Annotated in this window: 113 protein-coding genes and 1 tRNA gene (2 of these 114 only partly in view); 38 read left to right on the forward strand and 76 right to left on the reverse strand. The window is 67.9% G+C overall.

Translation table 11 applies throughout. The features are described from left to right. From CEW88_RS09895 to CEW88_RS09905, 3 genes are all read right to left on the reverse strand, one after another. A protein-coding gene (locus CEW88_RS09895; protein WP_108966376.1) for a calcium-binding protein crosses the window boundary here: on the reverse strand, positions 1-230 show its beginning. The gene continues 616 nt to the left of window position 1, outside the view; the window shows 230 of its 846 coding nt (coding positions 1-230); the start codon lies at positions 228-230; its stop codon lies off the left edge, out of view. A gap of 126 nt (positions 231-356) precedes the next feature. Then, complete coding sequence (locus tag CEW88_RS09900; protein WP_108966377.1) at positions 357-1,040, reverse strand: ABC transporter ATP-binding protein; 684 nt, start codon at positions 1,038-1,040, stop codon at positions 357-359. Further along, positions 1,033-2,319 carry a lipoprotein-releasing ABC transporter permease subunit gene (locus CEW88_RS09905; RefSeq protein ID WP_108966379.1) on the reverse strand — a complete coding sequence of 429 codons (1,287 nt, stop codon included), beginning with the start codon at positions 2,317-2,319 and terminating at the stop codon, positions 1,033-1,035. The genes CEW88_RS09900 and CEW88_RS09905 overlap by 8 nt, the downstream gene beginning before the upstream one ends. A gap of 189 nt (positions 2,320-2,508) precedes the next feature. On the opposite strand from CEW88_RS09905, the gene CEW88_RS09910 reads away from it, so the two are divergent. Then, complete coding sequence (locus CEW88_RS09910; RefSeq protein WP_108966381.1) at positions 2,509-3,624, forward strand: pyridoxal phosphate-dependent aminotransferase; 1,116 nt, start codon at positions 2,509-2,511, stop codon at positions 3,622-3,624. A 199-nt stretch (positions 3,625-3,823) separates the two neighbouring features. Beyond that, positions 3,824-4,030, forward strand: a complete 207-nt coding sequence (locus CEW88_RS09915) for a histidinol phosphate aminotransferase (RefSeq protein WP_108966383.1) — start codon at positions 3,824-3,826, stop codon at positions 4,028-4,030. 58 nt (positions 4,031-4,088) lie between these two features. Here the strand turns inward: CEW88_RS09915 and CEW88_RS09920 are convergent, their stop codons facing one another. Next, positions 4,089-5,288 (reverse strand): pyridoxal-phosphate-dependent aminotransferase family protein, encoded by a 1,200-nt coding sequence (locus tag CEW88_RS09920; protein ID WP_108966385.1) that lies wholly within the window; start codon positions 5,286-5,288, stop codon positions 4,089-4,091. Positions 5,289-5,487: 199 nt separating this feature from the next. On the opposite strand from CEW88_RS09920, the gene CEW88_RS09925 reads away from it, so the two are divergent. The 3 genes from CEW88_RS09925 to ygfZ all read left to right on the forward strand — a co-directional run bounded on the left by CEW88_RS09925 (position 5,488) and on the right by ygfZ (position 8,768). Further along, complete coding sequence (locus CEW88_RS09925; RefSeq protein WP_108966386.1) at positions 5,488-6,183, forward strand: phosphatase domain-containing protein; 696 nt, start codon at positions 5,488-5,490, stop codon at positions 6,181-6,183. Beyond that, a complete protein-coding gene (locus CEW88_RS09930; RefSeq protein ID WP_108966388.1) occupies positions 6,180-7,937 on the forward strand; it encodes an ABC transporter ATP-binding protein in 1,758 nt (585 codons plus the stop codon). Before CEW88_RS09925 ends, CEW88_RS09930 begins: the two co-directional genes overlap by 4 nt. Before the next feature lie 69 nt (positions 7,938-8,006). Beyond that, a complete protein-coding gene (gene ygfZ, locus CEW88_RS09935) occupies positions 8,007-8,768 on the forward strand; it encodes a CAF17-like 4Fe-4S cluster assembly/insertion protein YgfZ (RefSeq protein ID WP_108966390.1) in 762 nt (253 codons plus the stop codon). Positions 8,769-8,834: 66 nt separating this feature from the next. On the opposite strand, the gene CEW88_RS09940 is transcribed toward ygfZ, so the two are convergent. Continuing rightward, entirely contained in the window at positions 8,835-9,311 is a 477-nt protein-coding gene (locus tag CEW88_RS09940; protein WP_108966392.1) for a GNAT family N-acetyltransferase, read from the reverse strand. 92 nt (positions 9,312-9,403) lie between these two features. Continuing rightward, the gene (gene efp / locus CEW88_RS09945; RefSeq protein WP_095884089.1) at positions 9,404-9,967 is read right to left on the reverse strand and encodes an elongation factor P; all 564 of its coding nucleotides are present in this window, start codon (positions 9,965-9,967) and stop codon (positions 9,404-9,406) included. A 220-nt stretch (positions 9,968-10,187) separates the two neighbouring features. On the opposite strand from efp, the gene CEW88_RS09950 reads away from it, so the two are divergent. Further along, the gene (locus CEW88_RS09950; RefSeq protein WP_066101377.1) at positions 10,188-10,517 is read left to right on the forward strand and encodes a DUF6280 family protein; all 330 of its coding nucleotides are present in this window, start codon (positions 10,188-10,190) and stop codon (positions 10,515-10,517) included. 192 nt (positions 10,518-10,709) lie between these two features. Here CEW88_RS09950 and CEW88_RS09955 read toward each other — a convergent pair whose 3' ends face one another. From CEW88_RS09955 to CEW88_RS10010, 12 genes are all read right to left on the reverse strand, one after another. Continuing rightward, on the reverse strand, positions 10,710-11,858 hold the full coding sequence (locus CEW88_RS09955) for a hypothetical protein (RefSeq protein WP_108966394.1): 1,149 nt from the start codon (positions 11,856-11,858) through the stop codon (positions 10,710-10,712). A gap of 74 nt (positions 11,859-11,932) precedes the next feature. Beyond that, positions 11,933-13,336, reverse strand: coding sequence for a TolC family outer membrane protein (locus CEW88_RS09960; RefSeq protein ID WP_108966396.1), 1,404 nt, complete (start codon positions 13,334-13,336; stop codon positions 11,933-11,935). A gap of 47 nt (positions 13,337-13,383) precedes the next feature. After that, a complete protein-coding gene (locus CEW88_RS09965; RefSeq protein ID WP_108966399.1) occupies positions 13,384-14,034 on the reverse strand; it encodes a protein-L-isoaspartate O-methyltransferase family protein in 651 nt (216 codons plus the stop codon). A gap of 189 nt (positions 14,035-14,223) precedes the next feature. Then, a complete protein-coding gene (locus CEW88_RS09970; protein WP_159099587.1) occupies positions 14,224-14,541 on the reverse strand; it encodes a hypothetical protein in 318 nt (105 codons plus the stop codon). 6 nt (positions 14,542-14,547) lie between these two features. Continuing rightward, a complete protein-coding gene (locus CEW88_RS09975) occupies positions 14,548-14,898 on the reverse strand; it encodes a DUF883 family protein (protein ID WP_108966403.1) in 351 nt (116 codons plus the stop codon). A gap of 133 nt (positions 14,899-15,031) precedes the next feature. Beyond that, complete coding sequence (gene ggt, locus CEW88_RS09980) at positions 15,032-16,822, reverse strand: gamma-glutamyltransferase (protein WP_108966405.1); 1,791 nt, start codon at positions 16,820-16,822, stop codon at positions 15,032-15,034. 85 nt (positions 16,823-16,907) lie between these two features. Then, positions 16,908-19,157, reverse strand: coding sequence for a molybdopterin-dependent oxidoreductase (locus CEW88_RS09985; RefSeq protein WP_108966407.1), 2,250 nt, complete (start codon positions 19,155-19,157; stop codon positions 16,908-16,910). Positions 19,158-19,263: 106 nt separating this feature from the next. Next, positions 19,264-20,445, reverse strand: a complete 1,182-nt coding sequence (locus CEW88_RS09990) for a flagellar motor switch protein FliM (RefSeq protein ID WP_254694384.1) — start codon at positions 20,443-20,445, stop codon at positions 19,264-19,266. Between the two features lie 96 nt (positions 20,446-20,541). Next, entirely contained in the window at positions 20,542-23,223 is a 2,682-nt protein-coding gene (locus CEW88_RS09995; RefSeq protein ID WP_108966409.1) for an ATP-binding protein, read from the reverse strand. Further along, complete coding sequence (locus CEW88_RS10000; RefSeq protein WP_108966411.1) at positions 23,220-23,507, reverse strand: hypothetical protein; 288 nt, start codon at positions 23,505-23,507, stop codon at positions 23,220-23,222. The genes CEW88_RS09995 and CEW88_RS10000 overlap by 4 nt, the downstream gene beginning before the upstream one ends. Next, complete coding sequence (locus CEW88_RS10005; RefSeq protein ID WP_108966413.1) at positions 23,504-23,899, reverse strand: response regulator transcription factor; 396 nt, start codon at positions 23,897-23,899, stop codon at positions 23,504-23,506. The genes CEW88_RS10000 and CEW88_RS10005 overlap by 4 nt, the downstream gene beginning before the upstream one ends. 111 nt (positions 23,900-24,010) lie before the next feature. Beyond that, positions 24,011-25,324, reverse strand: coding sequence for a helix-turn-helix domain-containing protein (locus tag CEW88_RS10010; protein ID WP_108967724.1), 1,314 nt, complete (start codon positions 25,322-25,324; stop codon positions 24,011-24,013). Between the two features lie 221 nt (positions 25,325-25,545). Between CEW88_RS10010 and CEW88_RS10015 the strand changes: the two genes are divergently transcribed. The 10 genes from CEW88_RS10015 (at position 25,546) to aat (ending at position 36,598) form a co-directional block, all read left to right on the forward strand. After that, complete coding sequence (locus CEW88_RS10015) at positions 25,546-26,892, forward strand: substrate-binding protein (protein WP_108966415.1); 1,347 nt, start codon at positions 25,546-25,548, stop codon at positions 26,890-26,892. 104 nt (positions 26,893-26,996) lie between these two features. Then, positions 26,997-28,028: a branched-chain amino acid ABC transporter permease gene (locus CEW88_RS10020; protein ID WP_108966418.1), complete on the forward strand. Its 1,032-nt coding sequence runs from the start codon at positions 26,997-26,999 to the stop codon at positions 28,026-28,028. 4 nt (positions 28,029-28,032) lie between these two features. After that, positions 28,033-29,241: a branched-chain amino acid ABC transporter permease gene (locus tag CEW88_RS10025; RefSeq protein ID WP_108966420.1), complete on the forward strand. Its 1,209-nt coding sequence runs from the start codon at positions 28,033-28,035 to the stop codon at positions 29,239-29,241. Positions 29,242-29,251: 10 nt separating this feature from the next. Then, positions 29,252-30,007: an ABC transporter ATP-binding protein gene (locus tag CEW88_RS10030; RefSeq protein WP_108967728.1), complete on the forward strand. Its 756-nt coding sequence runs from the start codon at positions 29,252-29,254 to the stop codon at positions 30,005-30,007. 12 nt (positions 30,008-30,019) lie between these two features. Continuing rightward, positions 30,020-30,775: an ABC transporter ATP-binding protein gene (locus tag CEW88_RS10035; protein ID WP_108966422.1), complete on the forward strand. Its 756-nt coding sequence runs from the start codon at positions 30,020-30,022 to the stop codon at positions 30,773-30,775. A gap of 211 nt (positions 30,776-30,986) precedes the next feature. Beyond that, positions 30,987-32,942: an acetate--CoA ligase gene (acs, locus tag CEW88_RS10040; protein WP_108966424.1), complete on the forward strand. Its 1,956-nt coding sequence runs from the start codon at positions 30,987-30,989 to the stop codon at positions 32,940-32,942. Positions 32,943-33,119: 177 nt separating this feature from the next. Next, positions 33,120-33,836 carry a hypothetical protein gene (locus CEW88_RS10045; protein ID WP_159099588.1) on the forward strand — a complete coding sequence of 239 codons (717 nt, stop codon included), beginning with the start codon at positions 33,120-33,122 and terminating at the stop codon, positions 33,834-33,836. 209 nt (positions 33,837-34,045) lie between these two features. Next, complete coding sequence (gene accB, locus CEW88_RS10050) at positions 34,046-34,534, forward strand: acetyl-CoA carboxylase biotin carboxyl carrier protein (protein WP_108966428.1); 489 nt, start codon at positions 34,046-34,048, stop codon at positions 34,532-34,534. Between the two features lie 9 nt (positions 34,535-34,543). Beyond that, a complete protein-coding gene (accC, locus tag CEW88_RS10055) occupies positions 34,544-35,896 on the forward strand; it encodes an acetyl-CoA carboxylase biotin carboxylase subunit (RefSeq protein ID WP_108966430.1) in 1,353 nt (450 codons plus the stop codon). A gap of 66 nt (positions 35,897-35,962) precedes the next feature. Beyond that, positions 35,963-36,598: a leucyl/phenylalanyl-tRNA--protein transferase gene (gene aat, locus CEW88_RS10060; RefSeq protein WP_108966432.1), complete on the forward strand. Its 636-nt coding sequence runs from the start codon at positions 35,963-35,965 to the stop codon at positions 36,596-36,598. Here aat and CEW88_RS10065 read toward each other — a convergent pair. The 10 genes from CEW88_RS10065 to CEW88_RS10105 all read right to left on the reverse strand — a co-directional run bounded on the left by CEW88_RS10065 (position 36,562) and on the right by CEW88_RS10105 (position 43,017). Beyond that, positions 36,562-36,921 carry a DUF2155 domain-containing protein gene (locus tag CEW88_RS10065; RefSeq protein ID WP_108966433.1) on the reverse strand — a complete coding sequence of 120 codons (360 nt, stop codon included), beginning with the start codon at positions 36,919-36,921 and terminating at the stop codon, positions 36,562-36,564. The two genes, aat and CEW88_RS10065, sit on opposite strands and share 37 nt — an antisense overlap. Next, positions 36,918-37,367 carry an outer membrane lipid asymmetry maintenance protein MlaD gene (mlaD, locus tag CEW88_RS10070; RefSeq protein ID WP_108966436.1) on the reverse strand — a complete coding sequence of 150 codons (450 nt, stop codon included), beginning with the start codon at positions 37,365-37,367 and terminating at the stop codon, positions 36,918-36,920. The genes CEW88_RS10065 and mlaD overlap by 4 nt, the downstream gene beginning before the upstream one ends. A gap of 17 nt (positions 37,368-37,384) precedes the next feature. Then, positions 37,385-37,768: an NADH:ubiquinone oxidoreductase subunit NDUFA12 gene (locus tag CEW88_RS10075; RefSeq protein ID WP_108966438.1), complete on the reverse strand. Its 384-nt coding sequence runs from the start codon at positions 37,766-37,768 to the stop codon at positions 37,385-37,387. 80 nt (positions 37,769-37,848) lie between these two features. Then, positions 37,849-38,211 carry a RidA family protein gene (locus CEW88_RS10080; protein WP_108966440.1) on the reverse strand — a complete coding sequence of 121 codons (363 nt, stop codon included), beginning with the start codon at positions 38,209-38,211 and terminating at the stop codon, positions 37,849-37,851. 4 nt (positions 38,212-38,215) lie between these two features. After that, positions 38,216-38,764 (reverse strand): hypothetical protein, encoded by a 549-nt coding sequence (locus CEW88_RS10085; RefSeq protein ID WP_159099589.1) that lies wholly within the window; start codon positions 38,762-38,764, stop codon positions 38,216-38,218. 89 nt (positions 38,765-38,853) lie between these two features. Further along, a complete protein-coding gene (gene clpX, locus CEW88_RS10090) occupies positions 38,854-40,119 on the reverse strand; it encodes an ATP-dependent Clp protease ATP-binding subunit ClpX (protein WP_108966444.1) in 1,266 nt (421 codons plus the stop codon). A 156-nt stretch (positions 40,120-40,275) separates the two neighbouring features. Further along, entirely contained in the window at positions 40,276-40,902 is a 627-nt protein-coding gene (locus tag CEW88_RS10095; protein WP_108966446.1) for an ATP-dependent Clp protease proteolytic subunit, read from the reverse strand. A gap of 110 nt (positions 40,903-41,012) precedes the next feature. Further along, entirely contained in the window at positions 41,013-41,933 is a 921-nt protein-coding gene (locus CEW88_RS10100; RefSeq protein ID WP_108966448.1) for a cation diffusion facilitator family transporter, read from the reverse strand. Between the two features lie 128 nt (positions 41,934-42,061). Next, positions 42,062-42,220, reverse strand: a complete 159-nt coding sequence (locus CEW88_RS24490) for a hypothetical protein (protein ID WP_159099590.1) — start codon at positions 42,218-42,220, stop codon at positions 42,062-42,064. Between the two features lie 209 nt (positions 42,221-42,429). Beyond that, the gene (locus CEW88_RS10105; protein ID WP_108966451.1) at positions 42,430-43,017 is read right to left on the reverse strand and encodes a riboflavin synthase; all 588 of its coding nucleotides are present in this window, start codon (positions 43,015-43,017) and stop codon (positions 42,430-42,432) included. A 145-nt stretch (positions 43,018-43,162) separates the two neighbouring features. Here CEW88_RS10105 and CEW88_RS10110 point away from each other — a divergent pair, with 145 nt between their 5' ends. From CEW88_RS10110 to CEW88_RS10120, 3 genes are all read left to right on the forward strand, one after another. Further along, positions 43,163-44,473 (forward strand): capsule biosynthesis protein, encoded by a 1,311-nt coding sequence (locus tag CEW88_RS10110; protein WP_108966453.1) that lies wholly within the window; start codon positions 43,163-43,165, stop codon positions 44,471-44,473. Positions 44,474-44,568: 95 nt separating this feature from the next. Continuing rightward, positions 44,569-45,711, forward strand: coding sequence for a polysaccharide biosynthesis/export family protein (locus CEW88_RS10115; protein ID WP_108966455.1), 1,143 nt, complete (start codon positions 44,569-44,571; stop codon positions 45,709-45,711). Next, positions 45,627-47,753, forward strand: coding sequence for a capsular polysaccharide biosynthesis protein (locus tag CEW88_RS10120; protein ID WP_108966457.1), 2,127 nt, complete (start codon positions 45,627-45,629; stop codon positions 47,751-47,753). Before CEW88_RS10115 ends, CEW88_RS10120 begins: the two co-directional genes overlap by 85 nt. Before the next feature lie 24 nt (positions 47,754-47,777). Here CEW88_RS10120 and CEW88_RS10125 read toward each other — a convergent pair whose 3' ends face one another. Genes CEW88_RS10125 through CEW88_RS10135 form a run of 3 tightly spaced genes read right to left on the reverse strand, consistent with a single transcriptional unit; the run spans position 47,778 to position 49,827 of the window. Further along, a complete protein-coding gene (locus CEW88_RS10125) occupies positions 47,778-48,572 on the reverse strand; it encodes a metal ABC transporter permease (RefSeq protein ID WP_108966460.1) in 795 nt (264 codons plus the stop codon). Next, the gene (locus CEW88_RS10130) at positions 48,572-49,339 is read right to left on the reverse strand and encodes an ATP-binding cassette domain-containing protein (protein ID WP_108966462.1); all 768 of its coding nucleotides are present in this window, start codon (positions 49,337-49,339) and stop codon (positions 48,572-48,574) included. Before CEW88_RS10130 ends, CEW88_RS10125 begins: the two co-directional genes overlap by 1 nt. Next, positions 49,336-49,827, reverse strand: coding sequence for a transcriptional repressor (locus CEW88_RS10135; protein ID WP_108966464.1), 492 nt, complete (start codon positions 49,825-49,827; stop codon positions 49,336-49,338). Before CEW88_RS10135 ends, CEW88_RS10130 begins: the two co-directional genes overlap by 4 nt. 147 nt (positions 49,828-49,974) lie before the next feature. On the opposite strand from CEW88_RS10135, the gene CEW88_RS10140 reads away from it, so the two are divergent. From CEW88_RS10140 to CEW88_RS10165, 6 genes are all read left to right on the forward strand, one after another. Further along, positions 49,975-51,003, forward strand: coding sequence for a zinc ABC transporter substrate-binding protein (locus CEW88_RS10140; RefSeq protein WP_108966466.1), 1,029 nt, complete (start codon positions 49,975-49,977; stop codon positions 51,001-51,003). 177 nt (positions 51,004-51,180) lie between these two features. Further along, a complete protein-coding gene (locus CEW88_RS10145) occupies positions 51,181-52,182 on the forward strand; it encodes an iron-siderophore ABC transporter substrate-binding protein (protein ID WP_108966468.1) in 1,002 nt (333 codons plus the stop codon). Further along, entirely contained in the window at positions 52,182-53,168 is a 987-nt protein-coding gene (locus CEW88_RS10150) for a FecCD family ABC transporter permease (protein WP_108966471.1), read from the forward strand. The genes CEW88_RS10145 and CEW88_RS10150 overlap by 1 nt, the downstream gene beginning before the upstream one ends. Continuing rightward, on the forward strand, positions 53,165-54,142 hold the full coding sequence (locus CEW88_RS10155; protein WP_108966473.1) for a FecCD family ABC transporter permease: 978 nt from the start codon (positions 53,165-53,167) through the stop codon (positions 54,140-54,142). The genes CEW88_RS10150 and CEW88_RS10155 overlap by 4 nt, the downstream gene beginning before the upstream one ends. Continuing rightward, positions 54,139-54,930: an ABC transporter ATP-binding protein gene (locus CEW88_RS10160; protein WP_108966475.1), complete on the forward strand. Its 792-nt coding sequence runs from the start codon at positions 54,139-54,141 to the stop codon at positions 54,928-54,930. The genes CEW88_RS10155 and CEW88_RS10160 overlap by 4 nt, the downstream gene beginning before the upstream one ends. A gap of 14 nt (positions 54,931-54,944) precedes the next feature. Further along, positions 54,945-55,976, forward strand: a complete 1,032-nt coding sequence (locus CEW88_RS10165; RefSeq protein ID WP_108966478.1) for a siderophore-interacting protein — start codon at positions 54,945-54,947, stop codon at positions 55,974-55,976. Positions 55,977-56,009: 33 nt separating this feature from the next. Here CEW88_RS10165 and CEW88_RS10170 read toward each other — a convergent pair whose 3' ends face one another. The 13 genes from CEW88_RS10170 to hisD form a co-directional block, all read right to left on the reverse strand. Continuing rightward, complete coding sequence (locus CEW88_RS10170; protein WP_108966480.1) at positions 56,010-56,786, reverse strand: LamB/YcsF family protein; 777 nt, start codon at positions 56,784-56,786, stop codon at positions 56,010-56,012. A gap of 27 nt (positions 56,787-56,813) precedes the next feature. Then, the gene (locus CEW88_RS10175) at positions 56,814-57,839 is read right to left on the reverse strand and encodes a biotin-dependent carboxyltransferase family protein (RefSeq protein WP_108966482.1); all 1,026 of its coding nucleotides are present in this window, start codon (positions 57,837-57,839) and stop codon (positions 56,814-56,816) included. Then, a complete protein-coding gene (locus tag CEW88_RS10180; RefSeq protein WP_108966484.1) occupies positions 57,836-58,573 on the reverse strand; it encodes a 5-oxoprolinase subunit B family protein in 738 nt (245 codons plus the stop codon). Before CEW88_RS10180 ends, CEW88_RS10175 begins: the two co-directional genes overlap by 4 nt. Before the next feature lie 232 nt (positions 58,574-58,805). Then, on the reverse strand, positions 58,806-58,994 hold the full coding sequence (locus CEW88_RS10185; RefSeq protein ID WP_108966486.1) for a DNA gyrase inhibitor YacG: 189 nt from the start codon (positions 58,992-58,994) through the stop codon (positions 58,806-58,808). After that, positions 58,991-60,034: a ribonuclease E/G gene (locus CEW88_RS10190; RefSeq protein ID WP_108966488.1), complete on the reverse strand. Its 1,044-nt coding sequence runs from the start codon at positions 60,032-60,034 to the stop codon at positions 58,991-58,993. Before CEW88_RS10190 ends, CEW88_RS10185 begins: the two co-directional genes overlap by 4 nt. Before the next feature lie 15 nt (positions 60,035-60,049). Beyond that, on the reverse strand, positions 60,050-60,628 hold the full coding sequence (locus CEW88_RS10195; protein ID WP_108966490.1) for a Maf family protein: 579 nt from the start codon (positions 60,626-60,628) through the stop codon (positions 60,050-60,052). A gap of 66 nt (positions 60,629-60,694) precedes the next feature. Continuing rightward, entirely contained in the window at positions 60,695-60,913 is a 219-nt protein-coding gene (gene infA, locus CEW88_RS10200) for a translation initiation factor IF-1 (protein ID WP_005978431.1), read from the reverse strand. Positions 60,914-61,021: 108 nt separating this feature from the next. Then, on the reverse strand, positions 61,022-61,906 hold the full coding sequence (locus CEW88_RS10205) for a carbon-nitrogen hydrolase family protein (protein WP_108966492.1): 885 nt from the start codon (positions 61,904-61,906) through the stop codon (positions 61,022-61,024). Between the two features lie 88 nt (positions 61,907-61,994). Continuing rightward, entirely contained in the window at positions 61,995-62,603 is a 609-nt protein-coding gene (locus tag CEW88_RS10210) for a GNAT family N-acetyltransferase (protein ID WP_108966494.1), read from the reverse strand. Further along, complete coding sequence (locus tag CEW88_RS10215; RefSeq protein ID WP_108966496.1) at positions 62,600-62,998, reverse strand: ketosteroid isomerase-related protein; 399 nt, start codon at positions 62,996-62,998, stop codon at positions 62,600-62,602. Before CEW88_RS10215 ends, CEW88_RS10210 begins: the two co-directional genes overlap by 4 nt. Beyond that, on the reverse strand, positions 62,995-63,441 hold the full coding sequence (locus CEW88_RS10220) for a low molecular weight phosphatase family protein (protein WP_108966498.1): 447 nt from the start codon (positions 63,439-63,441) through the stop codon (positions 62,995-62,997). Before CEW88_RS10220 ends, CEW88_RS10215 begins: the two co-directional genes overlap by 4 nt. 4 nt (positions 63,442-63,445) lie before the next feature. Beyond that, positions 63,446-63,925: a UPF0262 family protein gene (locus tag CEW88_RS10225; RefSeq protein WP_108966500.1), complete on the reverse strand. Its 480-nt coding sequence runs from the start codon at positions 63,923-63,925 to the stop codon at positions 63,446-63,448. Between the two features lie 108 nt (positions 63,926-64,033). Continuing rightward, positions 64,034-65,335, reverse strand: coding sequence for a histidinol dehydrogenase (hisD, locus tag CEW88_RS10230; protein WP_108966501.1), 1,302 nt, complete (start codon positions 65,333-65,335; stop codon positions 64,034-64,036). 169 nt (positions 65,336-65,504) lie between these two features. Between hisD and CEW88_RS10235 the strand changes: the two genes are divergently transcribed. Continuing rightward, on the forward strand, positions 65,505-65,918 hold the full coding sequence (locus tag CEW88_RS10235; RefSeq protein ID WP_108966503.1) for a c-type cytochrome: 414 nt from the start codon (positions 65,505-65,507) through the stop codon (positions 65,916-65,918). Positions 65,919-65,959: 41 nt separating this feature from the next. On the opposite strand, the gene CEW88_RS10240 is transcribed toward CEW88_RS10235, so the two are convergent. The 3 genes from CEW88_RS10240 to CEW88_RS24735 are packed head-to-tail and all read right to left on the reverse strand — an operon-like array spanning position 65,960 to position 67,868. After that, positions 65,960-66,427, reverse strand: coding sequence for a DUF2948 family protein (locus CEW88_RS10240; RefSeq protein ID WP_193989030.1), 468 nt, complete (start codon positions 66,425-66,427; stop codon positions 65,960-65,962). Continuing rightward, entirely contained in the window at positions 66,424-67,695 is a 1,272-nt protein-coding gene (gene murA, locus CEW88_RS10245; RefSeq protein ID WP_108966504.1) for a UDP-N-acetylglucosamine 1-carboxyvinyltransferase, read from the reverse strand. The genes CEW88_RS10240 and murA overlap by 4 nt, the downstream gene beginning before the upstream one ends. Continuing rightward, positions 67,695-67,868, reverse strand: a complete 174-nt coding sequence (locus CEW88_RS24735; protein ID WP_193989031.1) for a hypothetical protein — start codon at positions 67,866-67,868, stop codon at positions 67,695-67,697. The genes murA and CEW88_RS24735 overlap by 1 nt, the downstream gene beginning before the upstream one ends. Positions 67,869-68,003: 135 nt before the next feature. Between CEW88_RS24735 and CEW88_RS10250 the strand changes: the two genes are divergently transcribed. Continuing rightward, positions 68,004-68,078: transfer RNA gene (locus CEW88_RS10250), tRNA-Thr, on the forward strand. 397 nt (positions 68,079-68,475) lie between these two features. Here the strand turns inward: CEW88_RS10250 and CEW88_RS10255 are convergent. Genes CEW88_RS10255 through CEW88_RS24885 form a run of 4 tightly spaced genes read right to left on the reverse strand, consistent with a single transcriptional unit; the run spans position 68,476 to position 71,598 of the window. Then, on the reverse strand, positions 68,476-68,958 hold the full coding sequence (locus CEW88_RS10255) for a CYTH domain-containing protein (RefSeq protein ID WP_108966506.1): 483 nt from the start codon (positions 68,956-68,958) through the stop codon (positions 68,476-68,478). After that, positions 68,955-69,707: a ParA family protein gene (locus CEW88_RS10260; RefSeq protein ID WP_108966508.1), complete on the reverse strand. Its 753-nt coding sequence runs from the start codon at positions 69,705-69,707 to the stop codon at positions 68,955-68,957. Before CEW88_RS10260 ends, CEW88_RS10255 begins: the two co-directional genes overlap by 4 nt. Continuing rightward, entirely contained in the window at positions 69,704-71,224 is a 1,521-nt protein-coding gene (locus tag CEW88_RS10265) for a CHAD domain-containing protein (protein ID WP_108966510.1), read from the reverse strand. Before CEW88_RS10265 ends, CEW88_RS10260 begins: the two co-directional genes overlap by 4 nt. Further along, the gene (locus CEW88_RS24885; RefSeq protein WP_254694385.1) at positions 71,221-71,598 is read right to left on the reverse strand and encodes a hypothetical protein; all 378 of its coding nucleotides are present in this window, start codon (positions 71,596-71,598) and stop codon (positions 71,221-71,223) included. The genes CEW88_RS10265 and CEW88_RS24885 overlap by 4 nt, the downstream gene beginning before the upstream one ends. Here CEW88_RS24885 and CEW88_RS10275 point away from each other — a divergent pair. The 4 genes from CEW88_RS10275 to CEW88_RS10290 all read left to right on the forward strand — a co-directional run bounded on the left by CEW88_RS10275 (position 71,597) and on the right by CEW88_RS10290 (position 76,438). Beyond that, positions 71,597-71,878: a hypothetical protein gene (locus CEW88_RS10275; RefSeq protein WP_108967732.1), complete on the forward strand. Its 282-nt coding sequence runs from the start codon at positions 71,597-71,599 to the stop codon at positions 71,876-71,878. The genes CEW88_RS24885 and CEW88_RS10275 overlap by 2 nt on opposite strands. Before the next feature lie 128 nt (positions 71,879-72,006). After that, positions 72,007-74,001: a DNA primase gene (dnaG, locus tag CEW88_RS10280; RefSeq protein WP_108966513.1), complete on the forward strand. Its 1,995-nt coding sequence runs from the start codon at positions 72,007-72,009 to the stop codon at positions 73,999-74,001. 141 nt (positions 74,002-74,142) lie between these two features. Then, positions 74,143-76,137 (forward strand): RNA polymerase sigma factor RpoD, encoded by a 1,995-nt coding sequence (gene rpoD / locus CEW88_RS10285; protein WP_108966515.1) that lies wholly within the window; start codon positions 74,143-74,145, stop codon positions 76,135-76,137. A gap of 16 nt (positions 76,138-76,153) precedes the next feature. Next, positions 76,154-76,438 carry an HlyU family transcriptional regulator gene (locus CEW88_RS10290; protein WP_108966517.1) on the forward strand — a complete coding sequence of 95 codons (285 nt, stop codon included), beginning with the start codon at positions 76,154-76,156 and terminating at the stop codon, positions 76,436-76,438. Positions 76,439-76,514: 76 nt separating this feature from the next. On the opposite strand, the gene CEW88_RS10295 is transcribed toward CEW88_RS10290, so the two are convergent. After that, positions 76,515-77,078 (reverse strand): DedA family protein, encoded by a 564-nt coding sequence (locus CEW88_RS10295; protein ID WP_108966519.1) that lies wholly within the window; start codon positions 77,076-77,078, stop codon positions 76,515-76,517. A 4-nt stretch (positions 77,079-77,082) separates the two neighbouring features. After that, positions 77,083-77,994 carry an NAD-dependent epimerase/dehydratase family protein gene (locus tag CEW88_RS10300; protein WP_108966520.1) on the reverse strand — a complete coding sequence of 304 codons (912 nt, stop codon included), beginning with the start codon at positions 77,992-77,994 and terminating at the stop codon, positions 77,083-77,085. 215 nt (positions 77,995-78,209) lie between these two features. Between CEW88_RS10300 and CEW88_RS10305 the strand changes: the two genes are divergently transcribed. Next, complete coding sequence (locus CEW88_RS10305; RefSeq protein WP_108966522.1) at positions 78,210-80,030, forward strand: autotransporter assembly complex protein TamA; 1,821 nt, start codon at positions 78,210-78,212, stop codon at positions 80,028-80,030. Between the two features lie 20 nt (positions 80,031-80,050). Next, the gene (locus CEW88_RS10310) at positions 80,051-84,895 is read left to right on the forward strand and encodes a translocation/assembly module TamB domain-containing protein (protein WP_108966524.1); all 4,845 of its coding nucleotides are present in this window, start codon (positions 80,051-80,053) and stop codon (positions 84,893-84,895) included. Positions 84,896-85,102: 207 nt separating this feature from the next. Here the strand turns inward: CEW88_RS10310 and CEW88_RS10315 are convergent, their stop codons facing one another. The 7 genes from CEW88_RS10315 to CEW88_RS10345 form a co-directional block, all read right to left on the reverse strand. Beyond that, positions 85,103-86,098, reverse strand: coding sequence for a ketopantoate reductase family protein (locus CEW88_RS10315; protein WP_108966526.1), 996 nt, complete (start codon positions 86,096-86,098; stop codon positions 85,103-85,105). Then, positions 86,095-86,727: an urease accessory protein UreG gene (gene ureG, locus CEW88_RS10320; protein ID WP_108966527.1), complete on the reverse strand. Its 633-nt coding sequence runs from the start codon at positions 86,725-86,727 to the stop codon at positions 86,095-86,097. The genes CEW88_RS10315 and ureG overlap by 4 nt, the downstream gene beginning before the upstream one ends. Positions 86,728-86,743: 16 nt before the next feature. After that, on the reverse strand, positions 86,744-87,379 hold the full coding sequence (locus tag CEW88_RS10325; protein ID WP_108967735.1) for an urease accessory protein UreF: 636 nt from the start codon (positions 87,377-87,379) through the stop codon (positions 86,744-86,746). Further along, on the reverse strand, positions 87,369-87,962 hold the full coding sequence (locus CEW88_RS10330; protein WP_108966529.1) for an urease accessory protein UreE: 594 nt from the start codon (positions 87,960-87,962) through the stop codon (positions 87,369-87,371). The genes CEW88_RS10325 and CEW88_RS10330 overlap by 11 nt, the downstream gene beginning before the upstream one ends. Positions 87,963-88,101: 139 nt before the next feature. Next, positions 88,102-88,320 carry a DUF1127 domain-containing protein gene (locus CEW88_RS10335; protein WP_108966531.1) on the reverse strand — a complete coding sequence of 73 codons (219 nt, stop codon included), beginning with the start codon at positions 88,318-88,320 and terminating at the stop codon, positions 88,102-88,104. 456 nt (positions 88,321-88,776) lie between these two features. Continuing rightward, positions 88,777-90,516, reverse strand: a complete 1,740-nt coding sequence (gene ureC / locus CEW88_RS10340) for an urease subunit alpha (RefSeq protein ID WP_108966533.1) — start codon at positions 90,514-90,516, stop codon at positions 88,777-88,779. A gap of 20 nt (positions 90,517-90,536) precedes the next feature. Further along, entirely contained in the window at positions 90,537-90,923 is a 387-nt protein-coding gene (locus CEW88_RS10345; protein WP_254694386.1) for a lysozyme inhibitor LprI family protein, read from the reverse strand. A gap of 70 nt (positions 90,924-90,993) precedes the next feature. Here CEW88_RS10345 and CEW88_RS10350 point away from each other — a divergent pair, with 70 nt between their 5' ends. Then, entirely contained in the window at positions 90,994-91,836 is an 843-nt protein-coding gene (locus tag CEW88_RS10350; RefSeq protein WP_108966536.1) for a c-type cytochrome, read from the forward strand. 93 nt (positions 91,837-91,929) lie between these two features. Here the strand turns inward: CEW88_RS10350 and CEW88_RS10355 are convergent, their stop codons facing one another. The 15 genes from CEW88_RS10355 to CEW88_RS10420 all read right to left on the reverse strand — a co-directional run bounded on the left by CEW88_RS10355 (position 91,930) and on the right by CEW88_RS10420 (position 106,121). After that, on the reverse strand, positions 91,930-92,142 hold the full coding sequence (locus CEW88_RS10355) for a hypothetical protein (RefSeq protein ID WP_108966538.1): 213 nt from the start codon (positions 92,140-92,142) through the stop codon (positions 91,930-91,932). Between the two features lie 27 nt (positions 92,143-92,169). Further along, positions 92,170-92,499, reverse strand: coding sequence for an antifreeze protein (locus CEW88_RS10360; protein WP_108966540.1), 330 nt, complete (start codon positions 92,497-92,499; stop codon positions 92,170-92,172). A 32-nt stretch (positions 92,500-92,531) separates the two neighbouring features. After that, positions 92,532-92,837 (reverse strand): urease subunit beta, encoded by a 306-nt coding sequence (locus CEW88_RS10365; RefSeq protein ID WP_108966542.1) that lies wholly within the window; start codon positions 92,835-92,837, stop codon positions 92,532-92,534. Beyond that, positions 92,834-93,001 carry a hypothetical protein gene (locus CEW88_RS24740; protein ID WP_193989032.1) on the reverse strand — a complete coding sequence of 56 codons (168 nt, stop codon included), beginning with the start codon at positions 92,999-93,001 and terminating at the stop codon, positions 92,834-92,836. The genes CEW88_RS10365 and CEW88_RS24740 overlap by 4 nt, the downstream gene beginning before the upstream one ends. A gap of 59 nt (positions 93,002-93,060) precedes the next feature. Further along, positions 93,061-93,363: an urease subunit gamma gene (locus CEW88_RS10370; protein WP_108966544.1), complete on the reverse strand. Its 303-nt coding sequence runs from the start codon at positions 93,361-93,363 to the stop codon at positions 93,061-93,063. A gap of 2 nt (positions 93,364-93,365) precedes the next feature. Next, entirely contained in the window at positions 93,366-94,082 is a 717-nt protein-coding gene (locus CEW88_RS10375; RefSeq protein WP_254694387.1) for an urease accessory protein UreD, read from the reverse strand. A gap of 291 nt (positions 94,083-94,373) precedes the next feature. Further along, the gene (tsaA, locus tag CEW88_RS10380; RefSeq protein WP_108966548.1) at positions 94,374-94,901 is read right to left on the reverse strand and encodes a tRNA (N6-threonylcarbamoyladenosine(37)-N6)-methyltransferase TrmO; all 528 of its coding nucleotides are present in this window, start codon (positions 94,899-94,901) and stop codon (positions 94,374-94,376) included. A 51-nt stretch (positions 94,902-94,952) separates the two neighbouring features. Next, positions 94,953-95,573 (reverse strand): 2-dehydro-3-deoxy-6-phosphogalactonate aldolase, encoded by a 621-nt coding sequence (locus CEW88_RS10385; protein ID WP_108966550.1) that lies wholly within the window; start codon positions 95,571-95,573, stop codon positions 94,953-94,955. Next, positions 95,570-96,463 (reverse strand): 2-dehydro-3-deoxygalactonokinase, encoded by an 894-nt coding sequence (locus CEW88_RS10390; RefSeq protein WP_108966552.1) that lies wholly within the window; start codon positions 96,461-96,463, stop codon positions 95,570-95,572. The genes CEW88_RS10385 and CEW88_RS10390 overlap by 4 nt, the downstream gene beginning before the upstream one ends. 152 nt (positions 96,464-96,615) lie before the next feature. Beyond that, the gene (locus CEW88_RS10395; protein WP_108966554.1) at positions 96,616-97,377 is read right to left on the reverse strand and encodes a sulfite exporter TauE/SafE family protein; all 762 of its coding nucleotides are present in this window, start codon (positions 97,375-97,377) and stop codon (positions 96,616-96,618) included. Positions 97,378-97,511: 134 nt separating this feature from the next. Continuing rightward, on the reverse strand, positions 97,512-98,501 hold the full coding sequence (locus CEW88_RS10400) for a hypothetical protein (RefSeq protein WP_108966556.1): 990 nt from the start codon (positions 98,499-98,501) through the stop codon (positions 97,512-97,514). A gap of 97 nt (positions 98,502-98,598) precedes the next feature. Then, positions 98,599-99,477: a transglutaminase family protein gene (locus tag CEW88_RS10405; protein WP_108966558.1), complete on the reverse strand. Its 879-nt coding sequence runs from the start codon at positions 99,475-99,477 to the stop codon at positions 98,599-98,601. Positions 99,478-99,491: 14 nt separating this feature from the next. Then, positions 99,492-101,864, reverse strand: coding sequence for a circularly permuted type 2 ATP-grasp protein (locus tag CEW88_RS10410; protein WP_108966559.1), 2,373 nt, complete (start codon positions 101,862-101,864; stop codon positions 99,492-99,494). 37 nt (positions 101,865-101,901) lie between these two features. Next, entirely contained in the window at positions 101,902-105,315 is a 3,414-nt protein-coding gene (locus CEW88_RS10415; protein WP_108966561.1) for a DUF2126 domain-containing protein, read from the reverse strand. 131 nt (positions 105,316-105,446) lie between these two features. Continuing rightward, positions 105,447-106,121, reverse strand: coding sequence for an SDR family oxidoreductase (locus CEW88_RS10420; RefSeq protein WP_108966563.1), 675 nt, complete (start codon positions 106,119-106,121; stop codon positions 105,447-105,449). A 211-nt stretch (positions 106,122-106,332) separates the two neighbouring features. On the opposite strand from CEW88_RS10420, the gene CEW88_RS10425 reads away from it, so the two are divergent. The 4 genes from CEW88_RS10425 to ribD all read left to right on the forward strand — a co-directional run bounded on the left by CEW88_RS10425 (position 106,333) and on the right by ribD (position 108,858). Further along, positions 106,333-106,584, forward strand: coding sequence for a hypothetical protein (locus CEW88_RS10425; RefSeq protein ID WP_108966565.1), 252 nt, complete (start codon positions 106,333-106,335; stop codon positions 106,582-106,584). A gap of 90 nt (positions 106,585-106,674) precedes the next feature. Beyond that, a complete protein-coding gene (locus tag CEW88_RS10430) occupies positions 106,675-107,094 on the forward strand; it encodes a secondary thiamine-phosphate synthase enzyme YjbQ (RefSeq protein ID WP_108966567.1) in 420 nt (139 codons plus the stop codon). A 176-nt stretch (positions 107,095-107,270) separates the two neighbouring features. After that, complete coding sequence (gene nrdR, locus CEW88_RS10435; RefSeq protein WP_108966569.1) at positions 107,271-107,738, forward strand: transcriptional regulator NrdR; 468 nt, start codon at positions 107,271-107,273, stop codon at positions 107,736-107,738. 31 nt (positions 107,739-107,769) lie between these two features. Further along, positions 107,770-108,858, forward strand: coding sequence for a bifunctional diaminohydroxyphosphoribosylaminopyrimidine deaminase/5-amino-6-(5-phosphoribosylamino)uracil reductase RibD (gene ribD / locus CEW88_RS10440; protein ID WP_368074592.1), 1,089 nt, complete (start codon positions 107,770-107,772; stop codon positions 108,856-108,858). A gap of 66 nt (positions 108,859-108,924) precedes the next feature. Here the strand turns inward: ribD and CEW88_RS10445 are convergent, their stop codons facing one another. Beyond that, positions 108,925-109,760 carry the 3' portion of a Glu/Leu/Phe/Val family dehydrogenase gene (locus CEW88_RS10445; RefSeq protein ID WP_108966571.1) on the reverse strand. Its footprint extends 601 nt past the window's final position, so the window shows 836 of its 1,437 coding nt (coding positions 602-1,437); the start codon falls outside the window, past its right edge; the stop codon is at positions 108,925-108,927.

Here is a 109,760-nt window from a genome sequence, read left to right on the forward strand (position 1 = left end):
TCCGCCTCGCCCGTGATGTCCTCGGGGGTGCCGTCGCCCGTTCCCTCTTCGGTCGCGGGATCCGCGTCGTCCTCCTCGATGGGGAGAATCATGTCTTCGCCGCCGGTCTCGATTTCGTCCACCGCGAGAGCGTCCGAGGCGTCCTCATCGTCACCGCTCTTGTCGAAGGGAAACGCGGCAACGGCGAAAGGCAGGAGCGCCGTGAGCGCGATGAGGAATTCGAGGGGCATGGGGGCGTCCGGGGAGGTGCAGGGTCATGAGGCGTTTCGCCCGGACCCTGCCGCCGGAGTGTGACGAAAATCTGGCGCGGTCGCGGCCCTGCCGGGGTCTTCCTGAGAAACGCCCGGCGGCCGCGCTCAGAGCGCGACCAGCCGCCCCTCGCGCAGCTCGACCTGCCGGTCCATGCGGCCCGCCAGCTCGAGATTGTGCGTGGCGATGAGCGCCGAGAGACCTGTCTCACGCACCAGCGTCATCAGCGCGCCGAAGACGCGGTCCGAAGTCGCCGGATCGAGGTTGCCCGTCGGTTCGTCCGCCAGCAGCAGCTTCGGCGCATTGGCCATGGCGCGGCAGAAGGCGACGCGCTGCTGCTCGCCGCCGGACATGGCCGCCGGACGATGCGCGGCGCGGCCTTCGAGCTCGACCGACGCCAGAAGCTGGCGCGCCCGGGCCGCGGCCTCTTTTGGCGGCACGCCGTTGGCGAGTTGCGGCAGGGTGATGTTCTCGAGCGCGGTGAACTCGGGCAGCAGGTGGTGAAACTGGTAGACAAAGCCCACCTCCTGCCGGCGCACGATGGTGCGGCGGCGGTCGGACTTGCCGCCGAGCACCTCGCCCGCGATCGCCACCTCGCCCGCGTCGGCGGTGTCGAGCAGACCGGCGATGTGCAGCAGCGTCGACTTGCCCGCGCCCGAGGGGGCGACCAGCGCCACCACCTCGCCGCGGCCGACCTGCAGCTCGGCGCCGCGCAGCACCTGCACCTCGTTGGGCTTGCCGCGGTTGTAGAACTTCTCGATGCCCGAGAGGCGCAGGACGGGATCACTCATAGCGCAGCGCCTCCACGGGGTTCATGCGCGCGGCACGGCGCGCGGGGAAGATGGTCACGATGAAGCTGAGGCCGAGCGAGAGCGCCATGGCGGCGAAGACGTCGGCCCATTGCAGCTTGGCGGGAAGCGAATAGATGCCGCGCACCGCCGGATCCCAGACGCCGCCGCCCGCGACGTAGTTCACGAAGGAGAAGATCGGGTCGATGTAGATGGCGAAAAGGCAGCCGAGGATCACCCCGAGGATCGTGCCGATCACCCCGGTGAAGGCGCCGCAGATGAAGAAGACCCGCAGCACCGAACCCTCGGTGAGCCCCATGGTGCGCAGGATGCCGATGTCGCGGCCCTTGTTCTTGACCAGCATGATGAGGCCGGAAACGATGTTCATCGTGGCGATGAGGACCAGCACCGAGAGGATCACGAACATCACGTTGTCCTCCACCTCGAGCGCACGCAGGAAGCCGCCCGAGGCGTCCTGCCATGTCCAGACCAGCGCGCCCTGCCCGGCGGCCTGCTGGATCGCCGTGGCCATGCTGTCGACGGCTTCGGGGTCGTCCACCATCACCTCGAGCTCATCCGCCGCGCCTTCGCGGTTGAAGTAGAGCTGCGCCTCCTCGAAGGGCATGTAGGCGCGGGTCCGGTCGATGTCGTAGCGCCCGGCGGTGAACACCCAGACCACCTCGTAGGCCTTGACCCGGGGGGAAATGCCGAAGGCCGTCTTCACCCCGTCGGGCGAGATGAGTTTCACCTGATCGCCCACATCCACCCCCAGCTCGCGCGCCACGCCCGAGCCGAGCGCGATGCCACTCCCGAAGCGCGAGAGATCGCCGCGCCCGGTCTCGGGATCGACGACACGGCGGATGCCCTGCAGGTCCTCGCCCGAGATGCCGAAGACCTCGACCCCGGCATTGCGGCCGTTGGCATTGGCCATGACCTGCCCCTTGACCAGCGGCGCGGCCCGTTCGACGCCGGGCACCTCGGCCACGGCTTTCGCTCGGTCTGCATAGTCCTCGAAGGTGCGCAGGGTGCGGCCCTCGTCGTCGACACGGGCCGAAGAGTAGACCGTCACATGGGCGTTGGAGCCGAGGATCGTGTCGACGAACTCGGCCCTGAAGCCCGAGCGCACCGAGAGCGTGGCAATCAGCGCGAAGACCGCGAGCGTGATGCCGATGAGGCTGATCCAGGTCATCACGCTGACGCCGCCCTCGGCGCGCCGGGCACGCAGGTAGCGCCAGGCGATCATCCATTCGAAGGGGGCAAAGGGCGGCGGGGTACGGGCCATGGGCACTCTTTCAGGGTCAGCTTGTCGCGCGCGAACCTGACCGCAACCCCCGGCGGGGTCAATCCCTCGCCGCCCGGCCCTACGGTGCTGTGACCGGGGCGCCCGTGTGGCGCGGGGCGCGGGATCGCGGCGGGTGGCGGCTGTGCCCGGCCTATTGCCAGAGCTATTGCGCTGCGGCATATCTCCGCCATGACTGGACCTCGCTACACCCCGCTCGTCGCCTCGCTTCCCGAGACCGTGCCCTTCGTCGGCCCGGAAACCCAGGAGCGCGAGCGCGGCGCCCCGTTCCGCGCCCGCATCGGTGCCAACGAGAACGTTTTCGGCCCCTCGCCCCGCGCGATCGAGGCAATGCAGCGCGAGGCCTCGGAGATCTGGAAATACGGCGACTCGACCAGCTATGAGCTGCGTCATGCCATCGCCGCCGAGCATGGTGTCGCGCCCGAGAACGTCATGGTCGGCGAGGGCATCGACGGGCTTCTCGGCTACCTCGTGCGGCTGGTGGTGGCGCAGGGCGATGCGGTGGTGACCTCGGACGGCGCCTATCCGACCTTCAACTACCACGTGGCCGGCTTCGGCGGGGTGCTGCACAAGGTGCCCTACAAGGATGACGCCGAGGACCTGCCCGCGCTGCTGGCCAAAGCCGCCGAGGTGGATGCCAAGCTCGTCTACTTCGCCAACCCCGACAACCCGATGGGCTCGTGGAAGCCGGGTGCGGAGATCGCGGCGCAGCTCGGCACCGTGCCCGAGGGCACGCTGCTGGTGCTCGACGAGGCCTATGTGGAGTTCGCCCCCGAGGGCACCGCGCCCGAGATCGACATCGAGGATCCGCGGGTGATCCGCTTCCGCACCTTCTCCAAGGCTTACGGCATGGCGGGCGCGCGGGTCGGCTACGCGCTGGCGGCGGCGCCGCTCATTCGCGCCTTCGACAAGATCCGCAACCATTTCGGCATGAACCGTGCGGCGCAGGCCGGGGCCCTCGCGGGGCTGCAGGACCGGGACTGGCTGGAGCAGACCATCGAGAAGGTCGCCGCCGCGCGGGCGCGCATCGCCGCCATCGCGCAGGCGAACGGGCTGTCCGCCCTGCCCTCGGCCACCAATTTCGTCGCGGTGGACTGCGGCGGCGACGGCGCGTTCGCCAAGGCGGTTCTGGAGGGGCTCGGCGCGCGGGGGGTCTTCGTGCGCATGCCCTTCGTTGCGCCGCAGAACCGCTGCATCCGCATCGGCGCGGGCACCGAGTCCGATCTTGACGCGCTGGAAGAGGCGTTGCCCGCGGCGCTGGCGGAAGCCCGCGAGAGCGCCGCCTGAGCCAGCTCTTCGGTCAGATGCACAAATTTCCGCCGACCTGTATCGACAGATCGGCGGGAAAGGTTTTCGAAAGCAGTTTTGATCAGCCTGAAGCGTGACCCGGGCCCGGGGTGCGCTACCCTTGTGCTATTGCACGTCCCCTCTCAGCCCGCCGTCTTTTCAGTCTGCCGTCTTAGTCTGTCTGTCCGAGGATCGCATTATGGCCTATCCCTCCGAACCGCCGCGGCCCGATTTCTCCAGCGCGAACCTCGTGCTGGTCTTCGTGGTGATGTTCCTTGTCTTCCTGCTGCTCTGGATCAGCTACGGGCTTGGCCCGGTGGTGATCGCCGGGGTGGCGATCAACCACGTGATCACCATCATCGAGCATCGCCGGAACGGCCGACGCGAGACCCCGCCGCAGCGGTGAGCCCCGCGCCCGTGCGAAGTCTTCGCGCCAGACCCGAGCCGAACCCGCGCCGAGCCTGTCAGCCCTTGGCGATCTCTGCGGCGGCGGCGCCGAGCGCGCCCTGCCCGTAGGGAATGCCGATCGACACGAAGCCTGCCTCGATCACGCCCAGCAGGCCAAGGATCATATGCGCGTTGACGTGGCCCATATGGCCCATGCGGAAGAAGCCCGTGCCCATGGGATCCTCGGGCTCGGCCATACCGAGGCCGATGCCCAGCGTCACGCCCGCCTCGGTCTCGCACCACTTGCGCAGCTGCGCGCCATAGGGCTTGCCGAGCCGCAGCGCGGTCACCGCGTGGCTGCGCAGGCTGCGGTCGGCGACGTTGAGCGTCAGCGGGCCGCCCTGCCCCCAGGCCTCGGCCGCCGCCCAGATGGCGCGGGCCAGTACGGCGTGGCGATGCCAGACCTGCTCGATGCCCTCTTCGCGGATCATGTCGAGCGCCACGCGCAGACCATAGAGGTGATGCGTCGGGGCGGTGCCGCCGAAATACTGGTAGAAGAAGTCGGGATTGCCGCGCGGAACCCAATCCCAGTAGCGCGACACGCGGGGCATCTCGGCGCGGCGCGCCTCGGCCTTGTCGTTGAAGAAGACGAAGCCCAGACCCGGCGGCACCATCAGGCCCTTCTGCGAGCCGGTGACCATGATGTCGACGCCCCAGTCGTCCATGCGGAATTCCTCGACCCCCAGCGAGGCAACGCAGTCGGCCATCAGCAGCGCCGGGTGCCCGGTGCTGTCCATGGCGGCGCGCAGGCTCGCGAGATCGTTGCGGATCGAGGTCGCCGTGTCGACGTGGCTGGCCAGCACGGCCTTGATCTTGCGGTCCTTGTCGCTCCGCAGCGCCTCGGCCACCAGTTCCGGATCGTAGGTGGACTTGGTGCCGAAGTCGATCAGCTCGACCTCTACGCCGAGACCCTGTGCCATCTCGGCCCAGCCATGGGCAAAGCGGCCGGTCGCCGGCACCAGCACCTTGTCGCCCTCGCCCACCACATTGGCCAGCGCCGCCTCCCAGGCACCGTGGCCGTTGGCGATGTAGATCGCCACCTTGGCTGCCGCGCTCTGTGCGACGTAGCGCAGGTCGGGGATCATCCCGGCCACCATCTCGACGATCGCCCCTTCGTAGATGTTGGGCGAGGCGCGGTGCATGGCGCGCAGCACCGCGTCGGGCATGACGGAAGGACCGGGAATGGCCAGGTAGGGGCGACCATGGGCGAGAGACATGCGAAAACTCCGAAAGCACCCCTTGAAATTCCGGGGCGAGGGCCAACCTAACCGCGGTTGCGCCGAGGTCAATCTCCCTCGGCCGCGCCGCGGACACGCCCCGGATGCAGGGCCGCAGCAAGCCCCGCGCAGGGCACGGCGCTTGCCAGCAGGGGCCGGAGACCGTAAACCGCCGCGCGACAGGCACAGGAAATAATGCATGCTGACCAAGTTCTGGGACAAGATCGAGACCGCGGAGCGGCGCTTTCGCCGATCCTTCGGCAAGGACATCTCGACGCCCCGCGCCCGGATGCTCTCGAAGCTGCATTACAATGTCTTTGACCATGCCTTCCTGCGTCTCTTCTGGCACAACTTCTGGCAGATCGCGCCCGGCGTCTGGCGGTCGAACCAGCCGACCCACACGCGCTTCGAGAAATACGCGCAAATGGGTATCAAGACCGTCATCACGCTTCGCGGCGAAGAGAAATACTCGCACTATCTCTTCGAGAAGGAGAGCTGCGAGCAGCTTGGCCTGACGCTGCTGCATGCCAAGCTCTGGGCGCGCATGGCGCCCAAGGCCGAGCGGATCTCGCATCTCATCGATACGATGCGCGGGGCCGAGAAGCCGATGATGTTTCACTGCAAATCGGGCGCCGACCGCGCCGGCTTCGCCTCTGCCGTCTACCTGATGGTGTTCGAGGGCGTGCCGGTCGAAGAGGCGCGCAAGCAGATGGGGCTGAAATACGCCCACCTCGAGTTCACCAAGACCGGGATCCAGGGCTACATCCTCGACACCTATGCCGCGCGCAACCGCCGCCGGCCGATCGCCTTCGAGGAATGGGTGCGCACGGAATACGACTCGCGCCAGCTTCAGGCGGGCTTCGACAACAAGCGCCCGCCGGAAGAGATGGCATGAGCACCGCGGACAAGAAAAGCGGCAACCTGCTCTTCTGGCTCGGGCGCCGCTATCTCTGGCGCTACCGCTGGCAGATCGTCATCGCCTTTGTCTTCATGATGCTCGAAGGCTCGATGTTCGGCTTCCTCAGCTACATGATGAAGCCGATGTTCGATCAGGTTCTGGTTGGCGGCAGCCGTGCCGCGCTGACCTGGGTCGGCATTGCGATCTTCTCGATCTTCATGATCCGCGCGCTGGCCAGCATCATCCAAAAAGTGGTGCTGACACGGGTTTCGCAGCTGACCGTCGCCGACATCCGCAACGACCTGCTGACGCACCTCATGCGGCTGGACGGCAGCTTTCACCAAAAATACGGCCCCGGCTATCTGATGCAGCGTATCGAGGGCGACGTCGCCTCGGTCAGCAAGGTCTGGAGCATCCTGATCACTGGCACCGGCCGCGACATGATCGCGCTGGTCTCGCTCTTCGGCGTGGCGATCACGATGGACTGGCGCTGGACGCTGATCGCGTTGGTCGGCGTGCCGCTCATGGTCGCGCCCTCGGTCATGCTGCAGCGCTACGTGCGCAGATATGCGCGCCACGCGCGCGACATCTCGGCCGGCCTGTCGACCCGGCTGAACGAGATCTTCCATGGCATCGTGCCGATCAAGCTCAACCGGCTCGAGAAATACCAGGCCAAGCGCTACAAGTCGCTGACCAAGGAGCGGGTCCGCACCACCGTCGCCTCGAGCCTCGGACAGTCGGCCATCCCCGGACTGATCGACGTGATGTCCGGCATCGGCATCTGCGGCGTGCTGATCTTCGGCGGCGGCGAGATCATCTCGGGGCAGAAGAGCGTCGGCGATTTCATGGCTTTCTTCACCGCCATTGGTCTCGCCTTCGAGCCGCTGCGCCGGCTCGGCGCGGTGAGCGGCACCTGGCAGATCGCCGCCGCCTCGATCGAGCGGATCAAGGAGCTGTTGGAACTCGAGCCCGAGCTGCGCGATCCGCCGCACCCGGTCCCTGCCCCCAAGGGCGTGCCCGAGATCGTGCTGAGCGGCGTCGAGCTGAACTACTCCGGCTCGGCCGTGCTGCGCGGCACCAGCTTCACCGCCGAGGCGGGCAAGACCACGGCGCTTGTCGGCGCCTCGGGCGCGGGCAAATCGACGGTGTTCAACGTGCTGACCCGGCTGGTCGATCCCGACGCGGGCGAGGTCACCATCGGCGGCGTGCGCACGGATGCCATGAAGCTCGCCGAGCTGCGCGGCCTGTTCTCGGTGGTCAGCCAGGATGCGCTGCTCTTCGAGGACAGTCTGCGCGAGAACATCCTGCTCGGCCGCGAAGACGTGCCCGAGGCCGAGCTCGACAAGGTGCTCGAGGCGGCGCATGTCGCGGATTTCGTGCCGCGCCTGCCCGACGGGCTCGACAGCCTCGCCGGCGCCCGCGGCAGCAACCTCTCGGGCGGGCAGCGCCAGCGCGTGGCCATCGCCCGCGCCCTGCTGCGCGACACGCCGATCCTGTTGCTGGACGAGGCCACCTCGGCGCTCGACGCGGCCTCGGAGCAGGTGGTGCAGGCGGCGCTCGACCAGCTCTCCGCCGGGCGCACAACGCTGGTCATCGCGCACCGGCTGTCGACCATCCGGCATGCCGACAAGATCGTGGTGATGGATGCCGGCCACGTGGTCGAACAGGGCACCCATGATGAGCTCTTGGCGCTCGGCGGCGCCTATGCACGTCTGCACGCCATGCAGTTCGAGGATGAACAGACCGTCTGAGGCGCTCCCCCTGTAACCTGTCTCCCGCCGCGCCTATAGTCGGCGCAACGGACAACCGACGGAGCAACCATGACCGCCACCACAGGCATCCCGACGGACGCCCCGCGCAGCGTCCTGCGCGTCAGCGGCCCCGAGGCCAACGACTTCCTGCAGAACCTTGTCACCAACGACCTGGGCAAGCTGAAGGACGGGCTGGTCTATGCCGCGCTGCTGACGCCGCAGGGCAAGTACCGGGCGGACTTCTTCCTCGTGCCGCGCCCCGACGGGGCGATCCTCATCGACGTGGCCGAGCCGCTCGCCGCCGACCTGACCCGCGCGCTCACGCTGTACAAGCTGCGCGCCAAGGTCGAGCTCGAACAGACTGACATCACCGTGAGCCGCGGCATCGGACCGGCGCCCGAGGGCGCCTATGCGGACCCCCGCGATCCTTCGATGGGCTGGCGCGGCTACGACGGCCAACCCGGCCAGGACGCCGACTGGAGCGCGCTGCGCGTCGCCGCCTGCGTGCCAGAGAGCGGCGTCGAACTGACCCCCGACAGCTTTATCCTCGAGACCGGATTCGAGCGCCTGAACGGTGTCGACTTCAAAAAGGGCTGTTACGTCGGCCAGGAGGTCACCGCGCGGATGAAGCACAAGACCGAGCTTCGCAAGGGACTGGTGCCCGTCGAGGTGACCGGCGCAGCGCCGGTGGGCACGGCGATTGAGAGCGGTGGCAAGCCCGCGGGCACGCTTTACACCCAATCGGGCGGGCGCGGCCTTGCCTACCTGCGCTTTGACCGGGCCGAGGGTGAGATGCGCGCCGGAGAGGCGACGCTGCGCCGCATCTCTTGAGCCGGTCCGCAGAGGCGCGGGCCGACAGGCAGGCATGATGCGCAGACGGATCACTCCGCGACCAAGCTAGATCGCGGCCTGAAAGCGCTTTTCGAGCACCTCCACCGCCCCCGTGGCGCCCGCCCCGAGCATCAGCGCGCGCGAGGGGGCGTTGAAGGCGTGCACCGTGGTGGTCCAGCCCTCTGCCCCCTGCCCGGCGATCTCGGCCTCGAAGCCTGCGATGAGCCGCCGCGCCACGCCGCGCCGACGCCAGGAGGGCTCGACCCAGATGTGTTCGAGTTCGGCCCGGCGCTGCGCATGACCGAGCGAGGTGGCCCCGGACAGCCGCCAGCGCCACATCAGGTAGCCGCGCGGCACGTGACCCACGCGGTAGGCGCGCAGCTGGGCGCCCTGCGCCATGGCCTCGGCCAAGAAGCTCTGCAGCTCGGCCTCGCTGGCGCGGTCGTGGAACCGGTGCGGCACATGGGCGACGTGCAGCCCGTGCAAGCCGCGCAGCATGACGGCCAGCGCGGGAATGTCTTTTGAATCGCAAGACGTGAACATGAAAAAGGGCCTCCTGGGCTATGCGCCGGAGGCCCTTTGGTCATGCTATGTCGCCCCCGGATCGCACGGGGACAAACTGGTCGGCGCGCGGGTTATGCGCGTTCCGAATACTCCATGGTCTCGGTGTTCACGATGATGTCCTCGTCCTGCCCGACGAAGGGCGGAACCAGGACACGCACACCATTGTCGAGCACGGCGGGCTTGAAGCTGTTTGCCGCGGTCTGACCTTTGACCACCGGCTCGGTCTCGACGATCTTGCAGGTCACCTTCTGCGGCAGGGTCGCGTTCAGCGCCTCTTCCTCGTGAAATTCGACGACGATGGTCATGCCATCCTGCAGGAAGGGGCGACGCTCGCCGAGGATGTCGGCGTCGAGCTGCACCTGCTCATAGGTCTCTGTGTCCATGAAGATCAGCTGACCGGCGTCCTCGTAGAGGAACTGCATGTCCTTCTGTTCGAGGCGCACGCGCTCGACCTTGTCCGCCGAGCGGAAACGCTCGTTCAGCTTGGAGCCGTTGCGCAGGTTCTTCATCTCGACCTGGGCAAAGGCACCGCCCTTGCCGGGCTTCACATGGTCGACCTTCACCGCGGCCCACAGGCCACCTTCATGCTCGAGCACGTTCCCGGGGCGGATCTCGTTACCGTTGATCTTGGGCATGGTCAGAAAACTTTACAGTAAGGTTGAAGGGGTTTTCCGGCCTCCTATATATGGCCGGTTCGCCCCGTGCAAGACAACGATATCTCGCGTTCCGTACAAGCCGAGATATGCACCAGATGCAACGACGCTATGCGTTTGTGCTGTATCCGAATCGAACGGAATGGTCCATAACGCCGCGTACGCCAGAAAAGACAAGAGCAATAATCAAAAAGGTCGAAAGATGAAGGATTTCGTGGACAGCACAGCCTACCATGCCGAACAAGGCAACCGCGCGCGGAAACTTTTCGCCGCTGTGGTTCTGGCTGCGCTCGACGATGCAATCGCCGATGACAAGAAATACGGCAATGGTCCCGAGCAGATCGCCCGCTGGGCACGCTCGCGCGACGGCCGTGAAGTTCTGAGCTGCGCCGGTATCGACCCGAACGAGCGGGTTGTCTCCGGTCTGATGGAATTCGTGTCGAAAGGTGTCCGCACCTCGGTCGCGCTGTCGCGCGAGGAGAGCGAGCGTCGTCACGCAGCCGCAGCCGCGGAACAAGCCGAAGCCGCTTGATCCCGGTATAGGGGGCCCGGCCCCCAGCCAGTCGAAGGCGCGCCCCGAAACGGGCGCGCCTTCGGCGTTTCCAGAGGAGCCGTCGGCCGGTTTCCGCCGGTTTCCTCCTCTGCTGGCCGGGCAGCAAGAAGCCCGGACGCCTTGGGCGCCGGGCTTCGCTTTCGTTCGGTGTTCGTGATCCGCGTCGCGCGGTCAGTCGAGATCGTCGCTCGCCAGCAGACGCTGAAGCTCGCGGCGCACCAGCGTGCGGATAGTGCGCGTCGCGCCGTCTCCCAAGGCCCCCTGCAGCTCTTCTCGGACCACCTCGGCGATCAGCGCGCGCAGGCGTTCCTCGTCGACACCGCTCGGCGACTCGGCGACGGGCGCCGGCGGCTGCTCGGTTGCGGAGGTGTCGCTGCGCAGGTTGCTCTGACTGCGCTGCCAGACCGGGTTGCGCAGGATCTTCACCGGGCGGCGTGGCGCGGGTTCGGGCTCGGCCTGCAGCTCTTCGGCAGCACCGTCCTCTGCCGCGGAGAGCGCCGAGGTCACGGATTGCAGGTCCGGGACGGTCTCTTCGGGCTCATCTTCGAGCGCGTCCTCGTCGGGCGTGATATCGGGCTGAGCGGGTGTCTCGAGCACATAGGGCTCATCCACCAGCTCGGGTTCGGGCATCGGGCGGCTTGCGAGTTCCTGGTCCTCGTCCTCGGCCGCCACGGGCTGGCCCGGCGCGGGCTCATCGCCCGGCTGGTGCCGGAAGATCGCCTCTGGGGCCGCTTCTCCACGTTCGGGCTCGAACTCATGCGTGCTGCGCGCGATCATCTCCTCGAGCTCGGCGATCTTCTGCGCGAGACTGCCCTCCTTCGCGGTCGCATCGGCGATCGGCGTAGCCTGAGGAGGGGTGCTGTCGCGCTGCTTCAGCGCGAAGAAATCGGCGATGGACGCCTCGGCGAACTCGCTTTCGGACTCTTCGTCCACCTCGATGAAGGGTGCCTCTTCGACCTCGTCGCTGACCGCTGCCTCGCGCACCGGACCTGGCGTCGCCTCGGGTGCGATGGCGCGCAGCGGCGCACGGCGGGCGACCTCGGCAACCTCTTCCTCGGCCGGAACAAGACGCGCTGCGAGCGGCGGAGCATGGCGCTCGGGCGCGTCTTCGCCGGTCTCGGAGGTGTCGCTGTCCGTCGCCTCGGACGCGGGAGCCTCTTGCACGCGCAACGCGGGGGTCAAGACCAGCCGCCCCGCCGGAGCGGAACGCTGCGCCTGAGGCGCCTCTGGCGTGGACTCGGGACGGGAATCTTCGGAAACCAACCTCCGGATAGAGGAAAGCACGTCCTCGATTTCCACATTGGTCACGGGATCGGACATTTATGTACCACTCTTGCCTGTCCCCCCAAGTGTAGCGTCTTGGGGGGCACCAGACAACAAGGACGAGGAGAAGCTTACTGCTTCCCCATCGCCTTCAGGATACGGTTCAGATCCGCGCCCTGGCGCGACTGGACCGGAGCGGACTTGACCAGGTTGTAGTACTCGGCAGGGTCGTAGCGCGGCACGTTCAGTGCCAGGTCTTCCGCCGTCAGCTGGCCCATGGTGTAAAGCACGGTATAGGCGGCGATCGTCTCGTCGACCACGGCGGAGATCTGGGTGTTGCGCGCGTCGAGCAGTTCCTGCTCGGCGTCGAGCACGTCGAGCGTGGTGCGGGCGCCGAGCGTCGCTTCCTCGCGGGTGCCGCGGAAGGCGACGGTGGCGGCGCGGACCTGCTCGTCCGAGGCCGCGCGGGCCGCCTGCGCCACACGCAGGTTGGCATAGGCGTTGGTGACCGACTGCGGGATCAACTTGGTCAGCTGCAGCAGTGCGGCACGGCGCTGATCACGGCTGGCATAGGCCTGACGCTTGATCGAGCTGAGCTGGCCGCCCTGATAGATCGGGCCCGACACGTTCAGACCGACGGTGCCGCCGCGCGTGCCGGCCTCGCTGTCGAAGCTCTCGTCAAAGCCGTACGTGCCTTGCAGCGACACGGTGGGGCTCATGTTGGATTGCGCGATGGCGACGCCGACTTCGGCTGCGGCCACCTGGTGCTGCACCTGGATGATATCCGGGTGGTCGCGCAGGGCGATCGCCCGGGCCTGGTCGGCCGTTGCCGGAATGCGTGGCAGGCTGCTCGGCGAGACGAGGTTGCCCGGCAGGCGGCCCACCGACGCGCGGTATTCCTCGCGGGCCTGGGCCAGTGCGCCCTCGGCCGCAGCAAGCAGCGAGCGGGCCGCGGCGAGCCGTGCCTGGGCCGAAGCGACGTCGGTGCGGGTGACTTCGCCGACCTCGAAGCGGTCGTCGGCGGCGCGGAGTTCCTCGCCGATCACGCGAACGTTGTTCTGCCGCAAGGTCAGCGTTTCGATGGCCCGGCGGACTTCCATGAAGGCGTTCACGGCACGCAACAGCACGTCCTGTTCGACCGAGACGAGGCCTGAGCGGGTGGCCAGAACGGTTTCCTTGGCGGCATCCACAGCGAGACGGTTGCTGCCGCCATCGTAGAGAACCAGCGAGGCAATGAGCCCGATCGACGTGGTGTCGGTGGCCGCGCCGGTATAATTGCCGGTCACCGCACTGCGGGTCTCGCCGTAGTTGCGGGTCACGTCACCGGTCCAGGAGATCACCGGACGAAGCGCGCCGACCGCCTGGGCCACGTCTTCGTCGGCGGCACGCAGCACCGCCCGGTTCTGCTCGAGCAGCCCACTGGTGTTGTAGGCCCCGGCCAAGGCATCCGCCAGCGTCTCTGCCGCGGCGGGCATCGCGAGCCCGGCCGCAAGGCACACGCCCGTCATCCATGTCGTAAGAGATTTACGCGCCATCTTCCTGCCCTCTCGATCCCGTTGTCTATCCGCCTGCCCGTTTCGGGTCAGAGCGCAAAGGCCACCTCGTTTTTGAACCCGGCAAGCACGGGCGCAGTGGCGTTGAAAGAAAATCGCCAGGTGATGGTGCCGTCGATCTTCCAGCCGACCTTCACCGTTCCCAGCGCCCCGTCCATGAAAATACAGGCAATCCGCCCGCCGTCCTTGAGCTGCCCGGCAATGGTCTCGGGAAGCTGTTCAATTCCGCCCTCGATCACGATGGCGTCGTAAGGCCCATGTTGCGGCGCACCCTCGGCGAGCGGGCCGACATGCTGGATCACGTTGTCCGCATGGTCCATCAGCAGCGGTTGCGCCTCCTCGGCGCGCTCCGCGTCATCCTCGACCGCGACCACGGCCTCGGCAATGCGGGCGATGACCGCGGCGCTGTAGCCGAGCCCCGAGCCGATATCGAGCACGAGGTCGTCGCCGTCCACGTTCAGCGCGTCGAGCATCTTGGCAAAGGTCCGCGGGTCCAGCACCACGCGCCCGTCACCAAGGTCGATGTTGCGGCCGGCATAGGCCGCGTCCACGGCCTCGTCGGGCACGAATGCTTCGCGCGGGACACGGAGCATGGCGTCGATGATAGGGAACTTGGTGACGTCCGAGGGACGAACCTGTGTATCAACCATCATACGGCGGAGGGTGACGAAATCGGTCATCCGCTAAACTCTTCCGTTCAGATATCCTTACAAAAACTTCTGCCACACTTGCCACCCCGGGGCAATGTCCGGCTGCCTACAAAAGAATAATCCCGCACCAGACTGTGGCGCGAGCGCTTCAAAATCAATGATTTTTTACACATTTCATGAAATAAAAGGCGGCGCCAAAGAGGTCCGCGCTCAGGCGGATCACTCCTTGCGCATTGCCTGCCCTGCCGCGCGGCCCGCCAGGAAGGCTTCGACCAGAGAGGTAACCGGCGCCGCGGTCGGGGCCGCGGCGACGGGCACCCGCGGGCGGACGGGCAGGAAGAGGAGCAGGAGCGCCAGCACGAGGTAGACGCCGCCAACCACGAGCGCGGCGACCAGCTCACCCTGAGCTTCGGCCAGCGCGATCCAGCCGGCGATGGTAAAGAAAATCGCCGCGACGGCCATGCAGACCGCCCCGGCGATGGTACGACCAACCCTTGTCAGGGCGGCTCTCAGTCTTGCCTCGAACAGGGCGAACAAACGATCTTACCTCCGGCTGCCGACATAACCGATCAGGAACCCGACCGCCGCCGCAAGGCCGATGGCCTGAAACGGATTCGCCTGGATCTGGCCGCGCGCGTTGTTTTCGAGCTCGGCGACGCGCTGGCCAGCCTCGCGCAGCGCTTCTTCGCCGCGGTCGCGCACTTCCTGCGCCTTGGCTTCACCGGCGGCTCGGTATTCCGCGCCGCGGCGTTTGCCGATATCCCCCACGAGTTCGGCCAACGAGGCCACGTCGGCGCGCAGGGTCTTGATCTGATCGCTCAGCGCCTCGCCGTCCCCTTGCAGCGTCTCGGCCACCTTGGGGGTGTCGTTCGATTTGGTTGCAGTCTGAGCCATGATGACGTCCTCCGTCTGCCTGTGCCTTTCACGGTCAACCCGGGAAGTCTGCGCGAAGTTCCCCGGGTCACGCAAGTTTCATTGCCATGGGGAACGCTGCGCGTCTTTGCGCGGGATCAACCCCGGCGCGGGGCTATTCGCCAAGAGCAATCCCCTCGCGGCGAGGATCGGCGCCGCCGGTGAGCGCCTCGCCCACCGCGATGGCATGCAGCCCCGAGTTCAGGTCGCGAAGGCTGGTGTCGAAGCCCATGTCACCCAGTGGGCCGGCCAGCGCCTCGGCGCCGGTGCCCGCCTCGATGTCCATGGTGCCGAAGCGGTTGAGCAGATGGGGTGCCGCCACCGCCTGCTGCACATCCATGCCCCAGTCGAGATGGGCGATCACCGCCTGCGCGACGTAGCCGATGATCCGGCTGCCGCCCGGCGAGCCGACGACCATGACCGGCGCGCCGTCCTTCATCACGATGGTCGGTGCCATGGAAGACCGCGGCCGCTTTCCGGGCTCGAGCCGGTTGGCGATGGGCACGCCGTTGTCATGGGTCTCGAAGCTGAAATCGGTGAGTTCGTTGTTGAGCAGGAAGCCCCGCACAAAGAGCCGCGAGCCGAAGCCGTTCTCGATGGTGGTGGTCATCGACAGGGCATTGCCCTCTGCGTCGACGATGGAGATATGCGATGTCGAGGGGAACTCTATGGAGCGATCATCGGCCCAGAGCTGCGCGTGGTCCCATTCGGGATCGCCCGGCGAGACTTCGGTCAGGGCGGTCTGCCCGCCCAGCAACTCTGCGCGGGTTTGGAGGTAGGCGGGATCGACCAGCCCTTCGGTTGGCACGGGAACAAAATCGCTGTCGGCCATGTAGCGGCCGCGGTCGGCGAAGGCGAGCCGCGAGGCATCGCCGATCAGCCGCCAGGCCTCGGGGCTGTCGGGGCCGAGCGCGGCCAGATCGTAGGGCGCGAGTGCGCCGAGGATCTGCCCAACGGTCAGCGCCCCCGACGAGGGCGGCCCCATGCCGCAGACGTCATGCGCACGGTAGTCGACGCAGACCGGCGCCCGCTCGATCACGTCGTAAAGGGCGAGATCGGCGCTGCTCAGCAGGCCGGGGTTGCCCTCGGCCTCGCGCACGGTGCGGACGATGTCCTCGGCGATCTCGCCCGAGTAGAAGGCGCGGCTGCCCTCGGCGGCGATGGCCTTGAGCGTGTCGGCATAGGGCTGGTTGCGCAGCATGTCACCCGCCTGCAGCGCGGTGCCGCCGGGATAGAAGTAGCTCTCGGTGTCGGGGAAGCGCCGCAGCCGGTCGCCATCCTCCGCGATCAACCCGGCAAGTCGCGGCGAGACCGAGAAGCCGTCTTCGGCCAGCGCGATCGCCTCGTCGAAAAGCCCGGACCAATTTGCCGTGCCCCAGCGCCGGTGCGCCTCTTCCATCAGCCGCGGCGTGCCGGGGGTGCCGACCGAGCGCCCGCCGACCACGGCGTCGAAGAATTCGAGCGGCGCGCCGTTCTCGTCTTGGAAATAGGTCGGCTTCGCGGCCAGCGGTGCGGTCTCGCGCCCGTCGAGCGTGGTGAGGCTTCGGGACTTGGCGTCGTACCAGACGAGAAAGGCGCCTCCGCCGAGGCCGGAGCTCTGCGGCTCCACGAGGCCCAGCACCGCCTGCACCGCGACCATGGCGTCGGCGGCGCTGCCGCCTTCGCGCAGGACCCTGGCGCCCGCCTCGACCGCCAGCGGGTTCGCGGCGGCGACCATCCAGTCCTGCGCCTCGGTCGGCTGCCCCTGGGCCTTGGACTCGAGCGCGGACCGGGCCGCGTCTGACAGGCCTTCGAAGCCCGAGGTCTCGGTCTCGGCCTCCGGCGCCACGGCATCGGCGGCCTGCTGCGCCATGAGCGGCGCGGCAAGGCCCGCCGCGAAGAGGGTGATCAGGATCGTCGCGCGCATCGGGTCCTCCCTGTCTGCATCCCCGTTCAGGGAACGGTGCCGGAAAGGTAACCCGAAGCCGCGCTTTCTCAAATCGCGATCTGGATCAACTCAGAGGACCGACCTCGACCAGCGCGGTATGCGCCGAGCACCCCTGCCCCAGCGACGAGGTGCCCTTGTCGCGGGTCAGCACGTTGGGGTTGCCATGCGGGTCGATGTTCTCGGAGGCGTCGCCATACCACGCGCCGGTGGGCAGGGCGACAACGCCGAGGCGGATGTCCTCGGTCACCACGGCCCGCGCCCGCGCCGCGCCGCGGGCGTTGCGCACCAATACCAGATCGCCCGTTGCGATGCCGCGCGGGCGGGCATCCTCGGGGTGGATGAGCAGCCGCTCGGGGCGGGCATCGGGCTGATCGGCGAGCGCGCTCTCGAGCTGGCTGTGCAACTTGTCGCCGGGCTGCGGCGAGACGAGGTGCAGCGGCGTCTGCGGCGTGGCCGTGCCGAGCCATTCGGTCGGCTCGAGCCAGGCGGGGTGGCCGGGGCAATCGGCATAGCCGAAGCCCTCGACGGTTTCGGAGAAGATCTCGATCCGGCCCGACGGGGTGTTCAGCGCGTTTTCCTCGGGATCGGCGCGGAACCGGGCCAGGAACGACGGCAGCGGCGGTTCCTGCACGATGAGCAGCTTGACCCAGTTCCGGGCGCGCAGATCGTCGTAGGAGGGCACTTCGATCCCAGCGGCGGCGGCGCTCTCGCGGTAGCTGCCGTAGAGATGCCGCAGCCAATCCTCGCTGCTGCGCCCCTCGGTGAAGCGCGCCCCCTCGCCCATGCGCTCGGCGAGCCCGGCGAAGATGTCGTAGTCGTCGCGCGCCTCGCCCACCGGATCAATCAGCGCGGGCATGTTGAACAGGTACTCGTCGAGGTCGGTGCGGCCAATGTCCTCGCGTTCGTAGCTGGTGGTCGCCGGAAAGACGATGTCGGCGCGCTTGGCGGTGGCGGTCCACCACGGCTCGTTGACGATCACCGTCTCCGGAGATTTCCAGGCCTCCGACAGGCGGTTCAGATCTTGGTGGTGGTGGAACGGGTTGCCGCCCGCCCAGTAGACCAGGCGGATATCGGGATAGGGCTCGCGCCGTCCGTTGAAGTCATAGGGCACGCCGGGGTTCGCCAGCATGTCGGCAATGCGCGCGACGGGGATGAAGGTGCCTACCGGGTTCTGCAACTGGTCGAGCGTCACCCCGCGCAGCGATTTCATCGACTTGCCGATGCCGCCGATGGCCCCGTAGCCGTAGCCGACACCCCCCCCCGGCAGGCCGATCTGCCCGAGCATCGCCGCCAGCACCGCCGACATCCAATAAGGCTGCTCGCCATGCTCGGCGCGCTGCAGCGACCAGGCGACGGTGATCAGCGTACGGGTGCTGGCCATGCGGCGCGCCAATGCGCGGATGGTGTCGGGATCGGTGCCGCAGATCGGGCTGGCCCATTCCGGGGTCTTGGGCTTGCCGTCGGCCTCGCCCATCAGGTAGGGGCGGAACCGCTCGAATCCGACGGTGTAGCGCGACAGGAAGGCGTGGTCCGTCAGCCCCTCCTGCTCGAGCACGAAGGCCAGCGCCAGCATCAGCGCTGTGTCCGAGCCGGGGCGGACGGGCAGCCACTCGCAGCCCTCGGGTGCATCGCGGCGCTGCGGGCCGATGTTGAGGCAGCGCATGCCCTTGGCGTGGAAGCGGTCGAACCAGCTGGCCGTGTCGTGGCGGGTGATGCCGCCCATGCTGACCTGCGCGTTCTTCTTGTTGATGCCGCCGAACATCACAAGCGTCTCGGTGTTCTCGGCGATGGTCTGCCAGCTGTCCTGCTCGTTGTAGAGATAGCGCAGGAAGGTCACGCCGAAGACATGCGGCATGATCGCCTGCGCGCAGCCGGTGGAATAGCTGCCGAAGGAGGCGACGTAGCCGCCGATGCTGTTGAGGAAGCGGTGAACCTGGCTCTGCGCGTGGTGGAAGCGCCCCGCCGAGGACCAGCCGTAGGAGCCGCCGAAGATCGCCTCGTTGCCGTGCGCCTTGCGGATGCGGTCGATCTCGGCGGCGGCGATGTCCAGCGCCTCGTCCCAGGGCAGCTCGACGAACTCGTCGCTGCCGCGGCCCGCGCGGTCGCGGCGCTCGAGCCAACCGCGGCGGATCGAGGGGCGTGCGACTCGGCTGCGATGATGCACCGCCTGCGGCAGGATATCGGGGATGGCCGAGGGTTCGGGGTCGTCGGCAAACGGCGCAGTGGCGGTGATGCGCCCCCCTTCGGTGGTGACCTCGAAGGCCCCCCAGTGGCTGGTGGTGACACGGGTCTTGCGGTCGGAATGGGTGGACATGGGGGCGACTCCGGCGGCTGATCGGGCAGCATGACTATGCCGCAGTGTATCATTGCATCGGAGGGGAAATGGCAAGAGCGCGCCCCGAGGACCGCGCCGCGCGGCCTCAGTCGTCGTCCTTGATCGGCGCGGCGGAAAAATCAAAATCGAACTCCGTCGCGGCGCCCTCCTCCTCGGTGGCGGCGTCGTCCCCAAAAGTCGAGGCGAAGTCGAACTCGCCACCGCCGGGCTCCGGCACGTCAGGCAGGTCGGGCAGATCGGGCAGGCCCGAGGCGATCTCGTCGAGGCCGAATTCCTCGGGCGCGGCGTCGGGCGGAGCCGGCGCCATGTCGGGCAGCTCTGTCATCTCGGGCACGTCGGGGGCCTCGTCCTGCGGCGCGACGCGGGGCCACGAGAGACGCACCGCGCGCATGCCGTTGATCTGCCCGAGCCGTCCGCCCGCCACTGGCGCGCCGGGGCCGGCGTGCAGCGTCACCGCGTCGAGCATATCTGGGCTGAGCGGCAGCAAGTCGCCCGGCCGCAGCGCCTGCACCTTGTTCAGCGGCAGGCGCAGCGCGCCCAGCACCGCCCGCATCTGCGCTGGCAGGAGCCCCATCTTTTGCTCGTGCGTGCCGGGCTGGCCCGGCGGCCCAGCACGCCGCGCACCCGGGCGCTCGGGCAGGAACAGCCGCAGCTCGCCCCGCCGTCGGCCGAGCGCCAGATCGAGCGTGGCGCGGAACACCATGTAGCCCGGCGCATCGAGCAGCATCCCGGCGGCGCGCGCATCCTCGAGCATGGCGCCGAAGCGAAATCCCTCGATCTGCGGGCGCAGGGGGTGATCCTCGAGGAAACGGGCAAAGCGTTCGAGCGTGCCGTCGAGCAGCGGCGCGGTCATCGCGGCGTCGGTGGCGGTGAAGGCGCGCGGTTCGGCGGGCATCTGGGTGACCTGCAGCATGGTCTGCACCTCGGTCAGACCGGTTACGAGATCGCGGTCTAGCGTGACGAACCCCACCACCCCATCCGGCCCGTCAAGCAAGAGCAGCAGCGCTTCGGGCGGCAGCTGCGCGACGACGCCGTCCTGGTCGAGATGCTCCTGATCGACCGCATGGGCGACAAGCGCGAGATCCCACAGCACATCGGCGGTGCGTGACAGCGCCCGGCGCAGCGCCTTGGCCGGGGACATGGCGCGTGCCTCGAAGGCACGGCGCGCGGCCTCGGCCTTGCGGCTCAGCACGTTCCGACTGTCGGCCCCGCCGCCCCTGCCCTGCGCGGAATCCTGTCTTGAAGCCTGTCCGGCGGCGTCTGGCATCGTCCCTGTCGGCCCAATCTGTCGAGATACCCCAGTCCCGATCTATGACGGGATTTGGTTACCATCGGCTTTATCCCGGCGCGGGAAAGGCGCCTGTCACTGCGCGGCGATGGCCAGATCGGCGGGCAGGCTCACCCGGAAAGAAGCACCCGCGCGCCCCGGCACATAGGTGATGTCGCCGCCGAGGCGCGTGACGATCTGCCGGCAGATCGCAAGGCCCAGCCCTGCGCCCCCGGCCTTCTGGTCGCTGACCCGGCTGAACTTCTCGAAGATCACGTCCTGCGCATCGGCGGCGACGCCCGAGCCGTTGTCCGTGAAGTCGAGCGCCAGCCGTGCGCCCGCCCGCACCGAGATCTCGAGCCGCGGGCGCGGCGCATCGCAATACTTGCGGGCATTGGCGATGAGGTTGATGAAGACCTGGCTCAGACGGTCGAGATCGGTGTGCAGCACGATCTGCTCGGCGGCGCGATCGCGGCGGATCTCCAGCCGCCGCCCCGCCTCGTCCGCCGCCGCCGCGGCCACGGCGCGGTCGAGCACGTCCGACAGCAGCCCTTCGCGCAGGTTCAGGTTGACCTGCCCGTTCTCCAGCACCGACAGGTCGAGCAGGTCGTCGAGCAGCCGGGTCAGGCGGATCGCCTCGTCATGGATGATCGAGGCATACTTGGTCTTCTCCGCGTCGCCGAGTCCGGAGGTGTCCCGCAAGATCTCGGAAAAGGCGCGGATCGATGTCATCGGCGTGCGCAGCTCGTGGCTGATCTGGCTGAGGAAGGCATCTTTCTGGACCGACAGGCGGGTGAGCTTGGCATTGGCCTCGCGCAGCTGCGCCGCGGTCCGCGCCAACTCCTGCGACTGCGCCTCGAGACGCGCGGAATACTCCATCATCTGCGCGGTCTCGTCGGCCACGGCCATCAGATCCTCGACCGAGACCGACATGCCCCCGACGATCTGCCCGACCATCGCATGGGCCGTGGCCGCGCCGACCGAGCCCGCCAGCTCGCGTTCGATCGTCTCAAGGAACTGAGGGGTCACATCCGGCAGCGGGCCGCGCCCGCCCTGCCGCTCGGCCTCACGCTCGAAGAGCTCCTGCGCGTCACGGGCGCCGAGGATTCGCTGCGCCATGATCATCAGGTCCTCGGACTGGGCAACGTTGCCGGTCCAGCTGCGCGGGCCGGTGGAATGCTCGAAGACATTGACGAACTGCGCGCCTTGCAAGCGCTCGAGCGGTTGCGGAAAGCTCAGAAGCGAGCCGAGGATGACGCCGCCGGTGTTGACGCTCATCGACCAGAAGAAGGCGTGCAGCAGCGGGTCCATGTCAGACAGGCCGAACATAGCCTGCGGCCGCAGGAAGCCGATGCCGAAGGGGCCGTTGGCGAACCACGCCTCGGGCATCAGCACCCCCGGCCCGAAGGAGGGCAGGAAGAGTGTGTAGTTCCATACGAGGAAACCGAGGACCAGCCCGGTGAAGGCCCCGGCCTTGGAGGCGCCGCGCCAGAAGATGCCGCCGAGCATCGCCGGAAGCACCTGCGCGACACCGGCAAAGGAGACAAAGCCGATGGTCGCGAGCGCCTCGCCGCCGCCCGAAAGGCGGTAGTAGAGATAGCCCAGCATCACCACGCCGATGATCGACAGCCGGCGGGCCAGCAGCACGACGGTCCGCACGTCGCCCGAGACCGTGGCGCCCGGCTCGGCAAAGCGCAGCCACAGCGGCATGACCACGTGGTTCGACACCATGGTCGAGAGCGCGATGGCCGCGACGATCACCATCGAGGTGGCGGAACTGAAACCGCCAAGGAAGGACAGCACTGCCAGCCCGCCCTGCCCCTGCGACAGCGGCAGGGTCAGCACGAAGAGATCGGGGTTCGAGCCCTCGGGCAGCAGATCGAGGCCGATCACCGCGATGGGCACGACAAAAAGGCTCATCAGGCCCAGGTAGAGCGGGAAGGCCCAGCTCGCGGTGCGCAGGTGCGTCTCGTTGTCATTTTCCACAACCAGAACCTGGAAGATCCGCGGCAGACAGAGAAAGGCGGCGGCCGAGAGCAGCATCACCCCAGCCCAGCGGCCGCCGTCGATGCGCCATTGGCCAAGTTCGGAGGCGTCGATACGCGCCAGCGTCTCGGTCAGCCCGCCGCCCAGTCCCCAGACCACGAAGACCCCGACGGCAAGCAGCGCGAAGAGCTTCACCACCGCCTCGACGGCGATCGCCATGACCACGCCGTTGTGGCGCTCGTTGGCGTCGAGGTTGCGCGTGCCGAAGATCACCGTGAACAGCGCCAGCCCGGCGGCGACCCAGAGCGCGGTATGGCCGGTCTCTTCGCCGGTGGCGAGATCGCCCGCCGCGAAAACCTGGAAGCTCAGCGTCACCGATTGCAGTTGAAGCGCGATATAGGGCGTGGTGCCTATCACCGCGAGCAAGGTGACGCAGACCGCGAGCAGGTTGGACTTGCCGTAACGCGACGAGACAAGGTCGGCGACCGAGGTGATGCGCTGCGAGCGGCCGATACGCACCAGCTTGCGCAGGATCCACCACCAGCCAATCAGCACAAGCGAGGGTCCAAGATAGATCGCCATGTATTCAAAGCCGGTGCGTACCGCCGAGCCGACCGCGCCGTAGAACGTCCAGGCGGTGCAGTAGATCGACAGCGACAGCGTGTAGACCGCCGGCGAGCGCAGCCAGCGCGCCTGGCCATGGGCGGCGATGCGCTCGGCGGCAAAGGCGATGGCGAAAAGAAAGAGCGCGTAGGCGATACAGACGGCGACCAGCGTGTTGAGCATGTTCACTCGCCCCCGCTGCCCAGCCCGTCCCCCGGCGCCGGGCGCCCCAACGCCCAGGCGATGAAGCCCGCCAGAAGCACCAGCAGCAGCCAGACCCCGAAGAGGTAGACGATCACCGCCGAGCTGCGCACGCCCTGCTCGGGGTCCTCCTGCCAGAGCAGCGGCACCAGCCAAAGCAGCGCGCCGAGAAAGGGCAGCACCCGCGCGCCGTCCATCACCCGGCGGCGGCGGTAGGACTGCCGTTCGAGAAAGACCGGCGGCGTGCCGCGACGGGGCGAGCCCTCGCTCATGGGGGTCCGGGGGCCTCTTCCGGCACGCCGTTCAACAGCGCCCGCACGGTGTCGAGCATCTCGGAATTGGCAAAGGGTTTCGACATGAAGGCGCTGACCCCTTCGCGCTCGGCCATCTCGCGGTCGCGGGTCTGTCCGCGCGCGGTGAGCATGAGCACCGGCAGCGCCGCGGTGCTGGGGTCGGCGCGCAGCTCGCGCAGGATGTCGTAGCCGCTCTTGCCCGGCAGCATCACATCGAGGATCAGCAGATCGGGACGCGCGCCGCGCAGCTTTTCATTGGCGGTGGTGCCGTCGGAATGGGTTTCCACGGCCAGCCCGTCGCGCGACAGGATGAAGCTGATTGCCTCGATAATATTCGGCTCATCCTCGATCAGCAGCACGTGTTTGGACATGCACCCCTTTCCCCAAGGCGCCGGACACTCCCCCTTCCGGCACCGAGGATTGCTCCCCCGTGATGTCTTTTTATCACCAATGTTTCACGCCCTGTCAAAATAAGACCACCCTCAGGCACTGCGCTCCGCTGCGTCACCCAGCAGCGAGGGTTCGCGCCGGGCCGGGCAGGCCGCGCGGGCGCAGATGCGGCAGGTGACGCCGACGAGCTCTGTTTCTTCGCCGCCGCGCGCCGCCCCTTCGGGGGTGAACATCATGTGCGCCTCGAAGATCGGGTCACGGTTGGCCTGAGGCGCGCTGGCGGGCTGCGCCACGGCAAAGGCGCGCACCGCTCCGCCCTGCCGCCCGGCAAACTGCACCCGGCGCGAAAGCACTGTCATCGGACGGCTGAGCGCGGGAAAAAGCGGCCAGAGCGGGCAATCGGCGCCGAAGCGCGGGATCGGGAATTCCGGCAAGGGCTTGCGGAAGGTCAGCGCCCCCGAGGCGTCGCAGATCGCCAGCCCGACCGGTCCGCAGGCCGCATCTGCCGGCAGCGCGGCGAGCCGTCGCATGGCGCGGGCGGCATCGCAGCCGAAGCGCCGCAGCAGCGCCAGAGGGTCTGCGCCCCCGGCCGAGACTGCCTCGAGCACCTGCGGCAGCGGCAGCGCCGCCGCGTCCTCGGCGTAGGTGCGCAGCGCGCGGCGCAGCAGCACCCGGGCGCTGTCCGACATATCCTCCTCCAGCTCCTCCGCCGCCGCCTCGGGCGCCTGCCCCCCCTCGAGCCCGGGGAAATGATAGCCCTGCGCCTCGAAGAGCGCGGTCACCTCCTCTTGCGGGGTGCCGCTTTCGCTGGCCGCCTTGACCTCGGCGTCGAGGTAGCTGACGAGGCTGCGGCTGCTCTCGGCAAGCCGGGCGCTGTCCTCGTGGATATTGCGGTGGAAACGGCGCTGCCATTCGGGGTCGATCGCCTCGGGCTCGTTGAGGATCGAGGCCGCCGAGCGGATCGCTGTCACGGTTGAGAGCATCTCGTGCAGCGCCTCGGCGAGTTGCGGATCGTGCGCCAGCCGGTCGCTCAGCGTCTCGACGCTGCGCTCGAGCGTTTCGATACGCACCCGGGCCTCGGCCAAAAGCCGGGCCCATCCGGGAAATCGCCCGGCGAATTCATCGACCCGATCCAATTCCGCCGTGCTGCCCCGGGTTGTGCTCGCCGCCTCGCGCAGGGAGGCAATCAGCGCCGCCTCGGCCCCCTCGGTGAGCATGGAAGGTTCGACCTTGAGGATTTCCGCCAAATCGAGCAGCAATTTGCCACCGATTCTGCGGCGGTTGTGCTCAATTAGGTTGAGATAAGAAGCCGATATTCCCGCCTGACGTGCAAGATCGGCCTGCTTGAGGCCCAATATCGTGCGTCTTTCGCGGATTCGGCTTCCTGTGAGCGTGTCGCGGGGCATGCGGTTTTCGAACCCTTTCAAGGCCTTTCTGCGGCGCAAGATAAATTAATTTACACCCTACCCTATTTCTTTGTGCATTTGTTGACAAAAAAATTGTTAACCTAAAAGCAGTTGTTGCGTGATTTTCTTTCGTGGTCCGATACTGATTTTGCACGGAGACGTGCTTTGCGCCCTCGGGAAGAGGAGCCCGGCGGCGCAAATATCGAAACGGGAGGAAATCAATGTCCAAATCGACTCTGACACGCCGCGGCGTGCTGAGAACGGGTGCCGTTGCGGGAGCCGGCGTCGCTCTGCCGACGATCTTCACAAGCTCGTCCGCATCCGCCTTCACCAACGAACCCACCGGCGGCACCGTGACCCTCGGCTTCAACGTGCCGCAGACCGGCCCTTACGCCGATGAGGGCGCCGACGAGCTGCGGGCCTTCGAACTGGCGGTCGAGCACCTCAACGGTGGCGGCGACGGCGGTATGATGAACACCTTCAGCTCGAAGACGCTGGATGGGGCCGGCATCCTCGGCAAGAAGGTCGAATATGTCACCGGCGACACCCAGACCAAGTCAGACGCCGCCCGCGCCAGCGCCAAGTCGATGATCGAGAAGGACGGCGCGGTGATGATCTCGGGCGGCTCGTCCTCGGGCGTCGCCGTGGCCGTGCAGGGCCTCTGCCAGGAGGCCGGCGTGATCTTCATGGCAGGCCTCACCCACTCCAACGACACCACCGGCAAGGACAAGAAGGCAAACGGCTTCCGCCACTTCTTCAACGCCTACATGTCCGCCGCCGCGCTCGCGCCGGTGCTCGAGAAGATGTACGGCACGGACCGCAAGGCCTATCACCTGACCGCCGACTACACCTGGGGCTGGACCCAGCAGGAGTCGATCCAGGCCGCCACCGAGGCGATGGGCTGGGAGACCGTCAACAACGTGCTGACGCCGCTCGCCCAGACCGACTTCTCGTCCTATATCGCGCCGGTGCTGAACTCGGGCGCCGACGTGCTGGTGCTCAACCACTACGGTGGGAACATGGTGAACTCGCTCACCAACGCCGTGCAGTTCGGCCTGCGCGACAAGCAGGTCAACGGCAAGAACTTCGAGATCGTCGTGCCGCTCTACTCGCGCCTGATGGCGCGCGGCGCCGGCGAGAACGTCAAGGGCATCTTCGGCTCGACCAACTGGCACTGGTCGCTGCAGGACGAGGGTTCGAAAGCCTTCGTGAAGAGCTTCGGCACCAAGTACGGCTTCCCGCCGAGCCAGGCCGCGCACACCTGCTACGTGCAGACCCTGCTCTACGCCGACGCCGTGCAGCGTGCGGGCTCGTTCAACCCATGCGAAGTGGGCGCCGCGCTCGAGGGCTTCGAGTTCGACGGCCTGGGCAATGGCCCGACGCTCTACCGCGCCGACGATCACCAGTGCTTCAAGGACGTGCTGGTGGTGCGCGGCAAGGAGAACCCGGAATCCGAGTTCGACCTTCTGGAAGTGGTCGAGGTCACGCCGCGGGCGCAGGTGGAATATGCCCCGGATCACCCGATGTTCGCCGGCGGCAACCTCGGGTCCTGCAACCCGGGCGCGTGAGCCCTTCATCGACGCCGGCCAGGTTGCGTTTGCCTGGCCGCATCCAAGCGTTCCCGGCCCCGTGCCGGGAACGTCTGCACTTCCTTTGACCTGAAGGCCGGGACATGGACGCAATTATTCTTCAAATCCTGAACGGGCTCGACAAGGGCTCGGCCTATGCGCTTATCGCGCTGGGGCTCACGCTCATCTTCGGCACGCTCGGGGTGGTCAACTTCGCCCATGGCGCGCTGTTCATGATCGGCGCCTTCTGCGCCGTCACCTTGAGCCGCATCCTGACCCTGTCGCACCAGGTGGTCGACGAGAGCCGCACCGACTTTCTCGGCAACCCGCTGAAGGTCGACGTGCCCTATGTCAACGACTGGTTCGGCGAGGCCGCGGGCGCCACGATCATCGACTGGGCGGTGCCGCTGGCCATCATCTTCTCGATCCCCGTGATGATCGCCATTGGCGTGATCATGGAGCGCGGGCTGATCAAGCATTTCTACCGCCGCCCCCACGCCGACCAGATCCTGGTGACCTTCGGCCTTGCCATCGTGCTGCAGGAGATCATCAAGTATTTCTACGGCGCGAACCCGATCCCGACGCCCGCGCCCGACGTCTTCCGCGGCTCCTTCGATTTCGGCGTGCTGCTGGGCTTCGATCCCAACGCGATCATCTACCCCTACTGGCGCCTCGTCTACTTCGCCTTCGCCGCGCTGATCATCGGCGGGGTCTTCGCCTTCTTGCAGTTCACCACCTTCGGCATGGTTGTCCGCGCCGGCATGGCCGACCGCGAGACCGTGGGGCTGCTCGGCATCAACATCGACCGCCGCTTCACCATCATGTTCGGTCTCGCCGCCGCGGTGGCAGGGCTTGCCGGTGTGATGTACGCGCCGATCAACTCACCCAACTACCACATGGGGATGGATTTCCTTGTCCTCAGCTTCGTCGTGGTGGTCGTCGGCGGCATGGGCTCGCTGCCCGGCGCGGTGCTGGCGGGCTTCGTGCTCGGCGTGCTCGAGAGCTTCGCGTCGATGAACGAGATCAAGTCGATCCTGCCCGGCATCGACCAGATCATCATCTACCTCGTCGCCATCATCATTCTGCTGACCCGTCCGCGCGGCCTTATGGGCCGCAAGGGCGTGATGGAGGACTAAGACCATGTTAGGACTTGGAAAAAAAGACACCGCCGTCTTCGTGGTCGTGATCATCCTGGCGCTCTGCGCGCCGTTCATCCTCAACCCCTTTCCCACCGGCAGCTCGCTGGCGCAGTTCAACGCGGGCTATCCCGACCTGATGCAGCGCTTCGTGATCTTCGGCATCTTCGCCATCGGCTTCAACCTGCTGTTCGGCCTTACAGGCTACCTGAGCTTCGGCCACGCGGCGTTTCTTGGGGCCGGCAGCTACGCCGCGGTGTGGATGTTCAAGCTGCTGAGCATGAACGTCATCCCGGCGATCCTGCTGTCGATGATCGTGGCCGGGCTCTTTGCCGTGGTGATCGGCTACGTCAGCCTACGCCGCTCGGGCATCTACTTCTCGATCCTGACGCTGGCCTTCGCGCAGATGAGCTACAACCTCGCCTACTCGGTGCTCACCCCGATCACCAACGGCGAGACCGGGCTGCAGATCACCCTCGACGATCCGCGCATCCTCGGGGCCTCGGCGACCGCCGACGGCGGCATCCCGGTGACCAACCTCTTCGGGCTGGAGATGCGCCATTTCACCACCGTCGACATCGGCGCCTGGAGCTTCAACTTCTCGGTCGGCTACTACCTTTGCGCCGCGATCATGATCCTGGCCTTCTACGTGTCGGTGCGCATCTTCCGCTCGCCCTTCGGCATGATGCTGCGGGCGATCAAGTCGAACCAGCAGCGGCTCTATTACACCGGCCTCAACGCCCGCCCCTACACGCTCGCCGTCTTCGTGATCTCGGGCATGTACGCGGGTCTCGCCGGCGGGCTGCTGGCCTCGATGGACCCGCTGGCTGGCCCCGAGCGGATGCAGTGGACGGCTTCGGGCGAGGTGGTGCTGATGACCATCCTCGGCGGCGCGGGCACGCTGATCGGTCCGGTGCTCGGCGCGGGCTTCATCAAGTACTTCGAGAACATCTTCTCGAAGATCAACGACGGGGTGCTGCACGGCTGGTTCGCCTTCCTGCCCGACGGGCTGGAGAATTTTGTCGTGACGGTCATCCACCCCTTCGTCGGCAAGGGCTGGCACCTGACGCTGGGGCTGATGTTCATGCTTGTCGTGATCTTCCTGCCCGGCGGGCTGGTGGAAGGCGGTCAGCGCATCGCGAAGGCACTGCGGCGCGGCAAGTCCGAAGACAACGGCGCGGCCAGCAAGGCCAGCCATGAACCCGCGGAATGAGGAGGCGCAGATGGGCATTCTTGAAGTGAAAGACGTCAACAAGCGCTTCGGCGGCCTCAAGGCGCTGTCCGAGGTCAATCTCAGCGTCGCGGAAAACACCGTGCATGCGATCATCGGCCCCAACGGGGCGGGCAAGTCGACCCTGCTCAACTGCCTCGTTGGCAAGCTGATCCCCGACACCGGGTCGGTGATGTTCGACGGGCAGTCGGTGCTTGGCCGCAAGCCCTTCGAGATCAACCAGATGGGAATTTCCCGGGTCTTCCAGACCCCCGAGATCTTCGGCGACCTGACGGTGATAGAGAACATGATGATCCCGCTTTTCGCCCGGCGGGACGGGGCCTACCGGCTGCATGCCTTCCGTTCGGTCGACAGCGAAGCCGAGCTGCGCAGCCGCGCCGAGGCGATGCTGGAAGACGTGAAGATGCTCGACAAGCGGCACATGCATTCGGCCTCCATGTCGCGCGGCGACAAGCGGCGGCTCGAGATGGCCATGTGTCTGGTGCAGGAGCCGCGCCTTTTGCTGCTCGACGAGCCCACCGCCGGCATGGCCCGCGCCGACACCAACAACACGATCGACCTGCTCAAGGAGATCAAGGAGAAGCGCGACATCACCATGGCGATCATCGAGCACGACATGCACGTGGTCTTCAGCCTTGCTGACCGGATCACCGTGCTCGCGCAGGGCACGCCACTGGTCGAAGACAGCCCCGAGAACATCAAGGGCCACCCCAAGGTGCGCGAAGCCTACCTCGGCGAAGCGGCGTAAGGAGAGAACCAGATGAACGTCAGACCGGATTTTTCCAAGAACGCCAACATGGCCGAAACGGCCCCGGCTTTCCTGTCGGTGTGGGACATGCATTCCTATTACGGCGAGAGCTACATCGTGCAGGGCATCAACTTCAACGTGCACGAGGGCGAGATCGTCGCCCTGCTCGGCCGCAATGGCGCGGGCAAGACCACCACTTTGCGCTCCATCGCCCGGCTGAACGCGCCGCAGGTCCAGCGCGGCGAGATCTGGCTCGACCACAAGCCGCTGCACAGGATGAGCTCCTACGAGGCGGCGACTGTGGGGCTCGGCCTCGTGCCTGAAGACCGGCGCATCATCCCGGGCCTGACGGTCGAGGAAAACTTGCAACTGGCGCAGATCGCCCCGCCCATCGGCTGGTCGCTGGAGCGACTCTACGAGCTCTTCCCGCGCCTCGGCGAGCGCCGCAAGCAGGAGGGGGTGACCCTGTCGGGCGGCGAACAGCAGATGCTGGCCATCGCCCGGGCGCTGGCGCGCGACATCAAGGTGCTGCTGCTCGACGAGCCCTACGAAGGGCTCGCACCGGTGATCGTCGACGAGATCGAGAAGACCCTGCGGCACATCAAGGAACAGGGGATGACCACCATCCTCGTCGAGCAGAACGCGGTGCGCGCGCTGCAGCTGGCGGACCGGGCGATCATCCTCGACACCGGCTCCATCGTCTTTGACGGCACCGCCGCCGAAGTGCTCGGGAACGAAGAGCTGCGCGCGGAATACCTGGCGATCTGAGCGCCGACCGAACACCTCGGTGGGGTGGGGACCCCCAACCGAGGGCGCGCGCGGGACGTCGTGGGGAACGGCCCGCGCGCAAGTATGCACCCCTCCCCGGCAAGCGCGCAGCTGGGAACCCTGCGCGCGCCCTTAAGCGATTTTGCGACGATGCCCCCTTGCATTCGCCGCCCCGGACCGCATCCTGCGGGGCAAAACAGGAGGAGACACCATGACGCACCCGCCCGTCCTTCACGCCCCGTCCGCGGATTTCGTGGCCAAGGCCCATATTGATGCCGCGCGCTATGACGAGATGTACGCGCGCTCGATCTCGGACCCGGAAGGCTTCTGGGGCGAGCAGGCGCAGCGGCTCGACTGGATGGCCCGTCCGACGAAGATCAAGGACAGCAGCTTCGACTTCGGCAACGTCTCGATCAAGTGGTTCGAGGACGGCGTGCTGAACGTCGCCTACAACTGCATCGACCGCCACCTGCCCGCCCGCGCCGAGCAGACCGCGATCATCTTCGAGCCGGATAGCCCCGAGGATCCCGCCCAGCACATCACCTATGCCGAGCTCTACGACAAGGTGAACCGCATGGCCAACGTGCTGCTCTCGCAGGGCGTCATGCGCGGCGACCGGGTGGTCATCTACCTGCCGATGATCCCCGAGGCGGCCTATGCCATGCTCGCCTGCGCCCGCATCGGCGCGATCCATTCCATCGTCTTCGCCGGCTTCTCGCCCGACGCGCTGGCCAACCGCATCAACGATTGCGGCGCCAAGATCGTCATCACCGCCGACACCGCCCCGCGTGGCGGCCGCCGCACCGCGCTCAAGTCCAACACCGACGCCGCTCTGCTGCACTGCTCGGACAAGGTGCGCTGCCTCGTGGTCAAGCACACCGGCGACCAGACCAGCTGGATCGACGGCCGCGATGTCGACGTGAAAGCGCTGATGGAAACCGCCGCGCCGGATTGCCCGCCGCGGCCGATGAATGCCGAAGACCCCCTGTTCATCCTCTATACCTCGGGCTCGACCGGCAAGCCCAAGGGGGTTGTACATTCGAGTGGTGGATATTTGCTTTACGCCGCCCTCACCCACGAGGTGGTCTTCGACTACCACGAGGGCGACGTCTACTGGTGCACCGCCGACGTCGGCTGGGTCACCGGCCACAGCTACATCGTCTACGGCCCGCTGGCCAACGGCGCCACCACGCTGATGTTCGAGGGCGTGCCGACCTGGCCCGACGCCAGCCGCTTCTGGCAGGTCTGCGAGAAGCACAAGGTGAACCAGTTCTACACCGCCCCCACCGCGATCCGCGCGCTGATGGGCCAGGGCGACAGCTTTGTCGACGGCTGCGATCTGTCGTCGCTGAAGCTGCTCGGCACCGTCGGCGAGCCGATCAACCCCGAGGCCTGGACCTGGTACAACGACAAGATCGGCAAGGGAAATTGCCCGATCGTCGACACCTGGTGGCAGACCGAGACCGGCGGCCACCTGATGACCCCGCTGCCCGGCGCCCATGCCACCAAGCCGGGCGCGGCGATGAAGCCCTTCTTCGGCATCGTGCCGGTGGTGCTCGAGCCGACCTCGGGCGTCGAGATCTCCGAGCGGCCGACCGAGGGCGTGCTGGCGATCAAGGACAGCTGGCCGGGGCAGATGCGCACCGTCTGGGGCGATCACGAGCGCTTCGAGCAGACCTATTTCCAGCAGTACAAGGGCTATTACTTCTCGGGCGACGGCTGCCGCGCCGACGAGGACGGCGACTACTGGATCACCGGCCGGGTCGATGACGTGATCAACGTCTCGGGCCATCGCATGGGCACCGCCGAGGTCGAAAGCGCCCTCGTCGCCCATGCCAAGGTCGCCGAGGCCGCGGTCGTCGGCTACCCGCACAGCGTCAAGGGCCAGGGCATCTACTGCTACGTGACGCTGATGAACGGCATCGAGCCCTCGGAGGAGCTGAAGAAGGAGCTGCGCAGCTGGGTGCGGACGGAAATCGGCCCGATCGCCAGCCCCGATCTCATCCAATGGGCCCCCGGCCTGCCGAAGACCCGCTCGGGCAAGATCATGCGCCGCATCCTGCGCAAGATCGCCGAGAACGACTACGGCGCCCTCGGCGACACCTCCACCCTCGCCGACCCCTCGGTCGTCGACGACCTCATCGAGAACCGCGCGAACAAGGCGTAGCGCCCCTTTGCCGCCGAACCGAGGGGCCCCTCAGGGGGCCCTTTGTCGTCTCTGGACGGTCAGCTGCGGTTAACCAGTTTACCGAAAACTAGGAAGAATTCGCGACATCCTGATGCCCGGGCACTCGCCTTGTGCTAATCTCGATCCCGTGGGGCCGATAGCAGACGGAGCATTTCGATGCAGTTGACAGGTGTTCCCCAAGTGGTGGCACCTCTGGCCACCGGGCACCCCCTCGGCTTGCCCGGCGCCCCGGTCAGGACGGCCGAGGAGACCAAGGTGCAACCGGTCAAAGAGCAGTCCACGACCGACACGGATCATGGCGCCGACCATGGGACCGACGGCCAGCCGCCCACCGGCTTCTGGCGCAGCCTTACCGGTCTGCCGGACCCGGCCAATCACGTGGCCCCGCCCTCGATCATGCAGATCCGCATCTCGGCCCTGCTCGAAGAGCAGGCCGAAGCGCTGCTGAAGGAACTGCGCGACAAGGCCATCGCCCGTATCGCGGTCGAAAGCCCGCCTCCCGCACAGACGGAACCGACTGCTCCGCTGCCGCAAGACGAGGGGCCCGGGCAGATCGCCGGCGCCGATCCCGGTGCAGACCCAACCATCCGGGCCGCCACAGCCGGGCCCGGCGGCGGGCAACCGGCCCCGGAGCAGGCGGAGTCCTCTTTGGCCCCCGCCGGGGCCGAAACGGCGCTCTCGCAGGGTACCTCCCCTGCGGCCCCGACCGAGGCGCCCGATCCGTCTTCCCGCGGCATTGAAGCTGGCGAGGAATTGCCGGTCTCCCGCCGGGACGCGCGCCGCACGACCCCGGTCGCCGCACCGACCCCACACGCCTACGGCAGTGATTCGGCCCCCTTCGGGCGGCAGGCGGAGGCCCTGGACACGGGCTGAGCGCCGCTGCCGGACCTCCGCAAGCCCCTGCAAGCGCTCGCCATCCCGGTTTTCAGGCCCGGTCGCGGGCCAAAACCCCGCGCTTCCTGCCCCGCTCTCGCCGGTTTTCCCGCACCGCCTCGCTTTTCATGCGCCAAAGCTTGTCTTATAAGCGCGAAATCATCAGGCCCTGCACAGACCGGGCCCAGCATAACACCGGCGAGGACCGCATGAGCAAAGACAACCACGAAGCCGACGTGGCCTTCATCAAGGCACTGGCTGAACTGCTCCGTGAAAACGACCTGACCGAACTGCAGGTCAAGCGTGAATACGGCGAAGAAGACAGCCTCAATGTCCGCGTGAGCCGCGTGCAGCCGCAGGCCCCGGTGACCGCCACCGTCGCGGCCGCACCCGCCGCACCCGCCGCCGCGCCGGCGCCCGCAGCCGCCCCCGCAGCAGAGCTGCCCGAGGATCCCGCCGCGCACCCCGGCGCCGTCACCTCGCCGATGGTCGGCACCGTCTACATGCAGCCCGAGCCCGGCGCCCCGTCGTTCATCTCGGTCGGCGCGCAGGTAAAGGAAGGCGACACCCTGGTCATCGTCGAGGCGATGAAGACGATGAACCACATCCCCGCCCCGCGCGCGGGCACGGTCAAGCGCATCCTCGTCGAGGATGGCGCCCCGGTCGAATACGGCGCCCCGCTGGTCATCCTCGAGTAAGAGGCAGACATGTTCGACAAAATCCTCATCGCGAACCGTGGCGAGATCGCGCTCCGCGTGATCCGCGCCTGCCGCGAGATGGGCATCGCCTCGGTGGCGGTCCACTCGACGGCGGACGCCGACGCCATGCACGTGCGGATGGCCGACGAGACGATCTGCATCGGCCCCGCACCCTCGTCGGAAAGCTACCTGTCGCCGGCCGCCATCATCTCGGCCTGCGAAGTCACCGGCGCCCAGGCGATCCACCCGGGCTACGGCTTCCTGTCGGAAAACGCGCGCTTCGTGCAGATGGTCGAGGACCACGGCCTCACCTTCATCGGCCCGACCGCCGAGCACATCCGCGTCATGGGTGACAAGATCACCGCCAAGGACACGATGAAGGCGCTCGGCGTGCCTTGCGTGCCCGGCTCGGATGGCGGCGTGCCCGACCTCGAGACCGCCAAGCAGGTCGGCCGCGACATCGGCTACCCGGTGATCATCAAGGCCACCGCCGGCGGCGGCGGACGCGGCATGAAAGTTGCGGCCTCCGAGGCCGAGATGGAGCGTGCCTTTCAGACCGCCCGTGCAGAAGGCAAGGCCGCCTTCGGCAACGACGAGGTCTACATCGAGAAGTACCTGCAGCGCCCGCGCCACATCGAGATCCAGGTCTTCGGCGACGGCAAGGGCAAGGCGGTGCACCTCGGCGAGCGCGACTGCTCGTTGCAGCGCCGCCACCAGAAGGTGTTTGAAGAGGCCCCCGGCCCCTGCATCACCCCCGAGGAGCGCGCGCGCATCGGCAAGACCTGCGCCGATGCCGTGGCCAAGATCAACTACACCGGCGCGGGCACCATCGAGTTCCTCTACGAGGACGGCGAGTTCTACTTCATCGAGATGAACACCCGCCTGCAGGTGGAACACCCGGTGACCGAGGCGATCTTCGGCGTCGACCTTGTCCGCGAGCAGATCCGCGTGGCTTCGGGCATGGACCTGTCCTTCGGTCAGGACGAGCTCGAGATCAACGGCCATGCGATCGAGGTGCGGATCAACGCCGAGCGTCTGCCGACCTTCGCGCCCTGCCCCGGCAAGATCACCCAGTACCATGCGCCGGGCGGCCTTGGCGTGCGGATGGACAGCGCGCTCTATCAGGGCTACTCGATCCCGCCCTATTACGACAGCCTGATCGGCAAGCTGATCGTGCACGGGCGCGACCGGAACGAGGCGCTGTCGCGGCTCGACCGTGCGCTTGGCGAGCTCATCGTCGATGGCGTCGACACCACGCTGCCGCTCTTCTCCGCGCTGCTGCAGGAGAAAGACATCCTGACCGGCAACTACTCGATCCACTGGCTCGAGAAATGGCTGGCCAGCAAGCTCGCCGACGCCTGACCCGCGCGTGAGCAGATCGCAGCAATCCATGTGTGCGGCCCCTTCCCGATCCCGGGGAGGGGCCGCATGACTCTGAGCCCCGAGCTTCTACTGCAGGCCTATCGCGCCGGCGTCTTCCCCATGGCCGAGCACCGCGACGATCCAGAGCTCTTCTGGGTCGACCCGCGCCGCCGAGGTGTCATCCCGATGAACGGCTTTCGCATCTCGCGCAGCCTCGCGCGGCGGCTGCGCCGACAGGATTACGAGGTGACTTTCGATCGAGATTTCGAGGGGGTGATCGACGCCTGCGCCGACAGGCGCGAGACATGGATCAACTCCGAAATCCGTGCGCTCTTCACCGCGCTCCATCACCGCGGCCATGCCCATTCGATCGAGGTCTGGATGCAGGACGAGCTGGTCGGCGGGGTCTATGGCCTCGAAGTGGGCGGCGCTTTCTGCGGCGAGTCGATGTTCTCCCGTCGCCGTGATGGCTCGAAGATCGCGCTGGCCTGGCTGATCGACCTGCTGAAACGCGCGGGCTTCATACTCTTCGACACGCAATTCCTGACCGAACACCTCGCCAGCTTGGGGGCGATCGAGATCCCTCGCCAGCAGTACCGCGCGCAGCTCGCGACGGCGCTCCTGGTGACGCCTGATCTTGCTGGCACGCCGCTGGCGAGCTCAGGTCAGGAGGTGGTGCAGCGCAGCACCCAGACGTCGTAGCGCTGGTGATCCATCGGGTTGAGCGCCGGAGACGAGGCGATCATCCAGCCGCGGAACACCGCGTCCGGGGTGCCCGCCTCGCGGATGGTCAGGAAGGCAAAGGCATCGCCTGCCCGGTTGCCCTCGGGGTAGCGGCACTCCTGCAGCGCGATCTCGATGCGGCCAAAGGCGACACTGGCGCCCGACGCCACCTCGAGGTCGGTCACCCGCCCGGTCAGCTTGTCGAGCCCGCGCAGCACCGCGCCCGAGCCCGTTTCGGTGGCGTCCTGTGCCCCGACCGCGGTCGCGGCCAGCATCAGCAGCCCTGCCAGAGCGCGTTTCATTCGCTTCCTCCCGCGACGTATTTCAGCAGCAGGGAGATCAGGCTGACAGAGCCCTGCGTGTCCAGCACCTCGTCGCCCGCGCCATAATAGAAGGGCGAGCCCCCGGGGCTGATCTCGACGAAGTTGCCGCCCAGAAGCCCCTCGGAGGAGATGACAATCGAGCTGTCGTCGGGCAGCTGCACATCGTCCTGGACCATCAACGTCATATCGGCGCGATAGGTTTCAGGGTTGAGGCGGATTTCGCTGACAGAACCGACCTTTACCCCCGCAAGCCGCACGTCGCTGCCCACGCTGATGCCCTCGAGCGAGCGGAAGCTGGCGTCGAGCGCATACCCCCTGTCGCCGCCGATGGCGAAGCCAGTGGCGCTGACCGCATAAGCCGCGAAAGCGATGGCGCCCGCCAGCACCAGCCCGCCGACGGTCACCTCTGTGGCAGTGTGCGACATGGGATTATTCCGGGCTCTTATTCAGGGCTCCACGCCTCGTAGTCGCGGCGCGGGGCGGGCTCGGGGCGGCGGATCGAGCCCTTGGGCGCATAGGCCAGGGCGGTGCCCGTCAGGTTCTCGACATGCGGCTTTTCCCAGGCCTTATGCGGCAGCGGGCGCTCGGTCGGCGGCGCATCGAACGTGTGGTGCAGCCAGCCGTGCCACTGCGGGCCGACCCGGGTGGCTTCCGCCTCGCCGTTGTACATGACCCAGCGGCGCGTGCCGTCCTTGGTCTGGTAGAAGACGTTCCCCTGCTCGTCCTCGCCGACGCGCTGGCCCTTGCGGGACGTGTAGAGCTGGGTGTTCAGCGTCGCCCCGTTCCACCAGGTAACGGCCCGCAGCAACGTATTGAGAATGCCCATGGACGACTCCTCGCTTGATCCTGTCCCGTGTATGACCAAATCCGCCGCCGAGGTCCAGCGGCGACGGTGCGCCTTCGGCCTCAGGCGGGGGCGAGTGTGGTCAATTCGATTTCTATCCGGAATTTCGGGTCGATCAGCGCGGTCTCGAGCATCGTCGCGACCGGCGGATTGTCTCCGAAGGTCTCGCGCAGCAGCGGCCAGCAGGCTTCGAACTCGGCGGCGTCGGGCAGGTAGTAGGTCACCCGCACCGCGTCGGCGAAGCTCGCCCCGGCCTCTGCCAGCGCCTTCTCGATGGTGGCCAGCGCCGAGCGGCACTGTTCGACCACCGTCTCGCCCTGCCCCACCGTGCCCGCGACATGCACAAAGCCGCCCGCCACGACGGCGCGGCAATAACCGATCTTCGCCTCGAATTCGCCGCCCGAGGAAATGCGTTTGAGGGTCATGGGGTCAGCTCCCGAAGCGGATGCGCGCCGCAAGGCGACCATCGGCGGAAAAGATGTGAAGGTCCTCGGCCGTTGCGTTGCGCATGTACCAGTTGCCAGGCGTGTCGAGCGCGTGCTGCAGCTCGGCACCCAGCTCCGCCGGCCACTCGCCGCGGCACTCGTCCAGCACGTCGACCGGCAACTTGCCGAAGAGCCGTTCCGGCGACTGCCGCCAGTCGCCGCCGAAGCGTTCCCACCAGACGGTCCCGAACGCCGAGGTTGGCGGCGCGTTGGCAACGCCGGTGCCGGTCCGGATGATCGCGTAGGTGCACCCCTTGCCCTCGTCCGAAGCAAGCTTGCTGGCCAGCACCTCCTCGATCGGGAGCAGCCCCCCGAACACCTTGCGGGCATAGGCCTCCGGCCCCGGCGCAAGCGAGCCCGTGCCGGGCACAGATGATGCGCTGCCGTAGCGGGCCTGCACCTCGTGGGGGGGCGGAAGTCTGCGCACGTCGGCGTCACGCCCGTGGAAATAGGCGAACCATGCCCATCCCCCCAAAAAGAAAATGCCTGCCACGACGGCAAGCATTCTCAAAGCGTTCTGCACAAGCTGCGCCAGGAACCAAGTCATTTACTCATACCAAAAAGTCACTTGTCACGCTTGGATCAGCCGGCCGACGCGGGCTCCTTCTTGGGGTCCGCGTAGATCAGCAGCGGCTTGGCGTCGGCGTTCACCGACTCCTCGTTCACCACGACCTCGGTCACATCGGCCATGCCCGGCAGCTCGAACATGGTGTCGAGCAGGATGCCCTCGAGGATCGAGCGCAGGCCACGGGCGCCGGTCTTGCGCGCGATCGCCTTCTTCGCGATGGCCGAGAGCGCATCGTCGGTGAAGGTAAGCGTGGTGTCCTCCATCTCGAAGAGGCGCTGGTATTGCTTGACCAGAGCGTTCTTCGGCTGGGTGAGAATCGTCACCAGGGCGTCTTCGTCGAGATCCTCGAGCGTCGCGATCACCGGCAGACGGCCGACGAATTCCGGGATCAGGCCGAACTTCAGCAGATCCTCGGGTTCCAGCTCCTTGAAGATCTCGCCGGTGCCGCGCTGGTCGGGGTCCCGCACATCGGCGCCAAAGCCCATGGCCGAGCCCTTGCCGCGCTGCGCGATGATCCGGTCGAGACCGGCAAAGGCGCCGCCGCAGATAAACAGGATGTTCGTGGTGTCCACCTGCAGGAATTCCTGCTGCGGATGCTTGCGGCCGCCCTGCGGCGGAACCGAGGCCACGGTGCCTTCCATCAGCTTCAGCAGCGCCTGCTGCACGCCCTCGCCCGACACGTCGCGGGTGATCGAGGGGTTCTCGGACTTGCGGGTGATCTTGTCGACCTCGTCGATGTAGACGATGCCGCGCTGCGCGCGTTCGACGTTGTACTCGCTCGATTGGAGAAGCTTGAGGATAATGTTCTCCACATCCTCGCCCACGTAGCCTGCTTCGGTCAGCGTGGTCGCATCGGCCATGGTGAAGGGCACGTCAAGAATGCGCGCCAGCGTCTGTGCCAGCAGCGTCTTGCCGCAGCCAGTCGGGCCGATCAGCAGGATGTTGGATTTCGCCAGCTCGATGTCGCCACTCTTCTGCGAGTGGTTGAGCCGCTTGTAGTGGTTGTGCACGGCCACAGAGAGCACGCGCTTCGCCTTCATCTGGCCGATCACGTAATCGTCCAGAACGTCGCAGATCTCGCGCGGCGTGGGCACACCGTCGGAGGACTTCAGGCCAGCGCCCTTGGTCTCCTCGCGGATGATATCCATGCAGAGCTCGACGCATTCGTCGCAGATGAAGACGGTCGGTCCCGCGATCAGCTTGCGTACCTCGTGCTGGCTCTTGCCGCAGAAGCTGCAATACAGGGTGTTTTTGCTGTCGCCGCCGGAGTTCGTCGCCATGTCACACCTTTCCAGGCCTTGTGTTCGCATTGGTCGGGGCCGTTGCCCCGACGAGGCCTATCGTCTCTGCCAAGTCCGGAAAGTCTAGGACAGGCCTTTCCGGTCCACAATGTCAAAATTGCCGCGCGCGGGTCGGCGCGCGGCACGGGCGGCGGGTTACGCCGCGTCGGCGCTGCCGCGCTTCTCGACGATCTCGTCGATGAGGCCCCAGGCCTTGGCGTCCTCGGGCGACATGAAGTTGTCGCGCTCGAGCGCCCGCTCGACTTCCTCGAGGGTGCGGCCGCAGTGCTTCACGTAGATTTCGTTGAGCCGCTTCTTCAGCTTCAGCGTCTCTTCCGCGTGGATCATGATGTCGGTCGCCTGGCCCTGGTAGCCGCCCGAGGGCTGGTGCACCATGACGCGGCTGTTCGGCAGCGAGAAGCGCATGCCCGGCTCGCCAGCGGCAAGCAGCAGCGAGCCCATCGAGGCCGCCTGCCCGATCACCAGCGTCGAGACCTTGGGCTTGATGTACTGCATCGTGTCGTAGATCGACAGACCCGAGGTCACCACGCCGCCCGGGCTGTTGATGTACATCGAGATTTCCTTGCCCGGGTTCTCGGCCTCGAGGTGCAGCAGCTGCGCCACGATCAGCGAGGACATGCCGTCATGCACCGGGCCCGAGAGGAAGATGATACGCTCCTTCAGCAGCCGCGAGAAGATATCGTAGGCCCGCTCGCCACGGCTGGTCTGCTCGACGACCATGGGGACGAGGGTGTTCATGTATGTTTCAAATGGGTCTTTCATCTTCGCCTGCCTGCTCTGTCGTGTCCAAATGGTGCCTAGCGCGCGCGCGTTAAACGAGTCTTAGTGTCGGGCCAGAGGGGCTGCAAGGGCTGGCGCGCCAATTCCCCGGCTCATGCGTCGCCCCAGTCCTGTGGTGACGCGCAACTGTGTCGGCTGCATTCCAGCTCGAGCGTCACCTGCCGCAAGCCGAAGCGGCTCTGCATCTCCTCCTTCACCGCGCGCTTGATCCCGTCGGCGCGGGCCCAGGCGCCCTCATCGACCACAAGATGCGCCTGCAGCGCAGCGTTGTGCTCGTCGACCTGCCACAAGTGCGCCTTGTGCAGCCCCGCGACGCCGTCGATCGCCTGCGCCGCCTCCAGCACCTGCGCCGGCACCACGTCAAGCGGGCTGCCCAGCATCAGTACGCGGATCACCCCGCCGATCTCGGCAAAGGCCATCCACAGGATGTATCCGGCGATGAGCAGCGTCACCAGCGGGTCGATCCAGGTCCAGCCGAAATGCAGGATCAGCGTCCCCGCCAAGATCACCGCGAGCGAACCCATGGCGTCCGCCACGTTGTGCAGGAAGGCGGCGCGGATGTTCTGGCTGTCCTTCGACATCGAATAGGTCAACAGCGCGGTCACCACGTCGATCACCAGCGCGACGGCAGCAATGATCACCACCATCCAGCCCTGCACCGGCTCGGGCGAGAGAAACCGCAGGATCGCCTCGATCATCAGGTAGACGCCGATGACGATCAGCGTGGTGTAGTTGATCAGCGCCGCCACTGTCTCGGCACGGGCGTAGCCAAAGGGCATCTCGGCATTGGCCGGGCGGCGCGCGATCTTGCGCGCCAGCGCGGCGATGATCAGCGAGATCGCATCCGAGAAATTGTGCAGCGCGTCGGCGATCATCGCGAGGCTGCCCGAGAGGATGCCGCCCACCACTTGCGCGACGGTGAGCAGCATGTTCACGCCGACCGCGAGCGCCATGCGAAAATCGCCGGCCTCGGGGTCCACGTGATGATGATGGTGGTGATGGTGGTGACTCATGCGGGCATCAGGCGCTCGTACGCCGGGAAGGTCAATAGGGGCGGCAGGATACAGACGGCGCGGAGGCAACCGGCGCCCTGTCCATTCGCGGGATCGGAGGGAGTGAGGGTCGTCAGGCCGTCAGCCTGTCAGAGCACAGCGTCGCGGGATTCGGGCTCCGCATGCTGGAGCGTGCGGGTGATATCGTAGCCAGGCCGCTCGGCGTGCTCGTTCTTCGGGAACAGCCCCAGCGCCGCAGACAGCGACAGCAGGGCGGCGGCGCAGAGAATCCAGTGGCGAAAGCTCATCGGGACGTCCTTCTTCTTGCCTGTTTGTACGGGGCGCTGGCATTTCATATGGGGCGCTCTGCGGCGCGATCCACCCGACTATGCAGCAACGCCGGGTCAAGCCGGGCTCACGATCCTGCGAGGAGACGGCACAACGGCATGTTTCCGCGCGACAAAAAAACGGCCCCCGGGCGGGAGCCGTTCACAGGCGCGGGACGGGGCCGGTCGGCTCAGCTCATCTCGCGCAGGCGCGCGACGTAGCGGGCCATGGTGTCGATCTCGAGATTGACCTTGTCGCCCAGCTTCACGCCACCCCAGGTGGTCACTTCCTTGGTGTGCGGGATGAAGTTGATGCCGAAGGTGGTGCCCTGCACCTCGTTGACGGTCAGCGAGGTGCCGTTGAGCGCCACCGAGCCCTTGGGCGCGATGAACTTCGCCAGCTCGTCCGGCGCGCGCAGCTGTACGCGGGTGCTGTCGCCCTCGTCCTGGATCGAGACCACCTCGGCCAGCCCGTCCACATGGCCCGACACGATGTGCCCGCCCAGCTCGTCGCCGACCTTCAGCGCCCGCTCGAGATTGACCCGCTTGCCGGGTTCCCAGGATCCGAGGTTGGTCTTGGACAGGGTCTCGGCGCTGATCTGCACGTCGAACCAGTCCTCGCCCAAAGTGACCACGGTCAGGCAGACACCGTCGCAGGCGATGGAGGCGCCGATTTCGATGCCCGCGGTGTCATAGGCGGTGCCGATGCGCGCGGTCAGGTCGCCCGCCTGTTCGAGCGCCCGGATTTCCCCCATGTCGGTGACGATGCCGGTGAACATCTGCAAATCCTCTCGACGGCCCCGAGCGCCATAGTTCTCTGGTCACGGGCCTTATTTTGGTCAAATACTGCCGCTAGGGAGGGCCATCGGGCCGGAGAGCCGGACGCCAACCCCTTACGAGTAGGCCGATCCTTAACGAGTGCCCATGTCCAAGGCAACCGCAGACCAGCCAGCAGCGCCACCGCGCCGTGTCTTCCTCTTCCTGCAGGGGCCGCACGGTCCGTTCTTTCATCGTCTCGGCGCCATGTTGCGCCGCACCGGGGCCGAGGTCTGGCGGGTCGGATTCAATGCCGGAGACCGCGCGTTCTGGTTCCACGGCGAGAGCTACCTGCCCTTCAACGGCACTCCCGAGGACTGGCCCGCACGCATCGCCGCCCTGCTCGCCGAGAAGCGTGTCACCGACCTCGTGCTTTACGGCGACACGCGCGGCATCCACGCCGAGGCGGTGACCGAGGCGCGTCGGCGCGGGCTGCGTGTCCATGTCTTCGAGGAAGGCTACATGCGCCCCTACTGGGTGACCTACGAACGCGGCGGCGCCAATGGGCATTCGCGGCTGATGCAGATGGACGTGGCGGACATGCGCGCCGCGCTGGCACGCTCCGACATGGAAGCCCCCCTGCCCCCCGGCCACTGGGGCGACATGCGCCAGCACATCTTCTATGGCGCGCTCTACCATTGGTTCGTGATGTTCCGAAACGGCGACTATCGCAACTTCCGCGCCCATCGCGACCTGCCCGTCGCGCGCGAGTTCCAACTCTACCTGAAACGTCTGCTGACGATGCCGCTGACCCGGGTCGAACGCTTTCTCGAGACTCTGCAGATCCGCCGCGGCGGCTACCCCTACCACCTCGTGCTGCTGCAGCTCGAGCACGACTCCAGCTTCCGCAAGCATTCGCCGTTTGCCAGCATGGGCGAGTTCGTCGACCTCGTGCTGGACGGCTTCGCCGAAGGCGCGCCGGGCCATCATCACCTGGTGTTCAAGGCCCACCCTCTTGAGAATGGCCAGCTGCCGCTGCGCCGCATGATCGCCGAGGCCGCGCGCCGGCTCGGCATCGCCGACCGGGTGCATTTCGTCCCCGGCGGCAAGCTGGCAAGGCTTCTCGACGACGCGCGCAGCGCGGTGACGGTGAATTCAACCGCCGGACAGCAGGTGCTCTGGCGCGGCATTCCGCTCAGGACCTTCGGCCGCGCGGTCTATGCCAAGCCCGAGTTCGTCTCTGATCAGCCGCTGCCCGAGTTCTTCGCCTTGCCGACCCGCCCAGACAGCCGCGCCTACAAGGACTACCGGCGGTATCTGCTTGAAACCAGCCAAGTTCCCGGTGGCTTCTACGCGTCGCGCGGGCGCAGACAACTTCTGCGGCAGGTGGTCGACATGATGCTCTCCCCTCACGATCCTTACGACGCGCTGCGCAACGGGACCGCGGCGCCTCGGCAACAGTTGCGGCTGGTCCGCTGAGCCCGCGCCAAGGCCGGACTCGCTTTTGAAACCGCATTTCCGTACCTTACGCAAAAAACCTGAGGCAGATAAGAACAGGTCGAGGAGACCGAGCCGTGAAACAGTCCCGCTCCCGATGGGCGAAATCCGCCGCCCTTCTGGCCGCAGTGTCGATTCTGGCATCCTGCGCCCTGCCCCGCGTCGGTCCCAACAAGGATGAAATCTACTCCGGTTCCGTGCAGCGCGAAGGCGATGCCTTCATCGTTTCGGTCAACGACCGGGTGACCCGCGCCACCGCCGTCGTGCCTGCACTCGGCTTCTCCGACCAGTTCCAGGGCGCAGGCCTCGTCGGCTCCGACACCATCCAGCCCGGCGACACGCTCGGCCTGACGATCTGGGAGAACGTCGACGACGGGCTGCTGGCCGCTGCCGAAACCAATGCCACCGCGCTCGAAGAGGTGCAGGTCGACGGCTCGGGCTTCATCTTCGTGCCCTACGCCGGCCGCATAAGGGCCTCGGGCAACTCGCCCGAGACCGTGCGCCGGATCATCACCGAGAAGCTGCAGGATCAGACCCCCGACCCGCAGGTCGAGGTGCGCCGCCTTGCCGGTGACGGCTCGACCGTCAGTCTGGTCGGCGCCGTGGGCGGTCAGGGCGTCTACGCCATCGAGCGCCCGACCCGGACGCTTTCGTCGATGCTGGCCCGCGCTGGCGGCATCACCATCCAGCCCGAGATCGCCCAGATCACCGTGCTGCGTGGCGGCAACCAGGGCAAGATCTGGTTCCAGGATCTCTACAAGAACCCGCGCTACGACATCGCCCTGCGCGGCGGCGACCGCATCCTCGTCGAGGAGGACACCCGCGCCTTCACCGCGCTCGGCGCCACCGGCACCCAGGCCCGCGTGCCCTTCGAGACGCAGACGCTTTCGGCCGTCGAGGCGATCGCCCAGGTCGGCGGCCTCGTGCCCTCGGCCTCGGACCCGACCGGCGTGTTCATCTTCCGCAACGAGCCCGCCGACATCGCCAACCAGGTGCTCGGTCGCAGCGACCTGATCGGGGCGCAGCGCATGGTCTACGTGCTCGACCTGACCAAGCCCAACGGCATGTTCATGGCGCGCGACTTCGTGGTGCGCGACCAGGACACGCTTTACGTCACCGAGGCGCCCTATGCCCAATGGAGCAAGGCGATCACCTCGCTCACCGGCACGCTGACCGCCATCGCAACCGTCTCGACCGTCCGCGACGCGGTGACCAACTGATCAAGGACACGGCCCTGAATAATCATAACGAGGGACAGGGCAGCGCCGGGGGAGAAATCCCCCGGCGTCTCTATGTCTACACCGGCGGTTTCCTGACCCAGCGCCGGCTGCGGCGGATGCTGGCGCTGGCTGGCTGGGAGGTATCCCTGGGCCTCCCCTCGGCGCAGGATCACGTCGGCGTCTGGGGCCAGTCTCCCTACGCCGCGCGCGGCGAGGCGATGGCGGCACGCTACGGGGCACCGCTGCTGCGGATCGAGGACGCCTTCCTGCGCTCGCTGCACCCGGGCCGCAAGGGACAGCCCCCGCTCGGGCTGCTGCTCGACCGTACCGGCGTGCATTTCGACGCCAGCGCGCCTTCGGACCTGGAGACCCTGCTGGCCACCCATCCGCTCGACGATCACGCTCTGCTCTCGCGCGCCCGCGGCGGCATTGCCCGGATGCGCGCGGCGCATCTAACCAAGTACAGCGGCTTCGACCCCGGGCAGCCGGTGCCCGAGCCCGGCTACGTGCTGGTCATCGACCAGACGCAGGGCGACGCCTCGGTCCGCGCCTCGGGCGGCGACCGCAACCGCTTTCTCGAGATGCTCTACTGGGCGCAGGAGGAAAACCCCGGCGCCCGCATCGTGATCAAGACCCATCCAGAGACCGCGCAGGGGCTGCGACCGGGGCATTTCACCCAAATGGACGCACAAGGGCGGGTCAGCCTCTGCACCGATCCCGTCTCTCCCTGGGCGCTGCTCGAGGGGGCTGTGGCGGTCTACACGCTCAGCTCGCAGATGGGCTTCGAGGCGATCCTTGCCGGACATCGCCCCCGCGTCTTCGGCACGCCCTTCTATGCAGGATGGGGGCTGACGCAGGACGAGATGCCGCTGCCGCGCCGGAACCGCAGCCTTACCCGCGCGCAGCTCTTTGCCGCGGCGATGATCCTCTATCCCACCTGGTACGATCCCTGCCACGACACGCTCTGCCCCTTCGAGGACGCGCTCGGCGCGCTCGAGGCGCAGACCAGGGCGTGGCGCGAGGACCGGCAAGGCTGGGTCGCCTCGGGCATGAAGCTGTGGAAACGGCGGGCGTTGCAGGGCTTCTTTGGCGGGCAGAAAGCGATGGTCTTTGCCGAAGGCGCCGCCGCCGACGGCAAGTCTGCACAAACCGGCCGGCGCCGCATGACCTGGGCGGGCAAGGCCGAGGGGAACGTGGTGCGGGTCGAGGACGGCTTCCTGCGCTCGCGCGGGCTCGGGGCCGAGCTGGTTCCGCCGCTGTCGCTGGTGCTCGACGATCTGGGCATCTACTACGATCCGACCCGGCCTTCGCGGCTGGAAACGATCCTCGCGAAAGCGCCCGAGCTGCGCCCCGACCAGCAGGACCGCACGCAGCGGCTCATCGCGCGGCTCACCGGCGCGGGGCTGACCAAATACAACCTCGGAACGCCGCCCCCGGCCCTGCCTGACGGGCATCGCATCCTCGTGGTCGGGCAGGTCGAGGACGATGCCTCGATCCGCCTCGGCAGCCCCGACATGCAAAGCAACGCCGCGCTGCTCGCCCGCACCCGCGCCGAGAACCCCGAGGCCGTTCTGCTGTGGAAGCCGCACCCCGATGTCAGCGCCCGGCTGCGCAAGGGCGCTGTCGCGCAGCCCGAGAGGTGGGCCGACCTGACGGTCGAGGGCACGGACATGGGAGCTCTGCTGGGACAGGTGCAGGAGGTCTGGACGATGACGTCGCTTTCCGGCTTCGAGGCGCTGCTGCGCGGGGTTCCCGTCACGACGCTCGGCGCGCCGTTCTACGCCGGATGGGGGCTGACGCGCGACCTCGGGCCGGTCCCGGCGCGCCGCCTGTCCGGACAGCGGCCCACGCTCGAGGCGCTGGTCCACGCCACCCTCATCTCCTACCCGCGGTACCGCGATCCGGTGAGCGGCCTGCCCTGCACGGCAGAGGTCGTCGCGGAGAGGCTGGAGCACGGTGCGATCCCGCACCCCGGCCTGCCCAACCGGCTGCTGTCGAAACTTCAGGGGCTGCTTGCCTCGCAGGCGCATTTCTGGCGCTGACACGCCGGGGGCCGCCTTGGGCGCTCAGCGCCGCCCGCGCAGCGCCCCGAGGCTCGCGGTGACCGCAAAGATCAGCGTTGCCGCGCAAACCATGCTCGGTCCGGCGGGCGTGTCGAAGAGCAGCGCGCCCTCGAGCCCGGCCAATGCAGAAACCCCACCGATCCCCGCCGCCATCAGCGCCATCGCCTCGGGCGTGCGCGCAAAGGGCCGGGCCGCCGCCGCCGGGATGAGGAGCATCGCCCCGATCAAGAGCACGCCCACCACCTTGATGGCCACCGCCACGGTCAGCGCCAGCGCCACGGTCAGCACCCGGCTTTCCAGTCGCGGGTCGATGCCGCTGGCATGGGCAAGGTCGGGCGAGAGCGTCGCGGTCAGCAGCGCCTGCCAGCGCCAGAGCAGCAGCGCCAGCACGAGCGCCGCCCCGCCCCAGATCACCAGCAAATCGCTCTTGGTGACCGCGAGGATGTCACCGAAGAGATAGGCCGAAAGGTCGAGCCGCGCGCCCGGTACGAAGGTGATCGCCACGAGGCCGATCGCCAGCGCACCATGCGCCAGCACACCAAGCACCGTGTCGATCCCGAGCCCGCGCTCGCTCAACGCGCCCACGAGCACCGCCATGACCAGCGCCACGAAGAGCGTCCCGGCAAAGACCGGCAGCGAGAGGGCCAGCGAGAGCGCCACGCCAAGGATCGCCGCGTGGGCCGTGGCATCGCCGAAGTTGGCCATGCGCCGCCACGATACGAAGCAGCCGAGGGGTGCCGCCGCCAAGGCAAGGCCGAGCCCCGCCAGCGCCGCGCGTACAAGGAAATCGTCCAGCATCAGTGCCCGTGCCCTGCGTGATCGTGGTGGGAATGGTCATGCGCATGGTCATGGGCATGATCGTGCGTATGCGTGTGCTCGTGTCGGTAGAGCGCCAGCGCACCATGGGTGCCGGTGCCGAAAAGCGCCCGGTACTCCGCCGCCTGCGCCACCGTCTCGGGGTGGCCCTGGCAACAGACATGGCCGTTGAGGCAGACCACGCGGTCCGAGGCGCTCATCACCACGTGCAGCTCGTGGCTGACCATCACCACCGCGCAGCCGAGCCGCGCGCGGATCTGCTCGATCTGCCGGTAGAAAGCCGCCGAGCCCGGCTGGTCGAGCCCCTGCGTCGGCTCGTCGAGCAGCAGCACCTCGGGCTTGCCGAGGATCGCCCGCGCCAGCAGCACGCGCTGGAACTGCCCGCCCGAGAGCCCCGACATGGGCCGCTCCTCCAGCGCCCCGGCCCCAGCCTCTTCCAGCGCCGCACGGCCCTCGGCGCGGCTGATCCGCTGCGGCAGAGACAGGAACCGCGCCACGGTCAGCGGGAGCGTCGCGTCGATCTGCAGCTTTTGCGGCACGTAGCCGAGCCGGAGCCCCGGCTTGCGCGTCACCTTGCCCGCCTGCGGCCGGACCGCGCCGATCAGCGTGCGCAGCAGCGTCGACTTGCCCGAGCCGTTCGGCCCGACGATCGTAACGATCTCTCCGGGGTCTACGTGGAAATCGACACCCTGCAGCACCGGATGCTCGCCCAGCGTGACCTGCAGGCCAAGCGCCTCGATAAGCGTCATGCGGCCGCTCCGCGGCAGTGCGGGCAGAGCCCCTCGGCCTCGACCACCATCCGCTCGAGCGCGAAATCCAGCTCCTCGGCCGCGGCCTTCACCGCCTCGCCAATCCCCTGCGAGCGCATTTCGGCCACCAGTCCGCAGGCGCTGCAGAGCAGGAAGGCCGGCTTGTGCCGCTCGCCGGGATGGGCGCAGGCGACAAAGGCGTTCAGCCGCTCGATCTTGTGGGCAAAGCCGTTGCTGACGAGGAAGTCCAGGGCCCGATACACCGTCGGCGGCTGCGCCGGCTGACCGTCATCCCGCATGGCATCGAGCAGCTCGTAGGCCCCCATCGCCTTGTGCTTACGCAGCAAGAGCTCGAGCACCCGGCGGCGCTGCTTGGTCAGCGACAACCCCTCGCGGGCGCAGGTGTCTTCCGCCGCCTGCAGGGCGCTCTCGCGGCAATGCGCGTGGTTGTGCGGGGTGAACCCAAGAGGATCGGTATGCTCTGTCATGTCGTCTGCCCTGATGCCTGACATCTCGCCCCCGGAGCGGGACCGCGGTGGATGGGGGTTGATATGTTATAGTGTTGCCGATATCAACCCCACCTGTTGTTACTTTATAACACATCTTGATTCCCGACCGTCACGTAAGAGGCCCCGATGTACCGCTCCCTCCTCCCCGCCCTTCTGCTCGCCAGCCCCGCTTTCGCCGAGGTGCCCAAGGTGGTCACCGACATCGCCCCCGTGCAGGGGCTGGTGGCCAGCGTGATGGGCGACCTCGGCACACCGGACCTGCTGATCCCCGCCAGCGCCTCGCCGCACAGCCATGCGCTGAAACCCTCCGAGGCGCGCGCGCTGCAGCAGGCCGACCTGGTCTTCTGGATCGGCGAGGAGCTGAGCCCGGACCTCGCCCGCAAGATCGACTCCATCGCGCAGGCGGGCAGCGCGGTCTCGCTCTTCGACCTGCCCGGCACCCGGCACCTCGCGGCGCGCAACGACGTGCTTTTCGCCGAGCCCGGTGCGCAGGGGGATCATGACCACGGCGGGCACGACGAGGAGGCGCACGATCACGACGCGCATGACGATCACGGTCATGGCGAACACAGTCACGACGACCATGCGCACGAGGACCATCACGACCATGGTCACGAGGCGGGCGGACACCACCACGAGGGCGACGACCCGCACGCCTGGCTCTCGGTCGACAATGCCGCGACTTGGCTGACCGCGATTGCCGAGAGCCTTGCGGCGCAGGATCCCGAGAACGCCCAGACCTACGCCGCCAACGCCGAGGCCGCGCAAGCCCGCATCGCCGAGGCCCGCGCCGCCGCCGAAGCCACGCTCGCGCCGGTGAAGGACAACCATTTCGTCGTCTTCCACGACGCCTTCCAGTACTACGAGGACAGCTTCGGGCTGACCGTGCTGGGTGCGATCTCGCTCTCGGATGCCACCACCCCCAGCCCGGCCCGCCTCGACGCGCTGCGCGACGCGCTGAGCGGCGCGGCTGCGGCCTGCGTCTTTGCCGAGCCGCAGTTCGACCCGCGCCTCATCGCGGCGGTGACCGAAGGCGCGGGCACCCCGGTGGCCGAGATTGACCCGCTCGGTGCCACGCTCGAAGCCGGCCCCGGCTTCTACCCGGCGCTGATCGAGGACATGGCGCAGCGCATCGCGGATTGCGCCGCTCAATAAGCTCTACCCCGACATCCCGCTGCGCGACGCCTCTTTGCCTTGATGGCAAAGGGGCTTTTCCTTGCCGCATTTCCCGACTAATTAGCTTGGATAAAGGACGCGGGCGCCGCGTCGCCGGGGTTTGCCACTCTCAGACCTTGCGGAACTCACGGCGCCACAGCCGCGCAAGGAAACCGGATGACCACGCCCCTCGCCTCTCTCAGCCGCCGCGGCTTCCTTGCCGGGGCCGCCAGCCTGCTCGCAGCCCCGAAGCTGCATGCCGCCGAGGAGCTGCGCTTTGCGCATGCCTATGGCGAGACGGTCCTCGCCGCGCCGGCGAGACGCGTCGTCTCGCTGGGCTACACCACGCAGGACAGTCTCTTGGCGCTCGGCATCGTGCCGCAGGCGATCCGCTACTGGTACGGCGATCACCCCTATGGTGTCTGGCCCTGGGCGCAGCCGCTGCTCGGCGACGGGCAGCCGATGCTGATGACCGGCGAGGTGTCGATCGAGACCGTCGCCAGCCTCGCCCCCGATCTTATCGTCGGCATCGGCTCGGGCATCTCCGAGGCCGAATACGCGCTCTTGTCGCAGATCGCCCCGGTTTTGATGCAGGCGCCCGAATTCACCACCTACGGCATGCCCTGGGACGCCGAGCTGCGCATGCTCGCCCGCGCCACCGGCACCTCGGAACGCGCCGAGGCGCTGGTCGCCGACCTGCACGGCCGCTTCGAGGCTCTGCGTGCCCGGCACCCCGACTGGCAGGGCCAAACCGCCGTCTGCGCCTGGCACGAGGGCGGGCAGACCAGCGCCTTCCTCGACGGCGACAGCCGCGCGCAGGTGCTGCGCGAGATGGGCTTCCGCCTGCCCGAGGCGCTGGCGCAGATGCAGGGGACCGACGACTTCTACACCGCGCTCTCGCCCGAGGACCTCTCGCCCATCGACGCCGACCTGCTGCTGTGGATCTCGGACGGTGGACAGGCTGACGATCTCGCCGCGCTCGCCATGCGCCGCACCCTGCGCGCCAACGCCGAGGGGCGCGAGGCCTTCTGCGACGCGCTGCTCTCGGGCGCGCTCTCCTTCGGCAGCGTGCTGTCGGTGCCCTATGCGCTGAAGCGGCTCGAGCCCGAGATCAGTGCCGCCCTCGACGGCGATCCGAAAACCGTGGTGCCGAGCGCCTCCGAGGCCGGCCTGCTCTGATGCTCCGCCTGCTCGGTCTTTTCACGCTGCTGGCACTGGCGCTCGCGCTCGCCCTTTCGGTGGGCGCCCGGCCGGTGACGCCCGCTGTGGCGCTGGAGGCCCTGCGGGCCTACGATCCGACCAACCCCGCGCATGTGACCCTTATGGCGATCCGCCTGCCCCGCCTTGCGGCAGGGCTGATCGCGGGCGGCGCGCTCGGCCTCGCCGGCACCGTCATGCAGGTGATGACCCGCAACCCGTTGGCCGACCCCGGACTGCTCGGGGTGAACGCCGGGGCCGCCTTCGCGCTGCTCATCGGGGCGACTGCCCTGGGCACCTCGGACGCCACCTCGGTGGCGCTGCTGACTTTCCCCGGGGCGGCGCTCGCCTCGGCGCTGGTGTTCACCCTTGGAGGCGGGCTGCGCGGCGACGTGGGGCCGGTGCGGCTGACCTTGGCGGGCGCGGCGCTGAACGCGCTGCTGCTGTCGCTGGTCACCGCCATCGTGCTCATCCGGCAGGACACGCTCGACATGTTCCGCTTCTGGGTCGCCGGATCGCTGACCCAGGCCGCCAGCCGCCCACTCATGGAAATGGCGCTGATCGCCGCAGCCGGGGGGATCCTGGCGCTGGCCATCGCCCCGCAGATCGAGGCGCTCTCGCTAGGCTCGGCGCTGTCGCGCAGTCTTGGCACCAAGCCCCGCCGGGTGCAGGCGGCGGCGCTGGCGGTGGTGACGCTTTGCACCGGGGCGGCCGTGGCGGTCGCCGGGCCGATCGCCTTCCTCGGCCTCATGGTGCCGCCGCTCGCCCGGCGCGTCGCCGGCCACGCGCTGCGCCGCGAACTCCTCGCCTCCGCCCTGCTGGGCGCGGCACTGCTGCTCTTTGCCGACACGCTGGGCCGGGTGGTGATGCCGCCCGCCGAGGTCCGGGCGGGCATCATGACGGCACTGATCGGCGGGCCGATCTTCCTCTGGGTGGCACGGCGCCTGCGCCCCGGGGCCACCGCATGAAGGGGGCTCTGACGCTCTGCCTGCTGCTGCTCTGCGCGACGCTGGCGGCACTGATGCTGGGGCCGGTGCAGCTGAGCCCCGCCCTGCTCTGGCAGGGGCTGCGCACTGGCGAGGGCCCCGGCGCGCTGGTGCTGGGCACGATCCGCGGCCCTCGGGTCGTCACGGCGCTGGGTGCCGGGGCGGTTCTGGGCCTCTCGGGCGCGCTTTTCCAAGCGCTCTTCCGCAACCCGCTGGCGGCGCCGGACATCATGGGGTTCACCGCGGGCGCGGGGCTGACCATCATCGCCGCCATTGCGCTCGGCCTCACCCTGCCGCCGCCGCTGTTGGCAGCGGGCGGCGGTCTGGCGGCGGCGCTGCTGGTCGCGCTGCTCTCGCAGCGCAGGGGCCAAGCGACGCCGCCGCTGACGATGATCCTGGTCGGGCTCGGAATCGGCTTCATCGCCTCGGCGCTGTCGAGCTTCCTGCTGACCCTGCTCCCGCATCCGCAGGCCGCCGAAGCCCAGCGATGGCTGACGGGCTCGCTGGCAGCGCGCGACTGGACCCATGTGGCGCAGGTGTGGCTGATCGGCGCGCTGCTGGCGGCACTGGCCCTGGCGCAGATGCGCCGCCTCGCCGCGCTGGAGCTGGGAGAGGACCTCGCCGCCGGGCTCGGCCTGCGCGTCGGTCGGGCGCGCATCGCGCTGGCCGGAACCGCCGTGCTGCTGGCGGCGGCGGGCGTGGCGGTGGCGGGCCCGGTGCCCTTCATCGCGCTGATGTCCGGCCCGCTTGGCGCGCGGATCACCGGCGCGCGGCGGCTGCGCGGACAGATGCTCTCGGCCGCGGGCACCGGTGCGCTGGTGCTGGTGGTCGCCGACCTTGCCGCCCGCGCGGCGCTGCCCGGTATCCAGCTGCCCGCTGGGGTGATGACCGGGCTTCTCGGTGCCCCCTACCTGCTCTGGCGCCTGTCGCGCGAAATGGAGAAAGGCGAGCTATGACCCTTGATCTGCCCCCCGCCGGCCTCGCCGCCGAGCGCCTCTCGCTGGGGTACGCCGAACGCCCGGTGATCGCGGAGCTGTCGCTCGCGCTGCCGCGTGGCGAAATGACCGCCATCCTTGGCCCGAACGGCTGCGGCAAGTCCACCCTGCTGCGCGCCATGGCCCGGCTGCTCGCCCCCTCTGCCGGGCGCGTGCTGCTCGACGGCGAGGACATCCACCGCCGCGACACCCGCGCGCTGGCCCGCGAGCTGGCGATCCTGCCGCAGAGCCCCATCGCCCCCGAGGGCATCACCGTCGCCGATCTCGTCAAGCGCGGCCGCACGCCGTGGCGCGGCCCTTTCACCCCTTGGCGCGACGAGGATGCCTCTGCCTGCGCCGACGCGCTGGCCGCCGTGCAGATGAGCGCATTCGCCGACCGTCCCATTGGCGAGCTCTCTGGCGGGCAGCGGCAGCGGGCCTGGATCGCGCTGGTGCTGGCGCAATCCGCGCCGCTCCTGCTGCTCGACGAGCCGACCACCTACCTCGACCTCGTGCATCAGATCGAGGTGCTGGCACTACTGCGCCGCCGCAACCGCGAAGCCGGGCTGACGGTGGTCTCGGTGCTGCACGACCTGAACCTCGCGGCGCGTTTCTCCGACCGGCTGGTGCTGCTGGGCCGCGACGGGCTCGTCGCCACCGGCAGCCCTTGGGAGGTGCTGACGCCCGTACACCTTCAGACCGCCTTCGGACTTGCCGCCCGCGTCGATCCCGACCCGGTGACCGGCACGCCGATGGTCATCCCGCTCTGAGCGAAAGGCGCACCATGGTTCTGCCCGACCGATCCATCTCTGCCAGCCGATACGACGGCCCGCTGCCCGAGGGCTTCCTCAGCCGCCTGCGCGCGCAGCTCGAAGACTACGACATCCCGCTGCAGCAACGCGGGCACCAGCTGACCGCCCGCTACACCCAGGCCGATATCACCCTGCGGCTCGACCACGCCGGCTTTGCCGTGCAGATCGCCGCCGAGGGCGAAGTGCCCCTGCACCAATGCCGCGAAAGCGTGATCTACTTCCTCGACGCGGCGCTGCCCGAGGCGAGCGCGCGCATGACCTGGAGCGACGTCAATGCCCGCCGCACACCGCCCAACTTCCACCTCGCCGCCGTGCTCGGCACGCGGCCGATCAGCCCGGGATTCCTGCGCGTCGAGATGGCCTGCGACGGCATCGCCGCGCTGCAGGAGGGCGGCATGCATTTCTCGCTGCTGCTGCCGCCCGAGGGGACCACGCCGCGCTGGCCCGAGCTGACCGAGCAGGGCCGCACCATCTGGCCGGATGGCGCCTGCGCGCTGCACAGGGCGGCCTATACCTTCGTCTGGCTCGATGCCAAGGCGGGGCGGTTTGCCTTCGACATCTTCGAGCATGAGGGCGGGCGGACCACCGACTGGGCGCGTCGCGCGAGGCCGGGCGAGACGGTGGGAGTGATGGGGCCGGGCGGCGGCGAGTTCCCCGAGGCCGACCACATCCTGCTTGCCGGGGATGAGACCGCCCTGCCCGCCATCCGCCGCATCCTCGAGCAGTCGCCCGCGGACCGGCGCGGCACGGTGATCCTGGAGACCGCCTCGGAGCAGCACCGCCCCGCGCTGATCCTGCCAGAGGGCATGGCGCTGCGCTGGATCACCCGCGGCCACGGCGGCGGGCTGGGAGCCGCACTGAACGAGGTCAGGGGACTCGAGGACGGCCAATTCGTCTGGGTTGCCGCCGAGAAATCCGTTGTCCGCTCGGCCAAGGCCCACTTCAAGGAGCTTGGCCTGCCGCGCGAGCGCGGGTATTTCTCGGCCTATTGGACCAAGGGCTGAGGCGGGGCGGCCCCGCCCCTCAGACCCCGGTGCTCAGACCCCGCCGGTGCGCCCGGGGAAGACCTGCAGCGTCACGCCCGCCCCCTCGAGCGCCGCGCGCACGGCCCGGGCGATCTGCAGCGCCGTCTTGCCGTCGCCATGCAGGCAGATCGTGTCCACCGCCGCCGGGATGTGCTTGCCGCTCTCGGTGATGATCGCCCCGGCTTCGACCATCTTGACCATGCGCGCGGCAGCCAGGTCGGCATCGTGGATCACCGCACCCGGCAGCGCGCGGTCGACCAGCGTCGCATCGTCGTTGTAGGCGCGGTCGGCAAATATCTCGCCGGCCCAGCGGCAGCCCAGTTCCTCGACCGCCGCCTGCTGCTGCGTCGCCGCCAGCACCATGACGATGATCTCGGGATCGACCGCGAGCGCCCCCTCGTAGGCGGCCAGCGCCATGGCCTTGTCCTCGGCGCACATGTTGGCCAGCGCGCCGTGCAGCTTGAGGTGCCGCACCTTGCCGCCCGCCATGCCCGCCATCGCCTGCGCCGCGCCGAGCTGGTAGGCGGTCAGGTTGCGCAGGCTGGCCGACGACAGCTGCATCCGCCGCCGCCCGAACCCCTGCAGATCCGGAAAACCCGGATGCGCCCCGATGCCGGTGCCATGGTCGACGGCGCGCTTCATCGTCGCCGCCATGACGTCGGGATCGCTGGCGTGAAACCCGCAGGCGATATTGGCCGAGGTGATCACCTCCAAGAGCGCCGCGTCCTGCCCCATGACCCAGGGCCCGTAGCTTTCACCCATATCCGCGTTGAGATCGACGCTGGTCATCCTGCGCTCCCCTTTTTTCTGTCGTGTCTAGTGGTCGTGATGCTCACCGTTGGAGAACCCGCTGACCAGCTTGTACCCCAGAAGGTCTGGAACGTCGCCGGGGTGCCGCACCAGCGGCTCGACCCGGCGCGGCATCTCCTTGAGCGCGGCGCGATGGGCCGCCTCGGCCGCCAGCGCCTCGTCCATCGTCACGAAGCGGAAGCGCAGCTCGGCGCCGGCGGGCGCCTGCGCGATGCGCGGCAGATCGGCGGGAATGACCGTGGCCAGGCGCGGATAGCCGCCTGTCGTCTGGCACTCGGCCAGCAGCACGAAGGGGGCGCCGTCTCCGGTCACCTGGATGTCGCCGGGGGTGATGATCTCGGAGACCACCGTCAGCCCCCCCTCGACGCCAAAGGGCTCGCCCTCGGGCACGACCTTGGCGCCCATCCGGTTGGCGCGGGCGTCGCGGGTGAAGCGGGTGGTCTCGAGCCGGGCGCGCTGCTCCTCGGGGAAGAGCCGGGTCTGCAGGCTCTCGACCACGCGCAATGCGCCGCCCGAGAAACGGTCCTCCACAGCCAGCTTGCGTGCCACGGCGCTGCCGCGGTCGACACCCACGCGAATGCGGTCGCCTGCCTCGATCGCCCGGCCGAGCCCGGCCGTCAGATGCGCCGAGACCGCGCCGAGGATCTCGTCAGGCGCAAGCCCCCCGCCCACCGACAGGTAGCCATAGGCCCCGGCCTGCAGCGGGCCGATCTCCAGCACTGCGCCCTTGGGCAGCGCGTGGCAGGCGTGCCAGACAACCGGTGCGCCGTCGATGCTGGCGCGCATCGGCGCGCCGGTCAGCGCGATGCGCAGATCGCAGCCCGCCTCGAAGCGTCCGCCCACGCCGCCCATCTCCAGCGCCGCGCTCTCGCCCTGCCCGAGCAGCGCCGCAGCCTCGGCCAGCGCCATGCGGTCCATGGCGCCGCCCCGTGACAGGCCATAGGCGATCCAGCCCGGACGCCCGCCATCCTGCACGGTGACCGCCGGCCCGGCGCGATGCACGATCAGCTCGCGGCGCGTGGTTCCGGTCATGGCAATGCCTCCCAGCTCGCCCCGCCGTCGGGATCGTCCTGCATCCGCTCAAAGACCTCCACCGAAACCTGCGGGAATTCCACCTCGTCGCCCGGCGCCAGCAGGAAAGGCCGCTTGGCCCCGAGCCGGAACAGCGGCGCGGCGGTCTGGCCGACGTGGCGCCAGCCGGTGGGTGCGGTGACCGAGAAGATGACGAACTGCCGGATCGCCAGCACCAGCGCCCCCTGCGGCACGCGCGGGGTCAGCGCCTGCTGGCGCGGAATGTTCCACACCTCGGGAAGCTCCCCGAGATAGGGCTGGCCCGGCGCGAAGCCGAGCGCTGTCACGCGCACCCGCGCGGACGACAGCGACTCCACCGCATCGGCCTCGGTCATCCCCGCCACCTGTGCCGCCTCGGCAAGCTGCGGCGCGAGGGTGCCGCCATAAGCGGTAGGAATGCGGTGCAGGCGGCGGCCGTGCGGCAACTCGGCCTGCAGCCAGTCCCGCGAGCCCATGAGCGCGCGCAGCCGTGCCTCGAGATCCGCATGTGGCACCGCCAGCGGATCGAAGCGCAGATAGGCCGAGACCAGCGACGAGGATATCTCCTCCACCCCCTCCCAGCTTTCGCGCTCCAGCGCGGCACGGAAGGCCAGCGCGGCGCGGTTGGCAGGCTCGCTCAGCCGGTCGCCGAAGCTCACCAGCATGCCGTCGATGCCGGCGGTGCGCAGCAGGGGATAGGAAGACGTATGGGTCATGCGCCGGACGTTAGCGATGTCCCGCGCGGCTGCAACAGGCAATGACCGTCGCCGGCCCCGGGTCCGGCCCTGCGTTTCGTCCAGACAGACGTTCCTTCGGGAGGACGCACGCAGCGCGGCGGGAGCAAAGCCCCATCAAAGCCTAATGCCGCACTTAGTGCGGCGCGGGCAGAGCCCCCCTGTTGGGCTGGAGCACGTTGTGCGTTGGCAGCGAAGGCCCTTGCCCGCCCTGTCAGTGCCGCGTCTGCTTGGCGTGTTCGCGCTCGGCCAGCTCGATCGCCTCTTCCACGTCCTGCGGATCGTCCGAGGGCACGGCGTAGCTGCCCGACATCCACTTCGCCAGATCGACATCGGCGCACCGTTTCGAGCAGAAGGGGCGGTATTTCTCGTCGGTCGGCTTGGCGCAGATCGGACAGCTCATGGCAGCATCCCCGGTTTCAGCACCTCGCTCAGCGGCACGCGCTCGCGCTTGCGCTGCAGCTCCATGAGCCCCAGCTGGGTCCAGCCGGCGAGGATGGTTTCGGTGGCGTCGGTCTTCAGCGCCGCGCGCAGCACGGTCTCGAGCTGGCGGCGCTCTTTTTTCGGGATCGGCGCGGGATCGACGATGATCTGCCCGCCGAGCCCGCGCAGGCGCAGCTGCCGGGGCAGCTCGCGCAGGGCAGCGATATTGGCCTTGAGCCCCGCCGCCGGCGAGGTGTCGCCGCCGGTGTTGACGTCCACTGCGACCAGCGCGCGGGTGGGCTCGATGCTCATCGAGCCGCCCCCGGGCAGCGGCACCAGCGGGCGCTGCAGGGCGGCGATCATCTCGTGCACGTCATGGCGCTCGAAGGCGCCGGGCTCTGCGTCCACCTCGCCCTCGTCCCACTCGCGCCAGGCCATGGAATGCGGCCCGTCGCCCTCGACCAGCAGTTCGGCCTTGCCCGAGACATCCGCCATCACCTGCGCGCAAAGCTGCGCCATGGCGGCGATGTCCTCGGCGATCTCGTCCGGATTGCCCTCGGCGCAGGAAGAGCGCAGGATCAGGCCGTTCTCGGCCTCGTTGGCGCCGGGCATGACCTCATGGGCAATCTCGAGCAGGCTCTCGCGGATGTCCTCGTCCTTGATGCGGCGCGAGATGTTCAGCCCCGGCGCGCCGGGCGTGACGATGGCGTAGCGCGATTTGAAGAGGATGCGGGTGGTGACCGGGATCGCCTTGCCCGGCTCGGCAAAGCCAGTGACCTGCACGATCAGCGGCTGGCCGGGTGCCAGCCCCTTGACCTGCCGCAGGAAGGCCGAGCCCTCGGGCGTGTCGAGGAACATGCCGCCCTGCCCCTTCATCGGGCGCTGCGCGATGCCTCGGTAGATGGTGCCCGGGCGCGCGTGATCGCTGTCGATCAGCAGGTCCTCGAGCTTGCCGTCGACGATCAGCGCGGCGGCTTCCGCCTCGCCGAACTGGTCGAGCGCGATGGTGCGTCCCTTCATGCGAGGCCCCTTTGGTCAGTCTGCAGGTTTATAGAGCGGGTAGCCCGCCGCGAGCAGCAAGTTCGCGGTCTCGGCCATCGGCAGGCCGACAACCGAGGTGAAGCTGCCATTGATCCACGGGATGAACGCCCCGGCGAGTCCCTGGATGCCGTAGCCCCCGGCCTTGCCCTGCCAGTCGCCCGAGGCGAGGTAGGCGTTCAGCTCCTCGTTGGAGAGGTTCTTCATTTGCACCTGGGTGACAACGTCGCGTTCCCAGATACGGCTCCCGCGGCGCACCGCGACGGCCGTGATCACCCTGTGACGGCGACCAGAGAGCTTGGTGAGAAACTCCGCGGCCTCGCCCGCGTCGCGGGGCTTGCCGAGGATGCGGCGCCCGAGCGCGACGGTGGTGTCGGCCGAGAGCACGATCTCGTCGTCTGCAGAGGGAATCGCCTGCGCCTTCTCGCGCGCGAGCCGCACGCAGTAAGGGCGGGGCAGCTCGCCCGGCATCGGGTCTTCGTCGATGTCGGGCGGGCGGATGTCGTCGGCAGTGACGCCAAGCTGCGCGAGCAGGTCGCGCCGCCGGGGCGAGCCGGAACCGAGGACGAGTTTCATGCGCGGACCTCCCGTGTCCGTGTCAGGGAACGCGGGATCCGCCATGAGATTCCGGGTCATGCGGAGTTACTTGAAGCGGTAGTTGATCCGGCCCTTGGTCAGATCATAGGGCGTCATTTCCACCTGAACCTTGTCGCCGGCAAGAACCCGGATGCGGTTTTTCCGCATCTTACCTGCCGTATGCGCGATGATCTCATGGCCGTTCTCTAGCTCGACCCGAAACGTCGCGTTGGGCAGGAGTTCCTTCACGACACCGGGAAATTCGAGCGTATCTTCCTTGGCCATGCTTTCTCCTGAAAATGCAGTCCCGCTGACTTTCGCGGAACGCGGATGCATATGCGCCCAAACGGGGCAATTTTCAAGCCCACAATTGCAGATTGTCGGGAATAGGCTCTAGCGCAGCGCCCGCTGGGTCACGGGGCCGTCGCGGCCGGACTGATCGTCCCAGTGGCTTCGGTTCAGCACGACGCCATCGTTACGGACCCGCGCGACGGCGTCAAGGTCAACCTCGGCATAGGTCCAGCCGGGTTGTCCGAGTCGGCCCTCGGCGATCACCCCGGTGGCAGGAAAGCCGGTGTCGGGCGGACAGAAGACCCCGCCCATGCCCATGTTGGTATCCACCGCCTCGGACCAGTCGCAGGCTCCGACCGTCGAAGCCATCACCGCGATGCACTGCTGCTCGAGCGCGCGGGCCATGGCGCCGATGCGCACCCGGCTGTAGCCCGCCAGCGCCTCGGTGCAGGAGGGCACCAGCAGAAGATCGGCGTCGCGCAGCGCCCGGCCGAGCAGCGGGTACTCGCTGTCGTAGCAGATGAGGATGCCGATCTTGCCGAGCGCGGTGTCGAAGAGCTGCAGCGGCGCGCCGCCCACAACGTGCCAGTCCTCCCGCTCGAAACGGGTCATGATCTGCTTGTCCTGACACCCCATGCCGCCGCCGGGCGCGAAGAAGCGCGCGCGATTGACCGGGCGCGAGCCGAGGGCGGCATCGAAGACCGGGGCGGAGGCGGCGAGGATGTGGGCCTTGTACTTGCCAGCGAGTTCCGAGTGCAGCGCATCCACCTGCGGCATGTGCTCGGAGACCGCGTGCAGCGAGGCCTCGAGATCACCTGCCGAGGCGCGCCCGGCCAACGTCGCGATCTCCATCGCGCCATACTCGGGGAAGACCAGGAGTTCTGCGCCCTGCCCCGCGGCCTCCGAGATCCAGGTCTCGATCTTTGCGGCATAGGCGTCCCAGTCCTCGAGGAAGTCCATCGGGTAAGCAGCAGTGGCGATCTTCATGCATGGTGTCCTTGGCTGGCGGGGTCGAAGGGTCTCTGCCCCCGTCCGCTGCGCGGAATCCCCGGCGTATTTGGAAAGAGAAGAAGGGTCAGGCGGTGTCGTCGTCGAGGTCACGAAGCCAGAACTGCAGGGTGTGGTCGGTCTGCTCGGGCTGGTCGACGTCGCGCCAGCGGAAGCAGGCGACGACGCCCTGGAGCGGCGCGTAGCGGTGCTTGCGCCAGAACGTGTCGAGCGGGGTGTAGGCGGCGGGGCGCAGCGGGTGATCCGCGGGGCGCTGAACGGCGCAGAAGGCGCTGTAGCGGCGGCCGAGCGCGCGGGCGTGTGCCTCGCGCGCCTCGAAGAAGCGGTGGCCGATGCCCTGCCCGCGCGCCTCGGGCAGCAGCACCGACTCGGCGCAGTAGAAGATGTCGGCCAGCGCGAGTCCGGTGGCGGAGAAGGGCGCGGCGAAATCCTCGGCGTGATCCTCCATCGGGGTGCCGGTGGCGGCGCCGACGAGGCGCGGGCCCGCAAAGGCGCCGACCAGCACGGCCCCGGCGCTGGTGCGGTAGCTTTCCAGGTAGCGCCGCTCGTAATCCAGATCGCCGTCGTAGAGATAGGGCCAGTCGCGAAACACCGCGATGCGCAGCCGCGCCACGTCGTCGAGCGCCGAATCGAGCGCCGCGCCGGTCAGGACACGAACCTCGGTCACCGCGGTCACGAGACCTGCCGGATCCAGTCGGCGAGATTGTAGAAAGTGACGACCCGGGTGATCTTGCCGTCCTCGAGCGAGAAGAAGGACCCAGCCGGCAGGCGGTACGTCTGGCCCCGCGCCTCGGGCAGGCCCGCGTCGGTGCTGAGATAGGTGCCGTTCACCGTGAACTCGGCGGCGGCGCGGGTGCCGCCCTCGGCTTCGAAGACCACCATATCGGTCAGGTGCTCGTCGTAGCAGTGGGACATGTGGGCGCAGAACTCGGCAAACTTCGTCTTGCCCGAGCGGATCTGCCCCTCGTTCACGTGATGCGCGATGTCGGGCGAGAGCAGCTCGAGCATGGCATCGGTGTCTTTGGCGTTGAAGGCGGCAAAATAGGCTTGGATCGTTTCGGTGGCCGTCATGTGTCTCCCCATCGGGTCTTGAGCTTTTGGTAAATCTGGTCGCGGGTCTGGCGGTAGGCATTGAGCTTGGTCTCTCGGGTCTCGCCGAGCCCCGTCGGATCCATGATCGGCCAGTATTCCACCGTCAGGTGAAAGAAGCGGGTCAGATCCAGCGCGGCGCGCTGCGAGGCGGGCGACATGGCCACGATCAGGTCGAATCCGGAAAGCGTCTCACCCATCTCCTCGAGCTCCTCGAAGCTGCGCGAGCGGTGGCGCGACAGCTCGACGCCGATCTCCTGGCAGACCGAGATCGCGAAGCCGTCGATCTCGAGATCGTTCACCACGCCGACGGACTGCACATAAGTGCCCTGACCGTGGAGCTTTTTCATGATGCCCTCGGCCATGGGCGAGCGCACCGCGTTGTGGTCGCAGCAAAAGAGCACCGATTGCGGCAGCTTCGGCACGCGATCAGCCCCCGAAATGCAGCACGCAGATGAGTGTGAAAAGGCGCCGCGCGGTGTCTATGTCGACCTCGGCCTTGCCCTCGAGCCGTTCCTGCAGGATGCGCGCGCCCTCGTTGTGGATGCCGCGGCGGGCCATGTCTATGGTCTCGATCTGGCTCGGTGCCGCCGTTTTCACCGCATCGAAGTAGCTTTTGCAGATCTGGAAGTAGTCCTTCACCACCTGCCGAAAGGGCGCGAGCGAGAGGTGGAACTCGGCTGCCGGATCTCCAGCGTCGGTGGTGATGTCGAAAACCAGCCGCTTGTCGCGGATCGACAGGCCGAGCGCATAGGGACCGTCGGGCACGTCGCGGCCGTTGCGCGCCGGCAGGCAGAAGCTGTTGTCCTCCATGAGATCGAACATGGCCACGCGCCGCTCCTGCTCGATCTCCGGGGTCGGAGGCGGCAGGTTGGCGTCGTCAAGCTCGATACGGGCGATGGTGCTCATGGGCGCGTCCTCGGCTGCGGCTCCGGAATCTGTAGCCAATGCGCGGGGATGGGGCAATGCGACTTGCGACTCATGGGGCAGAAGCGGCGACGCCCCCGCCCCGGACGATCAGCCGTTGAGCTTGCGCAGCCGCGCGGTGACCGACAGGCCGTGCGCCTGCAGGCTTTCCGAGGTCGCCAGCACCTCGGCGGCGGGGCCGATGGCGCGTAGCGCATCGGGCGACATCTTCGCCAGCGTGGTGCGCTTGACGAAATCGAGCACCGACAGCCCCGAAGAGAAGCGCGCCGAGCGCGCGGTGGGCAGCACGTGGTTCGGCCCGCCGACGTAATCGCCGATCGCTTCCGGGGTCCATTGGCCGAGGAAGATCGCCCCGGCGTGACGGATTTTCTCGGACAGCGCTTCGGGCTCGGCAACGCAGAGCTCGAGGTGCTCGGGCGCCACCCGGTTCGACAGGGCCGCCGCCTCGTCGAGATCGCGGCAGATGATGACCGCGCCGAAGTCGCGCCAACTGGCGCCGGCGATGCCGCGGCGCTCGAGCACCTCGAGCTGCCGGGCGACCTCGTCGGCCACCTTTTGAGCAAGCACCGCGTCGGGGGTGATCAGGATCGACTGGGCGCTCTCGTCGTGCTCGGCCTGGCTGAGCAGGTCGAGGGCGATGAACTCGGGATCATTGCCTTCGTCGGCGATGACGAGGATCTCAGAGGGGCCGGCGATCATGTCGATGCCGACCTTGCCGAAAACCCGGCGCTTGGCGGCAGCGACGAAGGCATTGCCCGGGCCGGTGATCTTGTCCACGGGCGCGATGCTTTCGGTGCCATAGGCGAGCGCGGCGATCGCCTGCGCCCCGCCGATCCGGTAAATCTCGTCGACCCCGGCGATGCGCGCCGCCAGCAATACCAGCGGGTTGGCCACGCCATCAGGCGTCGGCACGGCGATGCAGAGCCGCTCGACACCCGCCACCTTGGCGGGAATGGCGTTCATCAGCACCGAGGACGGATAGCTTGCCAGTCCACCCGGCACATAGAGACCGGCCGCCGAGACCGGCGTCCAACGCCAGCCGAGGGTCGCGCCGTCGGGGTCGGTCCACTGCGCATCCTCGGGCATCTGCCGCACGTGGTAGGCGCGGATGCGCTCGGCGGCGATCTCCAGCGCGGCACGCTCGGCTGCGGGAACCTGCGCGCAATAGGCGTCGATCTCCTCTTGAGTGAACCGTAGCCCGGTCGCCTCCAGCTCGAGCCGGTCGAACTTGGCGGTCATCTCCAGCACGGCAGCGTCGCCGCGGGCGCGCACATCGGCGATGATGCCCGCGACGATGTCATCCACGTCGGGGCTGTCCTCGCGCTTGGCGCTGAGCAGCTGGGCAAACTCCAGCTCGAAATCCGGGTCGGTCGTGTCGAGAAAGACGGGCATGGGCGGTCTCCTTGTCGCGAGACTGCTTAGAGAGAAGCGCCGCCCGGCTCAAGTGGCGCGCCGGGGGATTCGCCCGCATCCCTTGACATGGATCAGCCCGAAAAACATGCGACTCGCCTAATATGTCGAAATCGGCATGGGAGAGCCGATGCATTTCGGAGGAGCAAAGATGTTTCAGAAGACATTTGCAGCCCTGGGGCTGGTGGTTGCGGCGAGCGCCTTCTGCGCTGGCGGATCGGCCGTGGCGCAGAGCGCCGGAGAAACGGAATACATGAACGCCTGCGCCGCTTGCCATGGCGAGAAAGGCACCGGCGACGGGCCGCTGGCCGAACTGATGACCGTCGATCTACCCGACCTCACGCAGATCTCGGCGCGGAACGACGGCGCGTTCCCGATGCTCGACGTCATTCAGATCATCGACGGACGCAGCGGCATCCGGGGGCATGGCTACCCGATGCCGGTCTGGGGGCAGCGGTTCAAGGAAGCGCTTTCCATAGACATCGGCCCCTACGCCAGCGAGATCGTGACGCGAGGACGGATTCTCGCCCTCGCGCAGCACCTGGAATCGATCCAGGCGCAGTAGGTTCGGAAAGGGGTCAGGCCCGTCGGTTCAGGACCAGCGGTTCAGGCCCCGTGATCCGGCACCTGCCCCGACACCGCGGTGTAGGGCCGGGTCACATCCTTGAGACGCAACTCCAGCGCCTCGACCTCGGCACGCAGCGCGCCGTCACCGGCGAAGGTCAACTCGACGAATCCTGCCCCCTCCTCGCCCGGCTCGAATTTCACCGAGAGCAGCGAGAGCACGGTGTCCTTCTCGCCCGGGTTCACCCCTTGCGCCGAGACCTTCAGGACGTTCTCGATCACCAGAAGCGATCGCACCCGCTCCGGCGGCGAGACATGCACGCCATCCTCACGGCGCAGCCGGTTGATCAGCAGCGCCAGCCGGTGGTGACGCTTCTCCCAGGCCACGTCGGCCACGGTCGTCACCGAATCCTGCGCAAGGGCCGAAAGGACCTGCAGGTCCTCCGGATCCATGGCACCCAGGTTGAGCGGTTGATTGCCCGCGTCTTCGAATCTTGCGTCCTCGGTCACTCGCCCTTCACCCGTTCGATCTTGGCGCCCACGCCGCGCAGCTTGCGGACCACGTGCTCGTAGCCGCGGTCCAGATGATAGACCCGGCTTACCACGGTTTCGCCTTCCGCGGCGAGACCCGCGAGGATCAGCGACACCGAGGCGCGCAGGTCGGTGGCCATCACCGGCGCGCCCTTCAGCTTGTCGACCCCGGTGACCCGCGCGGTGCCGCCGTGCACGTCGATCTTGGCGCCCATGCGCAGCAGTTCGGGGGCATGCATGAAGCGGTTCTCGAAGATCTTCTCTTCCAGCACGCTCTCGCCCTCGGCGGTGCAGAGCAGCGCCATCATCTGTGCCTGCAGGTCGGTGGGGAAGCCCGGGAAGGGCTCGGTGGTCACATCCACCGCCTTCACCCGGCCGTTCTTGCGCGCCACCTTGAGACCCGTTGGCGTCTCCTCGACCGAAATGCCCGCCGCGTCGAGTTTTTCGCAGAAGCTCTCAACCAGCGCGATCGTGCCGCCAAGGCACTCCACCTCGCCGCCGCAGATCGCCGGGGCAAGCATGTAGGTGCCCAACTCGATGCGGTCAGTGACCACGCGGTGGGTCGCACCGCCCAGCGTCTCGACACCCTGAATCTCGATGGTGGAGCTGCCCTCGCCCTCGATCTGCGCGCCCATCTTGCGCAGGCACTGCGCCAGGTCGACGATCTCGGGCTCGCGCGCGGCGTTCTTGATCACCGTGGTGCCCTTGGCCAGCGTCGCGGCCATCAGCGCGTTCTCGGTGGCACCCACAGAGGCGAAGGGGAAATCGACGATGCCCCCCTTGAGACCGCCCGAGGGAGCCTTGGCATGCACGTAGCCGTCGCGCAGGTCGAGCTCGGCGCCCATGGCTTCGAGCGCCTTGAGGTGCAGGTCCACAGGGCGCGCGCCGATGGCGCAGCCACCGGGCAGCGAAACCTCGGCATGGCCAAAGCGTGCCAGCAGCGGGCCGAGCACGAGGATCGAGGCGCGCATCTTGCGCACGATGTCATAATCGGCGCGAGTCGAGGTCAGCGCGTGGCTCGACATGGCCAGGACCTGCCCGTCATTCAGCGACTGCACCTCGGCGCCAAGCGACTGCAGCAGCAGCGTCATGGTGCGGATGTCCGACAGCCGCGGCGCATTGGTCAGCGTGAGCGGCTGATCGGACAGCAGGGTGGCCGGCATCAGCGTGAGACAGGCGTTCTTCGCCCCGGCAATCGGAATTTGTCCCGAAAGCGGGCCGTTGCCCGTGACGACGATCGAATCCATTAACTGTCCTTTTCACTGCTCTGCCCGTCTTCGGGCTTGTTATCTTCTTTCGGCGCGGCATTGCGCGCCTTGGCCTGCGCCTTGCGCCGGGCGAGATTCGCCTTCAGCGCGGCTTTTAGACGGGTTTCGCGCTCCTGCGCAGGGGATGTTCGGGGGCTGTTTTTCGGCTCCATGAACTTTCTTTACTTGAGAGGCAAAAAACCGTCCAGATTGCGCTTGCACCCCCCGGCGTTTGCCCTTAGACACCGCGCCACGCCACGAGGCACACCGACGCAACCTAGCGCGGACGCTTCAAAAGGCGAACCGGCGCTGCTGTAGCTCAGTGGTAGAGCACTCCCTTGGTAAGGGAGAGGTCGACAGTTCAATCCTGTCCAGCAGCACCACTTAAACCCCTGAAATCGCTAGATTTCGCGAGACCCTCTCCCAGAGTAGCCTCTCGCGCTCCGGGCCTTGCCGAGATGCCTCCGCGCTGCCGCGCTGGCTCCTGCATGCGCTTGGTCCGGTAAATCAGGGCTCTATCGCAGCACTTCGCCAGGGCTCTTGGCGCGCCACCGCGCAGCGCGCACCGAGCTGCCGCAAGGGCATCCCGAAGCCCCCGTATCCTGCGCATTTTCCGACCCCCGGAAGCGGTCCTTGCGTCACCCCGGCGCGTCACCCGGCGTCACCCCGACTCCGGCCCGGAAACGAGTCATGCCCCGACTGCAAGGCACCGCGATTCTCCGCCGCGAAAACGGCCCCCCGCGAATCGATACACACGAGTCGCAGGAGGCGAACGTCACGTCACCCGGGTCGGCCCGGCACCCCGTTGTCGGCGAGCGCGCGATTCCGGTAGCGGCGATCCTCGGTCACATCCGCGCCGAACCAGTCCGGCGGAGTGAAAGCCAGTGCCGCCTCCACCGTATCGAATTCCACCTCGACCATCACCAGCGGCGCCAGCGCGCCGGCAAAGACGTCGAGCTCGAAGCCGGTGCCATCCGCCAGCGCGCCCACGTAGCGGGTCTTCTCGACCACGCGCCCGCCGGTCGTCGGCCAGAGTTCCTCGAACTGGGCGCGCTCGATCTCGATCTCGCGCTCCATCCGCGCCAGCCCGCCCTCGGATTTCAGCGTCAGGAAATAGGCGCCGCCCTTCTCGCGCAGGCGCAGCTCGATGGAATCGCCCTCGAGCGTGACATACCCCTGTCGCACCGGCTTGGATTTCAGCCCCTCGAGCACCGGCAGACGGGCGACGAGGAACTTGCGCTCGATCTCCACGCCGCCGCTCATTTGCCGAACACCCGGGCAACAAGCTCGTCATGCAGCGTAGCGTAGGCCGCGCTTGCCGCGCTCGACGGGGCCGAGACCATGACCGGCGCGCGATGCACCCCCATGCGCTCCACGTCCGAGGTGAAAGGGATCGACGCCGCGAGCAGCCGCTTGCCGTGCTCCCGGCGCATCTCGTCCATGGTCTCGCCATGCAACGACTTCACCCCCTGCGCCATGGAAAAGAAGCCGTGCAACTTCTTCACCGGCAGGTCGTGCTCGCGGAAGAACGCCTTGAGCTGCTCGAAGGTGCGCTGCGAGAGCGTCGTGGGGATCACCGGCACGACGACGGCATCCGAGGCGCGGAAGACGTTCTCCGACAGGGTCGAGATGTTCGGCGGGCAATCCAGAAGGATCACGTCGTAGTCGCCCTTCACCGCCTTCAGCGCCTTCTTGAGCCGAGAGCGCGAGTTGCGCATCCTCGCCAGAAATACGTCGAAGTCGCGGAAGGTCATATTCGCGGGCAAGATGTCGAGATTGTCGAAATCGCTACCGCGGATGGCCTTGGTGAAGCGCGCGACGTCGTCGAAGAAACGCGTCTCGGTCAGCTTCTTCGATGGCTTCACCCGGAAGTAGAACCCCGAGGCGCCCTGCGGATCGAGATCGCAGAGCAGCACCCGCCGCCCGCCCTGCGCCAGCGCATAGGCGAGATTGACGGAGGTCGCGGTTTTTCCCACGCCGCCCTTGTTGGAATAGCAGGCGATGATCTTCATGGTTTTCCCCCGTGGAACAGGTCGCGGAACGTCTGGCGGGTCTCGGCGCTGTTGAAGGCGGCAAAGCTGCCGACAACCCGTGCGCGCTCGGCCAGCTGGCGGTCGTGCAGCACAAGGACCAGCGCGCCGACGCTCTGGGCAATCTGCAGGTTGCCCGGTGTCGCCCCCTCGAGACGCCCGAGAAAGGCCTGCAGGCTCTCCTGCTGCACCGAGTAATCGTTGAAGAGGCCGAGGTTGTCCTGCAGCTTCTTGAGCGGCTTGATGATCTGCTTGAAGGGCTTTGCCGGGAAGAGCGGCGCGAAGAACTCCATGAGGTAGCGCAGCTTCTTGCAGTGGATGCGCAGCTCGTGGACCTCGTGGTCGGGCGTGCCCTCGTCGATGCCCTCGGCAATGGTGCAGATCCTTCGGTAGCGTTTCCAGATCAGCTTGCAGGCGAAGTCGTAAGCGGACAGATCGGCTTTTCCCCCCTTTGCCAGCTTCTTGCGCTTGTCAAAGAGCTTGATGAGCGCCTTGATCTCCTTGCGGTAGGCAGTGCTGCGCAGGTGTGCCGCAAGCGACTGGTGTTCCCCCGTCCGCTCCTGCGCGAAAAGCGCGAACATCCGGTCGAGCCCGCCGTGCAGGCTGGCGGGCACCATGGCGTAGAAGCCGTCCCGCTCCAGCAGGTAGACATCAAGATCCCGCAGCCGCCCGGTGGGCGACATGAGGTCAGAAAAGCGCGCCTTCAGTTCGGCGGTCAGCTCCGCGTCGTAGACATCTCTGAAAAGGCTCAGCACCGAGCGGACCTTGCGCAGTGCGATGCGGTAGTCGTGCAGGAACTCGGTGTCGTCGTCGGCGATCACCCCGGCCTCGTTGGCCCGCGCCACTTGCAGATAGGCGGCGATGATGTCGCTCGCAGCATCGAAGGCCCCGGTCTCGCGATCCAGTGAAACGACCGGCTTGGGGGTGTAGTCGCTCAGACCCGGAAAGAGCTTTGCATAGAGCCCGGCCTCGCCGAGCGCCGTGCCGCCCGCATCCTCGACCATAACGCGCAGCCGCTGCAGCGCCTTGTCGTAGCCGCGCAGCCCCTGCAGCTGCAGCACCAATACCTTCCCGCCCCCGGTCGCCGCCAGCTCGATAAGCTGCGCCCGCGCCTGCGTCTTGCCCTCGTCATCCAGCAGCGACAACGTTCCCCGGCGCAACGTGCCCGCGCCCACCGGGAGCAGGCAGCGCAGCGAAGAGAGGTCCGAGAGCGCCCCCTTGACCGGCCCCTCGGGAAGGTCGCTGACGAAGCGGGCCCCGGCGGCACCGCGCTGCACGAGAGGCGCGCCCGCAGGCCGCAGCAGCTCGAACTGCTCGTCCGCCTCGACCAGCAGCCTGCCGGAGTTCCGGAGCCTCTGATCGAAGCTGTCTCGGACCTGGAAGGCGCTGCTGCCCTCCTGCCAGACCAACCGCGCGGCAAGGCCGCCGACGGGCGCGCCCATCAGCCGCTCCAGCGCTGCTTCGGGCAGGAGATAGGGTGCAAGGGTCTCCGGGCTCATCGTACCTTCTTTCTGCTCTTGCGCAGGTAGTCTTCGATCAGTGTCTCGACGATCTTCTGCACGCTTGTATCTTCCTCGATCGCGCGCAGTTTGAGCGCCTTCAGGGTCTTGCCGCTGAGCCGAAGGGAGGTGTTCTTCTTCTCATCTTCCTGTGCATCCTGGGCCTTGGGCTGTTTGACCTTCGCCATGCTGCGCACCTTTCCTGTATGTGACGTCATGATGTCACTCTTGCGACCGGCCCGCAACGCGGTTTTCCCTGAAATCAACACGCTCGGCCTACTCATCTGTTCGTGAATGAACAGAGTGCTGCGGATGACAGCGCCGCCGCGAGCGCTTAGGTACCCAGCATGGCTGACGAAGGAGATGCAGACCATGCGGAACCTTGTTGTACTCGGGCTGGTGCTTGCCGCTGCCACGCCCGTCTCCGCGCAAAGTGAGAAGGCGGCACGCTGCGAGACCTCGGCAAAGATGGTCATGGAAGCGGTGCAGGCGCGTAAGGACGGAATTTCCCTCAAGCGGACCGAGCGCGAGCTGCGCCGGGCGCTCGACCGCGACACCGGCGCTTCGCTCGCGCAATGGATCTACGGGCTGCCGGAGAAGGATCTGACCCTCGACGTGGGCCGGACGTGGGAGCAGCAGTGCCTCACGCAATGAGCCCTCAGAGCTGACAGGCACCGACGTCGCGCTTCCGCGCGGCGCCGGAGTCGGCTATCCGCAACGAATGATGAAATCCCCGGTCGAGTCGCATGGACTCGGCTCCGTTGTGCATTGATACTCCGAGCATGAGTCTTCCACCCGGTTTCCTCGACGAGTTGCGCACGCGCACGAGCCTGTCTCAGGTCGTGGGCCGCAAGGTCATGTGGGACAGCCGGAAATCGAACCAGGCCAAGGGGGACATGTGGGCGCCCTGCCCGTTCCACCAAGAGAAGTCCGCGTCCTTCCACGTCGATGACCGCAAGGGCTTCTACTACTGTTTCGGCTGCCACGCGAAGGGCGACGCCATCTCCTTCATCCGCGAGAGCGAGAACGTCGACTTCATGGAAGCCGTCGAGATCCTCGCCCGCGAGGCCGGGATGCCGATGCCGGCGCGCGATCCGCAGGCCGCGCAGAAGGCCGACCGCCGCAGCCAGCTCGCCGAGGTGATGGAACAGGCGCTGCGCTTTTACCGGATGCAGCTGCGCACCGGCGCCGCCGCCGAGGCGCGTGGCTATCTCGAGCGGCGCGGCCTCAAGCAGGAGGTGCAGGACCGGTTCGAGCTCGGCTTCGCGCCGAACGGCTGGCAGGGGCTCTGGGATCACCTGCGCGGACAGGACGTGGCCGAGGATCTGATCCTCGGCGCCGGGCTGGCCAAGCCCTCGGACAAGGGCCGCGCGCCCTATGACGTCTTCCGCAACCGCATCATGTTCCCGATCCGCGACGGTCGCGGCCGCGCGATCGCCTTTGGCGGGCGTGCGATGGATCCGCGCGATAATGCGAAATACCTCAACTCGCCCGAGACCGATCTCTTCGACAAGGGCCGCAACCTCTATAACCACGCGCCCGCGCGCGAGGCGGCGGGCAAGGGCCAGCCGCTGATCGTCGCCGAGGGCTACATGGATGTGATCGCCCTCAGCGAAGCCGGGTTCGAAGCCTCGGTCGCGCCGCTCGGCACGGCGGTGACCGAGCATCAGCTCGCCCTCCTGTGGCGCATCGCCGACGAGCCGGTGATCGCCCTCGACGGCGACAAGGCCGGGCTGCGCGCCGCCTACCGGGTGATCGACACGGCCCTGCCCTTGCTGGTGCCGGGCAAAGGGCTGCGGTTCGCCCTCATGCCCGAGGGGCAGGACCCCGATGATCTGCTCCGCGCGAAGGGGCCGCAGGCGGTGAAGGCCGTGCTCGACCAGGCGCTGCCCATGGTGCAGCTTCTCTGGCGGCGCGAGACCGAGGGCAAGGTCTTCGACAGCCCCGAACGCAAGGCCGCCCTCGACGCGACGCTGCGCGCCGCGATCAAGCGGATCCAGCACCCCGACCTGCGCCGCCACTACGGCGACGAGATCAAGGACCTGCGTTGGCAGCTCTTCCGCGGCAAGCGCGGCGGCCAGTCCGGCGGGTTCTCGGGAAGCGCGAGCCAATACACTCCTTTCCGCAACGGCAAGCGCACGCAGAAATGGGGCCAGGCCGTGCCTATCGCGCCGAGCGCCTCGGCCAAGGCCTCGCTGCTGGTGGCCGCCGGCGACGCCGCCGAGACCCGCCTGCGCGAGGATGTCATCCTCGCCGTGCTGCTGCGCTACCCCGCGCTGATGGCCGAATTCGAGAGCCCGCTCGAGACGCTGCCCTGCCAGGACCCCTCGCACGCCGCCCTGCGCAGCCTTTTGCTGGCGGGGGTGACCGACGACCCCGAGACACTCCAGGACGAGGCGATGCAGAGAATCGGACCCAAGGCCCTTGATTCCCTGCTCGGGGCACGCCATGTGGCTGTCGTACCCTGCCTGCGACATTTCGGTGACAGCGAGCTCGCCCGCCTGACGGTGGCCGAGGAGTTCGCAAAAATCGCCGCTCAGGCTGGACTCGTGGCCGAACTCGCCGAGGCTCTGGAGGACATGGAAAGCCTGGCGGACGAAGCCCTCACCTGGCGCCTGGGACAGGCAGCGCAGGCACGCAACCAGGCCGTGATGAACCGGTCCGAGGATGACGTGGAATTCGACGTGGGCGCGAATGGCGCCCGCATGGACAAGGAAGAACGCAGCGCCTTTGACGCGTTGCTGCAGCAGATTCGCTTTTCCAAAGGTCAGAACTAGATGGCCATTTAGGGAAACTGGAGGAAAAACCGGTAGACGGGTGGCCGAATCAAACGATTCCCCCCATGATTCGCAAAATCGAATCACTTCACTTGCGCGAGTGCCGGCCAGAACCGGCCCCTCCCTTTGACGGAGCACTTCATGGCAGCCAAAGACAACGACGACGCCAAGCCGGAAACTCAGGACGACGCACACAGCCTCGACATGAGCCAGGCCGCGGTCAAGAAGATGATCGCCGAGGCGCGCGAGCGTGGCTTTATCACCTATGACCAGCTGAACCAGGTTCTGCCGCCCGATCAGGTCAGCTCAGACCAGATCGAAGACGTGATGTCGATGCTCTCCGAAATGGGCATCCAGGTCACCGAAGAGGACGAGGAATCGGAAGACGGCGACGACAAGGCGAAGGGCTCGACCGATCTGGTCGACGCCTCGCGTGGTCGCGACGTCGCGCTGTCGTCCGGGGGCGCCGAGAAGCTCGACCGCACCGATGACCCGGTGCGCATGTACCTGCGCGAGATGGGCTCGGTCGAACTGCTCTCGCGCGAGGGCGAAATCGCCATCGCCAAGCGCATCGAGGCTGGCCGCAACACGATGATCGCGGGCCTCTGCGAAAGCCCGCTGACCTTCCAGGCGATCACCATCTGGCGCGAGGAACTTCTCAGCGAGGAAATCCTCCTGCGCGACGTGATCGACCTCGAGGCGACCTTCGGCAACCAGCTCGACGAGGACGGCGAGCTGGACGAGCCGGTGGTCGGCACCGGCGGCGACGCCTCGGCGCAGAAGCAGCGCAGCAACGAGCCCGAACTCGATGCCGACGGCAATCCGCTGCGCCGTGATGACGAAGAGGACGAGGACGACCAGGCCAGCATGTCGTTGGCCGCGATGGAGACCGCGCTGAAGCCGCGCGTTCTGGAAACCCTCGACACGATCGCAGCCGATTACGAAACCCTGTCGGAAATGCAGGATGCCCGGATCAGCGCCACGCTGAACGAGGATGGCTCCTTCTCGGCCGAGGACGAGGCGCAGTACCAGCGCGTGCGTTCGGAAATCGTGGTGCTGGTGAACGGGCTTCACCTGCACAACAACCGCATCGAGGCGCTGATCGACCAGCTCTACGGCATTAACAAGCGGATCATGATGATCGACAGCTCGATGGTGAAGCTGGCCGACCAGGCCCGCATCAACCGCCGCGAGTTCATCGACGAGTACCGTGGCCGCGAACTTGATCCGAACTGGATGGACCACATGGCGGCCAAGGACGGTCGCGGCTGGCAGATGTTCATCGAGCGCTTCTCGGACAAGGCAGAAGAGCTGCGTGCCGACATGGCGCAGGTCGGCCAGTACGTCGGCCTCGACATCAGCGAATTCCGCCGCATCGTCCAGCAGGTGCAGAAGGGCGAGAAAGAAGCGCGTCAGGCCAAGAAGGAGATGGTCGAGGCCAACCTGCGCCTCGTGATCTCCATCGCCAAGAAATACACCAACCGCGGGCTGCAGTTCCTCGACCTGATCCAGGAAGGCAACATCGGCCTGATGAAGGCCGTGGACAAGTTCGAGTACCGCCGCGGCTACAAGTTCTCGACCTATGCGACCTGGTGGATCCGTCAGGCGATCACCCGCTCGATCGCCGACCAGGCGCGCACCATCCGTATCCCGGTGCACATGATCGAGACGATCAACAAGCTGGTCCGCACCGGCCGCCAGATGCTGCACGAGATCGGCCGCGAGCCGACCCCGGAAGAGCTGGCGGAAAAGCTGCAGATGCCGCTCGAGAAGGTCCGTAAGGTGATGAAGATCGCCAAGGAACCGATCTCGCTCGAAACGCCGATCGGCGACGAGGAAGATTCGCAGCTCGGCGATTTCATCGAGGACAAGAACGCGATCCTGCCGCTCGACTCGGCGATTCAGGAAAACCTCAAGGAGACCACCACCCGCGTGCTCTCCTCGCTCACCCCGCGTGAAGAGCGGGTTCTGCGGATGCGTTTCGGCATCGGCATGAACACCGACCACACGCTGGAAGAGGTTGGCCAGCAGTTCTCGGTGACCCGCGAACGGATCCGCCAGATCGAAGCCAAGGCCCTGCGCAAGCTCAAGCACCCGTCGCGGTCGCGCAAGCTGCGCTCCTTCCTCGACCAGTAAACGCGGAGGAACGCCCATGTCCTTCTGGTCTCGTCTCTTCGGCGGCAGCTCCGGCCCCGCCAAGGCAGAGCCGCAGGCGGAGGCCGTCGAATATAGCGGCTTCCGCATCTTTCCCACGCCGCAACCGGCGGAGGGTCAGTTCCGCATCGCCGCCCGCATCGAGGGCGAGGTGAACGGCGAGACCAAGGTGCACGAACTGATCCGCGCCGACGTCATCCGCGACCGCGACGAGGCCGTCGAGGCGTCGATCCGCAAGGCTAAGCAGATGATCGACGAACAGGGCAGCCGGCTCTTCGGCTGACGCCCGTCCGCGGAAGGCAAGACGCCGCCCTCCGGGGCGGCGTTTTCTTTTGCGGCGCCGGCCAGGTCCGGTAGGTCTAGTCGCGCAGATCCCGCCGCATCTGCCACAGCCGGTGCCCAAGGAACAGCGCGACCAGGAGCACCGGCAGCGCCAGCAACAGTTCGGTCCGGTCGACATGCCCCCAGATGCGGTGCACCAGCCCGCCGATGCCATGGCCTATAACCACCATCACCCCGGCCCAGACAAGCGCCGAAACGCAGGTGAGCGGAAGGTAGAGCGCCGGGCTCAGCCGCGCGCCCGTGGCCAAAAGCACCGGCGTCACCGTGCGCATTCCCGGCAGGAATCGGAAGACCGCGGCCAGCAGGACCGGACGCCCGAGGAACCGCCGCGCCATCTTCTGCGACACCGGGTGGGCGAGGAGGCGCAGGACCCGCGGGTGATCGCGGTAGTGCCGCGCCAGCAGGAAGATCACGGCGTCCGCGCTCCAAGCCCCAGCCCAAGCGGCGGCAAGGGTCGGCCAGAGCGGCAGCAACTTGTGATGCGCCAGCAACCCAGAGGTGATGGCGACCGTGTCGCCTTCGAGCGCGCAGCCGAGGTAGACGATGATCAGACCGTATTTGGCGATCAGCGCGTCGATCATCGCCTCAAAGCCCGTAGTCCGCGACCATGCGTGCCAGCCCGTCGTCCAGCGACACCTGCGGCGCCCAGTCAAGGACGCGTCGCGCGCGCGCGATATCGAGCACGCTCGACTTCACCTCCAGCGCCGAAGGTTCGCTGACGAGGTTGAGCTGGCGTCCGGTGGCCGCCTCCAGCTTCGCGATCAACGCGTTCAGCGAACATCCCTCACCCGCGCCGAGGTTGAGCCGGGTCACCGCCGCCGGCAGCGGGCCGGTCGCCACCCGCGCCACCGCGCCGCAGAAGTCATCCATGTGCAGGTAGTCGCGCGAGGTCTCGCCTCTGCCATAGACGGTGAAAGGCGCGCCACTGGCCAGCGCATCGAGCAGCAGCCGCATCACCCCCCGCTCGCGCCCAGGCATCGCCGTGCCATAGGGGTTTCCAAGCCGCAGCAGAGTGAGCCGGAAGCCATGCTGCGCGGCGAGGAACAACAGAGCCTCCTCCATCGCCAGCTTGTGCAGCGCGTAATACCCCTTGGGCTGTGGCTCGCGGGTCTCGGGGATCGGCAGCGCGTCCGTGTCGCCGTAGACCGCCGCGGTGGACAGATAGATGAAATGCCCGCGCCAGCCGCGCGCCACCAGCGCCTCGACGAAATCTGTCTGCGGCCGGGTGATCTCTTGCGACAACTCACCGATCGAGCCGAAGCGCCGCCGCGCGTCCGACAGGCCCGCGCAATGCACGATGGTGGCCCCCGCATCGCCCGGCGCCAGCCAGCCCGGGTGCAGTGCGTCGCTCACCCGCACGTGCGGCAGCGCCGCCGCCCCTTCGGGCAGCGCGCTGCGCGAGATGCCGGTGACCGGCAGGCCCGCCGCGTTGAACGCGCGCAGGATTTCGAAGCCGAGCACGCCGGCGCATCCGGTCACATAGGTCTGCGTCGCCATCGTGATGCCCTGCCCTTTTTGCCAAGCTGCCTCTTGATCGGGATAGTGCCGCACCGACCTTACGGCAAGCCGCGCCGCGGCTTTTCCGCGTCCCGGCGGCCTCCCGCCGCGAGTCGGCGGTCGCCCCGTGACCGATGAGCGCTAAATCACCCGGAACGCTGACCTTATTGCCGCTGCGCCTAGCCGCAGCACTTCCGCTGCGTTAAGGTGCCCGCATGGTTTCGAGAAAGGACAGTTCATTGCGCCCTCGGCACTCTCTTATTTCCCTGAGCCTCGCCCTGAGCCTCGCCGCCCTGCCGGCCTCGGCCTTCGAAACGCTCAGCTTCGCATTCCCGGAGCTCGACCAGGACATTCAGGACCAGATCACCACCTACTCGGCGCTGGTGCGCGCCAAGACCGACGGCAAGACCCAGGGGCCGGACGTGCTCGCCGCGGCGCTGCAGGACTACGGAATCATCGTCGAGACGCTCTATTCCAACGGCTATTACGGACCCGAAGTGTCGATCCGCATCGACGGGCGCGAGGCGGCCGACATCCCGCTGCTCACCACGCCGCAGTCGGTGAACCGGGTCGACGTTCTGGTCAAGCGCGGCCCCAGCTTCCGCTTCGGGCGCACCAACGTGGCGCCGCTGGCCCCCGGCACCGAACTGCCCTCGGACTTCAAGACCCGCGACCGCGCCCGCGCGAGCACCATCAGCGGCGCCGCGCAGGCAGCCGTCGACGGCTGGCGCAACGTCGGCTACCCCAAGGCCGAGCTGACCCGCGAGGATGTGACCGCCAACCACGTCAGCCGCTACGTCGATGTGGACCTCGGGGTGACCACCGGCCCGCGTCTGCGCTTCGGCCGGCTGCTCAACGTCGGCAAGAGCGCCGTGCGCGGCAGCGCCCGGCGACGCATCGCCGGGCTGCCCACTGGCGAGATATACGATCCGCAAGAGGTCAACGATGCGGTCGATCGGCTCACCCGCACCGGCGCCTTTGCCACGGTCACCCTGCGCGAGAAGGAGGTGCCCAACCCCGACGGCACGCTCGACTACACGCTCCAGGTTGTCGACTCCAAGCCGCGGCGCGTTGGCGCCGGCGCCGAGATCAGCTCGCTCGAAGGTCTGTCGCTCACCGGCTACTGGCTGCACCGCAACATCCTCGGCGGCGCCGAACGACTGCGCTTCGACGCCTCGATCACCGACATCACCGATCAGGCCGACACGCTCGACTACACGCTCACCGGGCGGCTCGACGTGCCCGCCGTCATCGGACCCGAGACCAACGGCTTCTTCGAGACCGAGCTGCAGCACCTGCAAGAGCCGAACTACGATCTGGACAGCATCGAGCTGACCCTCGGCATCACCCGCCAGCTCACCGATCATCTCTATACCGAAATCGGCGTCGGCTATCTTTACTCCGAGACCACCGACGATCTCGGCGAGCGCACCTTCGAGCTGCTGACCCTGCCGATGAAGGCCGAATACGATCGCCGCGACAACGAGTTCGACCCGCGACACGGCTTTTACGCGCTGGCCGAGGCGACCCCCTTCATGAACCTGCGCGACGATCCCAACGGCGCGCGGCTCTACGGCGACTTCCGCGGCTATCTCGCGCTCGGCGAACGCGAGCGCTCGGTGCTGGCAGGGCGGGTCATGCTGGGCTCGGTCCTCGGCCCCGACATCGACGAAACCCCGCCCGACTACCTCTTCTATTCCGGTGGCGCCGGCACCGTCCGTGGCCAGCCCTATCAGTCACTGGCCATCGACATCGGCGACGGCGACACCATCGGCGGCCGCAGCTTCGCAGCGCTCTCGGCCGAGTTTCGGCAGGACATCGGCGAAAGCCTCGGCGCGGTGGTCTTCTACGACGCAGGCTACGTTGGCCGCGACAGCACCCCCGGCGGCGATGACGGCGAATGGCACGCGGGTGCCGGTCTCGGCGTGCGCTACAAGACGGGCATCGGCCCGCTGCGCTTCGATGTCGCCATGCCCGCCGGCGGCGACACCGGCGACGGCGTTCAGATTTACCTCGGGATAGGACAAGCGTTTTGACCCTTCTCAAAAGACTTTTGATGCTGCTGATGCTGCCGCTCTTTCTGGCGGCCCCGCCTGCGCTGGCGCAGGAGGAAGACGAGGACAGCGGCGGCTTTCTTGAACGGCTGATCGAGGATTCCCTCTCCGGCGCCGGGCGCGACGTGCGCATCATCGGCTTTCGCGGCGCGCTGAGCTCCGAGGCAACGCTGGAGCGGATGACCATTTCCGACTCCGACGGCGTCTGGCTGACGCTCGAGAATGCCAAGCTCAACTGGCGCCGCACCGCACTGCTGCGCGGCCAGCTCGTCGTCAACGAGCTCAGCGCCGAGCGGCTCGCCATCGCGCGTGCCCCGATTACCGAGGGCGAGGCCCCCGCCCCCGAGGCCTCGGGCGATTTCGCTCTGCCCGATCTGCCCGTCTCGGTCGAGGTCGGCGCGCTGAATATCGCCCGTGTCGAACTCGGCGCCCCGCTGATGGGCGAGGAGATCGCGCTGGAGGTCCAAGGCTCGGCCAAACTCGCGGATGGCGAAGGCAATGCCGACATCTCGGTGAACCGGCTCGACGGGCCGCGGGATTCGCTGACTCTCGCAGGCAGCTACGCCAACGACAGCGGCACGCTCAACATCGACCTCGCGCTCGAAGAGGACAGCGGCGGAGTCGTCGGCACCAAGCTGGGCCTGCCCGGAGCGCCCTCTTTGGCGCTGACGGTCAAGGGCGACGGCGTGCTCGACGATTTCACCGCCGACCTGCAGCTCGCCACCGACGGCGAGGAACGGTTGGGGGGACAGGTCACGCTGCAGGGCAGCTCCGAAGCCGGGCGCCAGTTCACCGCCGATCTCTCGGGCGACCTCCGCCCGCTGCTGCCAGAGGAGCACCGCGACTTCTTCGGACCCGAGCAGAGCCTGCAGGTCACGGGCCTGCAGGGCTCGGACGGCACGCTCGATCTGGAAAAGCTGGACCTGCAAACCGCAATGGTCTCGCTCACCGGCTCGGCGCGGATCGGCGCAGACGGCTGGCCCGAGCTGCTGAAACTCGACGGCGAAATTGCCTCCGACGACGGCAGCCCGGTGCGGCTGGCCATGTCCGGCGACGTCACCATGCTCGACACCGCCACGCTGACGCTCGACTTCGACGCATCGCAGGGCGAGGCCTTCATTCTCGATCTGGTCGCCGAGGGCATCGACCGCCCCAACATGTCCATCGACCGCGCCGACATCGCCGGACGTGGCACCATCCGCCGCAGCGCCGGCGCCTCCCTGCCTGGCGGGGTCGAGGCGCAGCTGACCTTCGATGCCACGGGCCTCGACTTCGCCGACGCCTCCATGGCCGACGCCGCGGGCGAGGAGTTGAGGGGCGTCATGCAGATCGACTGGCAAGCGGGCGATCCGCTCTACCTGCGGCAGATCGACTTCGGCGGCGCGGGGCTCTCGCTCGCCGGTGACGTGACCTTCTCGGGCCTCGGCAACAGCGGCAACATCATCATCGAGCCCGATCTCAGCGTGCAGGCCGAGGACATCGGCCGCTTCTCCGGTCTTGCCAAGCGCCCTCTCGGCGGCGATGCCGACCTTGCGGTAAAGGGCTCCATCGAGCCGGTCGCGGGCCGCTTCGACATCACCGCGCAGGGCCGCACGCTCGATCTGAAGACCGGCATCGCGCAGGCCGACGGCCTGCTCGAGGGGCAGGTCGAGCTATTCGCCTCTGCAGTCCGCAACGAGGAAGGCACCGAGCTGCGCCGCCTCGACCTCTCGGGCGAGGGTCTCAAGGCCACTGCCGAGGCCAAGCTGCAGACCGGCGGTAGCACCGGCACCTTCGACATCTCTATCCCGGACGTCTCGAAGGTGCAGGACGGGCTTTCGGGCGCGGTGCAGGTCTCCGGCACGCTCGACGAAACCCCCGAAGCCTACCGCCTCGACATCGAGGGCACTGCGCCGGGCGGCATCGATCTCGATGGCCTGCTGACCGCAAGCAAGCTCGAAGGTGGCGGCATCGGGTTCCTGCGCTTCATGGGCGATGCCGCAGCACAGGACCTGGCGGCCTATGCCCCGCTGGCCGGAAGACCGCTGGCGGGCGGCGTCGATCTGAAGACCGACGTCACCTATACGCTCGACGGCGGCGCCATCGATGCCGTGCTGAACGGTCGCCTGACCAACGTCGAAACCGGCATCGCGCAGGTGGACGGGCTGCTCACCGGGGCGGTCGATCTTGACGCCTCGGTTGCCTATGATGGCGATCTGGCGCGGATCCGCCAGCTGACGGTGAACGGTCAGGCTGTGCAGGTCTCGGCCGAAGGCGAGGTCTATACCGCCGCCCTGCTGGGCGGCACCCCGTCGGCAAGTGCAGGCCAGAGCGACGCCAGCTTCGACATCTCCCTGCCCGACATGTCGCTGATCCAGCCCGAGATCACCGGCCCCGCACGGTTCACCGGCACGCTGCAGGAAGAGGGCAACGCCTACCTGCTCGACCTCGACGCCACTGCGCCGGGCGACGTGCGCATCATCGGAAAGGCCAGCGCCGAGAAACGGCCCGATGGCAGCCTCGGCATGGTCACCTTTGATGGCGACCTCGCGGCCTCTGACCTGTCGATCTACGAGCCGCTCGTCGGACGCGCGCTGGCGGGCGGGCTGAACCTCACCGCCGACGTCTCCTACGACATGGCCACCGGCGCCGCCGACGCGGTGCTCGACGGCACCACGCGTGATCTCGGCACCGGCATTGCGCAGCTGGACGGGCTGCTCACCGGCACGGTCGATCTCGACGCTTCGGTCGCCTATGACGGTGATCTGGTGCAGATCCGGCAGCTCGACGTGAACGGCCAGGCGATCCAGGTCACCGCGCAGGGCGATGTCTACACCGCCGCGCTGCTCGGCAAGGAGCCCTCGGCCGAGAGCGGCCTCAGCAACGCCAGCTTCGACATTTCGCTGCCCGACATGTCGCTGATCCAGCCCGGCGTCACCGGCGGCGCGCAGCTCAGGGGCACCCTGCAGGAAAGTGACGGCGCCTATCAGCTCGACTTCAGCGGCTCCGGCCCGGGCGAGGCGAACGCGCAGGGCCGCGTCACCGCCGAGAAGCTCGGCGGCGGCAAGCTCGGCGCGGTGGGCTTCGATGGCACCGCCTCGGTCGCCTCGCTGAACGCCTATGCGCCGCTGGTCGGCCAGCCGCTTTCGGGCGGGGTCAACTTCGACGGCAACGTCGCCTACAACCTCGAGGATGGCAGCCTTACGGCCGATGGGCGGCTCGACACCCGCGCGCTGGCGCTTGGCATCCCCACCGTCGACCAGCTCGTCGGCGGCGACGGCAGCGCCGTGGTGCAATTGAGCCGAGATGCGGACGGGGCGCTGAACGTGCAACAGCTCGAGGTGCAGACGCGCGAGATCACCGCCACCGCCAATGGCACCTATGGTACCGGTGACAGCAGCATCACCTACAATATCGCGCTGCGCGATCTGGGCCTTCTGGTGCCGCAGCTTCCCGGCCGCGCCACCGCCGAGGGCACGCTGACCCAGAACGGAGGCCAGTACCAGGTGCAGACCAACCTCACCGCCCCCGGCGGCACGCGGGCGCAGGTCTCGGGCAGCATCGCGCAGGACTTCGGCAGCGCCAACCTGGCGATCACCGGCAATGCGCCGCTCGAGCTAGCCAATCAGGTGGCCTCGCCCAACCTCATGTCAGGCATGGCGAATTTCAACATGCAGCTGAACGGACCGCTGGCGCTGAACTCCCTCTCCGGCACCGTCACGGTCAACGGCGCGCGCGTCATCGTGCCCACCGCCGGGCTCGAGTTCACCGGGCTCAACCTCAACGCCAATGTCTCGGGCGGGCAGACCAGCTTGACTGCCTCGACCGCGCTGGCCACCGGCGGGCGGATCAACGTCGACGGCACCATCGGCATGAGCGGCGATTTCCCCGCCAGCCTCAGCATCGCGCTCGACGAGCTCGTGCTCGAGGACCGGCGGCTCTACCAGGTGCAGCTCGGCGGCAACGTCACGATCTCGGGGCCACTGCTCACCGGGCCTACGATCGGCGGTGAGATCCTTATCGACAACGCCGAAATCCGCATCCCCGAAACCGGGCTCGGGCCGGGCAGCCATGGCTTCGTGCTGACCCATGTCTCCGAGCCCTTCGGCTCGCGCGTGACCCGCATCCGGGCCGGGATGATCGACGAGGAGAAGCAAGGCGGCGGCTCGGCCTACGCGCTGCCGCTCGACCTGGTGATCCGTGCGCCGCAGCAGATCTTCGTGCGCGGCCGCGGCCTCGACATGGAGCTTGGCGGCGCGCTGCGCATCACCGGCAGCTCGACCGACGTAATCCCGCAAGGCCGGTTCGACCTGATCCGCGGCCGGCTCGACATCCTCGGCCAGCGGCTCACGCTGGACCGGGCGACCATGGCGCTCACCGGAGAGTTCATCCCGACGCTGGATATCGCCGCCACCTCGCAGGTCGAGAGCACCACGGTGACCGTCAGCATCACCGGGCTCGCCACCGAGCCCGACGTCGAGTTCTCCTCCGATCCCTCGCGCCCCGAGGAAGAAGTGCTGGCATTGCTGCTTTTCGGACGTGACATCACCGAGATCTCGGGCTTCCAGGCGCTGCAGATCGCGGCGGCGGTGAACACGCTCGCCGGGCGCGGCTCCGGCGCGGTCGACGGGCTGAGGCAGAACCTCGGGCTGGACGATCTCGACGTGACCACGAACGACGAGGGCGAGGCCGGGCTGCGGCTCGGCAAGTACATCTCGGAGGACATCTACACCGACGTCGAAGTCGACTCCGGAGGCGGCAGCGCGGTCAACCTCAACATCAAGATCACCCCCAGCCTCAAGGCAAAGGGCAGCGTGACCTCGGAGGGCGACAGCACGCTCGGCATCTATTACGAGCACGACTACTAAGGCGCAGCGCCGCCGAAACATCTAGGGGTGTCCCCGCGGGGACACCCCTTTTTCATCCATGGTGCAATTCTTGCCTGCGGCTCTGCGGCTCTCCAGAACGGCACCGTCGTTCATCCGGGAGAGCGGCGTCATGGATCAGGCTCTTCCGGCCCGAGGGCGGTTCGGGGTGATCGGCGGTCGTTTCTACCGCATCGTCCCCGAAACGCGTTATCGCGACGCTCTGACCTCTGCGCTGAGCCCCAGCGCGGCCTCGACCTCGGCGAGCGTCACCGCCCCCGGCGCGGCACCGTCGCGCACCAGCCGGGCGGCAAGCGCGGTGAACCAGGCGTTGCAGGGGGTGGGCACGCCGTGCAGCCGGCCCAGCAGCGCGACCTCGCCGTTCAGGTAGTCGGTCTCGACCGAGCCGGCCCCGCGCGCGAGGCTCTGCGCCGTAGAGCTGCCGACCCGCGTCACCCCCGGCACCTCGACGATCTTCAGCTGCGCCGCGCGCTTGTCGTCCTCCTCGGCGGGGTCCGACCAGTCGATCTCCGCCTTGGCCATGACCGCCTCGGCCTCGGCCTTGAGCGCAGCGGTGACTGCGGTGCTGTCGACCTCTTCGCCAAGCGCGGCACCCACGATATTGCCGAGGTTCATCAGGAGCTTGCCATATTTTCGCTCCATCACCACCGCGCGCGTGGCAGAGGGAAAACCCGCAGCCTCGAGCCGCGCGACGAGCGCGGTGTCCGCGGCGTCGAAGCCCGAGGGGTAGCGCCCGATGTCAAACGAGCCGATGCAGGGCGCGCCGTAGCAGACCACTTCGCCCGGCTGCACGAAATCCGCCGGAAGCATGACGGTGACGCCGTGCACGTTGGGGAAGTAGCGCAGTGCCAGCCGCTCGTTCTCGACGCCATTCTGGAAACAGAAGACATGTTGGTCCTGCAGCCCCGCGTCGCACAGCTGCATGAGCGCGGCCTCGGTGTGCTGGGTCTTCACGCACAGGAAGATCACGTCGTCCGGTCGCAGCTGCGCCTCGGCGGGGCTGGCCACGCAGGGGAATTCGGCCTGCAAGGCGCCCTCGGGCGTCAGCAGGGTCAGCCCACCAGCGCGGATCGCCTCGAGCTGCGCGCCGCGGGCGATGCCCAGCACCTCCTGCCCGGCAAGGGTCAGCTTGACCGCCAGCGTGCCGCCGACGGCTCCAACGCCAAGGATGACGATCCGGCTCATGCCACCGCCTCCGCCAGAGGCAGTCCGCCGATCCTGGCGAGCAGCGAGACGATCTCGTCCACGCCCTCGCCGTGCTTGACCTGGGCAAAGACAAACGGCTTGCCCGCCCGCATCCGCGTCGCATCGCGCTCCATCACCTCGAGCGAGGCGCCGACGTAGGGCGCGAGGTCGGTCTTGTTGATCACGAGGATGTCCGACTTGGTGATCGCCGGACCGCCCTTGCGCGGGATTTCCTCGCCCGCGGCCACGTCGATCACGTAGATCGTCACGTCGGCCAGCTCGGGCGAGAACGTCGCTGAAAGGTTGTCGCCGCCGCTTTCGATGAGGATCAGGTCGAGGTCGGGGAAGGTCTGGTTCAGCTCGGCGATGGCGGCAAGGTTGATCGAGGCATCCTCGCGGATCGCCGTATGCGGGCAGCCGCCGGTCTCGACACCCTTGATGCGGTCGAGCGGCAGGATCTGCTGGCGCATCAGCTCCTCGGCGTCCTCGCGGGTGTAGATGTCATTGGTCACCACGGCCATCGAGAGCCGGTCGCGCAGGGCGCGGGCCAGCGCCGCGGTGAGGGTGGTCTTGCCGGCGCCCACGGGGCCGCCGAGGCCGACGCGGAGGGGTCCGTTGGGGGAAGTCATGTGGTCTCCAGAGGTGTCAGGATCGGAAGATACGGGAATAGAGCGCCTCGTGGCGCTGGCTGGCAATGTCCGAGAGCGGGGAGAAGCCGCCGATCTCGTCGAGGCTGGCGGTCATGGCCTGCGCCGCAAGCGCCTCGCAGAGGGGCGAGAGCGCGCGGATCACCGCCTGCCCCTCGGTCTGGCCGAGCGGGATCAGGCGGATGCCGGCGGCCGCAAGGTTCGAGGCGAAGGCCAGAAGGTAGAGTTGCAGCGCCGGTAGCAGCGGCAGATCCAGCGCGCGCACCGCCTGCCCCACTGCCACGGGATAGGGCGCGGGGAGGATATCGGCCCGCCACAGGTCGCGGACGGTGGCGGCAAAGGCCTCCCCCTGTTTCACTGTCTCGAGCCGCCGCTCGGCGGAGGGAGTAAGCGCCGTGGCGAGGTCCGTCAGCTCTGCAACGTCCCCTCCCTGCGACACCTGCGCAAGAAGCACCGCGTCGCTCCAGCCCGCGCCGTGCCGGAGAACCGCCTCGAGCCAGCCCTGCAGCTGCGCGGCGGTGGTGACGCGGCCCTCCTGCACCAGCGTCTCGAGCCCGTGCGAATAGGCAAAGGCGCCCACCGGGAAGGCGGGCGAGAAAAGTTGGTGCAGCGTCAGCAGCGGATCAGTCGTCATGCGCGTGCGCGGGACCGTGGGAATGGCTGTGGCTGTGCGCATTATCGTGATCATGGGCGTGCGCATGGCTGTGCGAATGGGAGTGGCTGTGCGCGTGCCCCTCTGGCCCGTGCGCGTGCGAGTTGTCATGGCCGTGGGTGCGGCCGTGGCCATAGGCCCCGCCCTCGGGGGTGAACGGCTCGAGCACCTCGTCCACCGTCGCGCCGATATGGGCGAGCATGTCGCGGATCACGTGGTCGCGCTGGATCAGCAGCCGCGCGGCTTCGATCTGGCAGGGGGTGTGGCGGTTGCCGATGTGCCACGCAAGCCGCGGCAGGTGTGTTCCGCTCACCGCCAGCAGCGGCTCGGCGGCGGCCTCGACGCGCACCGCGCGTCCGTCGGTCAGTACAAAGGCGTCGCCCTGGTCGAGACTCTCGGTGTGCGCGAGATCGACGAGAAAGCTCTCGCCTTGGTCGCTCTTCAGCACCTTGCGGCGTAGAAAGCGGTCCTCGTAGCTGAGGGTCACGCTCAGGCTCGCTTCGGGAACGACGCCCTTGCGGGCGATCTCGTGAGACACGGACAGGCTTGTCGAGGGGGCTGTCATGAGGAGGGCTCCGGGGATCGTCTGGATTGCGCCAGCACCCTCGGACCAACGACCGGAAAAGGCAAGGCCACGCGCCGGGATCACCGGGGGCGTGGCCTTGATGTGCCGAGTTCTGCGGCGCTTGCGCGCCCCAAGGAACTCAGAGGTAGAAGACGTCCTGGAAGACGTGACGCGCGATGTCTTCGCGACGGATGCCACGCTCGGCCAGTTGCTCGTCCGAAAGACGCTGCAGGGCTTCGATCTTGCGCAGGCGCGGGTTTGCTTCACCCAGTGCAACGAGACCGTTGCCGATTGCGGCGAAGAAGCGCGAGAAGAACGGTGCCTGTTCAGTGCGTGCGGATGCAGTCAGAAATGCCATTTGGAAACCTATCCTAGCGTTTGAGTTCGTTGCGTTCGGTTTTGGTTTCCTCCCTTGACAGCCAAGATAGGTCAGGCGCCCGGGAACAACAAATGCTGCATGTGCATAGCCGGCTCCCCAGCCATGCAGAGATCACAGATAACTTTGTTACCCTGACCGATCTCCATATGACGCAAAATTATTGGGCGCACAAATCGGCGGCGTTTTGCAAACAAACCTACAGAAAAATCGTGCCAGATACGGCGTTTAGCCAAGAGCAGCCATGCACGAGAGGGAAGGCTGCTGTTTTTCCAAGCGCATCGCCCCGCACCCGAAGCCGACCGAGGTCTGCGTGTTTTGCAGAGCTCGGGCCGAGTCAGCGCCCCCGCGACTCATCCCCCGAAAGCAAGGACGCCGGCCCGTGGACATGGACCGGCGTCTTGTTTTCGGAGCGGCGATCGAGCGGCCTGCACCTCGTCAGTAGAGGAAGTAGCGCTGCGCCATCGGCAGCTCCTTGGCGGGCTCGCAGGTCAGCAGCTCGCCGTTGGCGCGCACCTCGTAGGTCTCGGGGTTCACCTCGACATGCGGCAGCGCGTCGTTGAGGATCAGGTCCTTCTTGCCGATGCCGCGGGTGTTCTTCACCGCCAGCGTCTGCTTGGCGATGCCGAGCTTGTCACGCAAACCGTCGGCCTGTGCCGCCTCCGATACGAAGATCACCGCCGAATTCTCGACCGAGCGGCCATAGGCGCCCCACATCGGGCGGGTGTAGACCGGCTGCGGCGTCGGGATCGAGGCATTGGGATCGCCCATCTGCGCGCAGACGATGGTGCCGCCCATCAGCACCATCTCGGGCTTCACGCCGAAGAAGGCCGGGTTCCAGAGCACCAGATCGGCGCGCTTGCCCTCTTCGATCGAGCCGATGTGCTGACTGATGCCATGCGCGATCGCCGGGTTGATCGTGTACTTGGCGATGTAGCGGCGGACGCGGAAGTTGTCGTTGTCGCCCTGTTCCTCGGCCAGCTTGCCGCGCTGCTTCTTCATCTTGTCGGCGGTCTGCCAGGTGCGGATGATCACCTCGCCGACGCGGCCCATGGCCTGGCTGTCCGAGGCGATGATCGAGAAGGCCCCCATGTCGTGCAGGATGTCCTCGGCGGCGATGGTTTCGCGGCGGATGCGGCTCTCGGCAAAGGCCACGTCCTCGGGGATCGACTTGTCGAGGTGGTGGCAAACCATCAGCATGTCGAGGTGTTCCTCGAGCGTGTTGACGGTGTAGGGCCGGGTCGGGTTCGTGGATGACGGAAGCACGAACTCCTCGCCGCAGATCTTGATGATGTCCGGCGCGTGACCGCCCCCTGCCCCTTCGGTGTGGAAGGCGTGGATGGTGCGGCCCTTCATCGCCGCGACGGTGTTCTCGACGAAGCCCGATTCATTGAGCGTGTCGGTGTGGATCATCACCTGCACATCCCAGTCGTCGGCCACCGACAGGCAGGTGTCTATGGCTGCCGGGGTTGTGCCCCAATCCTCGTGCAGCTTGAGGCAGCAGGCACCGCCCCTGATCTGCTCTTCCAGCGCCGCGGGCAGCGAGGCGTTGCCCTTGCCGGCGAAGGCCAGGTTCATCGGGAAGGCGTCGGCGGCCTGCATCATCCGGCCAAGGTGCCACGGCCCCGGCGTGCAGGTCGTCGCCAGCGTGCCGTGCGCCGGGCCGGTGCCGCCGCCAAGCATCGTGGTCAGGCCCGAATGCAGGGCGTCCTCGATCTGCTGCGGGCAGATGAAGTGGATGTGGCTGTCCATGCCGCCCGCGGTGAGGATGCGCCCCTCGCCGGCGATCACTTCCGTGCCGGGGCCCGCGATGATGTTCACGCCCGGCTGGGTGTCGGGGTTGCCCGCCTTGCCGATCTTGGCGATGCGCCCGTCCTTCAGGCCCACGTCCGCCTTGTAGATGCCGGTATGGTCAACGATCAGCGCATTGGTGATCACCGTGTCCACGGCGCCCTGCGCGCGGGTATACTGCGACTGGCCCATGCCGTCGCGGATCACCTTGCCGCCACCGAATTTCACCTCTTCGCCGTAGAGCGCGCGCGTGCCCCCGCCGGCAAGCGAGGCGGTGAGGTCGCGCTCGACCTCGATGATGAGGTCGGTGTCTGCGAGCCGCACCTTGTCCCCGGTGGTGGGGCCGAACATGGCGGCATAGTCGCGGCGGGAAATCGTTGCGGGCATTCGGGTCGTCCTCGGGTTGGTCAATTCGGCAAGAGCGCGCGCAGATCTTCGCTGCGGCGCCGGGTGAGTCTCGTCTTGCAGTCGGTCCCGATCTGCGGCTGGATCGTACCGCCCATGTAGAGCGCCCCCTCGGCGGAACAGGCCGCGTCTCGGAAGGGGATCCAGGCCCGCTGCGCCTCGCGGACATAGCCCATGACCTCCTTGGACACGGCGGCTTTCACCTGAGCGTAGACCGCGTTCAGCTCGGCGTCGGCGGCCTCGTATTCCTGCGCTGCGCAGGCGCGCATCTCGACGGTGGTTACAGCGTCGGCGCATTCGGCGCGGGCCGGCTCGGCCGAAGTCAGCGCAAGCAGTGATATCCCTGCAAGGGCGGCAATGCGAATTCGCTTTGTAAGACTATGAGACAAGAGTAACCTTCCGGGTAAGCAGGCAAAGTTCATTTTTCCTCCCAGCCAGTTCATCAGCAAGGAGAATGGAATGATCAGGTCGACGATTGCGGGACTTTCGCTGCTGGCGCTCGGCGCCGGGGCTGCTGCCGCGGAGGGCGATGTCGCCCGCGGTGAATATCTGGTCAGGGGGCCGGCGGGCTGCGGCAATTGCCACACGCCTTTCGGCGAGGCGGGGTTCGACATGAGCAAGGAACTCGGCGGGCGCCTCGTGGAAGACAACCCCATGTTCACCGCCTATGCCCCCAATATCACCCCCGCCGGCGAGGTCGCGGACTGGACCGACGCAGAGCTGGCCCGCGCCATCCGCGAGGGCATCCTGCCCGACGGTTCGGTGATCGGCCCGCCCATGCCCATCGCCATGTACCGCGGTCTTGGCGATGACGATCTGGCTTCGATCGTCGCCTTCCTGCGGACTCTCCCGGCTGTCGTCAACGAGGTGCCGGACTCGGTCTACAACATCCCTCTGCCCCCGGCCTACGGTCCGCCGGTCGAGAGCATCACCCCGCCCGCGCGCGGCGTGACGGCGGACTACGGCCAATACCTCGCCACCGCCGTCAGCCATTGCATGGAGTGCCATTCGCCGATGAGCGACAAGGGCCCGATGACCGATCCCGAGCACCTCGGTCAGGGCGGATTCGAAATCCACGGCCCCTGGGGCAGCGTCACCGCGCCCAATCTCACCAGCTCCGAGGACGGGCTGGCGGGCTACAGCGACGAAGATCTGAAGAAGATGATCACCACTGGCACGCGGCCCGATGGCTCGGCGATGATGCCGCCCATGCCCTACGGCTATTTCGCGCATATGACCGAGGGCGATCTCGATGCCATCGTGCTCTACCTGCGCAGCCTGCCGCCGTTGCCCGACGCCTGAGCGAAACGCACCTTGGCGTGCCAGCCGCTGGCGCGCCGGGGCCGGCCTGACCGAAGAGGAATATGCGTGGCTCGCTGCGTGCAAGGCCGGCCCTCACTTCACCCGCGCCGGGCCGCAGATGCCCATCGTTGCCAGGGGCGCCGGGCGCACGAAAGGCAGCACGGTCGCCTTGGCGGTCGGCATTGCAGCCCCCCGCCTGCGGACATGGCCAAGGTAAACCTCGGTCCATTGCGCTTGGACCGCGAGCATCTGGCTCGCGCCGCGCAGCATAAGCGCCGCCCAGTCGAAGGGTGTCAGGTAGACCATCGCCGCTCCTCCCTGCCCTGACCGCGCCTACCAGCCCGAGCGCTGACCGGGGCGGAACTGCGGTCCGCGCCGGCTCAGCCGCTTGCGGTTGCGGCGGGCTTTCACTTCCAGCGGACGGGAAAACGCGTTGATCACCACCGGCGCCGGCGCGCCGCGCATCATCGCCGCGCTTGCCTGCGACCAGGCCTGCATGAAGGCCGGGCCCTTCTCGGCGGTCATCCGGTAGACCTCGGTCGAGGGAACCGACCACATGCCGGCGAACCCCAGCATCCGGTAGGCCATCACGCTCTGCGCCTCGGCGCCGAGGAACCCCAGCCGCATCATGCTGCCGGTCAGTGCCGTAAATGCTTCGAACATGCTTGCCGTCCCTATCGCTGGAAGAGGAGACCTCAGAGTGCCCCCATGACCTTCTGGTTGAATCCGTAGATCTTGCGCTCCCCCGAGAATGGGATGAGCTGAACCTCGCGACGCTGGCCGGGCTCGAAACGCACGGCGGTGCCCGCCGCGATGTCGAGCCGAAGGCCGCGCGCCGCATCGCGGTCGAAGTCGAGCGCCGGGTTGGTCTCGGCGAAATGGTAGTGCGACCCCACTTGCACCGGGCGGTCGCCGGTGTTGGCGACCATCAGGGTGATCGCCTCGCGGTCGTCGTTGAGCACAAGATCACCCGCGGCGGGAAGGATCTCGCCGGGGATCATGTGCGACCACCGCCATACATGCGCCAGCCGGCGCAGGCCGCCACGGCCAGCACCGCCACGGCGGTCAACCACGTCTCGGCGCCATGCGGGTGCAGGTGCGCGCCGGAATGCGCGAGCGCGGGGGTTGCGAGCGGCAGTGCAATGATCGGAAGGAAGTATTTCATTTTGTCACCTGTGGTCTTCAAAGTGTCTCGTGGCCCCGGAGGTTCCAGAGAACCCGGCTTTACCGAATGGGATTGTGCACGGTCACCAGCTTGGTCCCGTCCGGGAAGGTCGCCTCGACCTGCACCTCGTGCACCATCTCGGGGATGCCTGCCATGCATTGCTCGGCGGTGATGACCTGCGCGCCGGCCTCCATCATCTCGGCGACGGAGCGGCCGTCGCGGGCGCCTTCGACCACCGCGTCGGTGATCAGCGCCACGGCCTCTGGGTAGTTCAGCTTCACGCCGCGCGCGAGGCGCTTGCGGGCCACCTCGGCGGCGAGCGCCACCAGAAGCTTGTCCTTTTCGCGGGGAGTCAGTTGCATGGTCAGATCATCCAGGGTCTTGGGAGTTCGGCGCCCGAAAGGCGCCGCAGTATGGGGCAAAGGTGGCGGCGCAGCTCGAAGCCGTCAATGGCGAGCAGGCGCAGCACGAGAAGGTCGGGATCAAGCGCCGAAACGCCGCCGGTTTCGGGCAGCATCCCGCGCAGCGGCGCGACCTGTGCCGCCGCGCCGGGCGCTGCGAGAACGACGGTGGCCATGGCCCGCGCGCCCTCGGCGATGGCCGGATCGGCAAGGCAGGCGGCAGCGTCGCCGTTGAGGCGCAGTCGGTCGGACCAGACGAGCCGTCCGGCGCGCGCGATATCGATGCGATCCGCATGGCGCAGGTCGGTGACGCTCTCGCCCATGGCCGCGCGGCCGAAGATCAGCGGCTCGCAGAGCAGCAGACGCGCGTCCCCGGCCATCTCGACCGAAAGCCGCCGATCGAGGGCCGCGCCATCGAAGAGGATTGTCTCCTGCGGCAGCCAGTCGAGCCTTGCGCCCGCTTCGAGAGTCAGCCGGGTGTCGACGCGCCCGGTCTCGCCGGGCAGCGCGCGGTAGACGCGCTCGGCGGCCTGCGTGGTGATCGCCAGATGCGCGCCCTCGCGGGCGGTGGCCGTGATGTCAAAGGCGTCGCCCCCGGTCACCCCGCCCGAGCTGTTGAGATAGACCGCCTGCAGCGCGTCCAATGCGCGCGGGAACAGCAGCTTGGAGCTACCTGACATGTGCAGATCCCCGATGACGCTGGCGGCCCCGCGACGCCGCGCGGCAAGCCGGGCGCGTCCGCGGGCACGCTGCGCGGCGATCTTCCCCGGCGGGGCAGAAGGCGCGCTCATCTGGGGATGATCATAGGGAATGGACGTCTCCTCCGCTTGCCTCGCGGAGCCTCTGTCAGCGCGGTGCGCGCGACAAGGAGTGGTGCGCCGCAAGGCCGGACCTCCCCCAGACCGCGCAGGCTATACGCACAGGAACTTGGCGAAAATCGCGTGATTGCGCAAGAATTGGGCGTTATTGAATCAACCATTCTTCGGCCGTTCGCGGTGCTCGCACCGGTCCGGCTTGAGGTCCAGAAGCGGAGTCCCGTCGACGCAATCAAGCCCCTGAACCACCAGCACCACGCCTTCGCGCCGGACCAGCCGGACCGAGGAAATGCCGATCGGATTGGGTCGCACCGGGGAGCGCAGCGCAAAGGTGCCACGGGTGGTGTTGCCATGGGGTGTCTGGGTCAGAAGGTCCCGTCGGGCACGGTCGAGCCAGTAGAGCACCTGGATACGCTCGGCCCTCTCGATGCCCTCGAGAGCGGGCTCCCATTGCGGGTCGAGTTCGATGCGGCACTCGGGGCCGTCGAGATCGCCCTGCCGCGGGCAATCGCGCCGGCTGGCAAAGGGCGTGCGGATTCGGCCGATGAAGCGAAGTTCTGCGTCCCGCGCTGGCGGCAACTCGAGCGCGGTCTCGCCGGGGCGGATCGCATCGCCGCTGGTCTGCCCGGTCTGATCGGCCCCGGTCTGATCGTCCCTGGTCTGATCGGCCCTGGTCTGGCTCATGGCGCGCGTCCTGTCCCTGCCCCTTTGGCAGACAAGCTAGCGCGCCCGTGCTCAGCCCGCCAGTTCCGTCTCCTGCGCCGTGTCATAGGCTGCAACCACCTCGCGCGCGCGGGCGGCCACCTCGTCGAGGCTGCGGCCCGGCTTGTAGAGCCAGGTGCCGATGCCGAAGCCGGTGACGCCCGCCGCCAGCCATTCGCCCATATTGCCGGCGCTGACGCCGCCCACCGCATAGGTTGCCGTGGCCTCGGGAAGCACCGCCTTCATCGCCTTCACCCCCTCGGGGCCGACCAGCGAGGCGGGGAAGAACTTCAGCCCGTCGGCGCCGGTGCGCAGCGCGGTGAAAGCCTCGGTCGGGGTCAGCACCCCGGGATAGCTGAGCATACCAGCCTTCTTGGTGGCCATAATCACCCGCTGGTTCATGTCGGGCGAGACCACCATGCGCGCGCCGATCTGCTGCAGGCGCAGCACCTCTTCGGGGGCAAGCACCGTGCCCGCGCCAATGATCGCGTCGGTGCCGAAGCCCTGCACCATCTTGGCGATGGAGTCGAAGGGGCGCGGCGAGTTCAGCGGCACCTCAATCTTGGTGATCCCGGCGCCGATCAGCGCCCCGGTGACGGCGGGGGCCTCCTCGGGGGTGAGGCCGCGCAGGATGGCGATGATCTCGCGGGTCATTCGGTCTTCTCCGTCTTGCGGGCTGCCTTCAGCCCCTCCAGCGTCATGCGTTCGGCGTCGGCGATCACCACCGGCACCGCCAGCGTCTCGAGCGCGCTGCGGTAGTGCGCCACCAGCTTCGAGGCGCCCAGAAGGGCGACGCTCTGGCCGAGCCAGTAGGGTTTCGCCGCCGAGAGCTCCATGCCGATGAGCAGGCCCGAGAGCCGCGCAGTAGCTTTTTCGGGCGGCAGCCCGTGCAGCAGCCCCTCTGCGCGCAGGGTGAAGAGCTCGGCGGCAAAAGCCGCGGGGCGGCCCATGGCCTGATCCACGCCCTCGGCGAAGCTCGCCTCGTCCCAGCCACCGCCAAGCCCGTGCCGCAGCACCGACTTCTGGCTCAGCAGCTCGAAGATCTCGCCAGTCATGAAACTGCGGAAGGAGACAATCTCGCCCGCGCTCACATGAACCCACTTGCTGTGCGTGCCGGGCAGGCAGATCACCCCGTCGAACCTCGGGTTGAGCGCAAGGAAGCCCGCGACCTGCGTCTCTTCGCCGCGCATCACGTTGGCGGGACGGTCCTGCGCCACGCCGGGCAGAATGCACACGTTCAGGCGCGGATCGCGCGTCGGCACGGTGATCGCCTCGGCGATGCCGGGCGGGGCGCAGGGGGTCTTGACGTAGGGCGCCTCGGCCCAGCCCTGCCGTGCCCCGGCCATGCCGCAGATGATCACCGGAGTTTCCGTGTCGAGATCGGACAGCAGCCCCAGCAGGGTCGGCTCGAAGTCCTCGGGGGAAAGACGGCCCATTCCGGCGTCGCTCTCGGCGCGGTCGAGCACCGTGCCATCCGCCGCCATGCGCCAAAGGCGCAGATTCGACGTGCCCCAGTCCACCGCGATCCAGTCAGCTTTGGCCATGCGCCCTCCGTGAATTGCAGCCTTGGTGTTAGCGCCCGGCCCTGCGGCGTGCAAGCGCGGGAGCCCGCAGAACCTGGCGACCCGCATGCTGCGGGGGTCCGCGGCTGCCCCGCCGGGCCATGTCCGCCCTGGGGGAAACCGCGGCAGCGCGCCTAGAGCCAGCCCCAGGCGCGGGCGACCTCCCACAGGAGGCGCAGGCTGAGCAGCCCCAGCGCTGCGCGCACCACCCCGAAGAAGAGCCGCTCGGGAAGCCAGCGCACCAGCCGTTGGCCGGACCAGGCGCCAAAAAGCGCCACGGGCGCGAGCAGCGCCACCCGCTGCAGGCTGTCCCAGGTCACCTGCCCGGCGACGATATAGGGCGGCAGCTTCATCCAATTGATGCAGGCGAAGACAATGGCCTGGGTGCCCACGTACGTCATCTTGGGCATCATCTGCGGCAGGGTATAGGCTTGGAACGGCGGGCCGCCGGCATGGGAGATATAGCTGGTGAAACCCGAAAGCGCGCCCCAGAAGAGCCCGCGCGGGACATCGGCGGGCCGGGCAGCGTGGTCCCGCACCAGCCATTTGCGCAGCGTGTCGCCAAGGTAGTAAAGCCCGACCAGAGCGACGATCAGCTTGCCGATCTCGGGCGGCACCCGCGAGATGCACAGGAAGGCCAGCAGGATGCCGACTGCGGCAGCGGGGATCAGAATCTTCAGGTTGCGGCGCGAGAAATTGCGGCGGAACAGCCAGATCGCATAGACATCCGACAGGATGTACATCGGCAAGAGCAGCCCGGCGGCCGCGGCGGGAGAGATGAAGAGCGTCAGCATGGGCACGCCGAGCATGGCGATCACCGGCATGCCGCCCTTGGAGGCCCCGACGCAGAAGGTCGCCAGCGCCGCCGCAATCCAGAACCCGCTTCCATCTTCCATGACGCACCCTCTCTTGCCGTGCCCCCTTCTGGAGAAAGGCGGAGGGAGGGAAAAGCGGAAACCGCCGTGGCAGCCGCAGATGCAGACAGGCGCCGCGGCGGCGGGCGACAAACCGGGCGGACCGCCCGCCTGCGTCAGGCGGCGCGGCTGTGGTTGCGGCTGAGCAGGGGCACGGTGAGCTCGAGGTCCTCCTGCAGGGGCCGGTTCGGAGGCAGCCCCGCAACCTCGAGCTCGGCATGATAGGCCTGCACCGCCTCGCGCGAGCTCACGCCCTCGCGCACCACGCGGCGCATGGCGCGCATCATCAGCACGGGATCCTCGCACTGAAAGTCCAGCCGGCTGAAGCTGGCGGTGCGCGCGCCGTAGCGCTCGCCCTGCGCCAGCCGCTCGAGGCAGTCGCGGGTGGTGCCCTCCTTGCAGCCGGTGAGGCCGACGATCACCCGCGTGGGGTCCCAGTTGGCCAGTTCCTCCATCATGCGGGGGCCGTGGTAGCCGACCTCGACGAAGAGTGGCCGCTCCTTGCTGGCGACGCCGGCGAGGCTGCGGGTCAGCACGTCGTTGAGATAAGCGCCATATTCCTCGGGGCCGGTGTCGACGGGGATGGGCGGATCGGCGACCCGCAGGAAGTGGCGCAGCCCCACCGAGGCGGCGATCTGGCGAAACTCGGCATAGGCGCGCAGAGTGGCGTGGTCGATGTCGATGTCGTTGTAGAAACTGAGCGCGTAGAGGCCGAGGTTCGCCACCGGGCGCACGTTTTCCAGCCGCGAGCTGCGGAACGGCACGGCGGGGACCTGCGCGTAGCGCCCGCCGCGCACCAGCCAGATGTCGGTATTGTCGGTCAGGCGTACGGCGGGGGTGACGTTGGAGCGGGCATAGATCCCCTCCTCGCTGAAGATCTCGGCGTTGGCCAGGGAACTGAGCACGATGTCGGCCAGATCGCTTTCTATGACCCGGCGCATGTCGGCGCGGTAGGCCGGGGCATTGCGCAGCCGGCCGCTTTCGTCCCGCCCGGCGGCGGAACAGCCGCGCACAAGGTCCGCATCCTTGCAGAAGGTCAGGATGAAATCGCGCGGCCCGTACCGCCCCTGCGCGATCTTCGCCAGTTTCTCATCGATCCGCCGCATCGCCTGTCCCCTTGGCGCCCCTCGCGGCAGCATGCGTCAAAGAGGTTGCGCAATCGTCAATGGCGGCGCGGGCCCAGGCTGCGTCTCGGCGGAGGGCTCAGACGGGCACCATGTCCACAAAATGCGTCGTCACATGGCTGCCCTCGGACCGCAGCGAGCCGCGGGTCGGGGCCACGTCGGAATAGTCGCGCCCGTAGGCGACGGTGACGTGATCGGCACCGGCGAACATGTCGTTGGTGGGATCGATCTCGACCCAGCCCAGTTCGACCCCGCACCAGGCGCGGACCCAGGCATGCATGGCATCGGCGCCCTCGAGCCGCGGCTGACCCTCCGGCGGCAGGGTCCGCAGGAAGCCCGAGACATAGCCCGCAGGGATGCCGAGGCTGCGCAGCGCGGTGATCATCACGTGGGAGATGTCCTGGCAGACGCCGCGGCGGGCGCGAAAGGCCTCGATCGCGGCGGTGGTGACCTCGGTGGCCTCGGGGTCGAAAGCGAACTCGCTGTGGAGCCGGTGGCTGATTGCCTCGATTGCCGCGCGCACCGACAGGGCGGAGCTCAGCGTGTCCCGCGCGAAGGCGGCGATCTCGGGCGCGGCGGGCAGCCGCGGCGAGGCACCAAGGAAGTGATGCGGGCTTTCAGGCCCGATGCTGCGCACCCCCGCAAGCTCCTGCGCCAACGCGCCGAGCCCGCCGGAGAGGTCGAGCCCGGCCACCGGCCGCGCCTTGCGCACCCGGCCCGAGAAAGCGAAGGCGATCTCGCTCAGCGGCATGTCATGCGCCATCTCGCAGGTCGGATTGCCGAAGAAATCCTTTCCCTCACGTCGCCAGCTCGGAGCGGGATCGGCGGTCACCGCCCCGGAGAGCAGCTGCTGCCCCTGCAGGGCGCGCGGCAGTATGCGCAGCAAGGTGCGGCTGGCCCCGGCCGGATGGGCGTATTCATAGGTGATCCGCAGCGAGATGTCGTAGAGCTGGGACATGGGCGGCTCCGGGGTCAGCTCAGGTAATGCGCGGTCAGCGCGTGGGAGATCGCCGCGAGGTCGGCGCGGAAGCCGCGCAGGCGGGCCGGGGTGATCTCTTCGGGGGCGGCCACGGCGAGCGCGGTGCGCAACAGCAGGATGCGCCGCCCGGCCTCGGGCAGGCCGCTGCTGCCCACCGGGCGCAGCCGCGCCTCCTCGGCCATCAGCACGTCGAGCTGGAAGAGCAACGAACGTGGGTTGCCCGCGTCGAGCGCCAAGAGGTCGATCACCGTCTCGCGCGAGGTTTCCACCGAGTAGCGGCGGCGGTGGGTCATGGCGCTGTCGCCGACCTCGACCGCCAGATCGAGCCCGCCCGTCGGGGTGGCCCTGTCGGTGAAGGCGGCAAGGAAGGCGGCCATCTGGTCGGCGCGCTCCAGCGCCCGCCCCACGGTGAGGAAGCGCCAGCCGAGGAAGCGGAACATGTTCTCGTGCACGAGGCCCGAGAAGCCGGCGATGCGGCGCAGCAGCAGGCTCATCGCACGGGCGGCGTCGTCGCCGGGATGGCAGCCCTCGGCGACCTCGTGGGCGGTGGTGGCAAGGTCCGAAAGCGCGTTCCAGCCGTCCGTGGAGAAACGGTCGCGCACCTTGGCCGCGCAACCGCGCGAGACGTCGAAGAGCTGCAGCAGCCCCCGCGGCACCGGCTCCTCGGACGGATCGAGACCGTATCCCGCCAGGAACCGCGCGAGGCTCTCCAGCAACGGAAGCGCGTCGGGGCCGTAGTCCTCGAGCCGCAGGTGGTAGGCGCGGATTTGCCGCACGCCGTTCTCGGCCCGCTCGACGTAGCGCCCGAGCCAATAGAGGTTGTCCGCCGCCCGCGCCGGCAGCAGACCCGGCTGGCGGCGCAGGAACGGCCCCGTGTCGCGCGGGGCGAGCGTCTCTCTGGCGACAGGCGCGTCCGAGGTGATCCAGACATCGGCCACCGAGCCGCCCGCCTGCATCGCCAGCGCTGTGGGATCGCCCGTGCGCCCGATGCGCGCGTAGCCGCCGGGCATCACCGTCCAGCCCTGCGGCGTGCGGGCGGCAAAGACCCGCACCACCATAGGGCGCGGCAGAAGCTGGTCGCCGACCATGGCGGGGGTGGTCGAGAGGGTCACCGCCTCCTGCCCCACCAGCGTCTCGCCCTCGCGCTCCAGCCAGTCCGAGACCGAGCCGTGCACGCTGCCACGGAACCGGCCGCCGAGCGCGGTGCCCGCATCGATGTCGAAGGGCAGCTTGGTCGATTGCGCCGGGCCGATCAGCATGCGGTGCAGGTTGTCGCGCACATAGGCACGCTCCGAGGGCTGGCCGCACCACCAGGTGGCGATGTTGGGCAGCTTCAGGGGCTCGCCGGTCAGCGCCTCACATATGCGCGGCAGGAAGGCCATGAGCGCCCGCGATTCCAGCGCCCCGGACCCGAGGCAGTTGACCATGGTGATCGCCCCCGCGCGCAGTGCCGAGACCATGCCGGGCGTGCCGAGGGCCGAGCTCTCGTCAAGTTCCAACGGATCGGCAAAGCGCGAGTCGAGCCGCCGCCAGAGCACCGAGACCGGCTGGTCCCCGGCCACGGTACGCACCTTGAGCTGGCCGCTCCGCACCGCCAGGTCCTCGCATTCCAGCAGCATGAAGCCGAGGTAGCGCGCGATATAGGCGTGCTCGTAGTAGGTGTCGGTGTGCTGGCCCGGGGTGAGGATTGCGACCCGGCTGCGGTCGTCGTCGCGCAGGCCGATCAGCGCGTCGCGGAAGCTGCGGAAGAAGCCCGCCAGCCGCTCGACGTTGGCCTTGGGGAAGAGGTCGTGGAACACCCGGCTCGTGGCCATCCGGTTCTCCAGCGCGAAGCCCGACCCGGAGGGGGCTTGCGTGCGGTCGCCCAGCACCAGCCACGAGCCGTCTGGCGAGCGACCGATTTCGAAGGCTAGAAAATGCAGGAAATGCCCCGAGCGTGGCTGCACGCCGACGATGGGGCGCAGCCACTCGGGGTTGCGCGCCACCAGGTCGGCGGGCAGGCACCCCTGCTTCACCAGATTGCCCGGCCCGTAGAGATCGGCCATCACCCGCTCGAGCAGCTCGGCGCGCTGCACGATGCCTTCCGAGAGCGTCGCCCATTCGCGGCCCGAGATCACCACCGGCACATGGCTCAGCGGCCAGCTGCGCTCGGTGGAGCCCTCGCCGGTGTGCTGGCGGAAGTAGACGCCGGTGTCGTGCAGGTACTGGTCGCCCCGGGCAAAGGCGCGGGCGCGGGTCTCGGCGCTCTGCGCCGCGAGGTGGCGGATCAGCGGCTGCCAGGCGGGGCGGAGACTGCCATCGGAGCGCAAGAGCTCGTCGGCCACGCCCGGCGGGGGGCTGTAGCCTTGGAGGAACTTGGCCACCATCTCCGGCGGCGGGCGTTTTGTCTCCGCCACCACGGCATCAGATCCCCGGCAGGCGGCGCAGGTCGAGCGTCATCGGGAACTCCGGATGCGGTGTCTCGGGCGCGGGCCAATAGCTGCCCGGGGTGTGCCCGAGTTTCTCGAAACGGGCAAGCCGGCGCGCGTCGGCCTCGTTGGTATTGACCGGGAAGGTGTCGTAATTGCGCCCACCCGGATGCGCCACATGATAGCGGCAGCCGCCCAGCGCGCGACCCGTCCAGGTGTCGAAGATGTCGAAGGTCAGCGGCGCGTTCACCGGCAGCGTCGGGTGCAGCGCCTCGGCGGGCTGCCAGGCTTTGAAGCGCACGCCGCCGACCCTGACGCCTGAAGCGCCGGTCTCGGCCATCGGCACGGCCCGACCGTTGCAGGCGACGATATAGCGCCCCGGCTCGGTGGCGGTGAGCTGCACCTGCATACGCTCGACCGAGCTGTCGGTGTAGCGCACGGTGCCGCCGATGGCGCCGCGCTCGCCGAGCACGTGCCAGGGCTCGAGCGCCTGCCGCAGCTCAAGGTGGACGCCGTCGTACTCGACCTCGCCGGCGAAGGGGAAGCGGAACTCGCGCTGCGCCTCGTACCACTCGGGGCGGAAGGCGAAACCGTGATCGCCAAGGTCGCGCAGCACGTCGAGGAAATCCTGCCAGACGAAATGCGGCAGCATGAACCGGTCGTGCAGCGTGGTGCCCCAGCGCGTGGGCTTGCCCTGGATCGGGGCCTTCCAGAAGCGCGCCAGCAGCGCCCGGATCAGCACCTGCTGGGCAAGGCTCATCTTGGCGTCGGGCGGCATCTCGAAGCCGCGGAACTCGACAAGGCCAAGCCGCCCGGTCGGCCCGTCGGGCGAGTAAAGCTTGTCGATGCAGATCTCGGCCCGGTGGGTGTTGCCGGTGACGTCGATCAGCATGTTGCGCAAGAGCCGGTCGGTGAGCCAGGGCAGCGGCGGCTCGCCCTGCCCCGGCGCCGGGAAATGCGCCAGCGCGATCTCCAGCTCGTAGAGGCTGTCGTGCCGTGCCTCGTCGATCCTTGGGGCCTGCGACGTCGGGCCGATGAAGAGCCCCGAGAAGAGATAGCTCAGCGAGGGATGCCGCAGCCAGTGCAGGATCATCGAGCGCATGAGGTCGGGGCGGCGCAGGAAGGGCGAGTCGTTCGGCGTCTCGCCGCCCACCACCACGTGGTTGCCGCCCCCGGTGCCGGTGTGCTTGCCGTCGATCATGAACTTGTCTGCCCCGAGGCGGCATTGCCGGGCTTCCTCGTAGACGCCATTGGTGATCGCCTTGCAGTCCTCCCAGCTGTGCGCGGGGTGCACGTTGACCTCGATCACCCCGGGATCGGGGGCGACGCGGATGACGTTGAGCCGGGCGTCATGCGGCGGGGTGTAGCCCTCGATATGGATCGGCAGGCCCAACTCCTCGGCGGTGGTCTCAGCGGCGGCGAGCAGGTCGAGGTAATCCTCCAGCGCTTCCACCGGGGGCATGAAGAGGCAGAGCCGCCCATCGCGCGGCTCGATGGCGATGGCGGTGCGCACCGCGCCCCCCGCAGGATCGACGCCCTGCTCCATGATGCGCTGCCGCCGCCCGACGTCGCGCGCTTCGCTCACCGGCTGGTCGTGGCCCGGGGTGACCTCGGGCAGCGACGCGGCGGACTCGCGCTCTTCCTCGGCGATGCGCTCCAGCTCCTCCATCAGCCGCGCGCGGCGCTCCTGTTGCTGCGCGTGGAAATCCGGAAGCTCGGTCAGCGGTATGCTGGGGTCAGCGGGATAGACATAGGGATAGGCCGACGGCGGCACGAAGGGCAGCGCGCCGAGTGGCAGGCGGAAGCCCACAGGACTGTCGCCGGGGATCAGGAAGAGATGCCCGCGCCGAGTCTTCCAGTGCTCCGAGCGCCACTTCGGCCCGCTCGCCTTGGACTGCCAGCGCTGCAGCGGCAAGATGAAGCCCGCCGCCTCGTCGAGCCCGCGGGTGAACACCCGGGCGATGCGGGCGCGGGTCTCGGGATCCTTGAGCTTTGAATCCTCCGGCGTCACGTTCATCGGCAGGTCGGCTTCCTTGAGAATCCACTCCGCCGGATCCTCGAAGGCGGGATGCACGTAATCGCCGCTGAGCCCGAGGGTTTCGGCGAACCGGGTCATGAAGCTGTCGGCCTGCGCGGCGTCGGCGCCCTTGGCGGTCTCCTTCGCCACAAGGTCGGGGTTTTTCCACACCGGCTTGCCGTCGCGCCGCCAGTAGAGCGAGAAGGTCCAGCGCGGCAGCGTCTCGCCGGGGTACCACTTGCCCTGCCCGTAGTGCAGGAAGCCGCCCGGCGCGAAGCGCGTCCGCAAGCGGCGGATCAGCTGGTCGGCAAGCGCGCGCTTCTGCGGGCCGACGGCGGCGGTGTTCCACTCGGCGCTCTCGAAATCGTCGATCGACACGAAGGTGGGCTCGCCGCCCATGGTCAGCCGCATGTCCTGCGCCGCGATCTCGGCGTCGACCTTGTGACCGAGCGCATCCAGCGCCTCCCACGCCTCGTCGGAGAAAGGCTTGGTGATGCGCGGGTGCTCCGCCACACGCGTCACCTGCATGTCGAAGTCGAAGTCGGTCTGCGTGTCCGGCGGCGCGGCATAGCCCCCGACGATGGGCGCGGCGTTGCGGTAGTGCGGCGTGGCAGCGAGCGGGATGTGGCTTTCGCCGGTCAGCAGCCCCGAGGTCGGGTCGAGCCCGATCCAGCCGGCGCCGGGGATGTAGACCTCGCACCAGGCGTGCAGGTCGGTGAAGTCGTGATCGGTGCCCGCCGGCCCGTCGAGCGAGACGAGGTCGGGCTTGAGCTGGATGAGATAGCCCGACACGAAGCGCGCCGCGAAGCCGAGGTGGCGCAGGATCTGCACCAGCAGCCACGAGGTGTCGCGGCACGAGCCCTTCGCCAGATGCAAGGTCTCCTCAGGGGTCTGCACCCCGGGCTCCATGCGGACGATATAGCCGATGTCCTTCTGCAGCCGGGCGTTCAGTCCGACGAGGTAGTCGACCGTGCGCGGCGCGCGCTTCTCGATCGTGTCGAGATAAGCCTGCAGCCGCGGCCCGGCCGGCTCGGGGGTGCGGTAGATCGACAGGTCCTCGGCGAAGTCCTGCGAATACTCGAAAGGAAAGGCCTCGGCGCTCTCATCCACGAAGAAATCGAACGGGTTGTAGACCGTCATGTCGGCAACGAGATCGACCTCGATCTTGAACTCGGTCACCGGTTCGGGAAAGACGAAGCGCGCCAGCCAGTTGCCATAGGGATCCTGCTGGTGATTGACGAAGTGCCCCTCGGGCGAGACCCTCAGCGAATGCGAGATCACCCGGGTGCGCGAATGCGGCGCAGGCCTCAGCCGGATGATCTGCGGCCCGAGCGACACCGGGCGGTCGTACTTGTAATGCGTCAGGTGATAGATACTTGCCGTGATCGCCATTCATCAGGTCCGGGACTGGGGGAAATCTCTCACACCTGAGCGACTTGGCCTGCGCTTGTAAAGCCTTGCGTGACCTCGCGGCAGCACGCGTTGCCGCGCCGCCCGTTCCGCAGGCGGCACGGTGACCCGCTTCAGTTCACCGGCATGACGAAGACCTCGCGCACATTCGCGCGCGGATCGGCCTCGAGCGCGAAGATCACCGAGCGCGCGATGTCTTCGGGTTTGAGCTTGTCCGGCTTGGCCTCGTCGAAAAAGGGCGTATCCACCATGCCCGGCGCGATTACCGTGACCCGAGCACCCCATTCGCGGAATTCTTCGGCGAGGTTGTCGCCGTAGCCGTGCACGAACCACTTCGAGGCGCCGTAGAGCGAGCCCTTGATCGTCGTCCGCCCCGCCGCCGAGCCAGTCATTAGAAGATGACCGCGGTTCTTCACGAAATAGGCAGAGGCCGCCTTGGCGGTCCAGAGCACCCCCAGGATGTTGAGCCGCACGAGCGCCTCCCATTCCTCGGGATCGCCCTTGCGGGTGCCCGATTGCGAAAGGCCCGTACCGGCATTGGCAAAGGCGGCGTTCACATCGCCGAAGTGCCCGGCCAGCTTCGCCATCGCCGCCTCCTGCTCTTGCAGCGAGGTCGCATCCCCCGGCAGCGCCAGCGCGTGCGCACCAAGCTCCTTTTCCAGCTCGGCGATCTTGTCCTCGGAGCGGGCGAAGAGCCCGACGTTCCAGCCGTGTTCGACCGCGGCGCGGGCGGTCTGTGCGCCGATGCCCGAGGAGGCACCGGTGATGAAGAGGGTCTTGCGATTCATGCTTAATCCTCCCGAAGGAAATTGCCGTGAAACTCGAAGCGCCGGCTTCCCGGCGCGGCTCCACTCAAAGGTAGGGCGCGACGTGCCGCCGCCCATGCGGCTGCGCCTCGATGCAAACCGATCGGACCTCACGCGGCGGAAATGGAACGATTTTCGACGCACCGGCGTTTTCTTGCCGACCGTACCTGCTGACCAGTAACGGAGACTCTTGATGAAACGCCTTGCACTGCTCACTGCCGCCGCCACCTGCACCGCCGTCGCCGCCTATGCCGCGACCGAGGTGCTGAACCCTGGCGCCGCAACGGTCATCGAAATCGAGGTCGCGCCGCACGAGTTGGCACAGTGCCGCGAGACGCTGCAACAGATCGGCTCCATGCCCGCCGTGACGGACGATGGCTCGCCCCTGCTTTTCCAGTCGTCCGAGGACCTGCCGCAGGTGCGCTGCGTGGCCACCACGGTCTGAGGCCACGGTCTGCAGCGTGGGGCGCTGGCACTCCCGCGCCCCGCTTGCTACGCCTTGGGCTCCCGATCCGAAAGCGAGGCGCCCACGCCAATGCAGACGCTCTTCACCGTTGAGACCCGAGGCCCCGGCCTCTACGAGGTCACCCGTGACGTCAGCCGATGGGTCGGCGGGACCGGCAAAGGCGACGGTCTTCTCACGCTGTTCATCCGCCACACTTCGGCCTCGCTGCTCATTCAGGAGAATGCGGATCCGGAGGTGCGCAGCGATCTCACCGAGTTCTTCCACAGGCTGGTGCCACCCAGCAGCGATCCTTCCATGCGCTATCTCACGCACACCTACGAAGGCCCGGACGATATGCCCGCCCACATCAAGGCCGCGCTGCTGCCGGTCTCGCTGTCCATTCCTGTCACCGGTGGAAAGCTGTCACTCGGCACCTGGCAGGGCATCTATCTTTTCGAACACCGCAGCGCGCCGCACCGGCGCGAGATTTTGGCCCATCTCTGCGCGTGAAGGGCGGGCAAGGCCGTTTTCATAGCGCTTTATACCCGTCCCGCAGGTTTTCAACGCCCTTCATCTTGCGGGGTGATTTGACCTCTACCCAATTTCTGGGCGCTCCCCTATAGTGGCTGTGGATAAATGAGGGATAACCTCATGCCCACGTTGGAACGAAGTGATTGGGGGAAGGCATGCGCTGCCCGTTTTGTGGAAATATCGACACCCAGGTCAAGGATTCACGCCCGGCAGAGGACCATGTCTCGATCCGTCGCCGGCGTTTCTGCCCCGCCTGCGGCGGCCGGTTCACCACCTACGAGCGGGTCCAGCTGCGCGACCTCGTGGTGATCAAGACCAGCGGCAGGCGCGAGGATTTCGACCGTGACAAGCTCGAGCGCTCGATCCGCATCGCGCTGCAGAAACGCCCGATCGACCCGGAGCGCGTGGACCAGATGATCTCGGGGATCGTGCGGCGTCTTGAAAGCCTCGGCGAGACCGATATCCAGTCGAAGCAGATCGGCGAGATCGTCATGGAGACGCTCGCCCGGATCGACACGGTGGCCTACGTGCGCTTTGCGAGCGTTTACAAAAACTTCCAGGCGGCCGACGATTTCGACAAGTTCGTGAGCGAGCTGCGCCCGGGCACCCACACCGAGAAGTGAGCCTGCGCCGGCAAAAAGGGAGCATGTCCGCGTGACCGACGATGCCCGCCACATGGCCCACGCCCTGCGCCTCGGGCGCCGGGGCATGGGCAAGTGCTGGCCGAACCCCGCCGTCGGCTGCGTGCTGGTCAAGGACGGCCGGATTGTCGGCCGCGGCTGGACCCGGCCCGGCGGTCGCCCGCATGCCGAGGCCGTGGCGCTGGCCGATGCCGGCCCGCGCGCCCGCGGCGCCACCGCCTATGTCACGCTCGAGCCCTGCGCCCACACCGGCAAGACCCCGCCCTGCGCCACCGCGCTGATCAAGGCGGGCGTCGCGCGGGTGGTGGCCCCCATCGCCGACAGCGATCCGCGCGTCTCGGGCCAGGGCTTCGAGATGCTGCGCAAGGCGGGCATCGAGGTGGCCACCGGCGTGCTTGCCGAAGAGGCGACGCACGACCACGCGGGTTTTTTCCTCAAGACCGAGGAGGGCCGCCCCTGGGTGACGCTGAAGCTGGCGAGCAGCTTCGACGGGCGCATCGCCACCGCCACCGGCGAGAGCCAATGGATCACCGGCCCCGAGGCGCGCCGCACCGTGCACGGGCTGCGGGCGGCGCATGACGCGGTGATGGTCGGCGCGGGCACCGCGCGCGCGGATGATCCCGAGCTCACCGTGCGCGGCTGGGGCGAGGTGCACCAGCCGATACGGGTGATCGCCTCGCGGCTGATCGACGTGCCGCTGATGAGCCGGCTCGCCTCGACCGCGCGCGAGGTGCCGGTGTGGATCGTGCATGGCTCCGACGCCGCCGCCGAGACCCGCCGGGCCTGGAAGAGCTGCGGCGCGACCCTGATCCAGAGCCGCGTCACCGCGGGGCGCCTCGATCCCGGGGCGCTGCTCTCGGCACTTGGCGCGCAGGGGTTGACGCGGGTGTTCTGCGAGGGCGGCGGTCAGCTCGCCGCCTCCTTGCTCGCCGCCGATCTCGTCGACGAGCTGGTCGGCTTCACCGCCGGCCTTGCGCTCGGCGCCGAGGGGCGGCCCGGCGTCGGCGCCATGGGGGTCGACACCCTGAGCGAGGCGCCGCGCTTCCGGCTGGTGGAGACCCGCGCGCTCGGCAACGACGTGATGCACCGCTGGCTGCGCTAGGCGCGGCCCGGGTGCGGCCCAGGCATGGCAAGGGGCGCGGCAGCGCCACGCCCCTCCCCCGACAGATCAAAGGCCCTTGGCCTTGTAGCTCTTGGCCACCCGGTCGATCGCGACGATGAACCCGGCGGTGCGCAGGTCGGTGACGTCGTCGCGCCCGTGCCAGATCTCGCGCATCGACTGGTAGGCGGTGCGCATCGTGTCATCGAGCCCAGACCGCACCAGCTCCAGCTCGTCCGCGCCGCGCAGGTAACGCGCCTTGAACGCCGGATCGAGGGTCCAGGCGTCACCCATGGCGATGTCGAGCCGTTCGAGCTCGTCCACCACCAACTGGTGCCGCGACTCTTCCTGGCGCCGCTGCATCCGCCCGAAGCGGATGTGGCTCAGGTTCTTCACCCACTCGAAGTACGACACGGTGACGCCCCCGGCGTTCGCGAACAGATCGGGGATGACGACCGTGCCACGGCTGCGCAGGATGTCGTCGGCGCCCGCGGTGATCGGCCCGTTTGCGGCCTCGATGATCAGGTTAGCCTGCACCCTGTGGACATTGGTGAGGTTGATCACCCCCTCGAGCGCGGCAGGAATGAGAATGTCGCAGTCCTCGGTCAGCACCGCGCCGCCATCGCGGGTGTGGATGGCGTCGGGGTAATCAACCAACCCGCCGTGGCGGGTCATCCAATCCTTCACCGCTTCGACATCGAGCCCCTTGGGATCGTAGAGCGCGCCGTCACGCTCGATGATCCCGGTGATGATCGCCCCATCCTCTTCGGACAGGAAACGCGCGGCGTGATAGCCCACGTTGCCAAGACCCTGCACGATCACCCGCTTTCCCGCGAGTCCGCCCGAAAGCGCGGCCTTGGCCACGTCCTCGGGGTGGCGGAAGAACTCGCGCAGGGCGTATTGCA

It is taken from the genome of Alloyangia pacifica, from assembly GCF_003111685.1.
Taxonomy (GTDB): Bacteria; Pseudomonadota; Alphaproteobacteria; order Rhodobacterales; family Rhodobacteraceae; genus Salipiger; species Salipiger pacificus_A.

Coding starts and splice junctions, on each gene's coding strand:
- CEW88_RS10410 (WP_108966559.1), bottom strand. CDS start 101,864: ATGGTGGCCAAGTTCCTCCAAGGCTACAGCCCCCCGCCGGGCGTGGCC.
- acs (WP_108966424.1), top strand. CDS start 30,987: ATGACGCACCCGCCCGTCCTTCACGCCCCGTCCGCGGATTTCGTGGCC.
- mlaD (WP_108966436.1), bottom strand. CDS start 37,367: ATGTCGCACACTGCCACAGAGGTGACCGTCGGCGGGCTGGTGCTGGCG.
- ureC (WP_108966533.1), bottom strand. CDS start 90,516: ATGCCCGCAACGATTTCCCGCCGCGACTATGCCGCCATGTTCGGCCCC.
- CEW88_RS10105 (WP_108966451.1), bottom strand. CDS start 43,017: ATGTTCACCGGCATCGTCACCGACATGGGGGAAATCCGGGCGCTCGAA.
- CEW88_RS09905 (WP_108966379.1), bottom strand. CDS start 2,319: ATGGCCCGTACCCCGCCGCCCTTTGCCCCCTTCGAATGGATGATCGCC.
- tsaA (WP_108966548.1), bottom strand. CDS start 94,901: ATGAGCCAGACCAGGGCCGATCAGACCAGGGACGATCAGACCGGGGCC.
- CEW88_RS10010 (WP_108967724.1), bottom strand. CDS start 25,324: ATGCCCCGCGACACGCTCACAGGAAGCCGAATCCGCGAAAGACGCACG.
- CEW88_RS10360 (WP_108966540.1), bottom strand. CDS start 92,499: ATGTTCGAAGCATTTACGGCACTGACCGGCAGCATGATGCGGCTGGGG.
- CEW88_RS10035 (WP_108966422.1), top strand. CDS start 30,020: ATGAACGTCAGACCGGATTTTTCCAAGAACGCCAACATGGCCGAAACG.
- CEW88_RS10400 (WP_108966556.1), bottom strand. CDS start 98,501: ATGCGGCGGATCGATGAGAAACTGGCGAAGATCGCGCAGGGGCGGTAC.
- CEW88_RS10180 (WP_108966484.1), bottom strand. CDS start 58,573: ATGACCCATACGTCTTCCTATCCCCTGCTGCGCACCGCCGGCATCGAC.
- CEW88_RS10130 (WP_108966462.1), bottom strand. CDS start 49,339: ATGACGCTTATCGAGGCGCTTGGCCTGCAGGTCACGCTGGGCGAGCAT.
- CEW88_RS10190 (WP_108966488.1), bottom strand. CDS start 60,034: ATGAAGGGACGCACCATCGCGCTCGACCAGTTCGGCGAGGCGGAAGCC.
- CEW88_RS10390 (WP_108966552.1), bottom strand. CDS start 96,463: ATGGCCAAAGCTGACTGGATCGCGGTGGACTGGGGCACGTCGAATCTG.
- CEW88_RS10310 (WP_108966524.1), top strand. CDS start 80,051: ATGCTGCTGATGCTGCCGCTCTTTCTGGCGGCCCCGCCTGCGCTGGCG.
- CEW88_RS10100 (WP_108966448.1), bottom strand. CDS start 41,933: ATGAGTCACCACCATCACCACCATCATCATCACGTGGACCCCGAGGCC.
- CEW88_RS10170 (WP_108966480.1), bottom strand. CDS start 56,786: ATGACCAGCGTCGATCTCAACGCGGATATGGGTGAAAGCTACGGGCCC.
- CEW88_RS09920 (WP_108966385.1), bottom strand. CDS start 5,288: ATGTCTCTCGCCCATGGTCGCCCCTACCTGGCCATTCCCGGTCCTTCC.
- CEW88_RS09915 (WP_108966383.1), top strand. CDS start 3,824: ATGGCCTATCCCTCCGAACCGCCGCGGCCCGATTTCTCCAGCGCGAAC.
- CEW88_RS10430 (WP_108966567.1), top strand. CDS start 106,675: ATGCAGACGCTCTTCACCGTTGAGACCCGAGGCCCCGGCCTCTACGAG.
- hisD (WP_108966501.1), bottom strand. CDS start 65,335: ATGCCCGTCTTTCTCGACACGACCGACCCGGATTTCGAGCTGGAGTTT.
- accB (WP_108966428.1), top strand. CDS start 34,046: ATGAGCAAAGACAACCACGAAGCCGACGTGGCCTTCATCAAGGCACTG.
- CEW88_RS10195 (WP_108966490.1), bottom strand. CDS start 60,628: ATGAAACTCGTCCTCGGTTCCGGCTCGCCCCGGCGGCGCGACCTGCTC.
- dnaG (WP_108966513.1), top strand. CDS start 72,007: ATGAGTCTTCCACCCGGTTTCCTCGACGAGTTGCGCACGCGCACGAGC.
- CEW88_RS10110 (WP_108966453.1), top strand. CDS start 43,163: ATGTCCAAGGCAACCGCAGACCAGCCAGCAGCGCCACCGCGCCGTGTC.
- CEW88_RS10290 (WP_108966517.1), top strand. CDS start 76,154: ATGTCCTTCTGGTCTCGTCTCTTCGGCGGCAGCTCCGGCCCCGCCAAG.
- CEW88_RS10330 (WP_108966529.1), bottom strand. CDS start 87,962: ATGACAGCCCCCTCGACAAGCCTGTCCGTGTCTCACGAGATCGCCCGC.
- clpX (WP_108966444.1), bottom strand. CDS start 40,119: ATGGCGACGAACTCCGGCGGCGACAGCAAAAACACCCTGTATTGCAGC.
- ygfZ (WP_108966390.1), top strand. CDS start 8,007: ATGACCGCCACCACAGGCATCCCGACGGACGCCCCGCGCAGCGTCCTG.
- CEW88_RS09930 (WP_108966388.1), top strand. CDS start 6,180: ATGAGCACCGCGGACAAGAAAAGCGGCAACCTGCTCTTCTGGCTCGGG.
- murA (WP_108966504.1), bottom strand. CDS start 67,695: ATGGATTCGATCGTCGTCACGGGCAACGGCCCGCTTTCGGGACAAATT.
- CEW88_RS10305 (WP_108966522.1), top strand. CDS start 78,210: ATGGTTTCGAGAAAGGACAGTTCATTGCGCCCTCGGCACTCTCTTATT.
- CEW88_RS09955 (WP_108966394.1), bottom strand. CDS start 11,858: ATGTCCGATCCCGTGACCAATGTGGAAATCGAGGACGTGCTTTCCTCT.
- CEW88_RS10205 (WP_108966492.1), bottom strand. CDS start 61,906: ATGAAGATCGCCACTGCTGCTTACCCGATGGACTTCCTCGAGGACTGG.
- CEW88_RS09975 (WP_108966403.1), bottom strand. CDS start 14,898: ATGGCTCAGACTGCAACCAAATCGAACGACACCCCCAAGGTGGCCGAG.
- accC (WP_108966430.1), top strand. CDS start 34,544: ATGTTCGACAAAATCCTCATCGCGAACCGTGGCGAGATCGCGCTCCGC.
- CEW88_RS10015 (WP_108966415.1), top strand. CDS start 25,546: ATGTCCAAATCGACTCTGACACGCCGCGGCGTGCTGAGAACGGGTGCC.
- CEW88_RS10185 (WP_108966486.1), bottom strand. CDS start 58,994: ATGAGCTGTCCGATCTGCGCCAAGCCGACCGACGAGAAATACCGCCCC.
- CEW88_RS09985 (WP_108966407.1), bottom strand. CDS start 19,157: ATGTCCACCCATTCCGACCGCAAGACCCGTGTCACCACCAGCCACTGG.
- CEW88_RS10215 (WP_108966496.1), bottom strand. CDS start 62,998: ATGACGGCCACCGAAACGATCCAAGCCTATTTTGCCGCCTTCAACGCC.
- CEW88_RS24885 (WP_254694385.1), bottom strand. CDS start 71,598: ATGGTCTGCATCTCCTTCGTCAGCCATGCTGGGTACCTAAGCGCTCGC.
- CEW88_RS10075 (WP_108966438.1), bottom strand. CDS start 37,768: ATGGGCATTCTCAATACGTTGCTGCGGGCCGTTACCTGGTGGAACGGG.
- CEW88_RS10370 (WP_108966544.1), bottom strand. CDS start 93,363: ATGCAACTGACTCCCCGCGAAAAGGACAAGCTTCTGGTGGCGCTCGCC.
- CEW88_RS10420 (WP_108966563.1), bottom strand. CDS start 106,121: ATGAATCGCAAGACCCTCTTCATCACCGGTGCCTCCTCGGGCATCGGC.
- CEW88_RS10425 (WP_108966565.1), top strand. CDS start 106,333: ATGAAACGCCTTGCACTGCTCACTGCCGCCGCCACCTGCACCGCCGTC.
- CEW88_RS10405 (WP_108966558.1), bottom strand. CDS start 99,477: ATGTCCCAGCTCTACGACATCTCGCTGCGGATCACCTATGAATACGCC.
- CEW88_RS10000 (WP_108966411.1), bottom strand. CDS start 23,507: ATGAGCGAGGGCTCGCCCCGTCGCGGCACGCCGCCGGTCTTTCTCGAA.
- CEW88_RS10235 (WP_108966503.1), top strand. CDS start 65,505: ATGTTTCAGAAGACATTTGCAGCCCTGGGGCTGGTGGTTGCGGCGAGC.
- CEW88_RS10265 (WP_108966510.1), bottom strand. CDS start 71,224: ATGAGCCCGGAGACCCTTGCACCCTATCTCCTGCCCGAAGCAGCGCTG.
- CEW88_RS10145 (WP_108966468.1), top strand. CDS start 51,181: ATGACCACGCCCCTCGCCTCTCTCAGCCGCCGCGGCTTCCTTGCCGGG.
- CEW88_RS10365 (WP_108966542.1), bottom strand. CDS start 92,837: ATGATCCCCGGCGAGATCCTTCCCGCCGCGGGTGATCTTGTGCTCAAC.
- CEW88_RS10385 (WP_108966550.1), bottom strand. CDS start 95,573: ATGACCCGCGAGATCATCGCCATCCTGCGCGGCCTCACCCCCGAGGAG.
- CEW88_RS10020 (WP_108966418.1), top strand. CDS start 26,997: ATGGACGCAATTATTCTTCAAATCCTGAACGGGCTCGACAAGGGCTCG.
- CEW88_RS09950 (WP_066101377.1), top strand. CDS start 10,188: ATGAAGGATTTCGTGGACAGCACAGCCTACCATGCCGAACAAGGCAAC.
- CEW88_RS10355 (WP_108966538.1), bottom strand. CDS start 92,142: ATGGTCTACCTGACACCCTTCGACTGGGCGGCGCTTATGCTGCGCGGC.
- CEW88_RS10140 (WP_108966466.1), top strand. CDS start 49,975: ATGTACCGCTCCCTCCTCCCCGCCCTTCTGCTCGCCAGCCCCGCTTTC.
- aat (WP_108966432.1), top strand. CDS start 35,963: ATGACTCTGAGCCCCGAGCTTCTACTGCAGGCCTATCGCGCCGGCGTC.
- CEW88_RS10350 (WP_108966536.1), top strand. CDS start 90,994: ATGATCAGGTCGACGATTGCGGGACTTTCGCTGCTGGCGCTCGGCGCC.
- CEW88_RS10135 (WP_108966464.1), bottom strand. CDS start 49,827: ATGACAGAGCATACCGATCCTCTTGGGTTCACCCCGCACAACCACGCG.
- CEW88_RS09910 (WP_108966381.1), top strand. CDS start 2,509: ATGACTGGACCTCGCTACACCCCGCTCGTCGCCTCGCTTCCCGAGACC.
- infA (WP_005978431.1), bottom strand. CDS start 60,913: ATGGCCAAGGAAGATACGCTCGAATTTCCCGGTGTCGTGAAGGAACTC.
- CEW88_RS24735 (WP_193989031.1), bottom strand. CDS start 67,868: ATGGAGCCGAAAAACAGCCCCCGAACATCCCCTGCGCAGGAGCGCGAA.
- CEW88_RS10065 (WP_108966433.1), bottom strand. CDS start 36,921: ATGAAACGCGCTCTGGCAGGGCTGCTGATGCTGGCCGCGACCGCGGTC.
- CEW88_RS09990 (WP_254694384.1), bottom strand. CDS start 20,445: ATGCCAGACGCCGCCGGACAGGCTTCAAGACAGGATTCCGCGCAGGGC.
- CEW88_RS24740 (WP_193989032.1), bottom strand. CDS start 93,001: ATGAAATACTTCCTTCCGATCATTGCACTGCCGCTCGCAACCCCCGCG.
- CEW88_RS10175 (WP_108966482.1), bottom strand. CDS start 57,839: ATGACCGGAACCACGCGCCGCGAGCTGATCGTGCATCGCGCCGGGCCG.
- CEW88_RS10395 (WP_108966554.1), bottom strand. CDS start 97,377: ATGGAAGATGGAAGCGGGTTCTGGATTGCGGCGGCGCTGGCGACCTTC.
- CEW88_RS10080 (WP_108966440.1), bottom strand. CDS start 38,211: ATGACCCTCAAACGCATTTCCTCGGGCGGCGAATTCGAGGCGAAGATC.
- rpoD (WP_108966515.1), top strand. CDS start 74,143: ATGGCAGCCAAAGACAACGACGACGCCAAGCCGGAAACTCAGGACGAC.
- CEW88_RS10095 (WP_108966446.1), bottom strand. CDS start 40,902: ATGAAAGACCCATTTGAAACATACATGAACACCCTCGTCCCCATGGTC.
- CEW88_RS10275 (WP_108967732.1), top strand. CDS start 71,597: ATGCGGAACCTTGTTGTACTCGGGCTGGTGCTTGCCGCTGCCACGCCC.
- CEW88_RS10005 (WP_108966413.1), bottom strand. CDS start 23,899: ATGTCCAAACACGTGCTGCTGATCGAGGATGAGCCGAATATTATCGAG.
- CEW88_RS10300 (WP_108966520.1), bottom strand. CDS start 77,994: ATGGCGACGCAGACCTATGTGACCGGATGCGCCGGCGTGCTCGGCTTC.
- CEW88_RS09940 (WP_108966392.1), bottom strand. CDS start 9,311: ATGTTCACGTCTTGCGATTCAAAAGACATTCCCGCGCTGGCCGTCATG.
- ureG (WP_108966527.1), bottom strand. CDS start 86,727: ATGACTTCCCCCAACGGACCCCTCCGCGTCGGCCTCGGCGGCCCCGTG.
- CEW88_RS10315 (WP_108966526.1), bottom strand. CDS start 86,098: ATGAGCCGGATCGTCATCCTTGGCGTTGGAGCCGTCGGCGGCACGCTG.
- CEW88_RS10415 (WP_108966561.1), bottom strand. CDS start 105,315: ATGGCGATCACGGCAAGTATCTATCACCTGACGCATTACAAGTACGAC.
- CEW88_RS10165 (WP_108966478.1), top strand. CDS start 54,945: ATGGTTCTGCCCGACCGATCCATCTCTGCCAGCCGATACGACGGCCCG.
- CEW88_RS10375 (WP_254694387.1), bottom strand. CDS start 94,082: ATGTCAGGTAGCTCCAAGCTGCTGTTCCCGCGCGCATTGGACGCGCTG.
- CEW88_RS10295 (WP_108966519.1), bottom strand. CDS start 77,078: ATGATCGACGCGCTGATCGCCAAATACGGTCTGATCATCGTCTACCTC.
- CEW88_RS10030 (WP_108967728.1), top strand. CDS start 29,252: ATGGGCATTCTTGAAGTGAAAGACGTCAACAAGCGCTTCGGCGGCCTC.
- CEW88_RS10025 (WP_108966420.1), top strand. CDS start 28,033: ATGTTAGGACTTGGAAAAAAAGACACCGCCGTCTTCGTGGTCGTGATC.
- efp (WP_095884089.1), bottom strand. CDS start 9,967: ATGCCCAAGATCAACGGTAACGAGATCCGCCCCGGGAACGTGCTCGAG.
- CEW88_RS10045 (WP_159099588.1), top strand. CDS start 33,120: ATGCAGTTGACAGGTGTTCCCCAAGTGGTGGCACCTCTGGCCACCGGG.
- CEW88_RS10325 (WP_108967735.1), bottom strand. CDS start 87,379: ATGACGACTGATCCGCTGCTGACGCTGCACCAACTTTTCTCGCCCGCC.
- CEW88_RS10150 (WP_108966471.1), top strand. CDS start 52,182: ATGCTCCGCCTGCTCGGTCTTTTCACGCTGCTGGCACTGGCGCTCGCG.
- CEW88_RS10335 (WP_108966531.1), bottom strand. CDS start 88,320: ATGGCATTTCTGACTGCATCCGCACGCACTGAACAGGCACCGTTCTTC.
- CEW88_RS09960 (WP_108966396.1), bottom strand. CDS start 13,336: ATGGCGCGTAAATCTCTTACGACATGGATGACGGGCGTGTGCCTTGCG.
- CEW88_RS09965 (WP_108966399.1), bottom strand. CDS start 14,034: ATGACCGATTTCGTCACCCTCCGCCGTATGATGGTTGATACACAGGTT.
- CEW88_RS10160 (WP_108966475.1), top strand. CDS start 54,139: ATGACCCTTGATCTGCCCCCCGCCGGCCTCGCCGCCGAGCGCCTCTCG.
- CEW88_RS10125 (WP_108966460.1), bottom strand. CDS start 48,572: ATGCTGGACGATTTCCTTGTACGCGCGGCGCTGGCGGGGCTCGGCCTT.
- CEW88_RS09925 (WP_108966386.1), top strand. CDS start 5,488: ATGCTGACCAAGTTCTGGGACAAGATCGAGACCGCGGAGCGGCGCTTT.
- ggt (WP_108966405.1), bottom strand. CDS start 16,822: ATGCGCGCGACGATCCTGATCACCCTCTTCGCGGCGGGCCTTGCCGCG.
- CEW88_RS10255 (WP_108966506.1), bottom strand. CDS start 68,958: ATGAGCGGCGGCGTGGAGATCGAGCGCAAGTTCCTCGTCGCCCGTCTG.
- CEW88_RS10225 (WP_108966500.1), bottom strand. CDS start 63,925: ATGAGCACCATCGCCCGTATCGAGCTTGACGACGCCAACCTGCCGCCT.
- CEW88_RS10120 (WP_108966457.1), top strand. CDS start 45,627: ATGGAGCAAGGCGATCACCTCGCTCACCGGCACGCTGACCGCCATCGC.
- CEW88_RS24490 (WP_159099590.1), bottom strand. CDS start 42,220: ATGAGCTTTCGCCACTGGATTCTCTGCGCCGCCGCCCTGCTGTCGCTG.
- CEW88_RS10260 (WP_108966508.1), bottom strand. CDS start 69,707: ATGAAGATCATCGCCTGCTATTCCAACAAGGGCGGCGTGGGAAAAACC.
- CEW88_RS09900 (WP_108966377.1), bottom strand. CDS start 1,040: ATGAGTGATCCCGTCCTGCGCCTCTCGGGCATCGAGAAGTTCTACAAC.
- nrdR (WP_108966569.1), top strand. CDS start 107,271: ATGCGCTGCCCGTTTTGTGGAAATATCGACACCCAGGTCAAGGATTCA.
- CEW88_RS10155 (WP_108966473.1), top strand. CDS start 53,165: ATGAAGGGGGCTCTGACGCTCTGCCTGCTGCTGCTCTGCGCGACGCTG.